This is a genomic window from Mesorhizobium australicum, from assembly GCF_900177325.1.
GTDB lineage: Bacteria > Pseudomonadota > Alphaproteobacteria > Rhizobiales > Rhizobiaceae > Mesorhizobium_A > Mesorhizobium_A australicum_A.
This window is the reverse complement of record NZ_FXBL01000003.1, coordinates 55238-170580: the sequence shown is the minus strand read 5'-3', so window position 1 is coordinate 170580 and position 115343 is coordinate 55238. Positions and strand designations below refer to the sequence as shown.

Annotated in this window: 106 protein-coding genes and 8 pseudogenes (2 of these 114 running past the window's edge); 57 read left to right on the top strand and 57 right to left on the bottom strand. The window is 60.4% G+C overall.

Going from position 1 to position 115343, the window contains the following annotated elements:
- From B9Z03_RS01980 to fdhF, 5 genes and pseudogenes are all read left to right on the top strand, one after another.
- Positions 1-808, top strand: the end of a protein-coding gene (locus B9Z03_RS01980) for a phosphoenolpyruvate carboxylase (RefSeq protein WP_085462644.1). The gene continues 1886 nt to the left of window position 1, outside the view; the window shows 808 of its 2694 coding nt (coding positions 1887-2694); the start codon falls outside the window, past its left edge; its stop codon occupies positions 806-808.
- Between the two features lie 34 nt (positions 809-842).
- The gene (glyA, locus tag B9Z03_RS01975) at positions 843-2147 is read left to right on the top strand and encodes a serine hydroxymethyltransferase (protein ID WP_085462643.1); all 1305 of its coding nucleotides are present in this window, start codon (positions 843-845) and stop codon (positions 2145-2147) included.
- Positions 2148-2227: 80 nt separating this feature from the next.
- Positions 2228-2850 (top strand): annotated as a pseudogene (locus B9Z03_RS01970) (LuxR C-terminal-related transcriptional regulator).
- A 187-nt stretch (positions 2851-3037) separates the two neighbouring features.
- Positions 3038-4711, top strand: coding sequence for an NADH-ubiquinone oxidoreductase-F iron-sulfur binding region domain-containing protein (locus tag B9Z03_RS01965; RefSeq protein WP_085462642.1), 1674 nt, complete (start codon positions 3038-3040; stop codon positions 4709-4711).
- Between the two features lies 1 nt (position 4712).
- Positions 4713-7502 (top strand): formate dehydrogenase subunit alpha, encoded by a 2790-nt coding sequence (fdhF, locus tag B9Z03_RS01960; RefSeq protein WP_085462641.1) that lies wholly within the window; start codon positions 4713-4715, stop codon positions 7500-7502.
- 191 nt (positions 7503-7693) lie between these two features.
- Here the strand turns inward: fdhF and B9Z03_RS01955 are convergent.
- The 3 genes and pseudogenes from B9Z03_RS01955 to B9Z03_RS01945 form a co-directional block, all read right to left on the bottom strand.
- Positions 7694-8642 (bottom strand): IS630 family transposase gene (locus B9Z03_RS01955; protein ID WP_139832126.1). Its coding sequence is split into 2 segments (ribosomal slippage): positions 7694-8305 and positions 8307-8642, totalling 948 coding nucleotides; the frame shifts between segments, so codons are not numbered across the junction.
- A gap of 89 nt (positions 8643-8731) precedes the next feature.
- Positions 8732-8989 (bottom strand): annotated as a pseudogene (locus B9Z03_RS01950) (ATP-binding protein); the annotation flags it as partial.
- 104 nt (positions 8990-9093) lie between these two features.
- Positions 9094-10196 (bottom strand): IS3 family transposase gene (locus B9Z03_RS01945; protein ID WP_139832125.1). Its coding sequence is split into 2 segments (ribosomal slippage): positions 9094-9935 and positions 9935-10196, totalling 1104 coding nucleotides; the frame shifts between segments, so codons are not numbered across the junction.
- 96 nt (positions 10197-10292) lie between these two features.
- On the opposite strand from B9Z03_RS01945, the gene B9Z03_RS01940 reads away from it, so the two are divergent.
- A protein-coding gene (locus tag B9Z03_RS01940; RefSeq protein ID WP_432416978.1) for an IS3 family transposase occupies positions 10293-11392 on the top strand; the annotation gives its coding sequence in 2 pieces (ribosomal slippage) (positions 10293-10542 and positions 10542-11392; 1101 coding nt in all).
- 59 nt (positions 11393-11451) lie between these two features.
- On the opposite strand, the pseudogene B9Z03_RS01935 reads toward B9Z03_RS01940, so the two are convergent.
- Positions 11452-11586: pseudogene (locus B9Z03_RS01935) on the bottom strand (transposase); the annotation flags it as partial.
- 152 nt (positions 11587-11738) lie between these two features.
- Between B9Z03_RS01935 and B9Z03_RS01930 the strand changes: the two are divergent.
- Together B9Z03_RS01930 and B9Z03_RS01925 are read left to right on the top strand one after the other, a co-directional pair.
- A complete protein-coding gene (locus tag B9Z03_RS01930) occupies positions 11739-12830 on the top strand; it encodes an IS5 family transposase (protein WP_085462640.1) in 1092 nt (363 codons plus the stop codon).
- Positions 12830-13174, top strand: coding sequence for a hypothetical protein (locus B9Z03_RS01925; RefSeq protein ID WP_085462639.1), 345 nt, complete (start codon positions 12830-12832; stop codon positions 13172-13174). The genes B9Z03_RS01930 and B9Z03_RS01925 overlap by 1 nt, the downstream gene beginning before the upstream one ends.
- A gap of 99 nt (positions 13175-13273) precedes the next feature.
- Here B9Z03_RS01925 and B9Z03_RS01920 read toward each other — a convergent pair whose 3' ends face one another.
- From B9Z03_RS01920 to B9Z03_RS01880, 9 genes and pseudogenes are all read right to left on the bottom strand, one after another.
- Positions 13274-14215 (bottom strand): oligopeptide/dipeptide ABC transporter ATP-binding protein, encoded by a 942-nt coding sequence (locus B9Z03_RS01920; RefSeq protein ID WP_085462638.1) that lies wholly within the window; start codon positions 14213-14215, stop codon positions 13274-13276.
- Positions 14215-15207, bottom strand: coding sequence for an ABC transporter ATP-binding protein (locus B9Z03_RS01915; protein ID WP_085462637.1), 993 nt, complete (start codon positions 15205-15207; stop codon positions 14215-14217). The genes B9Z03_RS01920 and B9Z03_RS01915 overlap by 1 nt, the downstream gene beginning before the upstream one ends.
- Positions 15204-15788 (bottom strand): ABC transporter permease, encoded by a 585-nt coding sequence (locus B9Z03_RS30555; protein WP_210191335.1) that lies wholly within the window; start codon positions 15786-15788, stop codon positions 15204-15206. Before B9Z03_RS30555 ends, B9Z03_RS01915 begins: the two co-directional genes overlap by 4 nt.
- A 275-nt stretch (positions 15789-16063) precedes the next feature.
- Complete coding sequence (locus B9Z03_RS01905) at positions 16064-17029, bottom strand: ABC transporter permease (RefSeq protein ID WP_085462486.1); 966 nt, start codon at positions 17027-17029, stop codon at positions 16064-16066.
- Positions 17030-17178: 149 nt separating this feature from the next.
- Entirely contained in the window at positions 17179-18735 is a 1557-nt protein-coding gene (locus B9Z03_RS01900) for an ABC transporter substrate-binding protein (RefSeq protein WP_139832123.1), read from the bottom strand.
- Positions 18736-18922: 187 nt separating this feature from the next.
- Positions 18923-20476, bottom strand: coding sequence for an ABC transporter substrate-binding protein (locus B9Z03_RS01895; RefSeq protein WP_085462635.1), 1554 nt, complete (start codon positions 20474-20476; stop codon positions 18923-18925).
- An 862-nt stretch (positions 20477-21338) separates the two neighbouring features.
- The gene (gfa, locus tag B9Z03_RS01890) at positions 21339-21911 is read right to left on the bottom strand and encodes an S-(hydroxymethyl)glutathione synthase (protein ID WP_056242115.1); all 573 of its coding nucleotides are present in this window, start codon (positions 21909-21911) and stop codon (positions 21339-21341) included.
- A 55-nt stretch (positions 21912-21966) separates the two neighbouring features.
- A pseudogene (gene fghA, locus B9Z03_RS01885) lies at positions 21967-22799 on the bottom strand (S-formylglutathione hydrolase).
- Between the two features lie 4 nt (positions 22800-22803).
- Positions 22804-23931 carry an S-(hydroxymethyl)glutathione dehydrogenase/class III alcohol dehydrogenase gene (locus tag B9Z03_RS01880; RefSeq protein WP_085462634.1) on the bottom strand — a complete coding sequence of 376 codons (1128 nt, stop codon included), beginning with the start codon at positions 23929-23931 and terminating at the stop codon, positions 22804-22806.
- Between the two features lie 252 nt (positions 23932-24183).
- Between B9Z03_RS01880 and B9Z03_RS01875 the strand changes: the two genes are divergently transcribed.
- Positions 24184-25535, top strand: a protein-coding gene (locus B9Z03_RS01875) for an IS3 family transposase (RefSeq protein ID WP_139832122.1) whose coding sequence is annotated in 2 segments (ribosomal slippage) — positions 24184-24520 and positions 24520-25535 — 1353 coding nt in all. Because the reading frame shifts where the segments join, the coding sequence is not laid out codon by codon here.
- Between the two features lie 91 nt (positions 25536-25626).
- Here the strand turns inward: B9Z03_RS01875 and gcvT are convergent.
- A complete protein-coding gene (gene gcvT / locus B9Z03_RS01870) occupies positions 25627-26733 on the bottom strand; it encodes a glycine cleavage system aminomethyltransferase GcvT (protein ID WP_085462633.1) in 1107 nt (368 codons plus the stop codon).
- Between the two features lie 126 nt (positions 26734-26859).
- Complete coding sequence (gene pxpA / locus B9Z03_RS01865; RefSeq protein WP_056242062.1) at positions 26860-27609, bottom strand: 5-oxoprolinase subunit PxpA; 750 nt, start codon at positions 27607-27609, stop codon at positions 26860-26862.
- A 649-nt stretch (positions 27610-28258) separates the two neighbouring features.
- Here pxpA and B9Z03_RS01860 point away from each other — a divergent pair.
- Positions 28259-28612: a cupin domain-containing protein gene (locus tag B9Z03_RS01860; protein WP_056242015.1), complete on the top strand. Its 354-nt coding sequence runs from the start codon at positions 28259-28261 to the stop codon at positions 28610-28612.
- Between the two features lie 177 nt (positions 28613-28789).
- Here the strand turns inward: B9Z03_RS01860 and B9Z03_RS01855 are convergent, their stop codons facing one another.
- Positions 28790-29170 (bottom strand): AMP-binding protein, encoded by a 381-nt coding sequence (locus tag B9Z03_RS01855; protein WP_056242025.1) that lies wholly within the window; start codon positions 29168-29170, stop codon positions 28790-28792.
- Between the two features lie 539 nt (positions 29171-29709).
- On the opposite strand from B9Z03_RS01855, the gene B9Z03_RS01850 reads away from it, so the two are divergent.
- Positions 29710-30018 carry a ParB N-terminal domain-containing protein gene (locus B9Z03_RS01850; protein WP_085462632.1) on the top strand — a complete coding sequence of 103 codons (309 nt, stop codon included), beginning with the start codon at positions 29710-29712 and terminating at the stop codon, positions 30016-30018.
- Here the strand turns inward: B9Z03_RS01850 and B9Z03_RS01845 are convergent.
- A complete protein-coding gene (locus tag B9Z03_RS01845) occupies positions 29986-30426 on the bottom strand; it encodes a MerR family transcriptional regulator (RefSeq protein ID WP_023517540.1) in 441 nt (146 codons plus the stop codon). The genes B9Z03_RS01850 and B9Z03_RS01845 overlap by 33 nt on opposite strands.
- 98 nt (positions 30427-30524) lie before the next feature.
- Here B9Z03_RS01845 and B9Z03_RS01840 point away from each other — a divergent pair, with 98 nt between their 5' ends.
- The 4 genes from B9Z03_RS01840 to merA are packed head-to-tail and all read left to right on the top strand — an operon-like array spanning position 30525 to position 32954.
- The gene (locus B9Z03_RS01840; protein ID WP_003501072.1) at positions 30525-30938 is read left to right on the top strand and encodes a mercuric transporter MerT family protein; all 414 of its coding nucleotides are present in this window, start codon (positions 30525-30527) and stop codon (positions 30936-30938) included.
- A 16-nt stretch (positions 30939-30954) separates the two neighbouring features.
- Positions 30955-31242 (top strand): cation transporter, encoded by a 288-nt coding sequence (locus tag B9Z03_RS01835; RefSeq protein WP_010661778.1) that lies wholly within the window; start codon positions 30955-30957, stop codon positions 31240-31242.
- Positions 31243-31253: 11 nt separating this feature from the next.
- Positions 31254-31511, top strand: coding sequence for a hypothetical protein (locus B9Z03_RS01830; RefSeq protein WP_023517539.1), 258 nt, complete (start codon positions 31254-31256; stop codon positions 31509-31511).
- On the top strand, positions 31512-32954 hold the full coding sequence (gene merA, locus B9Z03_RS01825) for a mercury(II) reductase (RefSeq protein ID WP_085462631.1): 1443 nt from the start codon (positions 31512-31514) through the stop codon (positions 32952-32954). It begins immediately after the preceding gene.
- 35 nt (positions 32955-32989) lie between these two features.
- Here the strand turns inward: merA and B9Z03_RS01820 are convergent, their stop codons facing one another.
- Positions 32990-33577 carry a recombinase family protein gene (locus tag B9Z03_RS01820; protein WP_003501080.1) on the bottom strand — a complete coding sequence of 196 codons (588 nt, stop codon included), beginning with the start codon at positions 33575-33577 and terminating at the stop codon, positions 32990-32992.
- A 155-nt stretch (positions 33578-33732) separates the two neighbouring features.
- On the opposite strand from B9Z03_RS01820, the gene B9Z03_RS01815 reads away from it, so the two are divergent.
- The gene (locus B9Z03_RS01815) at positions 33733-36708 is read left to right on the top strand and encodes a Tn3 family transposase (RefSeq protein WP_003501082.1); all 2976 of its coding nucleotides are present in this window, start codon (positions 33733-33735) and stop codon (positions 36706-36708) included.
- A 129-nt stretch (positions 36709-36837) separates the two neighbouring features.
- Here the strand turns inward: B9Z03_RS01815 and B9Z03_RS29710 are convergent, their stop codons facing one another.
- Positions 36838-37203, bottom strand: coding sequence for a DUF305 domain-containing protein (locus tag B9Z03_RS29710; protein WP_176247398.1), 366 nt, complete (start codon positions 37201-37203; stop codon positions 36838-36840).
- Positions 37204-37362: 159 nt separating this feature from the next.
- Here B9Z03_RS29710 and B9Z03_RS01805 point away from each other — a divergent pair, with 159 nt between their 5' ends.
- Together B9Z03_RS01805 and cueR are read left to right on the top strand one after the other, a co-directional pair.
- The gene (locus tag B9Z03_RS01805; RefSeq protein WP_085462629.1) at positions 37363-39873 is read left to right on the top strand and encodes a heavy metal translocating P-type ATPase; all 2511 of its coding nucleotides are present in this window, start codon (positions 37363-37365) and stop codon (positions 39871-39873) included.
- Positions 39874-39916: 43 nt separating this feature from the next.
- Positions 39917-40315: a Cu(I)-responsive transcriptional regulator gene (cueR, locus tag B9Z03_RS01800; RefSeq protein WP_085462628.1), complete on the top strand. Its 399-nt coding sequence runs from the start codon at positions 39917-39919 to the stop codon at positions 40313-40315.
- 266 nt (positions 40316-40581) lie between these two features.
- Here cueR and B9Z03_RS01795 read toward each other — a convergent pair whose 3' ends face one another.
- Complete coding sequence (locus B9Z03_RS01795; protein WP_244561625.1) at positions 40582-41160, bottom strand: hypothetical protein; 579 nt, start codon at positions 41158-41160, stop codon at positions 40582-40584.
- Between the two features lie 183 nt (positions 41161-41343).
- Here B9Z03_RS01795 and B9Z03_RS01790 point away from each other — a divergent pair, with 183 nt between their 5' ends.
- From B9Z03_RS01790 to B9Z03_RS01765, 6 genes are all read left to right on the top strand, one after another.
- A complete protein-coding gene (locus B9Z03_RS01790; protein ID WP_085462627.1) occupies positions 41344-42036 on the top strand; it encodes a GlxA family transcriptional regulator in 693 nt (230 codons plus the stop codon).
- An 11-nt stretch (positions 42037-42047) separates the two neighbouring features.
- Complete coding sequence (gene tnpA, locus B9Z03_RS01785; RefSeq protein WP_085462626.1) at positions 42048-42476, top strand: IS66-like element accessory protein TnpA; 429 nt, start codon at positions 42048-42050, stop codon at positions 42474-42476.
- On the top strand, positions 42473-42820 hold the full coding sequence (gene tnpB, locus B9Z03_RS01780) for an IS66 family insertion sequence element accessory protein TnpB (protein WP_085462625.1): 348 nt from the start codon (positions 42473-42475) through the stop codon (positions 42818-42820). Before tnpA ends, tnpB begins: the two co-directional genes overlap by 4 nt.
- Positions 42821-42892: 72 nt before the next feature.
- Positions 42893-44512 (top strand): IS66 family transposase, encoded by a 1620-nt coding sequence (gene tnpC / locus B9Z03_RS01775; protein WP_432416981.1) that lies wholly within the window; start codon positions 42893-42895, stop codon positions 44510-44512.
- Complete coding sequence (locus B9Z03_RS01770) at positions 44473-45126, top strand: plasmid pRiA4b ORF-3 family protein (protein ID WP_244561624.1); 654 nt, start codon at positions 44473-44475, stop codon at positions 45124-45126. The genes tnpC and B9Z03_RS01770 overlap by 40 nt, the downstream gene beginning before the upstream one ends.
- Positions 45127-45203: 77 nt before the next feature.
- Entirely contained in the window at positions 45204-45494 is a 291-nt protein-coding gene (locus tag B9Z03_RS01765) for a helix-turn-helix domain-containing protein (RefSeq protein WP_085462623.1), read from the top strand.
- Positions 45495-45662: 168 nt separating this feature from the next.
- Here B9Z03_RS01765 and B9Z03_RS01760 read toward each other — a convergent pair.
- From B9Z03_RS01760 to B9Z03_RS01740, 5 genes and pseudogenes are all read right to left on the bottom strand, one after another.
- Positions 45663-45928: pseudogene (locus B9Z03_RS01760) on the bottom strand (SMC-Scp complex subunit ScpB); the annotation flags it as partial.
- A 134-nt stretch (positions 45929-46062) separates the two neighbouring features.
- Positions 46063-49824, bottom strand: a complete 3762-nt coding sequence (locus B9Z03_RS01755) for an HsdM family class I SAM-dependent methyltransferase (protein ID WP_085462622.1) — start codon at positions 49822-49824, stop codon at positions 46063-46065.
- A gap of 152 nt (positions 49825-49976) precedes the next feature.
- Positions 49977-50705: a hypothetical protein gene (locus B9Z03_RS01750; protein ID WP_176247397.1), complete on the bottom strand. Its 729-nt coding sequence runs from the start codon at positions 50703-50705 to the stop codon at positions 49977-49979.
- A 3-nt stretch (positions 50706-50708) separates the two neighbouring features.
- On the bottom strand, positions 50709-52970 hold the full coding sequence (locus B9Z03_RS01745; RefSeq protein WP_085462620.1) for a Mov34/MPN/PAD-1 family protein: 2262 nt from the start codon (positions 52968-52970) through the stop codon (positions 50709-50711).
- On the bottom strand, positions 52967-54154 hold the full coding sequence (locus B9Z03_RS01740; RefSeq protein WP_085462619.1) for a ComEC/Rec2 family competence protein: 1188 nt from the start codon (positions 54152-54154) through the stop codon (positions 52967-52969). Before B9Z03_RS01740 ends, B9Z03_RS01745 begins: the two co-directional genes overlap by 4 nt.
- Positions 54155-54321: 167 nt before the next feature.
- Here B9Z03_RS01740 and B9Z03_RS01735 point away from each other — a divergent pair, with 167 nt between their 5' ends.
- From B9Z03_RS01735 to B9Z03_RS01725, 3 genes are read left to right on the top strand one after another with little or no spacing between them, the layout of a single operon-like run.
- Positions 54322-54684 carry a helix-turn-helix transcriptional regulator gene (locus B9Z03_RS01735; protein WP_085462618.1) on the top strand — a complete coding sequence of 121 codons (363 nt, stop codon included), beginning with the start codon at positions 54322-54324 and terminating at the stop codon, positions 54682-54684.
- Positions 54684-55202 carry an ImmA/IrrE family metallo-endopeptidase gene (locus B9Z03_RS01730; protein WP_085462617.1) on the top strand — a complete coding sequence of 173 codons (519 nt, stop codon included), beginning with the start codon at positions 54684-54686 and terminating at the stop codon, positions 55200-55202. The genes B9Z03_RS01735 and B9Z03_RS01730 overlap by 1 nt, the downstream gene beginning before the upstream one ends.
- An 18-nt stretch (positions 55203-55220) precedes the next feature.
- Positions 55221-56651 carry an exonuclease domain-containing protein gene (locus tag B9Z03_RS01725; RefSeq protein ID WP_085462616.1) on the top strand — a complete coding sequence of 477 codons (1431 nt, stop codon included), beginning with the start codon at positions 55221-55223 and terminating at the stop codon, positions 56649-56651.
- A gap of 9 nt (positions 56652-56660) precedes the next feature.
- On the opposite strand, the gene B9Z03_RS01720 is transcribed toward B9Z03_RS01725, so the two are convergent.
- Together B9Z03_RS01720 and B9Z03_RS01715 are read right to left on the bottom strand one after the other, a co-directional pair.
- Complete coding sequence (locus B9Z03_RS01720; RefSeq protein ID WP_085462615.1) at positions 56661-57494, bottom strand: competence protein CoiA family protein; 834 nt, start codon at positions 57492-57494, stop codon at positions 56661-56663.
- Positions 57495-57555: 61 nt separating this feature from the next.
- Positions 57556-57819 carry a hypothetical protein gene (locus tag B9Z03_RS01715; RefSeq protein WP_085462614.1) on the bottom strand — a complete coding sequence of 88 codons (264 nt, stop codon included), beginning with the start codon at positions 57817-57819 and terminating at the stop codon, positions 57556-57558.
- A 389-nt stretch (positions 57820-58208) separates the two neighbouring features.
- On the opposite strand from B9Z03_RS01715, the gene B9Z03_RS01710 reads away from it, so the two are divergent.
- Positions 58209-58595: a hypothetical protein gene (locus tag B9Z03_RS01710; RefSeq protein ID WP_085462613.1), complete on the top strand. Its 387-nt coding sequence runs from the start codon at positions 58209-58211 to the stop codon at positions 58593-58595.
- Positions 58592-59116 (top strand): RES family NAD+ phosphorylase, encoded by a 525-nt coding sequence (locus B9Z03_RS01705; RefSeq protein ID WP_085462612.1) that lies wholly within the window; start codon positions 58592-58594, stop codon positions 59114-59116. The genes B9Z03_RS01710 and B9Z03_RS01705 overlap by 4 nt, the downstream gene beginning before the upstream one ends.
- 20 nt (positions 59117-59136) lie before the next feature.
- Here the strand turns inward: B9Z03_RS01705 and scpB are convergent, their stop codons facing one another.
- From scpB to B9Z03_RS01680, 5 genes are all read right to left on the bottom strand, one after another.
- Positions 59137-59820, bottom strand: coding sequence for an SMC-Scp complex subunit ScpB (gene scpB, locus B9Z03_RS01700; protein WP_085462611.1), 684 nt, complete (start codon positions 59818-59820; stop codon positions 59137-59139).
- Between the two features lie 2 nt (positions 59821-59822).
- On the bottom strand, positions 59823-60776 hold the full coding sequence (locus B9Z03_RS01695; protein ID WP_085462610.1) for a DUF1403 family protein: 954 nt from the start codon (positions 60774-60776) through the stop codon (positions 59823-59825).
- Positions 60777-61167: 391 nt separating this feature from the next.
- Complete coding sequence (locus B9Z03_RS01690; protein WP_176247383.1) at positions 61168-62340, bottom strand: TniQ family protein; 1173 nt, start codon at positions 62338-62340, stop codon at positions 61168-61170.
- Positions 62341-62360: 20 nt separating this feature from the next.
- Complete coding sequence (locus tag B9Z03_RS01685; RefSeq protein ID WP_176247382.1) at positions 62361-63284, bottom strand: TniB family NTP-binding protein; 924 nt, start codon at positions 63282-63284, stop codon at positions 62361-62363.
- On the bottom strand, positions 63281-64933 hold the full coding sequence (locus tag B9Z03_RS01680; protein WP_085462473.1) for a Mu transposase C-terminal domain-containing protein: 1653 nt from the start codon (positions 64931-64933) through the stop codon (positions 63281-63283). Before B9Z03_RS01680 ends, B9Z03_RS01685 begins: the two co-directional genes overlap by 4 nt.
- Positions 64934-65156: 223 nt before the next feature.
- Between B9Z03_RS01680 and B9Z03_RS01675 the strand changes: the two genes are divergently transcribed.
- On the top strand, positions 65157-66320 hold the full coding sequence (locus B9Z03_RS01675; protein ID WP_176247403.1) for a site-specific integrase: 1164 nt from the start codon (positions 65157-65159) through the stop codon (positions 66318-66320).
- Positions 66321-66339: 19 nt separating this feature from the next.
- Here B9Z03_RS01675 and B9Z03_RS01670 read toward each other — a convergent pair whose 3' ends face one another.
- The 3 genes from B9Z03_RS01670 to B9Z03_RS01660 are packed head-to-tail and all read right to left on the bottom strand — an operon-like array spanning position 66340 to position 68562.
- Positions 66340-66918 carry an RES family NAD+ phosphorylase gene (locus tag B9Z03_RS01670; protein WP_085462609.1) on the bottom strand — a complete coding sequence of 193 codons (579 nt, stop codon included), beginning with the start codon at positions 66916-66918 and terminating at the stop codon, positions 66340-66342.
- A gap of 8 nt (positions 66919-66926) precedes the next feature.
- On the bottom strand, positions 66927-67265 hold the full coding sequence (locus tag B9Z03_RS01665; protein ID WP_038655373.1) for an antitoxin Xre/MbcA/ParS toxin-binding domain-containing protein: 339 nt from the start codon (positions 67263-67265) through the stop codon (positions 66927-66929).
- Between the two features lie 4 nt (positions 67266-67269).
- The gene (locus B9Z03_RS01660) at positions 67270-68562 is read right to left on the bottom strand and encodes a hypothetical protein (RefSeq protein ID WP_085462608.1); all 1293 of its coding nucleotides are present in this window, start codon (positions 68560-68562) and stop codon (positions 67270-67272) included.
- A gap of 168 nt (positions 68563-68730) precedes the next feature.
- Here B9Z03_RS01660 and B9Z03_RS01655 point away from each other — a divergent pair, with 168 nt between their 5' ends.
- A complete protein-coding gene (locus B9Z03_RS01655; protein ID WP_085462607.1) occupies positions 68731-69663 on the top strand; it encodes a recombinase family protein in 933 nt (310 codons plus the stop codon).
- Between the two features lie 11 nt (positions 69664-69674).
- Here B9Z03_RS01655 and repC read toward each other — a convergent pair whose 3' ends face one another.
- From repC to repA, 3 genes are all read right to left on the bottom strand, one after another.
- Positions 69675-71015: a plasmid replication protein RepC gene (gene repC / locus B9Z03_RS01650; RefSeq protein ID WP_085462606.1), complete on the bottom strand. Its 1341-nt coding sequence runs from the start codon at positions 71013-71015 to the stop codon at positions 69675-69677.
- A 195-nt stretch (positions 71016-71210) separates the two neighbouring features.
- Entirely contained in the window at positions 71211-72215 is a 1005-nt protein-coding gene (repB, locus tag B9Z03_RS01645; RefSeq protein WP_085462605.1) for a plasmid partitioning protein RepB, read from the bottom strand.
- A 163-nt stretch (positions 72216-72378) separates the two neighbouring features.
- Positions 72379-73599 (bottom strand): plasmid partitioning protein RepA, encoded by a 1221-nt coding sequence (repA, locus tag B9Z03_RS01640; RefSeq protein ID WP_085462604.1) that lies wholly within the window; start codon positions 73597-73599, stop codon positions 72379-72381.
- A gap of 341 nt (positions 73600-73940) precedes the next feature.
- On the opposite strand from repA, the pseudogene B9Z03_RS30130 reads away from it, so the two are divergent.
- Positions 73941-74469: pseudogene (locus B9Z03_RS30130) on the top strand (ATPase, T2SS/T4P/T4SS family); the annotation flags it as partial.
- A gap of 23 nt (positions 74470-74492) precedes the next feature.
- On the opposite strand, the gene B9Z03_RS01630 reads toward B9Z03_RS30130, so the two are convergent.
- The 7 genes from B9Z03_RS01630 to B9Z03_RS01595 all read right to left on the bottom strand — a co-directional run bounded on the left by B9Z03_RS01630 (position 74493) and on the right by B9Z03_RS01595 (position 80580).
- Complete coding sequence (locus B9Z03_RS01630) at positions 74493-75734, bottom strand: ATP-binding protein (RefSeq protein ID WP_085462603.1); 1242 nt, start codon at positions 75732-75734, stop codon at positions 74493-74495.
- Positions 75731-76192 (bottom strand): hypothetical protein, encoded by a 462-nt coding sequence (locus B9Z03_RS01625; RefSeq protein ID WP_244561623.1) that lies wholly within the window; start codon positions 76190-76192, stop codon positions 75731-75733. The genes B9Z03_RS01630 and B9Z03_RS01625 overlap by 4 nt, the downstream gene beginning before the upstream one ends.
- Positions 76193-76265: 73 nt before the next feature.
- Entirely contained in the window at positions 76266-76967 is a 702-nt protein-coding gene (locus B9Z03_RS01620; RefSeq protein ID WP_085462601.1) for an FkbM family methyltransferase, read from the bottom strand.
- Between the two features lie 4 nt (positions 76968-76971).
- Positions 76972-77598 (bottom strand): response regulator transcription factor, encoded by a 627-nt coding sequence (locus B9Z03_RS01615; protein WP_085462600.1) that lies wholly within the window; start codon positions 77596-77598, stop codon positions 76972-76974.
- A gap of 1154 nt (positions 77599-78752) precedes the next feature.
- Positions 78753-79448 carry a thermonuclease family protein gene (locus B9Z03_RS01605; protein WP_085462598.1) on the bottom strand — a complete coding sequence of 232 codons (696 nt, stop codon included), beginning with the start codon at positions 79446-79448 and terminating at the stop codon, positions 78753-78755.
- Positions 79445-79981, bottom strand: coding sequence for a thermonuclease family protein (locus tag B9Z03_RS01600; protein ID WP_085462597.1), 537 nt, complete (start codon positions 79979-79981; stop codon positions 79445-79447). The genes B9Z03_RS01605 and B9Z03_RS01600 overlap by 4 nt, the downstream gene beginning before the upstream one ends.
- Positions 79978-80580 carry a hypothetical protein gene (locus B9Z03_RS01595; RefSeq protein WP_085462596.1) on the bottom strand — a complete coding sequence of 201 codons (603 nt, stop codon included), beginning with the start codon at positions 80578-80580 and terminating at the stop codon, positions 79978-79980. Before B9Z03_RS01595 ends, B9Z03_RS01600 begins: the two co-directional genes overlap by 4 nt.
- A 248-nt stretch (positions 80581-80828) precedes the next feature.
- Here B9Z03_RS01595 and B9Z03_RS01590 point away from each other — a divergent pair, with 248 nt between their 5' ends.
- From B9Z03_RS01590 to B9Z03_RS01510, 17 genes and pseudogenes are all read left to right on the top strand, one after another.
- Positions 80829-81605, top strand: coding sequence for a lytic transglycosylase domain-containing protein (locus tag B9Z03_RS01590; protein WP_244561622.1), 777 nt, complete (start codon positions 80829-80831; stop codon positions 81603-81605).
- Between the two features lie 55 nt (positions 81606-81660).
- Positions 81661-81954 carry a TrbC/VirB2 family type IV secretion system protein gene (locus B9Z03_RS01585; protein ID WP_085462694.1) on the top strand — a complete coding sequence of 98 codons (294 nt, stop codon included), beginning with the start codon at positions 81661-81663 and terminating at the stop codon, positions 81952-81954.
- A gap of 3 nt (positions 81955-81957) precedes the next feature.
- Complete coding sequence (locus tag B9Z03_RS01580) at positions 81958-82257, top strand: VirB3 family type IV secretion system protein (protein ID WP_085462594.1); 300 nt, start codon at positions 81958-81960, stop codon at positions 82255-82257.
- A 2-nt stretch (positions 82258-82259) separates the two neighbouring features.
- Complete coding sequence (locus B9Z03_RS01575) at positions 82260-84674, top strand: VirB4 family type IV secretion/conjugal transfer ATPase (protein WP_085462693.1); 2415 nt, start codon at positions 82260-82262, stop codon at positions 84672-84674.
- Positions 84671-85735 (top strand): lytic transglycosylase domain-containing protein, encoded by a 1065-nt coding sequence (locus B9Z03_RS01570; RefSeq protein WP_085462593.1) that lies wholly within the window; start codon positions 84671-84673, stop codon positions 85733-85735. Before B9Z03_RS01575 ends, B9Z03_RS01570 begins: the two co-directional genes overlap by 4 nt.
- An 11-nt stretch (positions 85736-85746) precedes the next feature.
- Entirely contained in the window at positions 85747-86445 is a 699-nt protein-coding gene (locus tag B9Z03_RS01565) for a type IV secretion system protein (protein WP_085462692.1), read from the top strand.
- Positions 86442-86666, top strand: a complete 225-nt coding sequence (locus tag B9Z03_RS01560) for a hypothetical protein (protein ID WP_085462592.1) — start codon at positions 86442-86444, stop codon at positions 86664-86666. Before B9Z03_RS01565 ends, B9Z03_RS01560 begins: the two co-directional genes overlap by 4 nt.
- Positions 86667-86675: 9 nt before the next feature.
- Positions 86676-87686, top strand: coding sequence for a TrbL/VirB6 family protein (locus B9Z03_RS01555; RefSeq protein WP_085462591.1), 1011 nt, complete (start codon positions 86676-86678; stop codon positions 87684-87686).
- 45 nt (positions 87687-87731) lie between these two features.
- Entirely contained in the window at positions 87732-88427 is a 696-nt protein-coding gene (locus tag B9Z03_RS01550; RefSeq protein WP_085462590.1) for a VirB8 family type IV secretion system protein, read from the top strand.
- Positions 88424-89233, top strand: coding sequence for a TrbG/VirB9 family P-type conjugative transfer protein (locus B9Z03_RS01545; protein ID WP_085462589.1), 810 nt, complete (start codon positions 88424-88426; stop codon positions 89231-89233). Before B9Z03_RS01550 ends, B9Z03_RS01545 begins: the two co-directional genes overlap by 4 nt.
- Complete coding sequence (gene virB10, locus B9Z03_RS01540) at positions 89233-90450, top strand: type IV secretion system protein VirB10 (RefSeq protein WP_085462588.1); 1218 nt, start codon at positions 89233-89235, stop codon at positions 90448-90450. Before B9Z03_RS01545 ends, virB10 begins: the two co-directional genes overlap by 1 nt.
- Complete coding sequence (virB11, locus tag B9Z03_RS01535) at positions 90431-91462, top strand: P-type DNA transfer ATPase VirB11 (protein WP_085462587.1); 1032 nt, start codon at positions 90431-90433, stop codon at positions 91460-91462. The genes virB10 and virB11 overlap by 20 nt, the downstream gene beginning before the upstream one ends.
- On the top strand, positions 91459-93498 hold the full coding sequence (locus tag B9Z03_RS01530; RefSeq protein WP_085462586.1) for a type IV secretory system conjugative DNA transfer family protein: 2040 nt from the start codon (positions 91459-91461) through the stop codon (positions 93496-93498). Before virB11 ends, B9Z03_RS01530 begins: the two co-directional genes overlap by 4 nt.
- A 73-nt stretch (positions 93499-93571) precedes the next feature.
- On the top strand, positions 93572-94204 hold the full coding sequence (locus B9Z03_RS01525; RefSeq protein ID WP_085462585.1) for a DUF433 domain-containing protein: 633 nt from the start codon (positions 93572-93574) through the stop codon (positions 94202-94204).
- A complete protein-coding gene (locus tag B9Z03_RS01520; protein ID WP_085462584.1) occupies positions 94201-94581 on the top strand; it encodes a DUF5615 family PIN-like protein in 381 nt (126 codons plus the stop codon). Before B9Z03_RS01525 ends, B9Z03_RS01520 begins: the two co-directional genes overlap by 4 nt.
- A gap of 52 nt (positions 94582-94633) precedes the next feature.
- Positions 94634-96028: pseudogene (locus B9Z03_RS01515) on the top strand (ISNCY family transposase).
- Positions 96029-96119: 91 nt separating this feature from the next.
- A protein-coding gene (locus tag B9Z03_RS01510) for an IS630 family transposase (protein ID WP_139832131.1) occupies positions 96120-97066 on the top strand; the annotation gives its coding sequence in 2 pieces (ribosomal slippage) (positions 96120-96459 and positions 96459-97066; 948 coding nt in all).
- Positions 97067-97315: 249 nt separating this feature from the next.
- Here B9Z03_RS01510 and B9Z03_RS01505 read toward each other — a convergent pair.
- The 5 genes from B9Z03_RS01505 to B9Z03_RS01485 all read right to left on the bottom strand — a co-directional run bounded on the left by B9Z03_RS01505 (position 97316) and on the right by B9Z03_RS01485 (position 101820).
- Complete coding sequence (locus B9Z03_RS01505; RefSeq protein WP_085462583.1) at positions 97316-97891, bottom strand: PIN domain-containing protein; 576 nt, start codon at positions 97889-97891, stop codon at positions 97316-97318.
- On the bottom strand, positions 97881-98327 hold the full coding sequence (locus tag B9Z03_RS01500) for a MerR family transcriptional regulator (protein WP_085462582.1): 447 nt from the start codon (positions 98325-98327) through the stop codon (positions 97881-97883). The genes B9Z03_RS01505 and B9Z03_RS01500 overlap by 11 nt, the downstream gene beginning before the upstream one ends.
- 386 nt (positions 98328-98713) lie before the next feature.
- Positions 98714-98929 carry a hypothetical protein gene (locus B9Z03_RS01495; protein WP_085462581.1) on the bottom strand — a complete coding sequence of 72 codons (216 nt, stop codon included), beginning with the start codon at positions 98927-98929 and terminating at the stop codon, positions 98714-98716.
- Between the two features lie 9 nt (positions 98930-98938).
- Positions 98939-101425 carry a relaxase/mobilization nuclease domain-containing protein gene (locus B9Z03_RS01490; RefSeq protein WP_085462580.1) on the bottom strand — a complete coding sequence of 829 codons (2487 nt, stop codon included), beginning with the start codon at positions 101423-101425 and terminating at the stop codon, positions 98939-98941.
- On the bottom strand, positions 101425-101820 hold the full coding sequence (locus B9Z03_RS01485; RefSeq protein ID WP_085462579.1) for a plasmid mobilization protein: 396 nt from the start codon (positions 101818-101820) through the stop codon (positions 101425-101427). The genes B9Z03_RS01490 and B9Z03_RS01485 overlap by 1 nt, the downstream gene beginning before the upstream one ends.
- A gap of 273 nt (positions 101821-102093) precedes the next feature.
- Here B9Z03_RS01485 and B9Z03_RS01480 point away from each other — a divergent pair, with 273 nt between their 5' ends.
- From B9Z03_RS01480 to B9Z03_RS01470, 3 genes are all read left to right on the top strand, one after another.
- Complete coding sequence (locus B9Z03_RS01480; protein ID WP_085462578.1) at positions 102094-102795, top strand: ParA family protein; 702 nt, start codon at positions 102094-102096, stop codon at positions 102793-102795.
- On the top strand, positions 102792-103148 hold the full coding sequence (locus B9Z03_RS01475; protein WP_085462577.1) for a hypothetical protein: 357 nt from the start codon (positions 102792-102794) through the stop codon (positions 103146-103148). Before B9Z03_RS01480 ends, B9Z03_RS01475 begins: the two co-directional genes overlap by 4 nt.
- A gap of 169 nt (positions 103149-103317) precedes the next feature.
- Positions 103318-103821: a helix-turn-helix domain-containing protein gene (locus tag B9Z03_RS01470; protein WP_085462576.1), complete on the top strand. Its 504-nt coding sequence runs from the start codon at positions 103318-103320 to the stop codon at positions 103819-103821.
- Between the two features lie 105 nt (positions 103822-103926).
- Here B9Z03_RS01470 and B9Z03_RS01465 read toward each other — a convergent pair whose 3' ends face one another.
- Positions 103927-104487 carry a hypothetical protein gene (locus B9Z03_RS01465; RefSeq protein ID WP_085462575.1) on the bottom strand — a complete coding sequence of 187 codons (561 nt, stop codon included), beginning with the start codon at positions 104485-104487 and terminating at the stop codon, positions 103927-103929.
- 457 nt (positions 104488-104944) lie between these two features.
- On the opposite strand from B9Z03_RS01465, the gene B9Z03_RS01460 reads away from it, so the two are divergent.
- A complete protein-coding gene (locus B9Z03_RS01460) occupies positions 104945-105274 on the top strand; it encodes a WGR domain-containing protein (RefSeq protein WP_244561621.1) in 330 nt (109 codons plus the stop codon).
- A 65-nt stretch (positions 105275-105339) separates the two neighbouring features.
- Here B9Z03_RS01460 and B9Z03_RS01455 read toward each other — a convergent pair whose 3' ends face one another.
- Positions 105340-105669: a hypothetical protein gene (locus tag B9Z03_RS01455; RefSeq protein ID WP_085462690.1), complete on the bottom strand. Its 330-nt coding sequence runs from the start codon at positions 105667-105669 to the stop codon at positions 105340-105342.
- A gap of 65 nt (positions 105670-105734) precedes the next feature.
- Complete coding sequence (locus B9Z03_RS01450) at positions 105735-106058, bottom strand: DUF736 domain-containing protein (RefSeq protein ID WP_085462574.1); 324 nt, start codon at positions 106056-106058, stop codon at positions 105735-105737.
- A 36-nt stretch (positions 106059-106094) separates the two neighbouring features.
- Here B9Z03_RS01450 and B9Z03_RS29700 point away from each other — a divergent pair, with 36 nt between their 5' ends.
- On the top strand, positions 106095-106253 hold the full coding sequence (locus B9Z03_RS29700) for a hypothetical protein (protein WP_176247394.1): 159 nt from the start codon (positions 106095-106097) through the stop codon (positions 106251-106253).
- Between the two features lie 537 nt (positions 106254-106790).
- On the opposite strand, the gene B9Z03_RS01445 is transcribed toward B9Z03_RS29700, so the two are convergent.
- The 4 genes and pseudogenes from B9Z03_RS01445 to B9Z03_RS01430 form a co-directional block, all read right to left on the bottom strand.
- Positions 106791-107324: a hypothetical protein gene (locus B9Z03_RS01445; protein ID WP_085462573.1), complete on the bottom strand. Its 534-nt coding sequence runs from the start codon at positions 107322-107324 to the stop codon at positions 106791-106793.
- Positions 107325-107514: 190 nt separating this feature from the next.
- Positions 107515-108456, bottom strand: coding sequence for a DUF2493 domain-containing protein (locus B9Z03_RS01440; RefSeq protein ID WP_085462572.1), 942 nt, complete (start codon positions 108454-108456; stop codon positions 107515-107517).
- Between the two features lie 247 nt (positions 108457-108703).
- A complete protein-coding gene (locus tag B9Z03_RS01435; RefSeq protein ID WP_085462571.1) occupies positions 108704-109762 on the bottom strand; it encodes a DUF7146 domain-containing protein in 1059 nt (352 codons plus the stop codon).
- Positions 109763-109777: 15 nt separating this feature from the next.
- Positions 109778-112384, bottom strand: a pseudogene (locus B9Z03_RS01430) (strawberry notch C-terminal domain-containing protein); the annotation flags it as partial.
- Between the two features lie 149 nt (positions 112385-112533).
- Here B9Z03_RS01430 and B9Z03_RS01425 point away from each other — a divergent pair.
- The 3 genes in view from B9Z03_RS01425 to B9Z03_RS01415 are tightly spaced (at most 6 nt apart) and all read left to right on the top strand, a layout consistent with a single transcriptional unit that may run on beyond the window.
- Entirely contained in the window at positions 112534-114150 is a 1617-nt protein-coding gene (locus B9Z03_RS01425; protein ID WP_085462570.1) for a Mu transposase C-terminal domain-containing protein, read from the top strand.
- A 6-nt stretch (positions 114151-114156) separates the two neighbouring features.
- Positions 114157-115038, top strand: a complete 882-nt coding sequence (locus B9Z03_RS01420) for a TniB family NTP-binding protein (RefSeq protein ID WP_085462533.1) — start codon at positions 114157-114159, stop codon at positions 115036-115038.
- Positions 115035-115343 carry the 5' portion of a TniQ family protein gene (locus B9Z03_RS01415; protein ID WP_085462532.1) on the top strand. Its footprint extends 558 nt past the window's final position, so 309 of the gene's 867 nt are visible here — the first part of the coding sequence; the start codon lies at positions 115035-115037; its stop codon lies off the right edge, out of view. Before B9Z03_RS01420 ends, B9Z03_RS01415 begins: the two co-directional genes overlap by 4 nt.

The following is a 115343-nucleotide window of genomic DNA, read 5'->3' as shown; positions in this document are numbered from 1 at the left end:
CGCCAATCGCGGCACGGGGCTTTACCAGCTCGAAATCCTGGCGGCGAGCGTTTTTGCCCACAGCGTCAAATCGCAGAACGAAGCCGAGCTCAAAGATATGCCCGAGTTCAGCGAGGCGCTCGAAGCGCTGACCGGTATGTCACAGGCCTCCTACTCGGGCCTCATCAATGAACGTGGCTTCATCGACTATTTCAACCAGGCGAGCCCGGTGGAGGAGCTGTCGCTGCTCAAGATCGGATCACGCCCGGCGCGCCGTTTCGGTAGCGGCGATATCTCCAATCTTCGTGCCATCCCATGGGTTTTTGCCTGGAGCCAGAACCGTCATCTGCTGACCAATTGGTACGGCATTGGCAGCGCGCTCAACTCGTTCGTCAATGTTCGCGGCGACGCCGGGCTGGAGCTGCTGAGGCATATGTTCGAGCGGTCGCGCTTCTTCCGTCTCATCATCGACGAGGTCGACAAGGGACTCTATCAGTCAGACATGGAGATTGGCCGACTGTATGCCGGTCTGGTGCAGGATCGCGAGGCGGGCGAACGCATTTATCGGAAGATCGCTGCAGAATTTGTACTGACCCGAAAAATGATCGCCACGGTCAATGGCGGCGTGAAGCTTTCAGAGCGGTTCCCTGCTTTCAAGCGGCATTTCGACCGCATCAGACCGCAGATGGACAGTACACACCGGCTGCAAGTGCAGCTCTTACGCGAGGTCAGGACGCAGGACAGCGCCGCTGCAACGCCTAAGCCGGCGACAACCGCGCTTTTGTTTTCTATCAACTGCATTTCCGCCGGCCTGGGCTGGACGGGGTGACCACAATGCATGGCGCCGCAAAGGGAGAAACCTCATGAACATCACCACCAGACCTGGCCTTGGAAGTGCACATGGTTTCTTCCGCACGGGCATGGCTCAGGCGGATCCCGCCATCGGCGACGCCGTGCAGCGCGAACTCAATCGTCAGCGCGACGAAATCGAGCTGATCGCATCCGAAAACATCGTCTCCAGGGCGGTGCTTGAGGCGCAAGGTTCGGTGCTGACCAACAAATATGCAGAAGGCTATCCAGGCCGCCGCTACTATGGCGGCTGCCAGTTCGTCGACGAGGTCGAGGATTTGGCGCGCGAGCGTGCCAAGGCTATGTTCGGCTGCAGCTTTGCAAATGTCCAGCCCAACTCCGGCAGCCAGGCCAACCAGTCAGTGTTCATGGCGCTGATGCAGCCGGGCGACACTTTCCTCGGTCTCAACCTCGCCGCCGGCGGGCATCTCACTCATGGCGCGGCGGCCAACCAGTCAGGCAAGTGGTTCAATGCCGTTTCCTATGGGGTTCGGCCCGATACCCATCGCATTGACCTCGACCAAGTGCGCGACCTTGCGCGCAAGCACAAGCCGAAGGTGGTTCTCGCCGGCGGCTCGGCCTATCCGCGTATCATCGACTTCAAGGCGTTCCGTGAGATCGCCGACGAGATCGGCGCCAAGCTGTTCGTCGACATGGCGCACTTTGCCGGCCTGGTCGCCGGCGGCGTCCATCCGAACCCGCTCGAGCACGCCCATATCGTGACCACGACCACGCATAAGACCTTGCGCGGCCCGCGCGGCGGCATGGTGCTGTCCAATGATGAGGAGATCGGCAAGAAGATCAATTCAGCGGTGTTTCCCGGCCTGCAGGGTGGGCCGTTGATGCATGTCATCGCTGCCAAAGCAGTGGCCTTCGGCGAGGCGCTGAATCCCGACTTCAAGGTCTATGCGGCCAATGTCGTCGCAAATGCCAAAGTGCTTGCCGAAACGCTCGCTGACGGCGGCGTTGACATCGTCTCGGGGGGTACGGACACGCATCTGATGCTGGTCGACCTGCGTCGCAAGAACCTTACTGGCAAGGCGGTGGAGGCGGCCCTCGGCCGCGCCCACATCACCTGCAACAAGAACGGCATTCCGTTCGACCCGCAGGGGCCGATGGTCACTTCAGGTGTCCGGCTTGGCACGCCCGCCTGCACGACCCGCGGTTTCCTTATCGACGAGTTCCGTCAGGTGGGGCGCATGACGATGCGGGTGATCGACGGCCTGGCAGCTCACGGCGAAAAGGGCAACGCCGCAATAGAGTCAAGCGTTCGCGAAGAAACACGCGAACTGGTCGACCGATTCCGAATCTACGACTAATTCCTGTCGCTGCGGAGCGGCATGGCCGGAGTCTAGGCTTGGAATGCGTCGACACGAGGCCGATGTTGGATGACTAACCGATGGCGCAAAAGAAGAAGCTCAATGTCTTGATTGCCGAACGCAATCCGCTGGTGATTTCGGCATTGTGCAACTTGATAGGCCGTGACGACCGCTTCGATTCCGTCATGGGCATCCGGAGCGGCGAACCGTTCATTCGGGCCATCGAGGGAACGCAGCCAGCCTTCGACGTAGCCATCCTCGGCTGGAAATTGTCCGACATGGATGCCGGCGACGTGTTGGCCGAGCTTCGGCGTCGGGAACTTGCTGCGCAGGTGGTTGTCTTTTCCAACGATCATTTTGAAGCAATGCGTGCGGCTCGGCGCGCAGGGCTTCTGCTACCAGTTCGACGATCCGTGCATCCTGGTCGATACTCTGCTTGCGGTCCACAATGGCCGCATCTGCATTCCCTATATATATGTTGGCAAGATCAACGAGATGCCGCTGACGCCGCGCGAACTCGAACTGCTCGGTGTTTGGCCGACGGTTGGACCAACCTGCAGATCGCTACCCGGACCGGGATCTCGGGGAACACGGTGAAATATCACCTGAAGAATTTCTACGACAAGGTGTGCGTAACCGCGCCATGGCGGCCGCGCTCTACGCCAGTGAGCGCAACCGAGGCCCGCAACCGAGCCCGCGATAAGCCCATATTCAAAGTGGCGCAGGAGGTGCCAGATGACGCATCTATGGCCACACCATGGAGTACGTGACGCTAGTGGCGGAGGTCAGAGTTCGGCTTCCACCATGCCGTCTTCACAGGGATTTAAAACATCATCGGTAGCTGGACCGTCTTCAGCAGATAGGCGCTTCATGGCCCGCGAGGAGAGAGTATGACCATGCAGGGACGGCAGGCACGGGATCGCGGGCCTAAGGGACGGGCGCTGGATGACGTTGCGCTTGCCGAGGTTCGTGAACTTCTCGGCGCCCGCGAACGGCGCCGCGACCTGCTGATCGAGTTTCTGCATCTGATCCAGGACCGCTACGGTTGCCTGTCGGCCGCCCATCTGCGGGCACTTGCCGAGGACATGCGCCTGTCCCAAGCCGAGGTCTATGAGGTCGCAACGTTCTACGACCATTTCGATGTCGTCAAGGAAGGCGAGGCGATGCCCGCGCCGCTGACGATCAGGGTCTGCGATTCGATAAGCTGCGCGCTGGCGGGCGCGGAAGACCTGCTTGGCGAGCTTGCCGGTGGGATCGACCCGCAAGCCATTCGCGTGGTGCGCGCGCCCTGCATGGGCCGCTGCGCCGGCGCGCCTGCTGCGCGTATCGGTGACCGCGAAGTCGACCACGCCAGCACTCAGGGCCTGTTGAACATGGCCCGAGAGGGCGAAACCGACGTCGTCGTGCCCGAGTATATCGGCCTCGAGGCTTATCGCGCGGCGGGCGGCTACCAATCGCTGCAGAAAGTGCGCAACGGCGCGCTCAGCATCGACGCCATCATGGAAACCATGCAGGAAGCAGGCCTGCGCGGCCTCGGAGGCGCAGGTTTTCCGGCTGGAAAGAAATGGGGCTTTGTCCGTTCCTATCCAGGCCCGCGGCTGATGTCGATCAATGGCGACGAAGGCGAGCCCGGCACGTTCAAGGACCGTATTTACCTCGAAAAGGACCCCCACCGGACCTTCGAGGGCGCGCTGATTGCCGCGCATGCGGTCGAGGCGGAGCGCATCTATTACTATATGCGCGACGAATACCCGGCGGTGCTGCACATTTTGCGCGCCGAGATCGCGGCGCTCGAGGCGGCGGGCATCGTAAAGCCCGGCTTCATCGAGCTCAGGCGCGGCGCCGGCGCCTATATTTGCGGCGAGGAAAGCGCGATGCTGGAATCGATCGAAGGCAAGCGCGGCATGCCGCGCCATCGCCCTCCTTATATTGCCGAAGTCGGCCTGTTCGGCCGTCCGACGCTCAACCACAATGTCGAGACGCTGTGGTGGATCCGCGACATCGTCGAGAAGGGCGCCGAGTGGTTCGCAGCACAGGGCAAGCCCGGCCATCCCGGGATCAGGTCGTGGTCTGTGTCGGGCCGGGTGAAAAACCCGGGCGTCAAGCTGGCGCCGGCGGGGGTCACGGTGCGCGAACTGATCGACGACCATTGCGGCGGCATGGCCGAGGGCCATGAGTTCAAGGCCTATCTGCCGGGCGGCGCCTCGGGCGGCATCCTGCCGGCTTCGATGGGCGACATCGAGCTCGATTTCGGCGGCGAGCTCGCCAGGCAGGGCGCCTTCGTCGGGTCGCATGCGGTCGTCGTGTTCTCGCAGGCCGACAGCATGAAGGACGTGACCGTCAACCTCCTGAAGTTCTTCAAGCATGAGAGCTGCGGCCAGTGCACGCCCTGCCGTGAAGGCACCGAAAAGATGGTAACTCTGCTCAAGAAGCGGGGAGCCTCCGACGATACCGCGATGCGCGACCTTGAAATGGTGATGCGCGACGCGTCCATTTGCGGACTTGGTCAAGCTGCGCCCAATCCGGTAAACCACTTGCTGACGCATTTCCGGGATGAGCTTTGAGATGACGAACCAGATCGCATTCACCCTGGACGGCAAACCGGTCACCGCCGGCGAAGGCGAGACCATCTGGGAGGTGGCCAGGCGCGAAGGCACGAAGATTCCGCATCTGTGCCATGTCGACATGCCCGGCTACCGGCCCGACGGCAATTGCCGCGCCTGCATGGTCGACATCGAGGGCGAGCGCGTGCTGGCCGCCTCCTGCATCCGCAAGCCGACCGCCGGCATGGTGGTGAAAACCGACACCGAGCGCGCGCAAAAATCGCGCGCAATGGTGTTCGAGCTTCTCGCCAGCAATATGCGGCCGGCAAATGACGGTCCGGATAACCAATCGGCGTTTTGGCAATGGGCCTCGTCGATGGGAATTTCCGGCGGCCGCTACGAATCCAAATTCGCGAGCGAAGATCTCAGGCCGGAGTTCGACATTTCCAACCCCGCCATCGCCGTCAATCTCGATGCCTGCATTGCCTGCGGCGCCTGCGTCCGAGCCTGCCGCGAGGTCCAGGTCAACGACGTTATCGGCATGGCCGACCGTGGCAACCATTCGGTTCCCGTCTTCGACATGCATGACCCGATGGGGCTTTCCACCTGCGTCACCTGCGGCGAATGCGTGCAGGCGTGCCCGACCGGCGCGCTCTATGAGAAGTCGCTGATGGACAAGGCGGGAAAAACCCGCGTTGTGCAAGAATTCGACAAGGTCGTCGACACGCTCTGCCCCTTCTGCGGCGTCGGCTGCCAGACCAGTGTCGCCGTAAAGGACAACCGGATCGTCCAGGTAGATGGCCGCAACGGCTACGCCAATGAGAACCGGCTCTGCGTCAAGGGCCGCTTCGGCTTCGATTATGCGATGTCCAAGGAGCGGCTGACCAAGCCGCTGATCCGCCGCGACGATGCTCCCAAAACGGGCGATCTGGACCTGCGCGGCGTCGACCCGTTGACCGTGTTCCGCGAAGCCACGTGGGAAGAGGCAATGGAACGCGCAGCCGTCGGCCTCAAAAAAATCCTCGACACAAGGGGCGGTCAGGCGCTGTCGGGCTTCGGCTCGGCGAAGGGCTCGAACGAGGAGGCCTATCTGTTCCAGAAACTGGTGCGCCTGGGCTTTGAAACCAACAATGTCGACCATTGCACACGCCTTTGCCACGCCTCTTCGGTCGCGGCGCTGATGGAAGGCGTAGGTTCCGGTGCGGTCTCGGCGCCCTTCACCGACGCGCTGAAGGCCGAGTGCATCATCGTCATCGGGGCGCGCCCGACCACCAACCATCCGGTGGCTGCGACGTATTTCAAGCAGGCGGCCAAACGCGGCGCCAAGCTGATCATCATGGATCCGCGCGGCCAGGACATGATGCGCCACGCCACGCATTCGCTGCGCTTCAAGGCGGGCAGCGATGTCGCCATGCTGAACGCGCTGCTGCACGTCATCATCGAGGACAAGCTCTATGACGAGCAATACATCCAGGCGAATGTCTCCGGTTTCGAAGCGCTGAAGGCCAAGGTCAAGGATTTTTCGCCCGAAGCCATGGCTGACGTTTGCGGCATCGAGGCATCAGTCCTGCGCCAGGTCGCGCGCACCTATGCGACGTCGGAGCGTTCGATCATCTTCTGGGGTATGGGAATTTCGCAGCATACCCACGGCACCGACAATGCGCGCTGTCTGATCGCGCTGGCGCTGATCACCGGCCAGATCGGCCGGCCGGGTACCGGCCTGCACCCGCTGCGCGGCCAGAACAACGTGCAGGGCGCATCGGATGCCGGCCTCATCCCGATGTATTTCCCCGACTACAAATCCGTGGAAAACATCGACATCCGCAACGCCTACGAGAACTTCTGGGGCCAGACGCTGGATCCGAAGCGAGGCCTGACGGTCGTCGAGATCATCGACGCCATCCATGACGGCGAGATCAAGGGCATGTATGTCATGGGCGAGAACCCGGCCATGTCCGATCCCGACCAGACGCACGCCCGCGAAGCGCTGGCCATGCTCGACCATCTTGTCGTTCAGGACATTTTCCTGACCGAGACGGCCTGGTACGCCGATGTCGTGCTGCCGGCCTCTGCCCATGCGGAAAAGACCGGCACCTACACCAACACCAACCGGCAGGTTCAGATCGGCCGTCCGGCGATCGACATGCCGGGCGAGGCGCGCCAGGACTGGGAGTTGATCGTCGATCTCGCCAACCGGCTTGGTCTCGGCTGGAACTACGGCCATGTCTCGGACGTCTATACCGAGATGGCCAGCGTAATGCCTTCGCTGAAGCATATCTCCTGGGATCGCATCGAACGCGAGGGCTCGGTGATCTATCCGGCCGACGGACCAGACACGCCCGGCAACGAGATCGTCTTCTCGTCGGGCTTCCCGACTTCGGACGGCCGCGGCCGTATAGTTCCCGCGGATCTCCTGCCGCCCGACGAGGTGCCGGATGCCGAATATCCGCTGGTCCTCACCACCGGCCGTCTGCTCGAGCATTGGCATACGGGCGCAATGACGCGGCGGGCCGGCGTGCTCGACGCAATCGAGCCGCGTGGCATCGCAGCCATGAATCCGCGCGAGATCGCCAGACGCGGGCTGCACCAGGGCGACATGGTCGAGGTGGAAACGCGGCGTGGCACGGTCGAAGCCATTCTTCGCGCCGACCGGGAAGTCGCCGACGGCATGGTGTTCATGCCGTTCTGCTTCAACGAAAGCCCGGCCAACAAATTGACCAATCCGATGCTAGACCCTTACGGCAAGATTCCGGAGTTCAAATACTGCGCCGCACGAATTGCGCCGATGGCGAAGCAAGAAGCTGCCGAATGACGGCGGTGGAGATCGCGCCGACCGGCTCCTCTTAACTTTAACAGTTTCTTGGGCGGCGGTTGGCGCTTGAGAAGCTACCGAGCGATCGAAAACGGATGCGCCGAGATTGCTAGCGCTTGTATGGATTGTTGATTTGCACTGAGAGCTGACCCGGGATTTGTGCCGAGATTTGACCCGCCTATTAGAGCGTTTCATGTTTTGACGGAAGCGTATCCGGCATTGGCGAGGTAGTTGGAGCATTCTGCTGGTTCGATGGTGGAGACGAGGCGGCCGATGTGACGCCAGGTCTCCTCGACGGTTCGTTTGTGGGCATGTCGCATCCAGTGCTTGATTTTGGCGAAGGCCTGCTCGATCGGATTGAGGTCTGGTGAGTATGGCGGCAGGAACCAGAGCCTTGCTCCTGCCGCTCTGATAATCTGACGGACAGCTGCTGATTTGTGGCTGCCCAGATTATCCATGACGACGATGTCGCCGTGCCGCAGGACCGGAACGAGCTCCTGCTGGACATAGGCGCGGAAGCATTCGCCGTTGATGGGGCCGTCGAAGACGCAAGGTGCGGTGAGTTGGTCGCAGCGCAGCGCGCCCAGAAAGGTCAGCGTGCGCCAGTGACCATGCGGAGCAAAGCCGCGCAGCCGCTGCCCCTTCGGACCCCAGCCGCGCAAGGGGGACATGTTGGTCTTTATCCAGGTCTCGTCGATGAAGACGAGACGTGCGGGATCGAGGCCGCCCTGCCAGGACTTCCAGCGCCGGCGCCGGCGGGCGATGTCGGCCCGGCCCTGTTCAAGGGCGAACAGCGTTTTTTTTGAAGCTGAGGCCCTCGCGCCGCAGGAACTGCCACACCGCGTTGTGGGACACCCTTACGCCGCGCGCGGCCAGTTCGTCCTTCAGCCGATGCAGCGTCAGGTTCGATGTCTCGTTGATCCGCTCGACGATGAACGCCCGGTGCGGCTCCAGAACGCGACGGCGATGGCCGCCCATCTTGCCAGGCGCAACGCTGCCCGTCGTCCGATAGCGCTGCGACCACTTCACAACTGACGAGACCGCAACGCCAAACCGCGCCGCAACGCTGCGGCTGCTTTCACCCGACACAACCGCAGCAACAACACGTTCGCGAAGATCGTTCGAAAGGGCCCGTGTCATCCGATGCTGGCCTCCTTCCAGCCAGCATCTTGAATCACAAATCAGCCCGATCTGGAATCCCCTTCGATTCAGTCAAGCAATGAAACGATCTAGGTTTGGTTCGTGTCGGCTGTAGTGGTCAAGGTGCTTCGTTTCTCCTTCGTCGTTTTGGACTCATGCGCCGAGCTATTCTTGAAGCGGAAGCTGTGGTTTCCGGTTTCGAGGATGTGACAGTGATGCGTTAGGCGATCCAGCAACGCGGTCGTCATCTTGGCATCGCCAAAGACGCTGGCCCATTCGCTGAAGCTCAAGTTGGTGGTGATGATGACGCTGGTGTGCTCATAAAGCTTGCTCAAGAGATGGAAGAGTGACCTGAGACCCTGAACTTCCACCAGATTTGGGTAGAGTCCGCCGATCACGTGGTCCGAACCCATTCTTTGGATCGCCGGAAGGTGGAGTTTCCGGCTTTTTTTCACGACGGCGGGCTGGTGACGCCATCGGGATTGACCAACGAGATCGGGGGCTTGTGACCGATCGCGCCATGCGGGCGCTCCTCGTTGTAGTATCTGCGCCAACCCTCCATCTTTTCGGCTGCATCCGCAAGCGTTAGGAACCAGTGAGCGTTCAAGCATTCCGCCCGGAAGCGTCCGTTGAAGGCTTCGATGTAGGCGTTGTCGGTGGGCTTTCCCGGCCGTGAGAAGTCGAGCGTGACGCCGTTGGCGTAGGCCCACAGGTCGAGGTCGCGGGAGATGAACTCGGAGCCCTGGTCGACGCGGATAGTCTTCGGATAGCCGAGCCGGGGACAAACCTGTTCCAACGTCCTGACAACGTCTTCCCCACGATAGCTGAACCGGGGATCGAGCACTGGCACATAGCGCGAGAACGTATCGACGACCGTCAGGACGCGGATCTTTTTGCCCGTGGCGAGTTGATCGTGTACGAAGTCCATCGCCCACACATCGTTCGGACCGACAGCAGCCGCGCGATCCTCCCGCAGCTTCGCCTTGACACGTCGCTTCGGCGTCTTGTTCCTGAGCTGCAAGCCCAAATCCCTGTAAATGCGATAGGTTCGCTTCATGTTGACGTCCCAACCCTCACGTTTCAGCATGACGTGCACACGCCGGTAGCCGTAGCGGACGCGCGTCGCACAGATGTCCTTGATCCGAGCCTCGATGCCGGCCTGATCGCGGCGGCGGGACTTGTAGTGATAGGTCGATGTGTCGAACTCCAGAACCCGGCAGGCCCGCCGGATCGACACGTCCCACTCACTACACGTCTGCGCCACCAGCTCGCGCTTGCGACCAGGCCTCACAGTTTTCGGCGGATCACGTCCTGCAGCATCTCCTTGTCCAGCGATAGATCCGCCACCAGCTTCCTGAGCTTGCTGTTCTCGTCCTCGAGCTGCTTCAGCCGCTTCATCTCCGTCGGCAGCAGGCCGTCGTATTTCTTCTTCCAGTTGAAGTAGGTCGCCTGGCTGATCCCGGCCCGGCGGCAGATCTCCGCCACCGGAATCCCGTCCGCTCCCTGCTTCAAGATGAACGCCTTCTGCGCGTCCGAAAACTTCGATGCCTTCATCACTCTCCGCTCCTCCCAGCCAAGGGGATGTTACCGCGGAAAACTCCAGTTCAGGACGATCCAGTTTTCGGGGTTCAGATCACACGGAGACGGACGATGCGACCCTCGCGGTTCACGGAAGAGCAGATCATCGGGATGCTGAAGGAACAGGAGGCCGGTGCGAAGACGGCGGATGTCTGCCGCAAGCACGGCATCTCGGCAGCGACGTTCTACAAGTTCAAGGCCAAGTTCGGCGGGATGGAGGTGTCCGACGCCCGTCGCCTGAAGGCTCTGGAGGACGAGAACGCCCGGCTGAAGAAGCTCCTGGCCGAGCAGATGCTCGACAACGCGATCCTGAAGGATGTCGCCGCAAAAAAATGGTGACGCCCGATGCGAAGCGGGAGGCGGTGGCTCATGCCTGCGAGGTGCATGGGGTGAGCCAGCGTCGGGCGTGCCAGGCTCTGAACATCGACCGTTCGACGGTGCGCTACATCAGCGCCCGTGCGGACGACGGGCCGTTGCGTGAGGCGATGAAGGCCGTGGCGGCGGAGCGCCGGCGGTTCGGCTATCGCAGGATCCACATCATGCTGGACCGGCAGGGCATCGTGATGAACCAGAAGAAGCTGCGGTGCCTCTACCGGGAGGAGAAGCTGCAGGTGCGCCGGCGCGGCGGACGCAAGCGGGCGCTGGGCACGCGCAGGCCCATGCTCGTGCCCGATCGCGCCAACACTCGATGGAGCTTGGACTTCGTCTCCGACACCTTCACCGATGGCCGTCGCTTCCGGGTGCTCGCCATCGTCGACGACTACACGCGGGAATGCCTTGCATTGATCGCCGACACCTCGCTGTCGGGCCTGCGCGTCGTGCGCGAGCTGGACGCTGTCATCCGCCGGCGCGACCGGCCGGACACGATCGTCTCCGACAACGGCACCGAACTGACCTCGATGGCGGTCCTGCGATGGTGCCAGCAGACCGGCGTCGAATGGCACTACATCGCGCCTGGGAAGCCTACACAGAATGCGTTCGTGGAGAGCTTCAACGGGCGCTTCCGAGACGAGTGCCTGAACGACACGCTGTTCTCGACGCTGTCCGAAGCCCGCAGCGTCATCAACTCATGGAAGGAGGACTACAACCACCACAGACCCCACTCGGCCCTCGGCAACATGCCGCCAGCCGAGTTCGCAATGAAATCCACACTGGAAAAACAGGCCGCATGAGGCCACAAAACGAAACCAAGGACTCTCCCTCAAACCGGAGGAGATTAGGGTCTCAGGTCAGTGCCCGTTCGAAGCCGCCAGAATATCCCGTTCAAAACCCGCCGGTCATCAACGCGCGGCACGCCCCTCGGCTTGTTCGGCAACAGCGGCTCGATCACCGACCACTCGAAATCCGACAAATCAAAGCGCGCCATATCCAGTCCCTCCGCGCCGAAACTGAATCACGCTTCACCCCAAAAGGGAATCCCGATTATGAGTATGTGACCTAGCAGGCTGTTGAAGAAGTCGCTCGCCGCGAGGCTTTGAGCATGATTCATTGGCTCCGAAGGGATTCGGAGAGCGATGAATGCGCGGTGACGACGATCGAACTGGCGAACTGTTCAGCTACGTGGATCTTGAGGCGCGCGTGCGGGGCAATCATCCGTTGCGCGCCATCCGGACGATCGTGAACGAGGCGCTGTCGGCGCTGGAGCGGGACTTTGCAGCGCTGTATTCGCCGCTGGGGCGGCCGTCTATCCCGCCGGAGAAGCTTCTGCGGGCGATGCTGTTGCAGGCGTTCTACTCGATCCGCTCGGAGCGGCTCTTGATGGAGCGGCTGGAATACGACCTGTTGTTCCGCTGGTTCGTCGGCATCGGCGTCGATGACGCGGCCTGGAACCATTCCGTGTTCTCCAAGAACCGCGACCGGCTGCTGGAAGGCGACATCGCCGCGAAGTTCCTGGCGGCGGTGCTGGCCCGGCCCAGAGTGAAGAAGCTTCTGTCCACGGATCACTTCTCGGTCGACGGCACGCTGATCGAGGCCTGGGCATCGATGAAGAGCGTCAGGCCGAAGGATGGTTCGAGCGAGCCGCCGGCCGAGGGCGGCGGGCGCAATGCGGAAGCGGACTTCCACGGCCAGAAGCGGACGAACGACACGCACGCCTCGACCACCGATCCCGATGCACGGCTCTACAGGAAGGGCAAAGGCAAGGAGGCGAAGCTGTGCTTCATGGGGCACGGGCTGATGGAGAACCGCCACGGGCTCCTGGTCGACGCCTGCCTGACGCTGGCCGACGGTCATGCCGAACGGGTGGCGGCGCTGCATATGATCGAGCCCTTGGCCGACCGGCCGCGAGTCGTCACGCTCGGCGCCGACAAGGCCTATGACGCGGAGGACTTCGTCAACGAGTTGCGCTCGATGAAAGTGACGCCGCACGTGGCGCAGAACACCAGCGGCCGAAGTTCGGCGATCGATGGCCGCACGACACGGCACGGCGGCTACGCCGTCAGCCAGCGCATCCGCAAACGCATCGAAGAAGCGTTCGGCTGGATCAAGACCATCGCCGGGCAGGACAAGACCAAGTTCCGCAGCCGCGATCGTGTCGGATGGGCCTTCACCTTCGCGGCGGCCGCCTACAATCTGGTGCGGCTTCCCAAGCTGTTGGCGCAGACCGGCTGATGGTCAAGGTTCCCACCTTCGCCAAGGCCTTTGCCGGGCGCTGGCGCATCGTCGAGATGGACAACTGGGACGAGGACTTCCTCGATCTCGTCGAAGAGGCGCATCTGACGTTCACGGGTGCGGCGGATGGCGAGATCGCCTTCGGTGCGCTCAAGGGCTTCCTCGACGTCCGCTACAGCGCCCGCGAGGGTTCAGCCTGTGCGGAGTTCTCGTGGGAGGGACACGACGAGAATGACCCCGCCTGCGGTCGTGGGTGGGCAATGATCGGCACCGCCGGGCGGCTCGTCGGGCACTTCTACATCCACAATGGCGACGATTCAGGCTTCGTCTGCGAACCCGCCTGACTTCTTCAACAGCCTGCTAGGGTCTCAGGTCACTATCCAGCAAATGCCGGGACTGAACACCTAGGCACCTCAGTATCCAAAGTTCACGGAATCGCGACGTCAAACTTGGATTACTTCTTCTGCCCTGTGGCATGCTACCTCGCCGTCGTTTAGCGGTCGAATAGCAGGTTTTATCGAGCGGCAGACATCGTCAGCCCACGCGCAACGATGGCTGAGCGGACAGCCGGCCGTGGCGGTGAGATCATTCGCCACCTTTAGCTCAAACTGGGTACGCTCATGACCTCTAAGCGAGAGGAGGAGGGCTCGGCTATACGGGTGCTGCGGTTTTTCGTAGAAAGTCACAGATGGTGCGATCTCAATTATTTCGCCAGCGTACATTACCGCGATTCGACTCGAGACGTATCGAGTCGCAGCCATGTCATGAGATATGAACAATGCAGAGAAACGCTGCGCTGCTTGTAACTTTCTTATTATGTTTAGCACATGGGTCTGCACTGATACATCCAACGCACTAACCGCCTCGTCGAAAACGATAAAGCTCGGCCGTGTGATCAAAGCACGTGCGATCGCCACTCGCTGACGTTGGCCGCCCGATAGCTCGTGCGGATATCGAGAGGCAAAGCTCCGGTCGAGTCCGACCCGCTCCAGTATTTCGGTAACCCGCCGTTTTCTCTCGGTACGCGATTCTACTCCGATTATATCGAGGGGCTCGGAAACCGACGATCCGACAAGCAGGCGCGGATTGAGCGCCCACTCCGGCTGCTGCAGGACGATTGATCGCTCTGCTCGCACGAGATCTCGACGACCATACAATGATTTTCCTTCGAATCGAACTTCACCTCTAGATGGTTTGACCAAACCCATACATAGACGTCCAAGCGTTGTCTTTCCGGACCCAGACTCGCCGACCAGCCCTAGAATCTCGTTCTCCTCAATTGACAGGCGAACGCCTTTAACGGCGTGAATTTTCTGTCGCGCCCAAAACGCCCCGCCGGAAAAGACGACGTCAACGCCATCTAGGTCTATGACTGGCGTATTCATCAAGCGATCCTTCCGTGGGTGGCAGCGGCGGTCGGCTCAATCTTCAAGACTTCCTCTGCGCGATGACAAGCAACCATGCGGTTCTCGATGGGGCGAAGGACTGGACGAACCGTCCGGCACGTCTCGTGCGCAAATTTGCAACGCGGCTCAAAGACACAGCCCTGTGCGGAACTCTGGAGTACTGGTGGAACGCCGGGAATAGCCTCGAGCCAATCGCCTGGCCTTTCGTTCCCTGGTGCCGCTTCGAGTAGTGCTTTTGTGTAAGGATGCCCAGGACGACGAAACACTGACACGTTCGAGCCGGTCTCAACAAGACGGCCACCATACATTACAGCGATTGTGTCACAATATTTGGCAACAAGGCCAAGCTCGTGGCTGAGTAAGACGATGGCAACGCCAGTCTCTTCGCGAACTGAAAGAAGGAGCTTTAGGATCTGCTCGCGCACAGACGCATCGAGCGATGCTGTCGGCTCGTCGGCAATCAGTAATGAAGGATGCCTCGAGATGGCCATTGCGATAACGACCCGTTGTGCCATACCTCCGGATAGTTGGTAGGGATAGCTTCTCGCTACTCGTTTGACGTCTGGCAAGCCAACTCTTCCAAGCAACTCATAAACCGAATCATCTGAAGCGGGTCCATTCAAAACAAGACGTATTTGCCGGCCGACGCGCATCGTCGGGTCCAGGGTGCTAATCGGGTTCTGGAAAACGAAGCCGAGAGACTCCTGGCGAAGGAGTCGAATCTCCTCGTCTCCGATGTCAAAGATGGACTGACCGTTGACGAACAGGTCCCCAGAGGTTCGATGGCTATTGGAGGGCAACAGCCGGCCAATAGCCATTCCAAGTGTACTTTTCCCCGATCCACTCTCGCCAACAATTCCCAGTATCTGTGATGGATAGACAGTCAGGTCTACGCCGTCGAGCGCATAGACGATACCCCGCGCCGTTTCATAGCTGATATGGAGATCTCGAATCTCGACAAGGTCGCTCATCGCAGGGCTCGGTCTCGAAGTGGGTCAATGGCGTCCCTTAAGCCGTCACCCAATAGATTGATCGATAGGATTGCGAGCGTCAGAAGAAAACCCGATGAAAAAACCATCCAAGGGGCGACCGTCAAATAGAGAACTCCTTGTCTTAGTAGGGATCCGAGAGAAGCATGAGGGGGTTGAACGCCGATTCCGAGGAAACTCAGCACACCTTCGATCAACATTCCGATAGAGATCGCGTAGGTTAGCTGAATGATAGTTGCGCCCATAATGTTGGGTAGTAAGTGAACGATCAGGACTCGGGTCGTTGAAGCGCCTGCTACCTCCGCTGCCGTTACGAATCCCCTCGCTGCTATGCCTAATGTAACCGATCGGACCAAGCGGATGAACATTGGAAGGGTGGCGGACGCAATTACCGCAAGCACGGAAAGTGTTCCAGGCCCTACTATAGCAGTGACAAGAAGTCCTGTTAGAACAATGGGAAAGGCAAAGAAGATGTCTGCTATCCGGACAACCAGCCCATCAAAGAATCCCCCCTTGTAGGCCGACAACATACCTGTGACTCCGCCGATGATTGCCGTCACCATGACAGCAGTCGTAGCCAGCAGGAAGGTAGCAGAGATCCCCTGAATCAGCCGGGGTAGGTAAGAGCGCCCAAGCTCATCGGTGCCGAGCGGGAACTCAAGCGAGGGCGGTGCAAGGCGGGGACCAGCCCCAATCCCCTCCGGGTCGCCTAGTGGCAAGTAGGGTCCGATTAGGCTGAGAAGGAGCAAGCTCACAAGAACCAACGCTGCCACACCAGACAATCGATCATTCCATGCGAAACTCACGAAGCCACGGACAGCACTCGCTAGCCGTCTTTTCATATCTCTCTCTTTTGCGCGCTGATTCGTGGATCGAGCAATGAATAGATGGTGTCGGCGATCATGTTGATCGCGATGAAGACGGCTGCGGCCACGAGAACACCAGCCTGTACAATCGCGTAGTCACGATTCATCAAGCCATTGTAGGTGTAGAGGCCAACGCCCGGGATCGAGAACAGGACCTCGACGACAATGGCACCGCCGAGAAGATACCCTAGATAGGTTGCAGTAACTGTGATGATCGGGACAGCGGCGTTTCGGAGTACGTGATGACGAACGATCCTTGAAGGTGGCTCTCCACACGCAACCGCAAATGCTATGTATCCCTCCGTCATGACTGTTTTTACCGCATCGCGCGCCGTTCTCAGGATGAGAGCGATCCCGAAGACGGCTAGTGTAATAGCAGGCAAAACCATGGCTCTCAGATTCGTCCATGGATCTTCAAAGAATGGAACGAATCCGCCGATGGTAAGTCCCAACGACCAGACCGTAAAGACGAACAAGAACAGGCTTCCCAAAACGAAGTCCGGGATGCTGGCGCCCAGTGCTCCTAAGAACCGCCCCAAACTTCGTTGCCAGGGGCGGCCATTGGTCAACCCTGAGATGACTCCGAGCGGCAGTCCAATAGAAAGCGCCATGAGCAGAGACATCAATGCGAGTTGGATCGTGGCCGGTGCTCGCCGTATCAACTCTTGGGTTACCGATGTTTGGGTGACCATCGATATACCGAAATCGCCGTGTGTTGCCGCAGTCAGCCAGTGACCATACTGCTCGATAATCGAACGATCGAGTGCGAACTTCGCAATAACAACAGCACGGGACTCCGGCGTCGCTAAGGGGCCAAGCACAACCTGTTCAAACCCGCCCGGAACCATCCTCACCGCCGTAAAGATGACAATTGAGGCGCCGAGCATTGTTGCCAATGCCACAAGGACTCTTCCGATTACGTATTGAATGATTTGCATCTCCACTCCCAATAACTCGCTTTTTAAGCGATCATCTGGACGTCCGCGATACTGTCAAGTGGTGCAATGCGTGGGGTCGGTGCTTTTTTGAACGACACCGCCCCCAGCCCGCCTGTTGTTGAGATCACAAAAATCTAGATCTGTCCTCTCTAGTCTTGTCGAGAGAATTCCGTGATGTATTTCAGTGTGTTGAAATTCCCCTCAATGGAACTGAACCTCGCCTTAATCTTATCCTTTCGATAGCCGAGATAGTCGGGCTTACTGACCAGGGGAAGCATGTTGGCTTGGTCGTAGATGATCTGGCAAGCTTGCTCGATAACGCGATCGCGTTCCGGCCCGTCTGGAAGTTGCCGAACCTTATTCACCGCTTTATTGTACTCTGCGCTCGGCGTCATGAACCCGGCGCTCCACCCTACCCACTCCGGATTCCAGTTTGAGAGAATCTGAGTTGGATTCGAATATCCGGCGAGCCAGGACAGTGCCAAGTCAAAGTCTGTCTTCGCACTGAACACGCGCTGATACCAGTCAGCCACTGGAATTTGCTGAACCTCGGCATCAATCCCAACATCAGCCAAGTTCGCCTTCATGACTTGCGCGATAAGCGGAAATGTTACCAGAACCGATGAGGCAACGATTCCCACCTTAAGGTTTTCCGCGCCCGCTTCTTGCAATAGCTCCCGGGCCTGGACGATCCGTTTCTCTCGAGGGGTAACGTAGTCCGGATGATCTCGGCAAACTGGCTTACCGAATGCCTGCGGTACTACATAATCGACGGCAGACTCTCCGCCAAACACGGCATCCACTATACGCTGACGATCAAGGGCAAGAGCCATGGCATGCCGTACTCGGATGTCCTTGAATGGCGAGTCGTCCTGCAGAGCACTGACGTCGAGTCGGAAATAATTGGTCGTCTTCTGAATAATGGGCTCTACATTGAGGATGCCCTTCAGCAGTGTAGCTGCATCTGGGTTCTCGAAATTCGCAATATCGACACTGCCGTCGCGCAAGCCTGCTAGGCGCGCTGCATCATCCTGAATGATTCGAACAAGCACCTTGTCAACGATGGGATATCCTTGGCGCCAGTAGTGTGGATTACGCACCAAAGTCCAAGATTCGTCTTGACGATGCTCGACCACCATGAATGGCCCAGAACCCAACATCTCCTTTGTCGGATCGAAAGTTCCGTTCTCTAGTTCCTGTATAGGATAGATAGCGGTCATGCTGACAGACAAAACGGATAGAACCGCCGTATTTGGTTGCTTAAGCTCAAGCTTCACAGTGTGATCGTCTAGTGCAACGACCTGCTTGACATCGCCAATCTGACGGCCCGCATAGCTGCCCAACTTTGGATCCGCCAATCGCTTGAGGCTACCGACAACGTCAGCGGACGTCAGAGGGCGGCCGCTTGAAAATGCCGCATTTTTTCGCAGCTTGAAGATGTACGTCGTCGGCGTGGGCTGCTCCCATGACTCCGCGAGTCCCGGCGCTATTTTCAGGTCATCCGTTGTTGTGACCAAAGTGTCATAGATAAGATAGTACATTGTCCACGAGGTGCCATCGGCTGACAGGTGTGCGTCGGTGGAGAGCACCTCTGAAGGTTTTCCCCAAGTTATCATCCCGCCTGGAGCGGCCACCGTCGGTCCCGCGAGCATGAATGCGGTTGCGACAGCTGCAAAAATAAATCCGATAAGCTTCACGAATTTCATCGACTGATCCTCTCTATCATCTGATTGAGCGATTTTTACCGGGCATGAAGCCCATGCTAGGAATTTTGTCGTCTGCGTTCGCTGTTAAAGTTGCTGGATGCGTTGTCCTCTGGCGCCACAGCGATCGGAATTCAGATGCAAGCAATCACCAATCCTCGCGCGATTCAAGCAGTAATCCGCCGCGGTGCTATCGTTCCAACCATACCTGCCGGAAATCGTGCCAGTTTTGCGCAGGGAACCTGAACCCCTTGACGTTTGGACCGTGAACGACATTGCCAGACCTGAGGGTAAGAAGGGGGAGAATTGGCAAATCTTCCATGATTAGACGGTGAGCAATTCGGTAAAGTTCAACGCGGCGGCATTCGACTAGTTCGGTTCGGGCAAGATCGAGCAATCGATCCACCTCGACCCTGTTGTAATATCCCGTGTTAAAGCCTTTTGGCGAACTGTAACGGGAATGCACCACCTGCTCCAGCCAAACGTCGCAAGACATCCCCCAACTCATCTCGGACGCGCCGATGCCGGCAGGCATGCCACGATGCCATTCATCGCAATACGATATCCAGTCGTCTCGAACCTCCGCCTCTGCCGTAATGCCGATCTGCGACAGATCAGATATTAGCCAATCGCAGATCGCCAGCGGATTAATTTGTCCGGACCCTGAGCGAGCAACAAGCATCTTGAAGTGAAAACCGTCGGAAAAACCGGCGTCGGCGAGTAATGCTTTCGCCCTGCAAGGATCGTATGGATAATAGGTTGGAAAATCTGGCTCGAAAGATGGAGAGGCTGGCGGGATGATCCCGACGGCAGCGGCAGTAGCTTCACCGAATAGCTGATTGCTGAGCTCTGTGCGGTTGATCGCGTGCGCGATGGCTCGCCTCACGCGAACATCATCTAACGGACTCTCTCGCATATTGAAGGAAAAGTACCATAGATAGGGGACAGCAACCTCTTTGACCACGAAGCCGCGCTCCCGTAGCGACGGCAGACAAAAAGGGTCCGGTCCGTAGACGATATCGACATCGCCTCGTTCCAATGCCGCAGCTCGGTCTGCTGCATCCGGCAAGGGGACAAAGACGATCTGGTCGAGGTATGGAGGTTCGCCCCAGTAGTCTCGGTTGCGTTCAAGAATGACGCCAATTCCGAAGCGGGTGCTGAAACGTTCTTTGAACCGATATGGCCCGGTACCGGGCGCTCGGTCGCCAATTCCTTCATTTCCATACTTTTTCAAGGCGCTTGGGCTAACAAAGACAAAGGAACCCGGCGCGTCTTCCTGAGTCATGTATCGGAGGAAATCCGCGTATGGTTCGCTAAGAGTAATCCGCAAAGTATGGCTGTCCACTACTAGAACGTTGCGGATACTCTGTGTTGCAAGCTGATTGTAGTCAGCAGCTACCGGGGAGTACTGCGGCGCAGCGGAATTCCACATCCTGTCGATGTTGAATTTGGCGGCCTCGGCGTCGAATGGTGTATCGTCATGGAACCGAACATTTCGCCGAAGCGAGAACGTGTAGGTAAGCCCATCCTCCGATACGTGATACTTCTCGGCAAGCGCCGGAACGAGGCGCGTGTAAGGTAAACCCTCGGCCGAAAGATCATCCTCTACAAGGCTTTCGAATATCTGTTGAACAACACGCCCCGTATTCCAGCCACCGAAGGATGCCGGCGGGTCGATGATATCAACCTCCGCGTCGAGTCCAACTTTTAGTGTTCCACCGCGTCTTTCAATGTTCCCAATCATTCCTTGGTCCTCGTTGTGTTAAGCAAGTTAACGCGCAACCACTCGGCCCCTGCTGTGACAGGCGCTCATGGTATGGAGTTAGAACAGAATAATTCTAACTTACCGGAAGCTGCATTCCGCGAACTGCAAGCTGCTACTATCGCCATAGCGGGTATAGGAAAAGGTGCCAACCCAAGAGATCGATCTTGTTGAAAACACCCACACAAATGCATTGCGATCTCTACATGAGAGCACAGTACGGTTTAAGATCACCTGCTGAAGTAACCCTCATGCACAATGGATCTTAAGCGCATGGATGAGGTTACCTCTTATATAATATCCGTCAACATCAAAAACGAGCATTTTTTGTCGCATTGATTGAGTGACGAGCTATATTCAAGTTCTTCATGGCACACTGACGGCAGAGACGATACATCTTAGCGGTGTGGACGGATTGCTCGTAGTCCAGCGGCAGCCCTAATGGAACCAAATTGGCTTAACTGATAGCGAAGGAATTCTGGTTCATCGTAGTCTTTCAAAGGACCCACGATGAGACATAAATCCGGAATAAGGCAAGGGCCGGCAAAGCAGGTCATCAAGGACACCCGCCGAGCCCCTCAAACAATATTCAGTTCAGGGAATACCCGCTTGTGCTACCAAAGGGGATCAGCCTGACCGCTGGAAGACTTCTATTCCGCCGCCAGCATCGCGCCGGCGCTATTATGATTTACATTGTCACGACCATATACAAAGCTAATGGGTTGCCTAATCCTCGACCCCACCGACGTAGCATCCCTCCCCGCGCTCGGAAACGAGAGGAGGCGCGTCACTGTTTAAGGAGATCAAGATGCAACGTTTGGAGGTAGGCGGACGGTCTCCGCCGTCAGCTGGCAGAGACGCCGTTTTTCTTTGCGGTCCAGGTTGCGATGTAGTCCATCAGGGCCGGGGACAAGCAGTCATAAGATTCGAGGTCGAGTTCCTTCAGACGCGCTCGGATGCCGTCCATCCTGTCAGGGTTGTAGCCGCTCTCGATAATCGAGGAGACAAAAGCCGCAAAGCCCGGCGCAGCCCAGCCGCTTTCCTCGAACCGTTCCGGATGGATAAAGGAAAGCCCCTTGAACGGATGGTCCCTTTCGACTGGACCATACATGTGAACGCCGCAATCTTTGCAGGCGTGCCGTTGAATTAGTGCCGCCGGATCGACGACGGCGAGTTTGTTCTCGTTCTCGATCACTTCGATCTTGTCACTGGGCGCTACAGCAACGACCGAGAAGAGCGTACCGTTCGGCTTCCAGCATTTGGTGCAGCCACAGGCGTGATTGTGCGCAATGTCGGTTTTGACCTTGACCTTGACGGGATTGGTCACGCATTCGCAGACGAGGGTTCCTCCCGTGAACGATCCGCCGCCTTTATCTTTCCCGGAATCGATCGTGGGGTGAATTACTACGCTGGTCATATTCCGTTTCCTTCTCTCCTTGAGCCAAGCTTCTTGCTGGCGGGTTTAACTGCGGTTATCGCAAACGCTGCGCATGCGAGCAAAGGTGGTCATCCATAAATGTGGAGATGAAGTAGTATGGGTGACCGTATCCCTCCTGCATGCGTAGGGTGAGCGGAATTCCCGCCGCCCGGCATACTTCGACTAGTTCATCTGGGCGGAGACCATCGACAAGGAAGCTGTCAGAAGCGCCCTGATCCACCAGGATTTCACCAATTTTCCGGTTATCCTCGATCAGTGCGCATGCATCGTAGACTCGCCATGTATCCTGGTCTGGACCAAGGTATTTCTCGAACGCTGGCCTCGACCAGGCCGACACGCTGGGACGGCAGATCGGCGCAAAGGCCGAACAACTCTCGAAACGGCCTGGATGCTTCAGTACGATCGTGAGCACCCTCATGGCCGCCCATCGAGTGGCCGAAGATGGATTGCCGGGACATATCGGCTGGAAATTGCTTCGCGATCAGCTCCGGCAACTCCTCAGTGCTATAGGAGTACATCCGATAGTTGGTTGCGTAAGGTTCCTGCGTGGCGTCGACATAGAAACCGGCGCCCTTGCTGAACTGCCAATTATTCGGTTCGTCAGGGACAGTGTCTCCACGCGGGCTGGTATACGGGCAGACGATGATAAGTCCCAGTTCTCCGGCAAGCCAGCGATACTCACCCTTTTCTATAACATTCACATGAGTGCAGGTCAGGCCGGAGAGGTACCAGAGCATGGGTCACGAAGCCGTGCGCGCCTGTGGAGGCACAAACAAGGCGAAGGTCATTCTCATGCGTATGCTTGGGAGGAATGCGAGTAGACGCCTGAATGCCGCCATGCGACTTATCGATAGAGACGGTTTTCATGATCTCAGTACACGACGACGGAACGGATGCTCTCGCCGGCATGCATGAGGTCGAAACCCTTGTTGATGTCCTCGAGCTTGAGGGTATGGGTGATCATCGGGTCGATCTGGATCTTGCCGTCCATATACCAGTCGACGATCTTGGGAACATCGGTGCGGCCGCGCGCGCCGCCAAAGGCGGTGCCCATCCACGAGCGCCCGGTGACGAGCTGGAACGGACGCGTCGAAATCTCCTGTCCGGCTCCCGCAACCCCGATCACCACCGACTTGCCCCAGCCGCGGTGCGAGGCCTCGAGCGCCTGGCGCATCACCTTGGTGTTGCCGGTGCAGTCGAAGGTGTAGTCGGCCCCGCCGATCTGGTCGGCGCCGCGCTTGGTCATGTTGACCAGGTAAGGCACGATGTCGCCATCGATCTCCTTGGGGTTGACGAAGTGGGTCATGCCGAACTTCTCGCCCCAGGCCTTCTTGTCGTTGTTGAGATCGACGCCGATGATCATGTCGGCGCCGGCCAGCCTCAGGCCCTGGATGACGTTCAGGCCAATGCCGCCAAGCCCGAACACCACAGCCGTCGCGCCTTGCTCGACCTTGGCCGTGTTGATGACAGCACCTATGCCGGTGGTCACGCCGCAGCCGATGTAGCAGATCTTGTCGAAGGGGGCGTCGGGATTGACCTTGGCCACCGCGATCTCGGGCAGCACGGTGAAATTGGAGAAGGTCGAGCAGCCCATGTAGTGGAACACCTTCTCCTTGCCGAGCGAAAAGCGGCTCGAGCCATCCGGCATCAGGCCCTGGCCCTGGGTGGCGCGGATGGCGATGCACAAATTGGTCTTGCGCGACAGACAGGACGGGCACTGGCGGCATTCGGGCGTATAGAGCGGAATGACGTGATCGCCCTTCTTGACGCTGGTGACGCCCTTGCCGACATCGACGACGATGCCCGCGCCCTCATGGCCGAGGATGGCCGGGAAGATGCCTTCGGGGTCAGCACCCGACAGCGTGAACTCGTCTGTGTGGCAGATGCCGGTCGCCTTCACCTCGACCAGGACCTCGCCCTCGCGAGGCCCTTCAAGGTTAACTTCCATCACTTCAAGGGGCTTTCCAGCAGCAACGGCGACTGCGGCGCGGGTTTTCATCTATCACATTCTCCCAAAGAGCTTACCCAACATATCCCGGTTAAAAATGGACACTGGTTTGGATTTCATAATTCTGTCAAGTCATCCATAGAGATAGACCACTGACGCCTGGCATCTTTTTTGCTAGAAGCGTTCCGACCAGTCATCGGAAAGCTCCCGGCGTGCTGTCCGGCGTCAGCGCTGATGGGACCAAAGCGGTTTAACCGAGAACGGAGGATTTCTGGTTCATTGTAGCCTTTCAAAGGAGCGAAGATGAGACAGAGATCCGGGACAGGGAAAGCGCCTGCGCAGCAGGTCATCAAGGACATCCGCCGAGCGACCCGCAAGCAGTATTCGGCCGAAGAGAAGATCCGCATCGTGCTGGAGGGACTGCGCGGCGAGGAGTCGATCGCGGCACTGTGCCGACGCGAGGGCATTGCCGAGAGCCTGTATTACAACTGGTCGAAGGAATTCCTTGAGGCGGGCAAGAAGCGGCTGGCCGGCGACACGGCGCGCGCCGCCACCAGCGACGAGGTGAAGGTGCTGCGCAAGGAGGCGCGCGATCTCAAGGAGGTCGTCGCCGAGCAGGCACTGGAACTTCGGATTCTTAAAAAAAGCATGATCGCGGATGGGGGAGACGACGAATGAGATATCCCGCATCCGAGAAGCTGGAGATCATCCAGATGGTCGAGAACTCGCACCTGTCGGCGCGGCGCACATTGCAGAAGCTCGGCATTCCGCGGTCGACCTTCAATCGCTGGTATGATCGTTTCCTGACTGGCGGCGTCGATGGGCTGGAGGATCGCAGGCCCCGGCCGAACCGGGTCTGGAACCGCATCCCCGAGGAAAGGCGCGACCAGATCGTCGAGCTGGCGCTGAACGAGCCGGAGCTGTCGCCCCGAGAATTGGCGGTTACCTTCACCGACACGAAGGGCTACTTCGTGTCGGAATCCTCGGTCTACCGCCTGCTTAAGGCCCATGACCTGATCACCAGCCCGGCCTTCATCGTCATCAAGGCCGCCGACGAGTTCCACGACAAGACGACGGCGCCCAACCAACTCTGGCAAACCGACTTCACCTATCTCAAGGTCATCGGCTGGGGATGGTTCTACCTGTCGACCGTGCTCGATGACTTCTCCCGCTACATCATCGCCTGGAAGCTGTGCACCACGATGAAGGCCGGGGACGTCACCGACACGCTGACCATGGCGCTGCAGGCTTCCGGCTGTGACAGCGCCAGGGTCATGCAGCGGCCGCGGCTGCTCTCCGACAACGGCCCGTCCTACGTCTCGTCCGACCTCGCCGCATGGCTATCCGGCAACGGTATGGAGCACACTCGCGGAGCGCCCTGTCATCCCCAGACCCAGGGCAAGATCGAACGATGGCACCAGACGCTCAAGAACCGCATCCTGCTCGAAAACTACTTCCTGCCGGGCGATCTCGAGCAGCAGGTCGCGGCGTTCGTCGATCACTACAACCACCGCCGCTACCATGAGAGCCTCGGCAATCTCACTCCCGCCGACGTCTACTTCGGGCGCGGCGAGATCATCACGCTGGAAAGGGAGAGGATCAAACGCGAAACCATCAAACAGCGCCGCTTGCTTCATCGAGATGCGGCAGCCTAATATGACAACCCTGATGGACCAGAGCCTCCGTTAGCTCACGATGCCAGTTGGTCCCAAAATCCCTGACTACGGACACCGGCGTGCCACTAGATCAGGCGAAGGCTTTGGTGCGGGTATCACCGGGATCATACAACGGCATCACGGACAGCTTCGCGGAAGCCTTCTTGCCGTTTGCAAGCGCGATCTGCACATCCAGGCTGGGAACCGCATGGCGCGGATTGATGTAGGCCATGGCAGTTCCTCGCTTTCTGGTGGGTGAAAACGATCCACTGGTTACAGCACCGACCTCAACATCACCGACGAAGATCTTGTCTCCCGTCTCAGCCACGTCACCGGACGGGATATCAAGCCAAACCATCCGCCGCTTTACTCCCTCGCGCGCGATTTTCTGCAAGGCGGCTTTTCCGATGAAGTCTTCTTTGGAGAACTTCACGGTGAACCCGATGCCAGCTTCGAAAGGATTGGTTTTGCGATCGTGATCTTTTCCCACCAGGAGATATCCGGCCTCCTGACGCAAGCTCTCCAGTGCGGCCTGAGCACATGGAACTATATTATGCTGCTTGCCGGCATTCATGACCAGATTCCAGATGGTCGCCCCATCTTTCGATGCAAAATGGAGTTCGAAGCCCGCCTCACCCGTGTAACCCATGCGCGCAACCAAGCATTCGATGCCCGAGATTTTCGCCGGCCGGAAACGATAGTAGCCAAGCGTCGACAAATCGATGTCCATCAACTGCTGGAGCACACGATTGGCCATCGGCCCTTGCACGGCAAGCGTCGTATGCTCGTCGGTGACATTGGTTACCGTAACATTATAGCTCTTGGCCTGTTTCGACACCCATTCATAGTCGTCCTCAGAGCCACTGATGATCATGTACTTGTTCTGGGCCATGCACCAGATAGTGCAATCGTCGATCATCAGGCCGTTCTCGTCACACATGGCTGTGTACTGCACCGAGCCAACGGTCTTCTTGGAGAAATCGTTGGTTGCGAGCATCTGGATGAAGCCAAGCGCGTCCGGCCCTTCGATAACGAACTCGGCCATGTAATCGAGATCGCATACGGGCACACCCTCTCTCGTTCCCAAATGCTCTTTCGTGTGTCCGGCGCCGTATTCCCAAGGCAGGTAGTAGCCAAAGAGCTCAACCATTTTGGCCCCATATTCAAGGCCACTGTCGTAAAATGGAGTCTTTTTCATAGCGGGTTTCTCCTCCTGGTCCGCAAAACAAAAACCCCCGACAGCGCTTCCGCGCCCGTCGGGCGGCCGACGCAATGGCTAGCAGCCTTTTACATGCATTTGACTGACGACTGGACTTGGCTGGCGTTACGCCGCTGCTGAAGGGCTCCAGGGCCGAACTGCGTCCTTTAGAACACGCGCCAACTCAACGATGTTTGGCGTATCGGAATGTATGCAGATAGACTCCGCTCTCACCTTGAAATCGCGGCCGGTGATCGTGGTGCCCTTGCCTTCAGAAAGCATGCGCACTGCACGTCGAGCCGCCTCGGCAGGGTCACGAACGGCATGATCACGCGAGACAATGAGATGGCCATCGTCGTCATAGTCATTGTCGACGTAGAATTCGGAGATAAGGGTGACGCCTCGCGCCCGATAGACTTCTTCCTGCAGCGTGCCAGCCATGCCAAGCACTGGGACATTGTAGAAGACAGCGGCATCAGCGATCGCCTGCGACACTTCCTCCCGCATCCAGGCGGCGCGATAGAGAGCTCCGTGAGGCTTTATGTGATTGAGCGGCAGCCCCGCCATATCAAGAAACCCCTTGAGGGCGCTAACCTGATAATGGATGATCGCGGAAAGCTCCTCGCGGTTGATCACCATGTCGCGCCGGCCGAACCCCTGCCGGTCTGGGAAAGATGGATGGGCGCCAACTGGCAGGCCGTGCTTGGCCGCAAGCTTAACTGTATCGCGAATAACTGCCGGGTCGGCGGCATGGAAACCACAGGCGACGTTACCAAGATCAATATGCGGCATGATGCCGGCATCGTCGCCGCAGCGATAAAGGCTGTAGCCTTCGCCCATGTCGCAATTGATGGTAACGGTATTTTCTTTCTTCATGGCTCGACGGCCTCCCAGATCGATGATCACGCCGAACTTTAGGGACCGCCCGGAGCCAGGGTCAAATATTATGAAGTGAAATACGTTATCACAATTTTCGATATGATTCGTCGAGCGTTGCTCTCTTATTTTTCTAGTTTATGACACAGTATTAGACCAATTTTGCAAAGTAATTCAGCCACCTTTATCAGAGCACAATAACAGAAGAAAACACCTCAATTACCACTGCCATAGAAGTTATTCTAGATATTTAGGATAAAGATTTCAACTAAAATCAACAAAAAATTTTATGAATTATCTAATTATATGATATAGAATAAAAAATTATTATTATAAATATTTAGAACATATAATTTAGATTTATTATGTATAATATAAGTATATTTCTCTTAAAATAAACATAAATTTTCAATTTTAATTATATATATAGAATAAGTATCATCGATATCACATGCATACTTATCATGTATATTACGTATTCGGCAAATATATATTGTTTTTATATCATTTCTCTTCCGTATTCGTCTGAAGATGAATTTTCGGATTTAGAGCACGACAAATGTAGACGGCCTCCGGTTGCATTCCGATATCGTTTGGCTAGTCTTGCCCTAGGCATTCGAGCCTCAGCATGACAATGGAGAACCTTATTATGACACGCAAGACTATCCTCAAGTTCGGCAAGGTGGAGAATGCCGATCCCAACGATCTTCCCGGCTGGAAGGTTATCGAGGGCAAGCCGACGATGAAGACCGCCGTCCAGCACACGACTGCGGATGGCAAGGTGCTGTCGGGAACGTGGCAGGCAACGCCCGGCACCTATCACGCCACCTATACGGACTATGAATTCGTGCACATGATCTCGGGCCGCATCATCATCACGCCCGACGGCGGTGAACCGGTCGAAGTCGGTCCGGGCGACGCTTTCGTCGTGGAAGCAGACTTCAAGGGCACCTGGAAAATCATTGAGCCAGTGACGAAGCACTTCGTCGTCGCCTTGAAATAACCGACGGGATCTCACGTATCTTCTACCTCGGGCTGCTGAATTCCGAGAACCGGGCCAAGCAGAAGAAACGGCAATCAATTCAAGGGGCTGGCATTGCACCTGCCCCTTTTTTGCTGTTGACATCCGTAGTGCATTGCGGACAGAGGAAGCTGAAACGTGAGGCTGGCGGTGGAGGTGTCAGGAATTTAGCGAGCGTGACAGCGTCACCGCGACGATTCGGTCGCGTCCTCCGCTACGTCGCGCCAGTTCGCCGGCAAGGGCCGTCGTGCGCCTGTCGAGTTCGGCATAGCTGAGTGTAACACCCTCATAAACCAGCGCCGGCGCATCCGGCGTTTCGCGCATCGTCGCTTCGATCAACGCCATGAGGGTGATGCCCGGCACCTCGTGCTCGGTCCGGTTCGCCTCTACCAGATAGCACTCGATGTCGGCCCCGCAGGCGGTCTGCACGTCGGCCAGCGTCGCCGCTTTCATGGCCTTTTCGAGGAAGGCCACCAGCTGGAGCGAATGCGCTTCGGTCGCCTCGGCCGAATAGAGCGCCGGGTTGGAATTGACTTCCATCAACAGGGCACTGCGCGCATCGCCCCTGAAAGTGAATATCGTCCACCGCGCCGGCGCCGAGGATGTTGAGCGTCACGTCCAGTCCCGGCAATAAAGCTTTCATGCGCACAGCTAAGAGCTTACGCGTCCTTGATGAGCGCCCGCCAGACATCTTTTACTAGGTCAAATTCACCAGGCACGAACTGAGTTTTTGTCCGCTTTCAGGGACTGAACAAGAGCTTGGAAACAGACCGGCAGCCAGGGTTGGCCTGAGGCGCAACAGCTGCACGAGTTCGGGACCAAGCGGCTCTCCCGGTTTCGGTGATTGCAGGCACATCGCGACGGTTTCGGCGGCTCGGGGCGTCAAAAAAATCGAATATTCCTGTCACAAATTGTTTCTGCTTGTAACCGAAATAATTCCAATTTGTCATAGCTATTTGATTTATATGGTTCTTTCCAAACGATCCCGCGCAATCGACAAGTGTTAGAGATCTTATGAGCCCCCACAGAGGCAGATCCAGCCGGGTCTGCTTGTCGAAACCCAATGTGGGAATGCCCTCATGAAAAACCACCTGGAAATACAGTTTCTCCGCGTTGACGAACTGAAGCCGCCCCGGCGGTCATTGCGGAATCACAACCGGAAAAATCTGAACATGCTGCGCGCCAGCATGGAGCAATCTGGCATGGTGATCCCTATCATCGTCGATGAAAACAATTACATCATCGATGGGCATGCACGCTGGGTAGTCGCCAAGGTCCTGGGCATTAAAGTCGTGCCCACGATATGCCTTGCCAACCGTACTGGGGTCAGAACAAGAGCTGCTCGAAATCGTACGCTAAGCTTGAACGGAGCGGGAACGCTTGATTGACCGCATTTCAAAAAGGGCATCTATGACCGGACATTCTGGAACCTGATCGCCGGTGCATTGCGCCGCCATATTCGACATGGCCCGCTCCAGACGCCGCAGATCGGCGATTTTCTGACGGATATCTTTCAAATGTTCGATGGTGAGCGCATGGACCTCCCGGCAGGTGTAGGTATGCCCATCGACCAGGCGAAGCAGGCCGCGCAACTCGTCCAGGCTGAAGCCGAGTTCACGGCCGCGCCGCACGAAATGCAGCCGCCTTGCGTGTTCAGTTGTGTAGATACGATAACCCGCTGCGCTGCGGGCGGGCTTCGGCATGACGCCGATTTTCTCGTAATAGCGGATCGTCTCTATGTTGACGCCGCTGCGCTCGGACAGCACGCCGATCGAAAATTCATCATTCTGTGTCATCACATAGCTCGCACAAATCCGTGAAAATTTCTCGCTTGACCCTGTAGTCGCTACAGGCACTAGGGTCACGATAGATCAATTGCGGGAGCATGTGAACGATGATGCAGGATGAAACACGGACGCTGGCAAATACAGTCACAGAGCCAGCCGAAAAGGGTTTTGATCGGGCAGCATTGCTGTCGGTCGGCGGCATCGTTGCGGCACTGGGCGCAGCAACCTGTTGCGTGCTGCCCTTTGCCTTGTTCTTCGCTGGCATCAGCGGCGCGTGGATCGGCAATTTGACCGCGTTCGAACCCTACCAGCCTGTGTTTATCACGATCGCGCTCGCCTGCCTCGGCTACGGTTTCTATCTCGTCTATCGCAGGCCGAAGGCGGCTGAATGCGCCGAGGGTTCCTACTGCGCGCGTCCATCATCCCATCGGAACGCCAAGATCGGCCTTTGGGTCGCAACTGTCTTGATCATTATCGCCGTGGGCTTTCCCTACGCCGCCCGCCTTGTCCTCGATGCTTAATCCCAAGGAGAATCTCATGAAAATCCTGCCCCTCATTGCCCTTACTGCGTCCCTGCTGACGGGTGGTCACGCTTTTGCCGCCGAGCAGACCGTAACCTTGAATGTTGCCAATGCCACCTGCGAACTCTGCGGCCCGATTGTGAAGCGGGCGCTCAGCAACGTTCCAGGCGTGCTCGATGTTGATGTATCGGAGGCGACCGGCGCGGCGATCGCGAAGGTGCGCTTTGACGACAGCCAGACGAATGTCGCCGCGCTGATCACCGCAACCACCAATGCTGGCTATCCGTCCGGCGTTTCGCAGTAAGGAGGTTCAGCATGACAGATGGAAAGTTCATCGGCCTTGGCGAAGTCGGGTTTCTCGCCGTCATCTGTTGCGCCGCGCCATTTCTTTTGGTCGCCGCTGGCTCTTTTGGCTTTTCCGCATGGTTCGCAGCGGCCGGCTATGTGCTGATCCCGATCGCTCTCGCCGCGATTGGGGCGTCCGCACTTTATCTTTACCGGCGTCGGCGTTCCGCCTCATCAGCGGATGCCAATTGCTGCTCGATGAATAACAAGACAACAAAGGTGAATTGAATGTGTGAAGCTTGCGACGTTCCAACTTCCAACAAAGGCAACGGCCGTTATGATCTTGTGGTCGTCGGAGCTGGCTCGGCCGGTTTCTCCGCCGCGATCACGGCCGCCGAACTAGGCGCCCAAGTGGCTCTTGTCGGGCATGGCACGATCGGCGGTACATGCGTCAACATCGGCTGCGTGCCCTCGAAAGCCCTGATCCGGGCCACGGAGGCTGTACGTCACGCCAACGATGCGGCTGCCCGGTTTGATGGGATCGAAAGCGGCGCGCGCGTGGTTGATTGGGCCGCTCAGATCGCCCAGAAAGACGCTTTGGTTGCCGGTCTGCGACAGGCGAAATACGCTGATCTGCTGCCGGAGTACAACAATGTGGTCTACCACGAAGGTCCGGCCCGCCTCGTTGACGGCGGTGTCCAGGTCGCGGGCCAGCACATCGGCTCCGAGCGAATTATCATCACCACCGGTGCGCGTCCGGCGTTGCCGGGGATTCCGGGGATCGCTGACGTATCGCCGCTCGACAGCACGACAGCGCTCGCCCTGACCGAGCTGCCACGCTCGATGATAGTGCTTGGCGGCGGCTACATCGGCGTGGAGCTTGCCCAGACTTTCGCACGGGCCGGTGTCGAAGTGACACTCGTGTTCCGCAGCCGGCTTCTGCCGGAGGCTGAACCCGAAATCGGCGCTGCGCTTGCCACCTATCTGGCCGATGAGGGGATTAAAATCGTCAGCGGCATTACCTACGAGTCCGCCCGCAAGACCGATGATGGTGGTGTTGCCCTCGCCATCGCGCGGGACGGACGTCCGGAAATCTTGACTGCCGAGCGGATTCTTGTGGCGACGGGACGCCGCTCGAACACTGAAGCCCTTGGGCTTGCTGAAACCGGTATAGACCTGACACCGGCCGGGGCCATCATCGTTGATGATCGCATGCGCACCTCGAAGGCGGGCGTCTATGCCGCCGGCGATGTAACCGGAAAAGATCAGTTCGTCTACATGGCCGCCTATGGCGCAAAGCTCGCCGCCAAGAACGCATTGAACGGCGACAGCCTGAGTTACGACAACACCGCAATGCCCGCCGTGGTCTTTACCGATCCGCAGGTGGCGAGCGTCGGCATGACCGAAGCGCAGGCGCGGGCTGCCGGACATTCGGTTCGCACCTCCGTCCTTTCCCTCGACAATGTGCCGCGGGCGCTGGCGGCGCGCGACACGCGCGGCCTGATCAAGCTGGTCGCCGACGGGTCAACCCGGAAACTCCTTGGCGCTCACATCCTTGCACCAGAGGGTGCTGACAGCATTCAGACGGCAGCCTTGGCCATCCGCTGCGGCCTGACGATCGATGATCTCTCGGAGACGATCTTTCCATATCTGACGACTGTCGAAGGTTTGAAGCTTGCGGCTCAGACCTTCGACAGGGATGTGAAAAAACTGTCCTGCTGCGCGGGGTGAGGCGAAAGGGAAACGGGTGCCTACTCAAGTCACGCTTAAACGGAGCGGTCGCCCTCGATCCTGACACGCATGATGGTCTGGCGGCTGGTGTCAAATTTTCTGGCGAGTGCGGAAACGCTCATCCCGCCCGCCAAATCCGAGAGAACATCCAATTTCTGCTTCTCATTGAGCCGAGCGGGACGGCCGAGGGTCTTGCCTTCCGACTTGGCTCGTTTGAGGCCCGACTGCGTGCGTTCGATCAGCAGATCACGCTCGAACTGAGCGACGGCATTGATGACGCTCATCGTCATCTTCCCGGCGGAACTCGCCAGATCGACGCCGCCGAGGGCCAGACAATGGACCCGCACGCCCAGCTCCTCCAGTTTCCTGACCGTCGTACTGACATCGATCGCATCTCGGCCGAGCCGATCGAGCTTGGTGACGATGAGCACGTCCCCGGCTTCGAGTTTATCCATCAGTCGCGAGAAACCCCGGCGCTGCGCAATGGCGACGCTGCCCGAGATGGTCTCGGTGACTATACGGCGTGGCTCGACGTGGAAGCCGGCCGCTTCGATTTCCTGAATCTGGTTTTCGGTGGTCTGTCCGGTCGTGGAGACACGGACATAGGCAAAGGTGCGTGGCATAAGGTTCAATTTCGTCCGAATAGGTTGTCCGAAAGGTGATGCCTGCCCACAAATAAGTCAAGATAATTTGTGGACAGGGTGATTTAGGCCTGTACGCAAACGACCGTTTCCGGACATGCCCGGAACCATCGACGCAAGTTTGTATGGAGTAAAAAATGGCGCGGCGGAAGTTTCTCAAAATTCAGGATCAACAGGAGCTGTTCGGCGTACCGACCGATGAGGATAGTCTGATCCGTCACTACACTCTATCTCCATCGGACCGGCTGGAGATCGAAGTCCGCAGGCGAAAACATAACCAGCTCGGCTTTGCTGTCCAGCTTTGCATGATGCGGCATCCGGGCCGGGCTCTCATGGTGCACGAAATTCCGCCGAGGGCGATGCTCAATTATATAGCCGAACAATTGGATGCTGATCCGGAGAGTTTCCGTTCCTATGCCAGGCGGGAGGAAACTCGCCGCGAGCATATCGCGCATTTGCTTTCCTATTTTGGAAAACGAACAGCAACAGCACAGGACCGGCGCGCCGCCTTACTATCCGCCGTCGAAACGGCGACCGCAACGGACAAGGGCCATTCTATTGCCCAAGCTATTGTCACCACGCTGCGGGAGCGGAAGGTGTTACTTCCCGCACCTGACACAATAGAGCGGATCGGCTTTGCCGGCCGCGTAATAGCCCGCCGTCGCGCCGAGGCTGCCCTGATATCGGGCCTTTCAGCCGAAAAGCTCCAATCCCTCGATGATCTTTTGACGGTTGATCCCGAGATAAGACAGACGCGATTCCATTGGCTGCGATCTGCGCCAGATGCTCCGGGAGCAACCAACCTGGTCACGCTGACCGACAGGATCGCTTTCATCCGCGCGCTCGATATCGATCCCCGACTACAAGCCCGCATCCACTCCGGTCGCTGGGAGCAGATGGTCCGGGAGGGCGATGTGACACCGGCATGGCTTGCCGCCGACTTCAACGCCAGTCGGCGGCGCGCGACGATCATCGCGCAGATCATCAAGCTTGGGCAAAAGCTCACCGACGCCGCAGTCACCATGTTCATCAAGCTGATCGGCAGGCTGTTTTCGCAGGCGAATAACCGCAAGAAGCAGCGCCATGTGAACACCCGGATGGAGACGGCTAAGGCACTACGGCTGTTTCTCGACACGATATCGGCTCTTCAGTGCGCCAATGACAATGATGAAGATGCAATTGAAACGCTCGACCGCCACGTCGGCTGGCATCGCTTGGTGCAGGCAAAGCCGACGCTTGCGGCGATGGTGGAAGACAATGACGCCTCACCCTTGCTTATTGCCGCTGAGCAATATGCCAATGTTCGCAATTATGCAGGCCGGTTCCTCCTGACCTTCACATTCCATTCAAGTCGTCGGTATGATCCTTTGCTGGCAGCGATCGAAACACTCAGATCCCTTTACGCGGAAGGAAGGCGCGTGCTTCCCGAACGTGTCCCGATCGCTCATCTCGGCGCGGCGGAGCGTAAACTGATCTTCGGGCAGGCAAAGGCCGATCGCCGTCTCTATGAGATTGCAACACTGGCAGCGTTGCGCGAGCGGCTTCGTTCGGCCGACATCTGGGTCGAAGGCAGCAGGGCGTTCCGGCCGATAAATGAAAATTTCATGCCCCGCCCTACTTTTACCAAGCTGAAGGAAACTGACCAGCTTGGGCTCGGTGTGCAGCGCGACGGGGTGGCTTGGCTCACCGAAATGCAACAATTGCTGGACTTCAATCTGAAACGTCTCGCCCATCGCGCCCGCAACGGCAAACTTGAAGGCGTCCGTCTCGATGCCGGAACCCTGATTGTAACACCGCTGGCGAGCGAAGTGCCCGCTGCAGCCGATGAACTAAATATCGAACTCAGCGAAATGTATCCGCTTGTCGAAGTGCCGGATCTCTTAAGAGACGTGCATGAGTGGACCGGCTTTGCCGACCAGTTCACCCATGTTCGAACGGGCGATTCACCGCAAAACATTCCGGCCATGCTCGCCGGCACGCTCGCGGACGCCACCAATCTTGGCCCGAAACGTATGGCCGGAGCCTCCAAGGGGATCAGCGCCCATCAGATCGGATGGATGCGCATGTTCCATGCCCGCACGGAAACCTATCGCGCAGCGCAGGCATGTGTGACCGACGCCCATGCGCGTCATCCCCACGCCCAGCTCTGGGGAACAGGGACGACCGCATCATCTGATGGTCAGTTCTTCCGGGCCAGTGATCGTGCCGCCAAACGCGGTGATATCAACCTGCATTATGGCAGCGAGCCAGGCTCGAAATTTTACAGCCACCTTTCCGATCAGTACGGCTATTTCAGCATTCTGCCGATCAGCCCGACCGAGAGCGAGGCAGCCTATGTTCTCGACGGCCTGTTCGACCACGACACCATCCTGGAGATCGAGGAGCACTTTACCGATACCGGAGGTGCGAGCGATCATGTATTTGCCCTCTTCACTCTGATCGGAAAGCGTTTTGCGCCTCGGCTGCGCAATCTCAAGGACCGGAAGTTCCATACTTTCGAAAAGGCCGACTCATATCCAGCACTGGCCAACCATATCGGCGCGCCGATCAATACCGCCCTCATTCTGGAACACTGGGATGACCTTCTCCATCTGGCGGCATCAATCACGACACGCTCTGTTGCGCCCTCAATGATCCTCAAAAAGCTGGCGGCATCCTCGAAACCGAGCCAGTTGGCGAAAGCCCTGCGTGAGCTCGGGCGCATCGAGCGATCCCTGTTTATGATCGAATGGTATTCCAACCCGGCACTTCGCCGGCGATGTCAAGCCGGTCTTAACAAAGGAGAATCCGCCCACAAGCTCAAGCGGGCCGTTTTCTTCCATGAGCGCGGCGAAATCCGCGACCGATCGTTCGAAAGTCAGGCATTCCGTGCCTCGGGCCTCAACCTTGTCGTCAGCGCCATCGTCCACTGGAATACCGTTTATCTCAGCCGTGCCGTAGCCCATCTGCGTCAAAGTGGTCGAACTATCCCCGACATATTGCTCAAGCATGTCTCGCCACTCAGCTGGGAGCACATAAATCTCACCGGCATCTATTCCTGGGACACCGAGCAGCAGATGCCCGAAGGCTTCAGGCCATTGCGACTTCCTGGAAGAATCCTCCGCGCTGCATGACGTTCCCGCTCCGTTCGGTCTTAGCGTACGATTTCGAGCAGCTCTTGTTCTGACCCCTCCTTGTCACGGTCGCCAAGACGGCTCGCTACATTTTGCTTGCCGCCGCGACGCTGAGCTGGATCTGAGTGGTTACTGGTCGTTCTTCTCGAGCCATGCTTTCAGGAACGCGATCTCAGTTTCCTGGGCGGCGACAATCTCATTCGACAGCTTTACCAGTTCGGGATCCTTCTCGTCGCTTTCCAGATAGGCCTTCGCCATGTCGATCGCGCTCTGATGGTGTGGAATCATCATCTTCGCGAAGTCGACGCCGGGCTTGCCGGTCATCTTCATGGCGCCCATTTCGTCGTCCATTTTCTGCATCGCATCCATGTATGCCTTCGAGGCTCCCGTCATCTCGCCCATCGGCATTGAACCATGGTCCATGGCCCCTGTGTTCGTCTGGGCGAATGTTGGCGCTGAAAGGACCATGGCAAGCCCAAGGGCGGCGGCGATCATGGCAATCCTGTTCACGGCGTTCTCCTGTTTCATTGGGTCGATGACGGACAGGCTGCACCTTCCAGCTAGGGGAAGGTCAAGTAAGTTAATGCGGAAACTGCTTGACCCTCCAGTGGCTGGAAGGTGCATCCATGGTCCGATCACAGATGCGAGGACCCCATGAAACAGGAACCGCACCACAAACACGGCCAATCCGGCGGCTGCTGCTCCACGCATGAGAAAGCCGACGACGGCGCCACATTGCGCGATCCTGTCTGCGGCATGACCGTCGATCCGGGCAAAGGCAAACCGTCAGCGACCTATGACGGGCATGTCTATCATTTCTGCTCCGAGTCCTGCCGGACGAAGTTCATGAGGCAGCCCGCGGATTACTTGACTGCGACCGATCCGGTCTGCGGCATGAGCGTCGACCGCGCCAGCGCGAAGCATTTTGCGCGGCACGAAGGTAAGGGCTTCTATTTCTGCTCGGCCGGTTGCAAGGACAAGTTCGAGGCAGAACCGGCGAAGTATCTTGGCGACCGGCCCGCGCCGGAACCGATGCCGAAGGGCACGCAATATACCTGCCCCATGCATCCGGAGATCGTGCGCGACAAGCCCGGCTCATGCCCCATCTGCGGCATGGCGCTGGAACCATTGGGCGTGCCGACCGGCGACGAAGGCCCCAATCCCGAGCTGGTCGATTTCACCCGCCGGCTGTGGGTCAGCGCCGTCCTGTCGCTGCCGCTGCTGCTGATCACCATGGGGCCGATGGTCGGCCTGCCGTTCCGCGACTGGATCGGCGAGCATGTGGCCGCCTGGATCGAACTCGTGCTGGCGACGCCGGTTGTGCTGTGGGCCGCGCTTCCCTTCTTCCACCGGGGCTACGAATCGATCGTGAACCGCAGCCCAAATATGTGGACGCTGATCTCGATCGGCGTCGGAACGGCCTATGTCTACAGCGTGGTCGCTACGCTCTTTCCCGGCATCTTTCCGCACCAGTTCCGCGGCCATGGCGGCACGGTTCCGGTCTATTTCGAGGCCGCGGCGGTGATCGTCGCGCTGGTGTTTCTCGGGCAGGTGCTGGAACTGAGGGCGCGCCAGCGCACCGGCTCGGCAATCCGCGCCCTGCTCGACCTCGCCCCGAAGACTGCCAGGCGGATCGCACAGGACGGGTCGGAGACCGACGTGCCGCTCGACGAAGTGATCTCGGGCGACAGGTTGCGGGTGCGACCCGGCGACAGCGTTCCGGTCGATGGAACCGTGCTCGAAGGCCGTTCCTCGATCGACGAATCCATGATCACCGGCGAACCGCTCCCTGTCGAGAAGACCGAAGGCGATGGCGTAACGGGCGGCACTCTCAACAAGAACGGCACGCTCGTCATTCGTGCCGAGCGCGTCGGCTCCGAGACCATGCTGTCGAGGATCGTCGAGATGGTGGCGAAGGCACAACGCAGCCGGGCGCCGATCCAGGGACTCGCCGACCGGGTGTCCTTCTATTTCGTGCCAACGGTCGTGCTCATCGCGATCGTCGCCTTCGTCGTCTGGGCGATGTTTGGGCCGCCTCCTAGTATGATCTTCGCCATCGTCTCGGCGGTCTCGGTGTTGATCATCGCCTGCCCCTGCGCGCTGGGTCTCGCCACACCGATGTCGATCATGACGGCGACGGGCCGCGGTGCCCAAGCCGGCGTGCTGATCAAGGACGCCGAGGCACTGGAGCGTTTCGCCAAGGTCGACACACTGATCGTAGACAAGACCGGCACACTGACCGAAGGCCGGCCGACGCTGACCGATGTCATCGCAGTCGAACGATTCGCGGAGCCCGAACTCCTGTCGCTGGCGGCAAGCCTCGAACGCGGCTCCGAACACCCGCTCGCCGAGGCGATCGTCGAAGGCGCCGAGGCACGCGGCGCGACACTGACCACCGCCACCGACTTCGACGCGATCACTGGCAAGGGCGTTTCTGGAAAAGTGTCGGGCCGCGTCGTTGCACTTGGCAACAACGCGATGATGGACGATTTAAAGGCAGATACAAGCGCTCTCGAGCAGCGCGCGAATGCGCTGCGATCTGAAGGCAAGACAGCGATGTTCGTCGCCGTCGACAACCGCCTCGCCGGCATCGTTGCCGTCGCCGATCCGATCAAGGCAACAACGACCGACGCGATCCGCGCGTTGCACGACAGTGGGCTGAAGATCATCATGGCGACCGGCGACAATGAGCGCACGGCGAAGGCCGTGGCCCAAAAGCTCGGCATCGACGCGGTTCGCGCCGGTATGCTGCCCGAACGCAAGCAGAAGCTGATCGACGAACTGCGCGCGAAGGGCGCATCGGTCGCCATGGCCGGTGACGGCGTCAACGACGCGCCAGCACTTGCTGCGGCGGACGTCGGCATCGCCATGGGCACCGGCGCGGACGTGGCGGTCGAGAGCGCCGGTATCACACTGGTGAAGGGCGATCTCAACGGCATCGTGCGCGCCAGGCGGCTTTCACAGGCGACGATCAGGAACATCAAGCAGAACCTGTTCTTTGCCTTCGTCTACAACGTGCTCGGTGTGCCGGTCGCGGCGGGCATCCTCTATCCGGTCTTCGGCACGCTGCTTTCGCCGATGATCGCGGCGGCCGCCATGAGCCTGTCATCGGTGTCCGTCATCGGCAATGCGCTTAGGCTGCGCAGGATCGATCTCAACGGATGATGCTCCGCACAGCGCGTCGCCGCCCCAAAGCTGGAGAAGCTTCATGAACATCGGAACTGCCGCGGATAGGTCCGGTTTGCCACCGAAGACAATCCGCTATTACGAGGATATCGGCCTCATTCGGCCCGACCGCGCCGGCAACGGCTATCGCGACTACTCCATGGAGGACGTCCACCGCCTGCGCTTTCTCCAGCGCTCGCGCGGACTGGGTTTTTCCGTTGAGGAATGCCGCCAACTCCTGTCGCTCTACAGTGACAAACACCGCGAGAGCGCCGAGGTCAAAGCGATCGCGGAAGCCAAGCTCATGAAGATCGATCGCAAGTTGGCCGAGCTGCAGGGGCTGCGCGACGTGCTGAAGCATCTCGTCGCCCACTGCCATGGCGACGACCGGCCCGAATGCCCGATCATCGATGGGCTGGCGGGCAAACGCACGGTACAGTAGCGCGCCGCCGATCGCATGGAGACCTCCACGTCATCGTCGAGGAGCCCGAACCGCGTGAAACACTTCCTTGTGCGCCGAGCCTGATAGCAAGGCTGAATTTCCCTTGGCGGTCAGTTCGGGAAGATGTCCGTGATCCGTATCGGAAGCTTCTGTTTCGGCGCGCCGCATGCGGATCGAGTAGCGACCATCCGGTGCGTGAATAACCGCGAGATCCTGAAGTTCTGGCCGCAAGCGCCTGGCCTATCGGCTGCGCAGCGCGTTCCAGATCAGCTGCTGGCAGTCGCGATGACGATCGCGCCCGCCAGCGCTACATCCAGAACGCAGCAGAACTCAGCCATCGAACGCGATACGACCTTGTTCACCCGGTGATGGTACACGTCCCATACAGCATGTGCGAACAGGCCGGTAGCCACGAGATAAGCGCCCGCGGTGGGATCGAGATAAAGAGCGATCGCTGCGATGGCGCCGAAGGCGATCATCGCGATGGTCTGAAGGGGCAGGCCACCACCGGCTGAGCGATAGGTGCCATGCACCACTCCGTAGCCGAGGAATGCCGCAGCGATAGCGAGGAGAAGCCAAGTCGCATCGACGCTGATGACTCCCATTTTTGCAACCGTGATGACGACGACGGATCCGAAAAAGACCAGCCAGGATGCCGACGGTTTCTCGAGTGCGGCGGCGGCGAGATACACCAGGCCCGAGGCAGCGACAATCGAAGCCAGTTCTCCGCCATGTTCCTTACCGCTGAACAGGTCGAACGCTACGAAAGCGGCGAACCCCGATGCCTGCAAATGCCGGCCACCATTGCAGGGAAGAAATGCCTGATGGGCCGCTCGTTCCTCCATCGACGAGTTCCCTACTATCGGTTCGTGGCGACGGTGTGGACGCTTCTTCCGCATGCTTCATCGTGCGGTTCCTACCCATATCCTTGATGATCGCGCGTCGGCTGGAGCCAGCACGCTTGACGTCCGCTAAACTAACAGCGAAGCGATGTGGCATGAATGTCAAGAACATGCGAAATTCTGCCAATGCCGCATAAGGTTCTGATCTTCATCTTTCCCGGATTCGAACTGCTCGATGCTACCGGTCCCGCGTCGGCTTTTGGTGTCGCCAACCATGTGTTGACTGAGCGCGGCGAACAGCCTTTCTATACTGTCGAGATGATCTCGCCGGTCGGGGGGCCGGTGCAGAGCAGCTCCGGGATAGCGGTCGAGACCCACGCACTTTCGCCGGTGCGGCCTGCTAACACGCTCCTGATCGCTGGTGCCGAGGCCGAAAATCTCGAGGCGGTGATCTCCGAACCGGCCGTCCGCTGGCTGCCGCAATATGTGCAAGCGGCGGAGCGCTTCGGATCGGTCTGCGCCGGTACGTTCATCCTTGCCGCGCTCGGACTCGTGGACGGGAAACGCGTTGCGACGCATTGGAGAGCTTGCGGGCCGCTCGCCGAGCTTTATCCGTCTGTCGAAGTGGACCGGGACAGCGTCTATGTCGTGGACGGAAAGATCTGGACCTCGGCAGGCGTGACGACCGGCATCGACATGACGCTTGCTATGATCGGTAGCGACCTTGACGGCGTGATAGCCAGCGAAGTGGCGAAGCACCTGGTCGTCTATGCCCGCCGTCCGGGCTATCAGTCCCAGTTCAGTCCGCTTCTGCGGGCGCAGGCAAAAGCGTACCCATCCGGCATGAGCCGCCTTGCGCTGAGTGAGGCAAATCGTTGAGCACTGTGAGTATGGACATCCATACTGACAGTGTCTTGAGCCGGCTCGACGTGGTGGAGACTGGACGTCGCCGCCGCTGGAGCGAGGGCGAGAAGGAGCGGATTGTGCTGGAGAGCATGGCCGGTCCGCGCCTGATCTCCGCGACTGCGCGGCGGTATGGGATCGCACGCTCGCAACTGCTGGCTTGGCGGCGGGCATTGTTGGTCGAGCCGAGCGCTGCGCCTCAAGGATTTGTCCCGATGATGGTGACGCCCGAGACCGACCGGCGTGAGGACGCCCGGATGATTGGCGCGGGTGCGCCGCCGGCCTTGGCGGTCGCCGGACCGACGCCGGGGCGGGTCGAGATCGTGCTGCGCTGTGGTCGGCGCGTCATCGCCGAAGGCGGTGTCGATATCGATGTGATGCTCAAGTTGGCGCGCGGCCTGGAGGCGCTCAGGTGATCCCGGTCCCGGTCGGCGTGAAAGTGTGGCTGGCGACCGGCCACACCGATATGCGGAAGGGATTCGCCTCGCTGGCGCTGGTGGCACAGGAGGTCTTGAAGCGCGATCCGCTCGGCGGCCACATCTTCTGCTTCCGCGGGCGTCGCGGCGATCTTCTGAAGGTGATCTGGCACGATGGGCAGGCGGCCAGCCTCTACGTCCGACGACTGGAGAAGGGTCGCTTTCTGTGGCCGTCGCCGGCCGACGGCGTTGTCGCGATCACGCCGGCGCAGATGGGGTATCTGCTCTCCGGAATCGACTGGCGCAATCCGCTGGAGACCTGGCGTCCGACTGCGATCGGATAGAGCTTTGCGCCTTGTTTTTGCGGACGGATGTGATTCCCTGTCCTTGTGAACGCGCCCGCTGAATCGCCACTGCTGCCGTCACTGCCGACCGATCTGGCGGCGGCGCATGCGATGATTCTGGCGGAGCGCCAGGCACGGATCGAGGCGCAAGCCGAAGCCCTCGCCTCAAAGGCCACAGCGTCATCGACCGAGGCGACGATCGCGCATCTCAAGCTGATGATCGAGAAACTCAAGCGCGAGCTCTATGGTCAGCGCTCCGAGCGCACTATGCGCCTCATCGACCAGATGGAGCTTCAGCTCGAAGAGCTCGAAGCGAAGGCGACTGAGGACGAACTCGCGGCGGAGGCGATGTCGCGCCAGGCGTTGCTGCCTGCGCGGCCTCGCGGCCGTCCGGTCCGCAAGCCCTTTCCGCCGCATCTGCCGCGCGAGCGGGTCGTCATCGCGGCGCCGACGTCGTGCCCGTGCTGTGGCTCCACGAAGCTGTCGAAGCTGAGTGAAGACGTCACCGAGACCCTGGAAGTGATCCCGCGCCAGTGGAAGGTAATCCAGACAGTGCGAGAGAAGTTCTCCTGCCGCGCGTGTGAAGCCATCACGCAGCCGCCCGCGCCGTTCCATGTGACGCCGCGCGGCTTTGTGGGACCGAACCTGCTGGCCATGCTGCTGTTCGAGAAGTTCGGTCAGCACCAGCCACTCAATCGCCAGAGCGAGCGCTACGGCCGCGAGGGCATCGACCTCTCGGTATCGACGCTCGCCGACCAGGTTGGCGCGGCGACGGTGGCGCTTGCGCCGTTGCATGAGTTGATCGCAGGGCATGTCATGGCGGCCGAAAGGCTACACGCCGACGACACGACGGTGCCGATCCTGGCCAAAGGCAAGACCGACACCGGCCGCATCTGGACCTATGTGCGCGACGACAGACCCTTCGGCGGTTCAGATCCGCCGGCGGCGCTTTACTTCGCTTCGCGCGACCGGCGGCAGGAGCATCCGGATGCGCATCTTGCAGCTTGGCGCGGCATCCTGCAGGCCGACGCCTATGGCGGTTACAACGGGCTTTATGATCCCGCGCGTCCGGGCGGACCGGTCACGTCGGCGCTCTGCTGGTCCCATGCCCGTCGCCGCTTCTTCGAACTGGCCGACATTGCAGCGAGCGCACGGCGCGGGTCCGGCGCCGCGCCCGTGTCGCCAATCGCCCTTGAGGCGGTGAAGCGCATTGACGCGCTCTTTGCCATCGAGCGCGAGATCAACGGTCTGGGCGCCGACGAGCGCCGCGAGGCCAGACAGGATCGCAGCCGCCCGCTCGTCGACGATTTGCGCGTCTGGCTCGGCGAGCAACGCGGCACGCTCTCGCGCTCGGCGACCGTCGCAAAGCCGATCGACTACATGCTCAGACGCTGGGACAGCTTCGCCTCATTCCTCGACGACGGGCGGGCCTGCCTGTCGAACAATGCCGCCGAGCGAGCGCTCAGAGGTTTTGCCCTCGGTCGCAAAGCGTGGCTCTTCGCGGGCTCCAGCCGAGGCGCCGAGCGTGCCGCCGCCATGGCGACGCTGATCCAGACCGCGAAGATGAACGACGTCGATCCACAGGCCTGGCTGGCAGACGTGCTCGCGCTCGTCGCCGACACCCCGCAGAGCCGCCTGACCGACCTCCTACCGTGGAACTGGGGCGCGCAATCTGCAAGATTGGCGGCATGAATCACGCTGATCGCATCGCCCGCATCAGGATCCAACTCGATGACTGGCAGCCCGCCATATGGCGGCGGGTCGAGGTGCCGCTGACGGCAACGCTCAAGGCCTTGCATGACGTAATCCAGGCAGCCATGCCGTTCGACGACTATCATCTGTTCGAGTTCCGCGCCGACGGAAAGCGCTACGCCATCCCCGATCCCGAATGGGATAGCTTGCGCGACAGAACCTACTCGGCGAAGACGATGCGGCTCGGCACGCTGGTCGATCGCGGCATCACGCAACTGGCCTACACCTACGACTTCGGTGACGACTGGCGGCACACGATTACCATTGAGGCAATCGCCGACGCCGATCCCACTGTCGAGTATCCCAGCTACATCGGCGGTGCCGGCCGCGGCCCACCCGAAGATGTCGGCGGCATCCCCGGCTTCGAATTGTTCCTCGACGCCATCGCCGACCCCAAACACGAGCAGCATCGCGAACTGAAGCGCTGGCACGGCCGTCCGTTCGACCGCGCTCAAGTCGATGATGGCGAAGTCCGAGCCCGGATCGGAAAGCTCGCCAGACGCCGCGCTCTCGGAAAGGCTGGCTTCGAGAAGAACCGCAGGCAAACGGGCTGAAGATCACGGCTGCGTCGCGGCCCTCACCGAAGGCTTACGCAAAAGCCGACAGGCCGTTTGCCGAATTGATTGCATGGATGCAGACCAAACTGGATCATCCGCTGGACGTCCCGAGCCTTGCGGCTCGGGCTGGCCTCAGCGAGCGGAGCTTTTACCGCAAATTCCTTGCCGCGACTGGCGAGACACCGGCCCGCTTCATCGAGTCGGCCCGACTCGATGCAGCCCGCATGCTTCTGTCACGAGGAGCTCCACTCAAGTCGGTCGCCGCCCAGGTCGGCCTGACGCCTCCCGTTCGCTTGACCGAGGCATTCCGGCGTCGGTTCGGCGTCACGCCAGCGTTGTTTCGAGAGACGCAGCTCGGCATCTAAACGGAGCCCGCCACCTGCGCACTCGACAATGTCCAAGCTCCATTTCTGAGCAACACCTGACCGTGGCTTGCATCATTTCCTGCGATGAGGCGCGCTTCAGGCAGGGCTTGCGCTCCCCCAATTCAGCGAGCGTGAAATCGCTGGCCCTTCCGCATTGGCACGGGTCATCTATTCGTCCATGATGGCGCTAGCCCCATCATCTCCGGTGTCTGCAAACCCTGGCATGATATCCCCGGCCAGTACCTTTTCCTTGGGAGCAATCCGGCATCCTTTTGTGCCTCGAAATCCGGCAGGTCGCGCAATGTATCCAGCCCGAACTCCAGCAGGAACTGTTTGGTCGTGACAAAGGTATAGGGCGCGCCGGGCGTCGGGCTGCGCGGACCCGAGGCAATCATTTCGGCGCCGCGCAGGTGGCCGATCAGGTCGCGGGAGATCGCGTCTCACGCCGTTCCGCTCTGCAATCTTATGCGACTTGCGAAGCACGAAGCGTGAACACCTCACGCATCAGCGACAACTTATTTCACTGCGTCCCATTGTCAGTCACTGAGCCCAGCTTGGCGGGAGCGGCCTATTCATATCGCCCGCCTTCGCTGTGATCGGCATATGGCTGTACCCGCAGGCCGCGTTGCGCCAGCATTGGTCTCATCTTGGAAAGAATGGGATCGCTCATCATCGCTGATATCATGTGATCTCGATGGCTATCACAAATGCCGCATTGCTCAGCTACCAACCGATCGAGCGCGTCGAGCGCGTTCATGTAGCGCGCCTCGAGATCGTCTAAGGTTAGGGAGCGTATCGCAGCGACTACGTCATCGAGGTTGGTTGGAACGGCCACAGCAAGAACACCCTCTCTGGCAAGCTCGGCATCGGGGTTGTCTTCGACATGTCTGGCGAGCTTGAAAGCGATAAAAGTGCGTAGGTCGGCGTTGGGAACAACCAACCGAAAAAAGAGGTCCGAAGTTCTGATCTCGTCACCAACTTCCTGGACGTGCAGGACTGGCACAGGTTTTTCGGAGACACCGTTGAGATCGATGCCTGCTACCAATGCGTCTCCCCCGACGATCAGTCGATTCACGGTGCGATCCTCCTGACGGCCCTTGGCGATCAAAGCATCGATCTCACGATAGAGGTTGGCGATGTCGCTATCCGCATCGAGCGCTGCTTGTCCCGTTACACGTAGAGCCTCAAGGCGTTCAACGCTCAGATCAGGTGGTATCGGAAGAAGCGGCAGGGTTCGTTTGTACCAGTGGCAGCCCAAGTCCTCGATTACCGAAGAACGCAGCACGCGCGCAGCGTAGAACTGCACAACCCTGCTGAGCAGGTAACTATTGAGGGGGAAGTTCTCGATCAGTTCGACAACGTACGCTGTGTTTTGGAAGCCATTGCCTTCTTGGACGGGAGCGGCGGTTGGCAGCTGGGAAATCTCGCGAACGGCATAGGTATTCTTGTAGGAGAGATGGTCGGCATAAGTGTAGATGTATCGGGTGCTCTCGCGTCCAGCTGTAAGCGACCAGCTGCCCAGCGGAGCGCCGAGAAGACCCTGGGGAAAAATATTCTGTCCCTTGTATAGATCAATGCAGTCGGTGTCCCCGAGCTGGGAGAACGCCCTAGCGCCACCTAGCTTGACACCATAGTTGAACATAAGCTCGGGACGAAAGGCGTAGACCTCACTGGTCGGCTTATCGTCCTGAACTTCCGCTACCTTGCCTCGGGTGCGTTTGACCCAAAGGACCCGCACGATCTCGCCTAGGCGGGGAAGGTCCGACAATGCAGATAACGCTTCCACGTCTCCATCTGCAAACTTGGTAAGAATGGCATCGGAACCGTCTTCATTGGATCGCATGGCTTGGACCCACGCAGGCATCTTGGTGCCAGGATCCTCAGATGCAGCGTCCAAATGTTCGGTCGCGTCGGACACACTCTCGGTATCGACTTCGAACTCGACATCTTCGCCTTCCGCAAGCAACTTCTTGTCGGCTTCCTTGACGATCTTGCGAAGAAACTCTGGCACATAGGCAAGCCTGTCCATCTGCCGACGCTTCACTTTGGTCCGCGTCGCCTTAGAAAAATCGATCACATCGTCGATCAAGGCGGTCGGCCCGAGTTGAAGCATCTCCACTTCATCATCGGGTGATGGGCTCGTCTTCTCAACGACCATGATTATTGTCGGCCGCTTCACGCCGCGGAATGTTGCCTTGCCGAGTCCTTCGAGATCGGCCACCAGCTTAATGCGAAATCCCTCCAGCACTCGGCGCAGCGGTCCTGCATAGGCTGCCTCACTCATCCCGATAGGAACGATGAATGCGAGGCGGCCGCCTGGCTTCATCCACTGCCGAAGTGCCCGATAGATGAAGTAGATAGAAGTATCGGTGTTCTTATAAGCGACCTCTTCGTACACTGAGCCGTAGTCTGCGGATCCGGTGCGTTCAGAACGAATGTAAGGTGGGTTCATGACCACCAGATTGTACTCGCGCTGGACTGTGCGCTCGAAGCCGGCCGGAACGAGTGCATGAGTTCGACCCTCGTGGGCAACTCTGAACGTCATCCCTATCTGGGCTGTGTTGCCTGCCTGCTCTCCCTCTCCGAATGTGGCTCCCATTGCATCTAGCGATGACCATCCGCCGAACAGGGGCAGCGCAGGGAGGATCGACCGGGCAAACTCGCGGGTCTCGCCGATGGTTTTGCCGCGAAGGACATCGATTAGGTGCCAAAAGACCTGAATCTGAGCGAGCGCTATCGAGAACGTCGAGATGTCCAAGCCGTGGAGATGGCCAACCACCTCTCTTACATTGCTGACGTTGATCGCTCCGGCGGAAGAGAGCTGATCTAATCTTTGGACGAGCGCTTCCACCAGAAACGTGCCCGTACCGCATGCAGGGTCAAGCACGTCATCGGAACCATTCCAGCCCGCGGCTTCCAACATGAAGCGCGCTATTTCGGGGCGTGTATACACCTCGCCTAATCGACGGCGCTGTGAGACGTCGAGATACTGATCGTAGACGCCTGACAAGATATCTCCCCGCACAGTGCGAAAGTCCCAGCGCGAAAGGATGTATGCGGCCCGCTCGAGTGCACGAGAAAGGACCGGATCGTCGCGACGAATAGCCCAGTCGAGAAGGTTCGCATCAAAGATCGACCGGAACACGTCTCGCGCATGGCGGTAGGTTTGTCTGAGGAGTTCCTGCATAGGCAAGTCGAAGTGGTCGGCAAACCGCCAAAACACCTCGATGCCGCCGTTTGAGATGTAGCGGACATTGAATAGCCCATAGTCCTCGCAGAATCGGATCGTCAGCATCCTCGACAAAATGAGGGAGCCGGTCTCGTACGCGAGCGATGCCAGCAGCTTGGCGTTAGGCTTATCCCTATCTTTCTCGACTTTGAGAAGGCTGGCATTCGCCACGCCCTGGCGTTCTGCATACTGCTGCAGGAGGTCATGCTCGAGGCGAAGGGCATAAAGCACGGATTCGAGATCCGCCATCAGGTCCTGTCGGCGCCGCTCGTATTCGACGACAAGCTTTTCACTTAGCGCATCCCGAAGTTTGCGATCGAGCATGTATTCGAAAGAGACCGGCCGTTGCGGATCGGCCCAGTCGTATACTGGCGCGCCGTAGTCCGCGATCATAGGCTTCAGTATCTCGTTTGCGTGGACGAGGTCTGGGATACCTCTCGTTTCAATTATTTCGACTACGGCTTCGCGGAGCAGTTCCGCCGCGGTCCGTACAGTCTCGCCGAACAGTGCGCGGCCGTCCCCGCTGGCATCGAGAACGCTGAAGGGTGTTTCGTTGCGGCGGAAGCGCTGGAGTTCAGCCTCCAACTCCAGATTCGCGGTCGACAATACCTCGAAGCACTCGGCAAAAGAATCAGGATCGGCAAGCTGCGCCCAGGTCCAGGTTGTCGCTATCTCTTTTGGAAGGGTCGATCTCGACGAGAGAGCTTCATCCAAGGCTACCCGATCGGTGACGTCGATCCGCGTAACGACCCGCTGATCAATCAAGAAGAACCACGAAGTTCCGGTCTGCACATAGGAACGCTTTTCGCGTAGGACCCCTTTCGTGTTCCCCTCTACGCCGTCATCCTTCTTGATCTCGAAGACGGCCAACGCGTAATCCGGCCCACGCAGCGGCTTGCCGTTGGACGAGCGATAGACAACGAGATCAGGGCGACGACGAGAATTGTTGAGCTTCGAATCTATGACAACCTGACCATCCAGAGCGCCGATGCCAAACGTGCGTCTAATCAGTAGATCACGAATGTAACTATAAAGGTCGGGCTCGCCAGCATCGTTGGCGGTAATCTGGTCGATCTTTTTCTTGAGTGGCGATAGCGGCATGATTCCCTCTGATCACCGACACTAGGCAAAAGCCATCCGAACCGCCAGAGACCAGAGACGCTGCTCCTATCTCCCGAAGACTGTTTCGCTTGGACACGGTGATCCACGCCTCCCCTGTGGGATCCCACCACACGATGGGCTATCCAATTCGCCTAGGCCTTCGTTTCCCGCATCAGGATGTCGCAGCACATCGTCAGCTGACGAGCATAGGTCTTTGATGCCTCCAGAACGGCGCGTTTGGTGACCGCAAAAATGAAGTAAAGCGCGTGGACAAACGCGAAGCCACCCTGGATGAAAATCTGGCCCTGGCTGAGCATCGCGAAGGCAGGCTGGTAACGGTACAGCCAACAAGCGGCCAGAACCGCTAGAAGGTTGATGGCGATGCCGTAGGGCTTCAAGCCGTATAGGTTCCTCCTGAAGCCGTAGCCGATGTTTTCGTTGAAAAGGACGCGGAAGCGCTCGGTGTCGTAGGTATTGTTGCGCAGGTAATTGTAGCACTCCGCGTAAAACCCAGCGGTGCCGACCGGGTCGGCGACTTCTGACTCGCCTGTCGGCGCGGCCTTGCCGATCTGCGTCGCGAGAAAGTTGCGGAATCGGTCCTTGGTGCCGGAATCCAAGGTCGTATCTAGATGGCTCAGTTCGGTGTTCGCCGGAAAACCGCCGGACTCCTTAAACAGCTTTCGCTGCACACGCCGACCGGCGCGACGGGCTATATCCGCCATGGCATAGAACAAGACACCTATGCCCAAGGCCGTCATGATCTCTGGCAACCCCGGATCTTTCCATGACCCCGCGAGAAGGAAAAGAACAAAGGCGGGAAGAACCGCGATCAAGGCGGGGAACAGTCGGGCCTTTATTGAATATGTATCCAAAAAATCCATGGTTTACCTTGAGCGATCGTGGACTATGCTACAATAAACGCTAGGTGTCGCGATAAGTAACACGGCCGGCGGAGATCGCTCGGCAGCTAGTTGTCTTGCGGTGCGCCAATCTGTTGCCGATGGACCCTGTTCGGAGAGATGGCTGTGCCACGTCCCGACGTCGAGTAGGCGCTTGCCGCTCCGGAGGTGACGTTCCATTATCGCGTCCTTCAGGCCCTGCTTGCCAAGGACGAACAGCGACCTGGTACGCTGGCTATCCGGCGGCGCCGACAACAGATCAACGATTGTGATCGTCTTGGTGCGGGCGCTGCAGGCGCCGATCATCAAACCGCCGGTCTCAACGCCGGGATAAACAGCGATTTCTTCCCTGATGCGTCTTTCTACATCGGAGGAGATCTTGAGGGTCCAGTCGGCGCCGTCGACAGGGACCGTCATCATTGTAGGCACGCTGATCGACCTCCACGTCGTCGTCGGTGCGTTAACGGCCTGAGTGCCTACAGCAATGACACCGCCCGCAGTGTCTTGCGTAATGAAATCAGCGAGCAACTCGGCGGCGGCCGCCGACATTGCCGAGAGGCGGGCGTCGGTCATGGGCATGGTCAACGACCCGCAGCCATCGCCTATCTGGATCTCGGTCAGCCCAAACTTTTCGTCGAAAAGCAAAGCGCTTTCGACGTCGGTTGCCTTGGCACTGAGTTCGATTTCCAAATCGGCCAGCGTGGGATTTCTGTCCGGTCCCTCGTGTAGCACGAAAGCGCCTTTTCCCCTTCCAAACAGCGCGATCTCGGTTACCCGGGCGGGAAAATCGGCGGGTGCGACGATTGATAGGGCGTCCCGCACAAGAAGCGACGCTGTCGTGTTCACAATTGAGTTTGTGCCCACAGGAGCGATTTTTGCGCGACTTGCCGCCTGCGCTAGCCCCCGTGCGGCATCTTCAAGGTAAACTTTCGGGTTTTGCCCGAGCTTCGACAGTTCGGACGCCAGTTCCGTTGCCTTGGCAAGCGGCAGGACATCCCTGACCAGCGCGTGCCGCGCCATATTGTGCGGCTGCAAAATGCCCTTGTCGGCAAGTCCGGTAATCGTTGCACCGGAGCGCGCGAGGTGCAGACTCACCTTCGAGCCGACACTGCCGCATCCAATCAATGCGATCTTGCCAAGGTCCGCCGATGCAGAGACTGTCCGCAGTAGCGTGGCCGACACCTTGTCTACCTGGCGCGCGGCGACCGCGCGGCGGCCGCTTGCCCCCTCGTAGAGGCTTTTCCTTTGTTTCCGTGGTGACACGTCGAAGATGTAGGGCAGCAATTCGATACTCGAATCCCTGCCAATCAGTTTGAACGGCCGCCGCGCACAAAAGATAACCCCGATCGGCAGGGATCCCTGGCTCGTCCAGGCGGCGGATACCCAGCGCTCTTCCAGTCGGCGCAGGAAGGCGTCAAAAGCCGGGCCGAAACCGAAATCCTTTGCCCTGGCGGCGAGGTCGTCCAGCGTCTCGATGGTCTCCGGAAAGATCGTATTGGCAATGACGTTCTCGGCGGCCCAGAACACCGCAGTTATCGACGTACCGTAGGGATACCCCGCAGCCGATACATTGATGTCGAAGGGGAAGGTGCCAAGCTTGCCGACGGAGGCCGCCAATTCCTCATTGACGGTTAGATAAACCTCGTCGCCGCTGAGGCGACCCTGACCTGAGCGATATCGGAAAAAATCGGATTTCAGCCAGACCGTGCCGGCGTCCCGCCCGACGCGGCCGCGGACGGCCGCAGGGTCGACCACCACCACGTCGTCAAGGTCGTACCGCATGACCGGTTCCCAGCCATGCTCGGGATCCATCAGCCCGTTGACGGCGGCCTTGGCCAGCCAGACCGCCATCTGCGAAAGCAGTTGAAGGATCCCAACCTCGACCAACCCGAAGCTGCTGAAATACTCGTCGATCGAGCCATCGACGAGGCAAGGCCGCGGCAGCGACTTTCCGCCGCCTGCCGACAAATGCGGCAGGTTACGAGGAAAATCTTCCCGGAGAATGAACGAGGGGCTCTTCCAAGGGTAATCTGCGCCGATGTGGATCTCGACACGTTCCTGCAGTTGCACGCCGTCTGGGCTTGATCCCTTGGACGCAAAAGGCAAGGGCATCTCGACGCTCAGCACGACATAAACGCGGGCGTGATCATCGGAGATGTTGATGATGCCTGCCTCTACACACTGTCGATGATCGACTGCGACACGCACAAACTGCTGTGCGTGCCGCTCGAATTGCTGTGCGGTCATTTGCGGCCGTGAGCCCTTGCGGCAGTCGCGATGCCACTGACGCCGACCACCGCCGCCGTCTTCTTCGCCGTCATGCCGAGTTTCTTGGCCGTCCCGGCGTGGTAAATCTTGAACTCCAGCGCGCGGTCTTCGTCGGCCGAGTACTCGGAGGTGCAGATGAACCGGTCGCATTCACCTTCGACCATGGATACATATTCCCTTTTCGCCCGCTCGTGTGGGGGATTCGAATCGTCCTTCTTGATCGGCTTGCAGCTGGCGACAATCACGGCGCCATCGCGGATCTGCGAAAGCGCGCTGCGGGCCTCCTCGCAGACCTTGACCTTCTCGCCGAGTTCCGACCACCGGTCGTAGCTGAGAGTGCGCCAGGAACAGTGGTGCGGCGTCTCCATGACGTCATAGCTGAGCCAGTCGGTGTTGCCATCTTCGTCAAGGATGTTCCAGAGCCTCTCCCAGATTGCGACGCCGGCATCGCCGCCAGTCAGGAACCGGCACATGTCCTTGTAGCCGTCCCCGGCGATCGAAAAGCGAATGATCACCGACGAGTTGTTCTTCTCGAGCAGGTCGATCAGCTCCTCATCGTCGTCCTCGACCACCATCGGTGCCAGAAGTCGGCCCTCGAACTGTCCTTCTTCGCCCTTGTTAACGCGAGTGATAAGCTCGTACTGCTCGATCACGATGTCCATGATATCGTCGGTCTTACCATCCTTGTCCTTGCCCATCAGAAGGATGCGGTCGCCATCGCCGACGCTGGCGCCGATCTCGCGGTACAAGGCTACTCGGCGGCGCGCTTCCTTCTTCCACGCTTTGGCTTCCTCGCCGAGTTTGTGCGTGGCGCTGGCGCGCCGGAACACGATCGGGGACGACCACATCTCCCTGATTAGAATCAGGTCGTCCTCGTTGTCTTCAGGAAAGTCTTCCGGCGGGCCGAGGTAAAAGTGCCTGCTAAGACCAGTAATATGGTCACCGTCCGGATGGGACAGCAGGAACGCGTCCACATAGAGCCTGTCCTGGTCGTCACGCGGCAGCCTTTCCTTCAGGTCGGCGGCGACATCGTAGGTATCGTCATCCGGATCGTCCGCAGCTGCACGGATGTTAATATCGATAAGAATGTGCTGGCCGTTATCGAGCTTAATAAGGGCCATGTCCCCGTTGTCGACGGGGAAGAAAACCAAGGATGCAGTCATCTGGCGGTTCCTGTCGGTTAGGTGAGCAGGCGAGCACTTTGCCCACCGATCTTTCGTAGAGATTCCCCAAGATCGCATTGTTGTCAAGCTTGACACGCTAATGTGCTTATTAAGCACATACTGTTTATCAGATTGACATTGCTGACAGCGCAGCGCAAACATCGCGAATGACAGGCGAAGCGGTTTACAAGGTGTTCGGAACTGCGGTGTCTACCCGCCGCAAGGCACTCGGTCTGACGCAGGCGCAGTTGGCCAACAAGGTGAAGATGTCCCGCGCTTCGATCGCGAACATTGAAAGCGGGCGGCAAAACGTTCTTCTGCATCACGTCTATGCCCTTGCCGCAGCACTCGGCTTTGCCAAGGTGTCCGACCTTTTGCCCTCGCTGCCACAGAAATCCTTTGGAGGAGAACTCAAGATGACGCTCTCAAACCAAAAGCTCTCGAATCAGACGCTTTCGGAACAAGAAGAAGCTCAAGTAGCTGATCTAATCAGCAGCGTGCTGGCTCCGCGGCGTAAGGCCGGATCGTGATGGTTGACGAGCAGGATCGCGCCAGGGAAGCTGCGCGGGCGATTCTCCATGAGTTTGGCGTCTCCTCTCCACCCGTCCCGGTCGAGCGGATCATCAAGTCCCGAAAGATTGTCCTTCAGTACGCCCCTCTCGAGGAAGACCTTTCCGGCATGGCCTACATCAAGGATGGGGTCGGCATTATCGGCGTGAACGCCCTACATCATCCCAACCGACAGCGTTTCTCCGCAGCTCATGAACTGGCTCATCACATTCTTCATGCCGACGTGATTAGGGAGGCCGTTCATGTCGACAAAGGAATCCGCGTCTTGTTTCGAGATGATGTTTCCTCTCTCGGAACAGAGCCAATGGAGATCCAAGCCAACGCTTTTGCGGCTGAGTTGCTCATTCCCGGTGATCTTCTCGCAACCGCACTCGAAGGTGGCGGCGTGGATATCGAGGACGAAGCTCGTATCGAAGCCCTTGCTCGGCGGTTTAGGGTCAGCCCCGCAGCCATGCGGTTTCGACTAAGTCGGTTCTGAGTCCAGCGGGAGCAGCGAATGAGCTTCGTCTTCTTCGACACAGAGACGACAGGGCTCAAACGCGGATTCGATCAGATTCTTCATTTCGCGGCTATCAAGACTGACGCAAATCTGAACGAAGTGGCACGCTTCGAAGTGCGGTCTCGACTGCTCCCTCACGTGCTTCCACATCCGGCAGCCCTACTTACCAACGGGCTCCCCATTGAACAGCTAACGGATGCAAATCTGCCATCGCACTATACGATGGTCGGACAAATCAGAAACGCGCTGATGTCCTGGAGCCCAGCGATCTTCGTAGGCTTCAACTCCATTCGCTTCGACGAAGAGATGCTTCGGCACGCGCTGTTTCAGTGCCTGTATCCCGCCTTCCTCACGAGCAACCATCGAAATTGTCGGGCCGACGCGCTTGGCCTCGTGATGGCCGCCGATGCTGTGTCGCCGGTGCAACTCGTCGTACCACTTAGCGCGGAAGGTCGCCGAACTTTCCGCCTACAGGAGCTAGCGGCGGCGAACGGTGTTGCCCAGACGCGAGCGCATGATGCGCTGTCCGACGTTCTAGCAACTGTCGAACTTTGCCGCCTCGTCTATCAAAGATCACCGGAGCTATGGCAGCGCTTTGTGCGCTTCTCCAACAAGGCAGCCGTCGCCGATTTCGTTGAGGCTGAAGATGGCTTCGTGCTCACCGAATTTTTCGGTGGTCAGGCCTATCATGCTGCGGTCACCAGCATCGGTTCTGATCCAGATCAAGCCAATGGCCGGCTTTGTCTGAACCTTAACGCTGATTTGAGCCAACTCGCGGCGATGAATGACGTCGAATTGCGGAACTGCCTGGCCGTGAAACCCTGTCCGATCCGCAGCCTCAGAATTAACGCCGCTCCTACTTTGACAGCACTCCTCGACGCCCCTGGGCATGTACTCAACGAATGTGAGATCAGCGGCCTTGAAGACAAAGCACGTCAGGTGAAAGCCGACCCGGCTTTTTGCGCGCGGCTTGTCGCGGCTTATGTCGCCTCGCGCGAGCCCTACCCTTTATCTCCGCATATTGAAGAGCGCATCTACAACGGATTTCCTAGCCGTGACGACGAGGCACGTATGGCCGCGTTTCACGATGTACGCTGGGAGGAACGCTTCGCCATCGTCCAATCACTTGATGACGAGCGCCTACGATGGTTTGGGCTTCGTCTCATCTATTCCGAAGCACGCTCGGTCCTGCCCAAAACCACGCGGGCGGAAGTCGAGCGTTATTTGACAAATCAGATGATAAACGACGGTTCGGGATGCCTCACATTCGACAGGGCAATGGCAGAGACGGACGAGCTATTGATGGCGGGAACTGCCTCGGACGTTCTTCTAAACCAATACAGGACCTACCTTCAGAACCGAAGCGCGCGTGTGGCGGCTTTCAGATCCCAACTGGCCCTTCCAGTTGCGGCGAAGGGATATTCGTGAAAGCCTTCGCTATATTTTGCGAACACTCTCGACGGCAATAGAATGTTGGAGGCTACGTTCGGTCGGTAGTGGCGGAATGGGCAATACCCCGGCCGCAACGGCTCGCGCGTCGGCCGTCGCCATCACGTCGCAGACGAACTTGCGCTTACACACCCAGTAGATGCAAGGGAGACCGGACTCGTCATAGGTCTCGAGCCGGGCCATGAAGTCACCGCCGAGATCGATGTAGACCGGACAGGTCGCATCTAGCCATGTCCGGCGCGGGCGGACCCAGTTGTATTGATGATGCCCTCGATAAGAATCTATCACCTGCTGCCTGATCTCGTGCATGAAGAGCCATGTTCCGCCCCAGGCGCGCGCCTTCGTCGCCTCCGGATTCTCAAGCCTGCACTCAGAAAGACGGACGCACATCCCGCCGATCGTGCCGTGCATGTGCCGCTCGGCTTTCTCCCACACGAGGTCCTGACCCAACTCGGACTCCGGAGCCGGAAGTTCGTGATAGACGTCGAAGTTCTGCTTAAAGACACTGCCGTCGACCACCCACACCAGGTTCTCGTAGAAGGTTTCCCGAGACGGGGTCTTTATGTCGGCGCGGTGAATTTCCCCGTCGGGCGCCACATGAGATCTCTCCCTGCATTCCTCGGGAAACCTGTTCTTCCATTCACGGTGCCACGGCGTCTCGTTCTCCCACCATGGATCGCAGTTCCTCCGACCAAAATGCGCCCAGTGATGCATGATGCGCGGACCGCACTTGGAAATCATCGCCGATCCGCACGTCGGACAGGCTCCCCTACCGCCCGGAAAGGATTCGCGCCGTTCTCTATCGACCAGGGCGTATTGCATGGCGGCTACTTCCCGAGGGCTTCCAGCGTGTCAGCGACGAAGCTCCAGCCGTCCCGCGTGACTACGAATTCCTGCGCGCTTTCGGCATCTTGATGCCGCGCAGCGGGATGCGTCCGCCGGAGAAAACGACGTAGGCGATGAACAGCGCCCGCGTGCGCGGCGTGTCCCTATTCGAGTCATTGTTGTCCTGACCCCATTTTCCGTAGTCGGCGAGGTCTTCGTAGGGGAGTTGGTTAAAACTCTTCGCCGAAGAGGGCTTGCCGTCGATGGCGCCCGCCAGCGCGTCGATGATCCTTTTCGCAGTGTCCTTCTCAATGTCCAGCATGCCTTGCCATCCGCTGTCGCCGTCGCCACTGCGACGAGCTTCGATGTAGCATAAGATAGAAGCATCCCGAATGCTGGATTCCTCCCCCAACAGCCGGGACCTGGGAGGAGATAAGAAATCGTCCGCGCGTCAATTTTTACACGTGTTCGCGTTCTACATGGGGTCGCGCGAGCATTTTATGGGCTGGGCTCCGATTTCCGAACGGTCAGGACGAATAAGGTCTCGCTGCAGTGGTGAGCGTCCGCTTATTTCATTCCAGTAGCTGTCGGTCAGCAAGCTCCAAGCCGACATACCAGCCACACAATCTAACAAAATGACGGTGCGCGCGAGGGCACTTGATATGCATTTTTATGTGCATATATTGTGCGAAGTCAACTCTGAGGTTCGTCATGACCCAAGCCCTGCTGACTCACAATGCGATGGTCTCCGGCTTTGTCGATAGCCTGCAGGAGCCACGTACGCCCTATATCTCGCCGAGGCGCCTGTCGCAGGCGCTTGGCGTGAAGGTGGCCAATCTGGCGCAGCTGACCGGCGTCCACCGTAACACGCTCCGCAATCCTTCATCAGAACGCCTGCAGGGCCGGATGCGCGAGATGGTGAAAGTGATCTCGGCCGCGACCGAACTCACCGGCGACGTTGACAAGGCAATCTACTGGTATCGCAACGAGCCAATCGCCGACTATAGTCATCGCACGGCGGCCGAACTCGTCGCCGACGGTCAGGTCGAGGCGGTCTTGGCTTTCATACGGGATCTCGAGAACGGGGCGCGCGGGTGAAGATCGCCGGCATCGGTCCCGACGACATCTTCCACCGTTATCTCACACCCAAATGGGCCTTTCTGCCGACTAGCGGTGCGGGTGCAGCGATCGACGGTGGCCGCTTCAACAGGCCGGGTGTCGAAGCGCTTTATCTTTCGCAGGCACCACGGACGGCACTTGAGGAGTACAAGCAAGGCGCCAGCATCAGTCCGCCAGCGACGCTTGCCGCTTACAAGGTCACATTGGCCGAGGTTGCCGATCTCTCGCACGGCTTCGACCCGGATGTCTGGGACGACCCCTGGAGCGAATGGGATTGTGCCTGGCGCCGGATCGCCCGCATCGATAGGAAGATGCCGCCGTCATGGAAGCTGGCGGACGAGGTGATCACCGCCGGGCTTCGCGGTATTCTGTTTCCGTCGCTGCGTCATGCCGGTGGAACGAACCTCGTGATCTTTCCAGCCAATCTTGTCGCAGGCGATGCGATCGAAGTCCACGATCCCGATCATCGTTTGCCACGCGATCAATCGTCCTGGACGTGAGTTGCGGAGAAGGGCGAAGCCTATCCGCTTAGATCGTCACCCTCCCCGCTCGGCAGCCCCACCGGAATATCGCCTGCGAGCAGCTTTTCCTTGGATAGTAATCCGGCATCTTCGAGCGCCTCGAAATCCGGCAGGTCGCGGAGCGTGTCGAAGCCGAAGTACGACAGGAACGCCTTGGTGGTGACATAGGTGTAAGGCGCGCCGGGCTGCGGCGAACGCGGACCAGAAGCTATCAAATCCTGCGATCGCAACACCCCGATCATGTCGCGTGACACCTCCTTGCCGAAGAATGACGACAGCTCGCCGCGAGTGATCGGCTGGAAATAGGCGATGCACATTAAGACCAGCGCCTCTGACTGGGACAATGGACGCGAAGAGTCACCCTGGCCTGTGGCGGCACGAATGACGTCGCCAAAGGCCTTTTTGGTGCGGTGCTGCCAACCGCCGGCGACCGAGACCAGCTCATAGGGCCGGCCGGCCAGCTCGGCGCGGATGTCGTCGATGATCAGCTCGATATTGCAGTGTCTGCCGACAACCCGTACCAGCGTCTCGCGGGTCACCGGCGTACTGGCGGCAAAGATCACCGCTTCGACCCGGCCCATCCATTCGCGCCAGCGCAGCTCCGGCGGCAGGTGCTCGAGTTCGGTGTCGAGCAGCGCTGGCTGCTCATTTTTTTGTCCTTTGCGTGCGGCGGATTCGACCATCGTTACAGCCCGAACAGCCGGAAGGAGTCGCGGCCGGACAGCTCTCGCACCGCCTCGAATGTCTGCAGCCGCTCGAACAGCCGCCGCGCCCCAAAGCGAGACAGAGCTTTTGTTGTCAGCGAGCCGGGCACGGCGTCATCCTCCAGCAAACGTCGGATCACCTCCCCGGCCCCCTTGGCACGCAGCTTTGGTGCGACCACCGCAAGTCGTTCGGCGCGCCGCGACAGGTCCAAAGCCAGTCGCAAAGCATCGTCCGCACCCTGCGACAGCGCCAGGCACAGTGCGCGCTCTATTTCTTCTCCTCCCGGTCGGACTCTTTTCGCGCCATGGCCCGTCGCCCTAAACGCCGGCGCAAAAACCTGCGCCATCAGCAGCGGCACCGGCTTTGGCCAGCGCAGCTTTTGCGCCAGCAAAAGATCGGCGCACCACCAGGCCAGCAATTCCGCCCCTGGCGACACTGCAACAACCCGGCCGGCTATCGCGGCAGCGGCAAAGGGTGCCGGCCGTCCGGAACGGGCCAGCTCGTCGATCGCGCCCGGAAGCTCGGCAAAACCATCGTCCCAGCGCAGGCCGAGCAGGTTGACCACTTCGGCCAGGCTTGTCGCATCGATTGCCGGCGCCCGTGATGCCAGCTGCCGCCACGCGGCCAAAAGATTGCCGGCGGGGCCGGGGTCGCTGCCGGACGGACGCAGGTACCAGGCGTCGCGCAACGCCGCCTCGTCCTCCGAACGGCCGGCGAGACGGACGGCAGCGGAAGCGCATTTCAGGGCGAGGCGTTGGCGCCAGGCGCCGGCCCAGGTGGGGTCAGAGCGGAGCAAAAAGTCGAGCGAATTCAGAGCGGCGCCGGCACAAAAGGCGGCATCGGTGTCATGCTCGACCGGCCCGCCCGGCAGTGCCCACACGGGTACACGCGGTGGCGAGGGTGGGAAAACGGCCGATGGGTCCGTTCGAATCATGCAATGGATGATAAATCGATGGTGCGCTTTACACCATCATCTTCGCGTAAAAACGCACAGCATGTCGTTTGACATAAATGAACGATAATGTTGCATTATCATTCGTATTTGAATGATGCCTATCTCAGCACTTTGTGGCTCGTTTTTCATCGCCGGACAGCCTCCTTTAGGCGTCAGATCGACGAGAATTCGCGTTCATTGAGCGGACCTGGTTTGCGGCCAATTCCCGGACCCCTTGCCGAGGAATGGCCTCTCTCGTCGAGCAGAGCGCCAGAATAGGCGTCAATCGTGCCTCCGATCGAAATCTCGCGCACGGTTATGAGATTCCTCGAGCGCAATTGTGAAACTGGCTGAGTCGGAATTGTGAGACTCCGCAACACGGCGCGTAGTCTCACGATATCTGAATCGCCTGCCCGTCGCTCCGCGGCCGGGGCGACAGCCTTGCCCCGAGTGCCGCCGCGTTCCCGGCAAGCGCGGCATCGATCAGGCCTGCTCGAACACGCTCCCGTTTCCGCCGTGGCAGCTTTTCGGCGGCGATCCAGCGCGGATCAGCCAGAATTTGACGCGCCAGGCGCTCGTATTCGGCCGAGGAGCGCTTCTGTAGCTGGACATGCGGCCGTCGGCTCGACCTTGAGAGCCGTTCCCGCCGTGGCGCGGCCCGCCGCACCAGGTGGGCGGCGGCAGGCGGCGACGTACCGTCAACGCGCGGGTCGGCGCCGAAGATATCGTTGAGGGCAAGCAGCGTGAGGAAACGCCACCGTGCCGGCAACTGGCCGACCGGCGCATCGGCGCCGACGGCATGCCGGACATCATAGGGACAGCGCCAGCCCGCTTCATTGAACCAAAGCGCCAGCACGGGTCGCGCTGCAGCGGGGTGGTCGAGCGGCGCCCAAAGCATCGCAAGCGCCTTCTCGAACTGCCCCCGCGCGGGATTTTCGTGATCGACGCTTGCGGTGATCCGCTGCTGGACGGCAAGCGTCCACCGCATAAGGTTACGGTCGTGCCGGTCGCACTCCCCTCCCCTATCGGCCAAAATCACGCCGCAAGAGCTGCAAACAGGCCGCGCGCGACCGTCGAGCAGGCGGAAAGCCACGGAAAGACGGCGGTGGCATGACAGGCAGCGATCGAGCAGCAACTCGCCATGAGTTGGGCAGATGCAACGTTCGGCGAGCATCCAGCCGGCCCGCAAATAGCCGTCGCGCCCCGCGGATTGATCGGCAGCGAAGCAGGCGAGACAGACCGGGGTCGACCCGGTCACTATCGACGGCGTCCATTCCGGTCCCCTGCTCACGTACCATGCTCGAGCTCGTAGTGGGTAGCGCCAGCTCAACGACAAACGCTGCAGTCGCTCGGGGTCGACACCGCAGGCCCGCGCCCATGCCTGAGCCTGATCCACGGTCGGAGCTCGGTCGTCGATCGTCGTGGGCGTGGGCGTGGGCGTGGAAAAGCTGTTTCCGTCGCCGGCGAAATGGCCCGCCAGCTCTTCCGCTGTAAGACCATAACGGCATGCCACCCGCGCCATCCAGGATGACAGCAATTCGTCACGACGGGGCCGCGGCGCCATGGGGAGACGACCCGGCCCCATCAACCGACTGCCGCCTGCGGCATCCGCCGGCGCGCCGACTGCGTCATCGACACAAGCGGCAGCACGAGATCATCGCCGAAGCTCACAAGGTCGAGCCGTTCCCTCCCCGACCGGATCGCCTCCTCAGCCGCCGTTTCGATCAATCGAAAAATCCGGGCCGTGACGCCGCTGGTGAGCACATGGATCCGCTCACGAACCGCGGCGCTTTCGAGGTCGGAAGGCGCGCGCAGGGGCAGGATACGGGACAGGCTCTTCAAGAGCCGCGCAAGGGCATGGTCGTTCTTCCAGGGTTTTAGGTGAAACGCCTCGAAGCGCTCGGCGAGTTGCGCGTCCGTGAGCAAGGCCTGTCGCGCCAGATCGGTGCCGGCGCAGACAAGCGGAACCCTCAGGTCATTTGCGAGAAACCGCAGGGCATTCAGAAAAACCCGCTGTTGCCGGTAGGTCCCCGCCAGCATGCCGTTGACCTCGTCGAGCACGATCATCCTGGCGCCGACGGTGCGCAGCAGCGAGCGGCAGATGTCCTTCTCCCGGGCAAGTGTGCCGCCGACGAGCGCCGGGGCTTGCACGCTGGCCAGCAATTCCCGGTAGAGATCGCGCTCGATCGGTTCCGAGGGCACCTGCGCCAAGACGACAGGCCTCGTCGTAACGCCGGTCGATTGGCAGAAGGTGGCCGGATGCGCACGCTCGAATTTGCGGATGATCTTGGTCTTGCCCATGCCTGTGTCGCCATAGATCAAGAGGCAGGGCATGCGGTCGCGTGGCGGATAGTCCAGTAGGGAATTTAGGCGGACGAGTGCCGCCTCCGCCTGCTCGAACCCGATCCAGCGGTCGGCCTTGATCCAGGCAATGCGCTCTTCGTCGGGCAAAGCGGCATAGCGGCGATAGCTCTCGTCGAGGTGTTCATATGTCCCCTCCCCTCTCATGACCATTCCTCGACGGCGTAGACGGGGACCTTGCTCCAGTCGATCGGCCGCTCATCCTCGATTTGCGCAGGCTCGGCCGCAACCGGCGAGTTTGACGCGGCATCGCCGAGCGCTCGGTCGCGCCTTTCCGCCAGTTGACGCGCCGCCCTGGTTCGCAAGGTCGCTTCATCGACCAATGCGCGTTGCGCCTCGATGGTCTCGAAGATCAGCTGCTCGTCGACCAGCGCAAGACCGTGCTCCCGCAGGGCGGTCCGGGCACGGCGATGTTCGCCAAGCGTGATCGGCGGGCGTCGTAGATCGGCAAAGCGGATCGGCCAGCGCTTACCGTCCGGAGCACGCACGAAAATCCTCGAAAGATCGCGTGGGTCGTAGGAAACGGGCAACGGCCGATCGAGCCGGCCGGCCCAGATGCTGAGGACGTCATCCCAGTAGCGAAGACCGAACAGGTGAATGCCGTCGCGCCGCACCAACCGGTCGACGCTGGGAAGGAAATCGACCATGAAACCGGCCAGATCGTGGGGATGACGTACTGGTCTGGCACGACGGGCCGCGGCCTCATGCCAGGCCGCCAGAGGTGGAATTCCAAGCGTTCCATGCCGATCGGCGTGGTAGCGCATGATCTCGAGCGCCATCCACCGCTCCAGCTCATCCATCGTCATCGTCGCATTGGCGGCGGAATCGTAGCCGCCGCGCTCGTCGATGTCGCTGAACGTCGTGCCTGGCAGAAGATGGACAGCGCCCATCATGGTGCCGATCAGCCGTTCGATGTGACCACCATAGTGGGGTGTGGCGACCGGACGGTGGATGAGTTCGATGCCGTATTCCTCAGCGCCGCGCCGAAGGGCACGCGACCGGAATTCCTTGGCGTTGTCGAGATGAATCGCGTCCGGAAACCCGGAGATCGGCCACTCCGTATCGATCCCCAGCCCGGCGAGCCATGATTCTTTCGGCTGCACGATATGCTGGATCGCGAGAGCCACCGAGACCGTCGACGGCGCCTCGAGCGTCAGGTAAAACCCGGCAACCATGCGGCTTGCGATGTCGATGGCGAGCGTCAACCATGGCCTCTGCAGCGGCCGACGATACTGGCGATCGACGACGATGACATCGACCAGCGTATGGTCGATCTGGACAACGTCGAACGCGAACTCCGCGGTATATTCCCCCGGCACTGGCCGGAAGCGATCACGTGCTGCTTTCGAGCCAAGCCGTGCCTTGGTCAGTTCGGCAGGATCCATGGCCGTGATCCGCGCCTTTACCGCATGCCAGGACGGTGCGCGCACGCCACGCGACCGGCAGAGTCTGCGGATTTCCTTGTGCAGCCGGTTGATGCTCGGCTTCTGGCGTGTCTTGTAGAAGTCCCGCACCGCTTCGGCGATCACGGCTTCGGTCTCGTCCGGCAATCGGCGGCTGCCTTGCCGCGTCCCCGCAGGGCGCGGCAGCAGCGAACTCGTGACGGGATGCTCCTGATACGCCCTGGTCAGTTCATAGAGCCGAGTGCGCTTCAGGCCGAGTTCATGGCAGGCTCGGAAGAAATCTGCCCGACCTGGGCTGTCGAGCGACACAAGCCTTCGGATCACGACTTCCCTTGCAACCGCCTCGCTCCAGGCGGTGTCATCGATCGTGTCCTTGTCGGGTCCGTGAACCACAGCAGCCTCGCTGTAAAGTTCGTCCGATCGAATACTACGAAAAATCCAGTGATTCGGCTAGAATCCGCCAATGAACTCCGAACATGATTCGCGCCAGATCAATAGCTTGTCGTCCGCCGATGAAACGCGAGCGACAGCCCAAAACGTCGAGCAGAAGCCCGAAAATCGCCGCGTGCGACCCTCCGGACCGTCCCACAGCACGGCCGCCGAAGACGATGTCCCTATGGCACGGAGGTCGGCCGATACCGCGTCTCAACAAGGCGCACCCGACGACCTGCCCGACATTGTCGACCTCGTCATGGAAATGGGCCGGGTTTCCGAGGATGCAGCGGCCGACGAGCCGGGACCAGCTTTGCCTCCTCCCCTTCCGGTCGTCGCTGGCGGCAAACAACCGCACGTTCCCGGCCATCTCGAACACCTCGCCGATCGGGCGCGATCCTACATCGAGGCGGCAAGCTCGACCAATACGCGCCGTGCCTACGCCTCGGACTGGAAGCATTTTGCCAGCTGGTGCCGGCGCCAGGGTGTCGAAACCTTGCCAGCGGACCCGCAAACCGTCGGCCTCTACATCACTGCCTGTGCCTCCGGGACCGTGACGGGCGACAAGAAGCCGAACTCCGTGTCGACGATCGAACGCCGGCTTTCTTCCCTCTCCTGGAACTATTCCCAACGCGGACTAACGCTGGACCGCAAGGATCGGCACATCGCCACCGTGATGGCCGGCATTCGCAACAAGCACGCCGCCCCGCCTCGCCAGAAGGAAGCGGTACTGCCAGAGGATCTCATCGCCATGCTGGAAACGCTTGACCGCGGCACCCTGCGCGGTCTGCGGGACAGAGCCATGCTGCTTCTGGGCTTTGCCGGCGGCCTGCGCCGTTCCGAAGTCGTCGGCCTCGACGTCGGTCGTGACCAGACCGAGGATTCTTCCGGCTGGGTGGAAATTCTGGACAAAGGCATGCTGCTGACACTGCGGGGCAAGACCGGCTGGCGCGAAGTCGAAGTCGGGCGCGGCTCATCCGATGCAACCTGCCCTTTGGTGGCACTTCAGACGTGGGTTAAGTTCGCGCGTATCGTCCACGGACCTCTGTTCCGCCGGGTGATCGGACAGGGCAAGTCTGTCGGATCGGAGCGGCTCAACGACCAGGAGGTCGCCCGCCTCGTCAAGCGTACCGCGCTCGCCGCCGGTGTCCGCGGCGATCTGCCCGAGGCCCAGCGCGAAAAGCTGTTCGCCGGGCACTCGCTGCGGTCAGGCCTCGCCTCTTCGGCCGAGGTCGACGAACGCTACGTGCAAAAACAGCTCGGCCACACCAGCGCCGAGATGACTCGAAAGTACCAGCGCCGGCGCGATCGCTTTCGGGTCAATCTGACCAAGGCATCGGGGCTGTAGAAAAGCCCCCTCCCCTGCCCTACTCGGGCACAGTTTTGCGCTGGCGTCGCTTTCGCTCGGAGTCTCGGCGTCTTTTCCAGTCGTCCCAATCAACCGGTTCCGAGCTGACCACATTTAGGTCAGCCGGCGTAAAGCGCTCGGTAAAAAGGACCAGGTTCTGGCATGGCCAGCGAGCGCTCGGTGCGAGAATGCCATCGAACCCGAGGAAGGCGGCGGCGTCGCCGATTTCCTGGGTGCGCTCATAAGACAAAGATCCATAGGTCTCTGGTGTGACACCGAGCGCCTTGAGTTCGGCCAGGTTGGCGATCCGCAGCGTTCGTTGCGTGCGAACCGAAATACGATGCAGGACCGATCGAATTTTGGACGGAAAGACGGGCTGGCGGCTGAGATGGAAGTGAATTTCCTCAAGTGAGCCCTCCCGCTCCAGCGACGTGTAGAGCACATCAAATGCCCCCGGATCCCAGCGAGCCCCTGCTGGGTAACCGAGCAGCGGTTCGCGCTCCTCACGGACAATGCGCCAGACATCGCCCTCGAATGACACGCCCTTGTGCGCATCAAGCAGGTCGAGCAGTTCGAGATCTCGTGCTCGTCGCTCCACGCGCCGCCTCAGATGTAGGCGCCGGCATCGAGGCGTTCGATCACCGCCAGGACTTCCTGGGTACGATCCGCATTGATCAGATCAATTGCACGCTCGTTATTGAGAAGGGGATGACGCGAATGCAGCCACAGCCGCGTCTCATCTGCGGTGTAAAAGTCAGAGAGTCGGTCAACAACGTACCGCAGATCGGCAATGACCGTCTGGGTTCGCAAATTCGGAGAGCCGTTGCCGTGCGACCACCGCGACACAGTTGCGGTCGACACGTCGACAATGTTGGCGATGTCCTTGCCCTGAAGGCCTCCCCGAGATCGAAGATCGTCCAGAATTCTTGCTACAGCTGTGCTCATGTTTTTACCTGCGGTGCGAGGCCACGCTCGCACCCCTCCCCTGCCGCCGCGGTGGGACAGGAGCCCTTGGCTGGCCGGCAATGGTGCCGTTCAAGGACTCCAGAACCGCATGCATCTTTTCCAGCCGGTCGCTACTGCGCTGCAGCACATCCGACAATCCTTCATCCGATACCTTGAGCTTCGCAGCCGACCGCGCGACCCGTTCAGCCGCAGCCAGCTCCTTTTCAAGAAAATGCTGCGGACGTCGCGCGTCGGGTACCGCCGACAGTTCTCGGATCTGGCGAGCGCGCTGGCGCAGATAATGCGCCTTCGGATCCTTCAACGTGTCGCTCAGTCCATTCGGACAGCATGACCGATCGTGGCAACTCAGCAGGGGTTTGGCTCCCTGCGCAGCCATCAACGCGTCGACCTGCTTCACGCTAAGAAGGCGATCCAGACCGCCGATCAGAACCCGCTTCTCGCGTCCTCCGCCGCCGGTCTGAGGCGGCTTCGCCCAGTCACTGGCATCGAAGCGTTCCTTCTCGGCAACGCCATGACAAATGCCGCCGGCGGCACCAAAAGCGGCAATGGCGACTCCCACAAGACCACCGACTCCGTCGGCCACGATAGGAACTTCCAACCTGTGAAAGTCCATCATCGCTGCTATGTACCGCCGCAATCCCATCGGTGTGGCGTCGGAGCCGAAGCCGGAGACCCTGAACCACAGATTGTCGAACGGCACGTTCTTCAGCGCGGCTATGAACGCCCGTCGCTGAGCGGGATCGCGAAGTGATGCATTCTTTATCATCAGCGGGTAGTCGATGCCGATGTGCTTGCCTCCTTCCGCATCGAGCGCACGGCGCAGAGCGGCGGCGGCCTCGCAATCGAGGGCAAAAAGCTGATCTGTCGAGCCCTCAAGGACATGCGCGGGTGCCTGTACGGCGTGAAAGCCCTGCTTCACAGCAAAGCGGGCTATCTGGCCGATGACGTCCCGGTTCGCGTTTGGTCGTAGATCGTCGGGCGTCAGAACGCTCTCAGGATTTGCCCAAGGCGCAGACTTGGCCGCTCCACCAAATCGGCCAATCGACGACAGCTCGGCGACATTGGTGTCTAGGATAAGTTCGCCGCCGACGTCAGTGAGGGCCGTCAGGAGATCATGTTGCCTCAGCGCCGCGGAGGCTTCCACCACAACCCGATCAACCATCATCTTTCCCGAGCCCAACAGGGTCTCGAGCTGTCGGTGACCGCTGGTTCCGACGCGCAAAAAGTGGCCGACCGGTTTGGGCTGACCATGCAGGTAGACGACGTTTTCACTCATATTCGTGCTCCTAATGCTATTTACGTTTCGATTTCACGTTTGTCAATACGTGAAATCATTATGCAACTCGGAGCATTTTGGCGGACCCGGATACGTCCCCAATAGATCGGTTATCCTTATCTTCTGCGTTTGGAAAACGCCCACAACACGCACTCTCAGGCGCTCCGGATGGCCGCTGACACGCAAAATCGCGTTTCCCGTCGACCACAGGGCCGGCAAATCGGCTATGCGCGCGTCTCTACCGGTGAGCAGGCAACCGAAGCGCAGGAGATCGAGCTGCGCGCCGCCGGCTGCGACACCATCATCCAGGAGCACGGCTCCGGCGCTTCCCGCGTCCGCCTCGCCCTCTCCAAGCTTGTCCGCGAGATCGGCGCAGGCGACACGCTCGTCGTGGTGCGTCTCGACCGCCTGGCGCGATCCGTCAGCCACCTACTAGAGGTCATTGAGGATCTGACCGCCAGGAACGCCCATTTTCGGTCGCTACGGGATCCGATCGACACCACGACGCCGCAGGGCATGTTCTCTCTGCAGGTGCTCGGCGCGGTCGCCCAGCTCGAGCGGGCGCTGATTTCCGAGCGAACAAAGGCCGGGATCAAAGCGGCGAAGTCCAAAGGCAAGCTGCCCGGTAACCCTGGAATCCGCGAGCGCCGGCCGGAAGCCCTTGCGAAGGTGACGGCCGCCCAAAAGGCTGCCTTCGGCGCACGCATCCAGGGCACGGCCAGCCAGTGGCTTCCTACGGTGCGCCGGATGCGCCCCGACCACACCTGGGACGACATAGCTCGCGTGCTGAAGCAGCGCGGTCTTGACTGGACGCCGGAACGCCTACGGCGCGCCGTGAAGTGGCTTGTCGCTGAGCATCTCGCCGATGCGGGCTTGCTCAGGAAGTCTCCTCCCCGCGTGCCCGAAGGCCGGCTGATGACCCTGGTGGCCGGCATTCACGCCTCGAACCCGGACCTGACGCTGCGTGAGATCGCAGCCCAGCTCGAGCGCTTGCATGAACGGACGCCTCGCGGCGGCTCGAAATGGTCGCCCTCCTCCGTCAAGAACCTGATCGACCGAGCGCGCCGCTCCGGGCTCATCGGAGACCCATCCGCCGAGTAGCCGAGACATCGTCACCAGCCCTTTTTCTTCATGCTGTCGCGCAGCGCGCTGCTGATCTCCAGCGAACTGGCTCCATCCCGGGGTTCAGCGACCTGCCCTCCGCGCGTACTTCCAGCGCCCCCTGACGCCGCGGCCTTTTCTAACGCTCCCATTCTGGCGTTGAGCAACGCCGTGATCATTGGCCAGACCGAGAATTTCTGCTGCCGGGCACGCTCCACCAGATCGCGCAGATAGCCACCGCGGCTGCGTATGTGCTCGGCCCGCTGCAGGATCGCGGCCAGCGCAATCGTCGCATGCTGCGGGCCCATGACCTCGGCCGCCTCCTGCCAGGCGCTTGGGCTGATCCCCATGCTTGGCCGAGCTCGATCGGCGGCTGCGGCCAAGTCCCGCCAAGTCCGAATTTGCCGGCCCTCGGCGTACGGCACGATGTCCGGGCAGGCGCTCAGTACCATTCCCAACGGCAGATCCCGTCTTGGCAGGCTCCGCACGTTGTCGGTCTGTTCGGCGGTGCCGCTCGCTTCATCTTTATCTCCTAAGCCGTATTCATTTTCACCGGTAGGATTAAAATCTGGGTTTGAATTTTGTATGTGGCGCTCAGTATGAGACTCATTGGCGTTCGAATCTTCTGATTTGACGAATGATTCCAACGTCTGATGGACATCGGCCCAGAGGGCTTCCAGTTCGTCGGCAAGCGTCTCAAGGACCTGGCGAGGCGCCGTCCGCGGCAGCCGAGCGATGATCGCCTCATAGCGGCGCTGAAAGCCACGCCAGTTGCCGGGCACGCTCTCGTTGACGCCGGCATCGATCATCTTGGTCACGTCGCGCCTGCAGATAGTCAGCCGCTCCTTGACCACTCGGAACGCCTTGCGCTCGGCCGCCACGGCTTCGGCCAGCTCCCGAAACTCCGCAGCACGCGCCAGGATCGGCGCGAGATCGAATCCGTAGGCCTGCTCGATCGCTCCGCCCTGCCCTTTCCGGGCGAAGCGCTTGCCATTGGGGCTGTCCCTGCGGATGATCAAGCCCGAGGTCACAAGGTTGGCCAGATGACGGCGCAGCGTCGCCGGCGACATGCCGTTGGCACGGCGAATGAGCTGCTCGTTCGACGGGAAGACAATCAGGTTGCCCTCGCCGGTGAGCTCGTCGTCGCGATGGAATGTCAGCAGGGCATCTAGGATCGAGAGGGCGCGATCTGTCGCCCCTAGGATCTCCTTGGCGTCGCGGATATCCCTGAACACCTGCCATTTGGAGGCCTTGGCGTCCCGATCGATATTCTTGGCCGTCACTTGGCTTGAAATCAGGCCGAGTGTCATCGGCCGCCGCCCGAAGGGCGTCGTTGCAGTATGGGTTTGCATTTCCCTTTACCTTTTGTTAGGCAAAAGAAATCCGCTCGCCGAAACGGCGCAGAGTACAAAGACTCTTGACGGTGATTCCGGGAAATGCGATTCTCTAGCTACCACACTACGAGAAGGGCTTCCGGAACCTGTTTCGGGGGCCTTTTTCTTTGCCGCCGGTTTTACGGATGACACGGTCATCTCGCGGCGCTTATCTCATGGCTTTTCACCTCCGGACCCATTCGCCTGAAACTCGTTGAAGAGATCGTCAAGCTTGCCCGCAACAAAGTGCGCGAACTCGGGAACGGTCTTCTCCTCGAAAACGAGCGCTGTGCGACCGTCCTTCGCCTCGATGCGAGCGCCGCGCTTGCCACCGGGGGCTTTCCAGACGCCTATGCTCGGCCGAACTTTCGGCTTCCGGCTCTGGAGAGCATTGAGGACCGCATCGAACCTGGTGTCGCTGTCCGCGCTACGGAGCGACGGATCGTCCAGCGCGCGCTCGGCCGTAGCCAGAGCTGCCTGTTGCTCAAGCTTGTCGGCCAGGGCAAGCCAACGTGCCCTGCCCGACTTCGGTGCCGGTCCAATCTTCTTCACGAGAACGTCCGGCATGCGACGCGCTACTGCGATGTAACGGCTGATGTCTGCCTTGTCCGTCGCTAGCGCCGAGATGATCGTATGTCGGTCGCAGCCGTCATCCTCGAGATTTCGCGCGAAGAACGCCTTTTCGATAAACGAGAGATCCTTGCGATCTAGGTTCTCCCGTCCTTGCGCGACGATGAGATCGCTGTCCGAGAGGTTTCGAACGATTGCCTTGACCCCAAGACCCAGCTTCTCGGCGGCACGAAGCCGCCGACGCCCGTAGGCTATCTGGTAGCGTCCTGGAGTATCCGGGCTTGGTCGAACGAGAACCGGCACTTGCTGGCCATTCTCGGCGATGCTTGCTACGAGCTGATCAAAGGCGAGATCGACCTCCGTCGGAATTCGGTCGGTGATACGTGAGTGATCGATCTTCTTCGGGTCGATCGAGACGATCGCGTCCCCTTCGGCGAGTTGCTTCTGAAGTTGGGCCGCCTGTTTTGCGTTTTCCGACATTTCCTGGAGCGATGCCCCCATTGCGGAGATGGCGCCGGTGCGCACTCTCTCGCTGCCCCGTGGCGTCGCTGTGCCGGAAGCTTCCGGCCGCTTCAGGAAGAGGTTGTTGATTGCGTCCTTGCGGCTCATGGCATTCTCCGCGCGGAAGCAAGGGGGAGGGGCCGGCGAGCCTGTTGGGAGTTCCCAACACGCATAGTCTCAGGCGCCGCCAAGGCCCGGGCCGTTCGGTTGTTGGGAGCTCCCAACAAACTGGCTGCCGCTGCATCGTCTCGGCGATTGCTGCTCCTTGCTGTCATCGCCGCCCCCATGCCTGCCTCACCAGCGCCTCGATCTCTGCATTGACGGCATCCAGCGACTCCATCGCCCGGTCGTACGTCGATCGTGTGAGGTTTTCCCGACCAATTTCATAGAGCGTCTGTTTGGTCAGTCCGGCGTCGGAGACCGCCGCCGATTTCACCATCGGGTTCGTCATCACATGGTCATCAAAAAGGTTTCGGAGCAGGGCGGCCACTTTTGTCTGCGGCGCGTCCTGGGGTTCGAAACGTGTCAGGAGATAGCGGATGAAGTCGAACTTCAGATCGCCTCCGGCATCTTTCACCACGCCAAGCAAATCGCGCGTCATAAGTAGGAACTGGCTCATCGACGAGACGTCCAGCATCTGCGGATGTACTGTGACGACCATACTTGTCGACGCGCACAGTCCACTCAGCGTCAGGAAACCGAGCTGAGGAGGGCAATCGATAACGACCACATCATACCGCTCCGCCACCTCGTCGAGAGCCGCAGCGACCCGCGCAAAAAAGATCGTTCCTCCCGCGCTGTTTCCGGAAGTGAGCGCCCTTGGCGTGGTATGCTCGAACTCCATCAGTTCGAGATTGCCGGGAACCAGATCAAGGCCGTCGAAATAGGTTGGACGAATGACCTCGGCGAGCGGCCGCTTGTCGTCATCGTATCGGATCGCCGCATAGAGTGTCTGGTTTGCGCCGACATCCACCTCCGGCAGCACACCCAGCAGGGCCGAAAGCGACGCCTGCGGATCAAGATCGATCGCCAGGACCCGATACCCATGTAATGCTAGATACTGAGCGAGGTGCGCGGAGGTCGTCGTTTTCCCGGACCCGCCTTTGAAATTCGTTATCGCGAGCACCTGGAGATGCTCATGCGGACGGCGGTGCGGAACAAACTCGAGCGCATCGCGTCCGCGCGTCGATTGGGCGAGATATCGGCGGATCGCGTTGATATCCGACAGAGTATAGAGACGACGCCCGTTGCTCGTCGTTTGGGGTTGCGGCCCTTCGCCAGCCAACGTCATTTTTCGCAGCGTCGAATCTGACACGCCGACGAGTTTGGCGGCCTCTCCCGACGTGAACCTGCGCAACATCTTCTGCGATGACGGGGGGAAGAGCGCCTCGCTCATCGCTTGCAGTTGAGAACTCAGCAATTCCGCCTGCGCGCCAATCGTCTCGTCCACGCTTGCGAGAAATGTTCTATCAAGTCGAGTTGCCAAGCTCACGCTTCGTTTCTTTCATCACGGATTTTTGGACGCAATCGCCATTTTGCCGTGACGATACCAACAAACCATGCTGGCGCAAGAACTTAATGGTTAACGAGTCCTTAACACGAACCGCCAGCAGAGCGAGGGTCGGAGAGGCTGCTCCGCCTTTTCTATCTGTCTTTTCAATGTGTTACCGATCTGCTTGGGGCGCGAGAGTACCAAGCTGTCGCTAACACTTCTACTAGGCTCAAGCGGCTGCTCGGCGCATGCTGGTCGCGCGCTAAGGGCGAAATCGGCCGACTCGGAACCCTCTCACCGTAGAATCACTCACAGTTTCACTAGTCGCAACCTTAGCCGAAATCAGGCCCCTTGCCCCCGTCCAACGGAACCGGACGTTTGGTGATCAGATTTGTGTCGCGCTTGACGACGCACGTGTCGTCAAGATCATGCTCAATCCAGATGGCCAGCTGTTCATCGAATGTCTCGGCCACGGCTTGTCACCGTTGGCGAGATGAGCTCGGCCGCGGGCGAGATCGTCATCAGCTGCAATCCTGGGGCAGATGACGAGCAGCCCATCATCAGGACGAACTGCCGATCGGCGGGCATCAGTTTGAGGGATTGCTGTCGCCCATCGTCTCTCGGCCGACCTTCACGATCCGCCGACGTGCGTCGAGGCTGATCCCCCTCGATGACTATGTGTCTTCCAACATCATGACGGAGCGTCAGCCGACGTCATTCGCAACGCGATTGAATCCCGGCTCAACATCGTGATCTCCGGCGGGACGAGATCGGGGCAAGACCACGCTCGCCAACGCGGTGATCTCGGAAATCGTCGAGCCTGCACCTGAGGACCGCATTGTCATCCTTGAGGACGCTTCGAAGAGTCAGCGGCGTGCTCGGTGCTGGCGGTGCTAGATCGGAAGTGAAATCTGCACCGCCGTTCCATGTCCAGGCCGCGACGCAATCGTGAGTGTCCCGCGCAAGGCTGAAACCATCTGCGCGCACCCCGCCAGGCCGAGTCCGGTATGCCTTCCAGCTTTGGTCGAGAAGAACGGCATCCTTGCACGGGCCAGTACATCTGCCGGCATACCCGGCCCGTTGTCGATGATCTCAAGCAGCAGCAGTCGTTGCCGCTTTAACGGCCTGTCTGCAATCCGTGCGACAATCTTGACCAATCCATCAGGATCTTCGCCAAGTGCGGCTTCCGCGTTCTGGAGAATCTCATCGAGCACAAGCCACATTTGCGCTGCGGGAAGACTTGCAGCGCCAGCATCACGCGCGATCCGAAGCTCCAGCGCTGTGTGTCGGCTGGCCTTCAGGTCCTCGAGCGTTTCCGAAAGTTTTTTGCAACGCACCTCAGCGTCGGCGTAGGCTACAGTGTTCAGACCAGTCGTAATGGTTTCGAGCTGCTTGACGGCCTCGCGTGCTGCAGCGAGCATTTCGGGATATCGGACAGTTTCTTCACTTTGGTAGTCGAGAAAAAACCTCAAGGCAGTGACGCGTGAACGTGTCATATGCGCGAAAAGGGTCGAGAACGAACTGAGTTGCTGGTCTCGGCGCCGGGCAAATGCATTTCGCAGATGAAGAACGGTGTAGCAAGCGGCCGCGAGCGTAAGCGCAGCAGCAAATAGGAACCTGTTCCTTGAGGCGGCCGCACCGATGTGCGAGGCCGCGTTCAGCGCCTCTGCGTGCGCGACTGCCGTGCCCGAGACCTCGAACATGCGCTGCTCCAAACCGGGCATAACCTTCAGCGCAGCGCCGAAATTTGTAGAGCCTTTCACTAAGGGATCGAGGTGGGTCTGAGCGATCGTGTGAAGCTCGTTCAACAGTTGCATATCCCGATCGCGCAGGAATTTCGGGGCATAGTCGAGCTTCAGCAGCTGGCCGACGTTCGCATCGAGCAAGAAGGTCTGGCGCGACAGGTCGCTTGATAGTCGTCCTGTAGCGGCCGATAGTTTCAGATCACCATGGATGCGAGCAAGATGCTCCCTGATTTGAGTTGTTCGCCATTGGATCTCATAGTTCTGGCTATAATTCAGATCTGACTCTGCTCGGTAGTGCTCGGAGCGAAAGAAGGCCCAAACTGAAAGGACCAGCGCTGCACCGATCGCGACGAAGGGCAGGGCAGCTTTGATGCCGGTCAGGGGGGTCATTGCACCGGTCGAACCGCGACGACGAACCAGACCCAAATGGAATTGCGGGCCGGCACGTATGCCGTCGGAAGTTCTTCATAGGGCCATACCAGGAAAATTGGACCCTGTTCTTCGGGAGCGAGCGGCGTGAAAGCCTGGTCCTGCGAACACCTCTTCGATTCACGGTCCGCATCGGTGCAGCCGCGATCGATCGCGAAAATCGGACCGTAGGAGCGGATCTCGTCCAGCGTGATCTCCGACGTGAAATTGTCGTAAGCGATGAATTGGACCGACGCGTTCGCATCGAGTTCGTGCTTACGGAGAACGTCGAGGATTCTCGGTCCCCGGAACGTGACGGTTTCTCCCTCCTTGGTCCACGGCGTGCGCGTTTCGATCGCCACGTTTTCGTATTCAGTCCTCAGCTGCTCGACGTTGTACCGAGCTGCGGGTTCGCGTGTAGCGTCCTCGATGGTGAGCACGGTTGGATCCGTGTAGGCGGCAAATGCAACTGGAATGGATCCGACGGCGCCGCTGAGGCATACAGCGAGAGTTCTAAGTCGCATGTGCAATCTCCGCATCGAACTGTCTTTCACCGTCGTCGACAGAATAGAGCACGCAAGGACCGCTTGATCCTCGCGGATCATAGATCAGCCCCTTGCGCGCAAGCGCGTCACTGATCGCCTGGACTCCAGCGAGGCCGTAAAGATGATCGTGCAGTTCGAGGAAAATGCGTTCGACGCCGGCGAGCTTTGCATGCTGTGCCAGCTCGAGTTCGGAGCCTTCGATATCCATGACCAGGACATTGATATCGTGCGCTCGGAGAAAGGTATCGATGTCGGAAGAGGGGACCTGGATGACTTGCTCGTATGGGCCCTGCTCGGCAAACCGAGAGGACATCCAGAAGTCGCTCCTTTGGAAGAACTCAACCCTGATTGGCGGCCCGGCAGCCAAGATGCCATTTGTCAGCGTAACGTTGTCGCTACAGTTCATGTCGATCACGCGTTGAGCCAAACCCGCTGTTCGAGGATCTGCTTCAAAGCTCCAAACCCGAACGCCTTCTATCGAGGCGATGATCGATGTGACCACCCCCAAGCCGGCGCCCAGTTCTAGGACCCGATCGTTCGGTTGGATCGCTCGTCGGACCCTGCGGGCTTCGTTGGCCTCGTATTGCCCACTGATCAGGGCAGACCAAATTTCCGGCGATACGTCCGCCGCGTCGATGGGGAGTTGAATACCGTGTACGTCAAGACTCATGTTATCAAAGCCCCTTCGGCAAGGGACCAAGCTTCAAGAGCTTTGCACGTGCCTGTTTGTAATATCTTTCGGCACTCGACGGATCGATATTGAACTCTTTCGCCATCTTCTCAAATATCTCTCGCCTTGTTTCCTCTGGCCTTCGCCCGAGCAACAGCTCGATGACGCGCCCTTCACGAGGTGTAAGCCCTGAAATATTGACTTCCAGAGTTTGGGCGTCGGATACCGAATAGCGCAACGGGAACGCATCTTGCGCTACCTCGCCAAGAATCTCGCACAACGTTCCGGGCGACAAACCTGTTTTCGCAACATAGGCTGAAGCCCCAAGGGCACGACACGCGATCGCTTCATCGTTGCTGTCTGATCCAGTGACGACAATATGGATAGCCGTCGGTGCGGATCGGATCACGGTCTCGACAACCAAAAGACGGTCCCGACGTGACGTTGGATCGAAGCCGGGCAGGCCTGGGTCGGTCACAACGAGATCGAAATGATCTTCGGCCAGCAAGCGTTGGGCGATCGCGAACGTTTGTGCGCCTGAGATGAAGCAATCGTCCAAGCCGGCCTGCAGTTCGGCCATGAGGGCTTGGCGCATCAGATTCTGATCTTCGACGACCAAGGCTTTGCGCATAGGAGAACTCCGAGTTCGATCCTCGTTGTGCCCTGCCCATGCCGTGAATCAACAAACGACATTCGATCAGAAATTGATAGGGATGGTCCCATCCCCCTCGGTGAAAAACGGGAGACACCCATCCCTAGCGCACCATCGCGCAGGATGTCAGGAACAGTCTAGGAGCCCAGGGCGGCTTGGTGATCCGGGAAGCACATTCCGGAATCTTCTTGGTTGAGAGAAGATGAGCGGACGTTTCGATCGGTCAAGAAGGGCAATTTCGCCGGCAATCGCCGGTCATCGACGAGCGCGCGCGCAACGGACAGCGCTCGAAGGGCTGACATGGCCAGGCTGGTCACTTCTGCGTTATCTGAATTTGATCTTCATGCGATGGCGCGAGCAACGGGCTTTGTCGAAGGTGATTCTGGTTGTTCCCGCAACCCAGGATGACGCTCGCTGTAAACTGGTCTATCTCATGGCCACTATGATTGCGGACGGGACGCCCATTCAATCGGATGACGTCGCCAAAGTTGTCGACACTCTGCAACCTCATCGGGACAGCCTATCCGACTGTCTCAGGAAGTCAGCGGCCTCGTCCATAAGATAGGCGCAGCACTGGCCGCTAGTCTAGCAGGTAGTCGGAGCCAGGAGGCATCGCACGCCGGGAGCTATCGCTTCAGATTGAACCAATGCCGCGTGACGTTGCCATCGTCATGGGTGATGTCGAAGTAATACGGATCCTCACGCATTCGCCTAGACATGGTGAGGGTCTGCTCGCAACCATCGCGCCCACCGAAGCCTGAGGGGCACGTATTTCGAACCTGTGCGCAGAGGTCGGGTTGTCCAGCGCCGTGGTCCTGGTTGCTTGATCCAACGCTCCATCCAGCAGGGCATTCGTGGTACGCTTCATAGCCTGGCTTTCCGGTGCCGGCTTCCGGGCAGGTCGGCCACGAAAATCCCCAGCCTCGCATCGCCGAGATCAGCCGATACATCGGTGGGTGGCACGCCGGTACGCCCCGCCAGGATGGATCGGATGACGAGGCGCAGAGAAGGACTTCGCATCCCCACTCGCTCGCTTCGGCGCGATCGCCGAGCCAAAACCACGGGGCTGCGGACAGGGCCGCTGCAATCGCTATACGCCTGAGCGGGTTCAAAGGATGTCTCCTCAAACGAGCCTATCGATCTGTTCGCCTCGGACGCTTGCGTACATCCTCAAACGGAGGCGAAATCTCGCTCTCGCGTTCGGCGAGCAGATTGAAATCCGCGATCGGTGGCCTTGCGAGCGTCCGGTCCACGGCCTTGCGTCGCCACTCAGGCATATCGAGCACATAGGTTGCCCACATGCCGTGCCGGGCAGACATGGCGTAGTTCTGCCAGGTCAGATATTCGGCCGGCGCCGGCGAGGTCACCCGGGCCCAGCCGACACGCAGCATTTCCAGCGCAAGATCGCGTCCGCGCACCGTGCAACGTCCGAGGAGGCCTCCATCGCCGTCGTAAGCCTGCACGAGGCAACTGACCTGGGCGTTGCCAACCATGCGCTTCAGCCACGCCTTCGCAAGAGGACCGCATGGCACTGGCTTCGGGATTGCGTCTTCGCCGTGACGGCGAGGATCGTAGGACCATTGCGGCAGCTCGCAGGCGTCGATCCAGGCCAGCCGTACCTTGTGCTGGCCGATCGGGAACCAAAGCGTTCGGCCATCGATGACAGATGTCCGGCCAGAGATTCTTGTTACCGCGCTCAAGGCGGGAACCGATCCTGCTTTGACGGAGGATCGTGTCTGATCGTGCAGGACGTCTGCCGATTGCGCCGGATAGGGCAGCGCAGTCATCAGCAGAGCCACGATGCTCGACCTGACGGCACCCGACGTCATGGCGCGGTCCCTCCACCGGCAGCCCTTTGACCGAGCAGCAGCGCCGGGTGCTGGACATCGTCGAATTGCCAGAGACCGACCTTCTTTTCCCGGGCGCCCTGCTCCACCACGGCATAGGGAGCGTGGTGGGGCAAGCCGCGCCCATCGAGGGAGGCGAAGGCAAAGCCTGAGGAAATCATTAGATTGGCGAGGTCCAGCCGGTCGGTGCCGATCGTTGCGTAGCAGGACACGAAGATCGTTCCAGCCGATTGCGCGACTTGCGCACAGACGGGATGCGTATCTGCGATGTAGGCGGCAAAAACCGCCAGGGATGCCTCCCCGCAGTCACGATGAGCGCCCGACCTATCGGTGTAAACTGTACCGCGCAGACAGGCCTGCACGCCGAAGAGACGGAAATGTCGGCCGTCGTCCTGCCAACTGTCTCCGCTTTCGAGCGTCACGCCTGGTTTCAGTTCGAAGTAGCCCTCCGGCGGTGCGGCCGTTGCCGGCGTCAAGCCAACGGTCAGTGACAAGAAGAGGGCAGGGGACTTCATTGGCCCGCAACCCTTGGATCAGCCCACATCCCGTAGCCGCGGCGACCGATGTCCTCGGCCTCTTTCAGATCGGCTCTTGCGGGTGTCCCGTCCGGCCGCTTTGCGATGCGGTGAGTGCCGAGCGAAACCAGCTGCTCCTCGAACATGTCGACGCTGTCCATACTGCCGGGGTAGTGGTAGTAGCCGTAGCAGGTGGCGTCCTGCGCCCGCGCGCCGGTCTCACTGACAAAAGCGCGGCAGTAAATCACGCGTGGCGACTGGAGGAGCGTTGCCAGACCCTGGCGAGCGTAGTCGTCGCAGGACCCGGCAAAGTCTTCCTTGCGATTGACCATGTCGCCCTTGCACGGCTCGATCCCGTAGAGGTGCACCGTCAGATTGGCGTCGACGCGGAAGTCAGTAGGCGACACGGTGTTGAACCCAGAAGCCGACGCATAGCCTTTGCGCTCCGATACTTTCCCCTGGCCGTCATAGTATTCCATGACCAGGACGGTCTTCCCGGGTGCCGCGAGTGAACGGATATAGGCTTCGTCCACCGGCCCGGCCGCAAAGGCCGGCAGGCATGCGCTTATCGCCGCCAGGCAACCGGCCGCTCGTCTCATTCGATGTCGCCTCCAGGTTGTCACTGTGCTCGACATTGACCTGCCTCCTTTCCCTTTGCAAGAAAAATCACAATCAAATTGACATTGTTTTTTCCGTCGCCTAACCATTTGAGCATCTGTCGTGTCAAGGCATTGGATGCGGACCCATGGGAAGCCAAGCAAAATCACCATCGATAGCGCCGCTTCTAGCCGTGACAGTCCTCACGAGCATGTGCGTTGTCCCAGGCCGGGCAGCATCGGCGTCCGAATTGGCCGCACCCACACTTCTCCAGCACCAGAACGCCGAGACAGACCGGCAAGGGGATGACGTCCCGTCCTCGACCGACACGGTTGCCGAAGCTCGTTGGGCGCGGATGCAGGACGACTATGTGTTGGGCGCGGGTGGCCAGATCGTTCTCCGGCACGAGGCACCCGAGCCGATCGGCGTGCCAGCAGCCGAGGCCGCCGGGCTCGAATTCAACAACGATCATTTTGATGGTGGCGCTCTGTCCGGAATGCCGGAGTGCGGGCCGTCGCCGGCGACGCCTGCCGAGATCGCCCGTCTCGTCATCGAGGCGGCGCAGCGGCACAATGTCGACGCGGAATTCGCCGTCGCGGTTGTGACCGCCGAAAGCCGGCTCGATCGGCTGCGCAACTCGCCCAAAGGTGCGCGTGGGCCAATGCAGCTCATGCCAGCGACGGCCGAGCGATTCGGTGTGACCGATATCTGTGATCCGGAACAGAATATCGAGGGCGGAGTCCGCTACCTCCGCGAGTTGACCGACGAGTTCCGCAATCCCCTCCTCGTCGCCGCTGCCTACAATGCCGGCGAGGGACGTGTGCGCGAGCACGGCGGCATGCCGCCCTTCAAGGAAACTCTGCGGTACGTCGCCGAAGTCCTCAACATCCAGATGGGCCTTGAGGGAAGCGGTGCGGCTGCGAGCAAACAGGGTGACGTTGCCGATGAGCAGCGATCGAGCCCCGCCCGCGGAGTCATCACGACGCGCGAACGCCGCCAATGGGTCGGCGGTGTCATGCATTTTTAGCCGGAGGTTACCCATGAACGCCATTTCCTATTCGCCCACTGCTCGGCCGGTGCCAATGCCGATTGCATTCACCACGATGCTGGCCATCTGTCTGGTGTTTGCGGAGCCGGCATTCGCGCAATCCTCTGGCGCCTTTGCGCCGCTGGAAACCGCGGTCCAGATGATCGTCGATTTTATTACCGGGCCGTTCGGACGGCTTCTCGCCATCATAGCGGTGATCGCGCTCGGCTTTCTCGCTTTCGCCGGACGTCTCTCCTGGTTTACCGCCGGCGCAGTCGTTCTGGGCATCGGCCTGGTCTTCGGCGCGCCGGCGATCGTCGACGAGATGATCGCTGCCGTAGGGAACTGAGCCATGCCCGAGTTCACCGACGAAAAGCCGCATCTGACGCCACTGGTGATCGGCCTGACACGGCCGCCAATGATGTGGGGCATACCTCTCAACGCCTTCTATATCATCGTCGGCTTCACGCTGATCGCCTTCCTCGTGAGCACGAGCTTCTGGTCGGCGCTGATCGCACCGCTGATCTATCTCGCTCTCTTCGCCTTCTGCAGCCGCGACATCCGGATTCTCGATCTTGCGCAGATTGTCGGCCGCCGCACACCGCGCACGCCGAACCGTCTGTTCTGGCGCACCAACTCGTACGGGCCATGATCATGTTGAACGTCGTCGCCGAAGAGCTGGGATTTGGACGTGAGCGCCGGCGCGAGCGGCTCATGTCGACCCACATTCCGTATCTGCGCCATGTCGCCGACACCGTCATCCGGCTCGAAAGCGGTGCGATCCTGTCCGTGATCAAGCTGGATGGACTGTTCTTCCAGACCGAAGACCAGGCCGAACTCAATATGCGCGCGGCCGTCCAGAACACGCTGATCCGAGCGCTCGGCTCGAGCCGCTATTCGCTCTGGTCGACGGTGATCCGTAAAGAGCTCAAACCCTCGATCGGCGGAGCCTTCTCGGACCCGTTCTGCGAACTTCTGAACACGCGCTATATGGCATCGCTGCGCGACAAGCGCATGTTCACCAACGAGCTCTACCTCACGATCGTCCGTTCCGGAATGCGTGGTGCGCTCGGCGCCGCCGAAGGATTCTCGCGACTACTCGATCGCTCCTCCGGCGAAGAAGTCCTTGAGCAGCGACTGCAGGAACGCATCAACGAGCTCGAAGAAATCGTCGGCAACGTCACGCGCGAGTTGCAAAAGTACGGCGCGCGTCCGCTTGGCGTTGTTTGCCGCGATGGCGAGCCGTACACGGAGCCTTGCGCCTTCATCAACACGCTGCTCACCTGCGGCGTCGCGCGCGAGATGCGCCTGCCCCGCATGGGCATCCGCAGCTATGTCGGTACGTCGCGCCTGCACTTTTCCAAGCGCACGATGCAGGCGCAGGGACCGACCGAGGTCGAGAACCGCTTCGGCGCGATGCTGTCGATCAAGGAATACCCCCCATTTTCCGGGCCCGGGATGCTCGACGGCCTCCTGCAGATGAACCACGAGTTCATCTGCACCCAGTCGTTCACACTTGCCGACAAGCCGATCGCGCAGGAGCGCATCTCTCGGCTGCAGCGCCAGATCCACGCATCGGACGAATCTGGCAGCACGGTCGAAACCGATATCGACTTCGCGCTCAACAGCCTGCTTAACCAGGAGGCTGTGTTCGGCTACCACCATTTCAGCCTGCTCTGCCTTTCGCGCGAACTCGCCGGTCTCGACAAGGCCGTCGCCGAGCTCGGCTCCTGCCTCACCGACATGAACATCAACTGGCTGCGCGAAGACCTCAACATGGAGGCCTCGTTCTGGGCGCAGCTGCCGGGCAATCACGCCTACATCGCGCGTTCCTGCATGCTGTCGAGCGCGAACTTTTCGGGGTTTTCGTCGCTGCACAATTTCGCGACCGGGAAGGCTTCGGACGTCCATTGGGGCCTGCCGATCTCGATCCTCGAAACGACGTCGCAGACACCCTATTGGTTCAATTTCCACCAACGCGACATCGGCCATTTCTTGGTGACCGGCCCGACCGGGTCGGGCAAGACCGTGGCGCTCACTTTTCTGCTTGCACAGGCTTTCCGGATTTCCCCCGAGCCGCGTGCGGTGTTCTTCGACAAAGATCGCGGCGCGGAAATCTTCATTCGTGCCGTCGGCGGAGACTATGAGGTGCTCCAGCCTGGCATCGCGACCGGCTTCAATCCGCTGCAGATCGAGAACAACGCAACCAATCGCGAGTTTCTGCACCGCCTGCTCAAGGCCATGCTCGACCCGGCCGACGGCCACGGCTTTTCCCAGGACGAAGAGGACACGCTGGAGCGGGCGATCGGGCGCATTTGCCAGGAACCGGTCGAACAGCGCACGCTTGCCAATCTCTCCGGCCTGTTGATGGGTCGCGCGCGCTCCGACGCCAACGATCTCAAGTCACGTCTGCGTCCCTGGTTCGAGGGCGAGAAGGCGTGGCTGTTCAACGCGCCGAAGGACGTCCTGTCCTTCTCCAGTCGTCGGATCTTTGGTTTCGACATGACGCACATCCTTGACAATCAGGAGGTGCGCACGCCGGCGCTGATGTACCTCTACCACCGGCTGGACGAGTTGCTTACCGGCGAGCCCGTTCTCATCTTCATGGATGAGGGCTGGAAGCTTCTCCAAGATCCGGTCTTCTCCAACTACATCGTCGACAAGATGAAGACGATCCGGAAGCTCAACGGGATCGTCGGGTTCGGCACACAGTCGGCGGCCGACATTGCACGCTCGCCGCAATCGCATACGCTGATCGAGCAGTCCGCGACCAATCTGCATTTCCCCAACCCACGCGCGGATGAGGAAAGCTACATCCGGCGCTTCGGACTGACCGCCAAGGAATATGCCTTCATCCGCAACACGCCGCCGGAGCGGCGAACATTTTTGATCAAGCACGGCAACGACTCCGTCATTGCCAGGCTCGACCTCACCTCCATGCCGGATCTCGTTCGCGTGATGTCCGGCCGCAAGGAGACGATCGAGCAATGTGCAGCGCTTCGCGCACAGCTCGGTGACGATCCGGCGACTTGGCTGCCAGTGTTCTGCGGTTGGGAGCAAGCGGCATGATCAGACGTCTTTCCCTGCTTATGGCCGTCGTCGCGTCACCCGCCTTTGCTGACATTCCGACCATCGACAGCACTGTGCTCGACGAGCGCCAGGATCGCGACCGGAAAACCGGCGAGATCGAGAAGGTCGACGAGGAACGCTACGTCAACAACCAGAGCGTGACCTGCTCAATGTACCGGCCGGGACGGAAGGATGATCCGGTCGCAGCGGCGAATGCCAATCCGGCGATCGCCGGGCTGGTTCGTCGGATTGCGCGCGAGGAGGGCGTCGACGAAAACCAGTTCCTGGCGCTCGTCTACCAGGAAAGCCGCTTCAACGCCTGCGCCAAATCTCCAGCGGGGGCGATTGGCCTAGCCCAGCTGATGCCCGGCACGGCTGGCGACCTCGGCGTCGACCCCTACAATATCGAGCAGAACCTGCGCGGCGGTGCGCGCTACTACAAGCAGCAGCTTCGCAAGTACAATGGCAATGTCTCGCTGGCGCTTGCCGCCTACAATGCCGGCGCTGGCAATGTGAACAAATATGGCGGCATTCCGCCGTTCGGGGAAACGCAGGGCTATGTCGCCAACATAACCCAAAAATGGCTGCCGGCCTTCGGGGGCTCCGACAAATCGGGCATTCCGCTCAACTATGGCGGTGGCGGCGCCTATGCGGGCGCCCGGACCAGCACCATGAACGCAATGGGCCTGACCGCGGCGATCGGGGAGGGGTCCGGCAATGTCACGTCCTGGCTGACGCAACTCGGCGATATGGGCGCCGGCACGGTCCAGGACAGCTGGGACCACAATTCGGGTGCGCGCAACGCCAACATCGAACTCATTAACCGGCTGATCCTGCTCGGGACGGCGTTTGCCGATCTCACCAATTCGAGCAATGCCATGACGCTTGGTGACGTGTCCGGCACGAATCGATCGACGCGTTACGAGACGGGCAAAGATGACGACGATCGGCGCGTGGCCGGCTTTTGCGACGTTCGCGAGGGCTTCGTCTGGGATGTCGACGCGAGGGCCTGTGTCCAGCGTATCGACCAACAAGCGGACCTGCTTCTCGAGACTCAGTGATGGAGACCGATATGAAACGTTCCTTGGCAATCTTGGGCTTAGTTGGCGCAGGCATCGCGCCGGCGGCAGCTGACATCCCGGTCATCGACAAGACCAACTACGCGGTCGCGCGCGATACGGCAGAAAAGACCGGCAAGATTCTTGATACGAACAAGGAAATCCTCACGACGGTCGAGGAGACCCTGAAGGTCGTCACCGGTGACCGCGGCGGCGACGCTGGTCCTCTCAAAGATATCGCGATCGGCAATGGCTTTAGCGTCTCCTCCATGCCGTCCTTCGACAGCATCCTCAAGGGCGGGATCGCCGATTTCGGGTCGCTCGATCCCAAAGTAGTGGAAGCCGCGACGCTGTTCATCAACGGCTTGCAGCTCGTCCGTTCGCTCTCAGGCAAGGACAATAGCTCGTTGGCCAGCGACAAATCCTACGAGGAACTGATGAAAACGGTGATGGGCGTCTCGGCTCTGATCACCGGTTCTCAAGCTGCCGTCGAAACGCGCCGCTCGGCCCTCGAAACCGCCGGCGGCGACATCGGCAAGGCCGAGGACATCAAGGGCTCGATCGACCAGAACACGCAGCTTCAGGTCCAGACGGGACTTACGCTCAACGAGATGATCGGCGTGCTCAACGCCGGTGTGCAGTCGCTGCACGCCGAAAACCAGCGCAAGCTGACCGACATGTCGAACACCAAAAAGGCGTTGCGGTACGAATGAGAGGGCGGCAGTTCATCTCGACCACAATGGTGTTCGCACTGGCCATTCTCGCCAGCGGGTGCGGCACACCGCGCGAGAAGACGGCGCCGTGCAAACGACCGGCCAATTTGTCGAGCTATGCCACCACCGGGGACGAGTGCGGCCCGACAATGTCCGTCAATACGGACAGGGCAGCCGCATTGGCGGCGATCAAGGATCTGGCGTCCATGGAAGAAGAATAGGGCAGGGCGGTGGACGACTTCATTGGCGAACTGCTGGATCGGATCGACGCGTCGGGGCAGAATTTCTCTCAAAGCGCCTATGAGGCTCTGAGCCAGGACCTCGAGCCACTTCTTCGTCTGCTCTTCATTCTGACCGTCCTGTTCTACGGCGTACAGCTTTTCCTCGGCACCTCGCGCTTGAGCATCTCCGAGATCATCGGAAGGCTGGTGCGCGTCTTCGTCATCCTGATTCTCGTCGGCACCTGGTCGAACTTTAACGACCTTGTCTATGACTGGCTGACCACGGTCCCGGAGGCAGCCGGCCGCGCCATCCTGGCGGCATCAAACACTGGAGTGACCGAGCCCACGAATGGGCTGTCGCAGATCTGGAAGACGGCGAACACTGCCGCCGCGGCCTTCTCGGAGCAGGCCGGCTATCTGTCCGTGCTGCCGGCCTTGATCGGCATGATCATCATGGTGTTTGCGGGGTTGTTCGTCGCGATCGCGCTCGGCATTCTGGTGCTCGCCAAGGTCGTCCTGTGGGTATTGCTGGGCACCGCACCCATCTTCATCGCCTGCTTCTTCTTCGATGCGACGCGCAGCTATGCGATGGGGTGGCTCAACCAGTCGCTGCTCTACGCGATCATCCCGCTCTTCGTGTACGTGATCGCGGCGTTCCTGATCGCGGCGATGGAGCCCGAGTTGACCGCCATCGACAGCATCTCCGGCGATCGCGAGCTGAAGCTGAGCGATTTCGCTGCCTTCATCATGCTTTGTCTCGCCGGCAGTTTCGTTCTTCTGCAGGTGCAATCGCTCGCCCAGGGCATAGCTGGCGGCCTGGCGACACCGGTCGGGCCGCGTTCGCGGCAGCTGACAACGCAAGGGATTTTCTGGAGTCGCGCCGCCATTGGAACATCCGCCCGCCAGACGCAGGCGGCGGTCCATCGGGTCCAGGCCCGACTTCACTCACCACGACAGGACGGCGCGGGCGCCTCCATGCAGCGCGCGATCACGTCAAACGGAACCCCGAGGCAACCCTGATCGGCGAGACGATGCACGATCTGACACGACAGGAACAGCGCAAGGATGGCCGAAAAATCCGAATCCGCGTTGCGGTCCTATTTCCAGCAAGGCGACATCTGGGAGCAGGAGATCATCAAGCGGGCGAAGCGTACAGCGGGCGTCGCCTGGTTCTTCTCGATTGTCTTTGCCGGGATTGCCCTGCTCAGCCTGCTCGCGGTGGTGCTGATGCTGCCTCTGAAGAGCTTCGAGCCCTATGTCGTCACCGTCGACCGGACCACGGGCTACATCGAGGTAAAGTCCGGCCTGACAAGGCCGGCAAATCTCACCGAGCAACAAGCGATCACGCAAGCCAATGTCGTGCGCTACATCCGTGCCCGCGAAGGCTACGATCCCTACGCCATCACCGAGAATTTTGGTATCGCGGCGCTGCTCTCCGCAGACGAGGCGGCCCGCGAGCTGCAGACCCTCTACAGCGCGGCCAACGCGCAGAACCCCACAAAGGTCTATGGCCGGCTGAAGCGGGTCCTCGTCGAGATCAAGTCCGTGACGTTCCCGAACGCCAGTACGGCGATCGTCAGGTTCTCCACCAACGAACGCAGCGACACAGAATCGATCGTCCGTCATTGGATATCGGTCGTACGTTTCCGCTACACGGACACGCCGACCCGCAACGAATGGCGCTTCGAGAACCCTCTTGGCTTCCAGGTCTATTCCTACCGCCGGGATCAGGAAACGGTCACGTCCGGAGATGCGAAATGAGGGGCCGCTGCTGGACGGCTGCTCTCATTCTGTACGGCGCGCTGTGGCCCGCGATGGCCGCGCAGACGCCGAAGGGCGGTTCCCTCGATGCACGAGTCACCAGCGTCACCTATCAGGAGAACAACGTCGTCCAGGTTTTTGCGACGTACGGCATTTCGACCATGATCATCTTCGACGAGGACGAGAAGTTCGAAACGATCTCGCTTGGCGACACGGAAAGCTGGCAGGTCGTGCCGGCCGAGAAAGGCAATATCCTTTTTGTGAAACCAATCGCGAAAGACGTCGTGACGAACATGAACGTCGTCACCGACAAGCGCATCTACTATCTCGAACTGCACGATTTCGCGCCCGAAGCCGGCCGCAAGGTCTTTGGAATCCGCTTTCACTATCCGGAAAAAAACCTCAACGCCGCCTTGCGGCAGGAGGCCGAACAACGCGCCGCATGGCCGAACATCTCCGGTATCGACAAGGCCAACGTCAACATCGACTATTCGTTCTCCGGTGATGCCCGCCTGAAGCCGCTGATGGTCTTCGATGACGGCAACAAGACCTTCTTCAAGTTCGACCGCCGGGTTCCCGCGATCTTCGCCGTCAACTCGGATTTCTCCGAAACGCTCCGGAATTTCCGCAGGGAGGGGGAGTACATCGTCGTCGATGGGACGGCGACCCAGTTCACCTTGCGCGACGGCGACCGGTGGATTTGCATCTTCAATCTCAGAAAGCCGGATTTCGCGGCACCCGACGCCACAATCCTCGGTCCGGTCGAAGATGACAAGGCAAAACGCCGACGTCGGAGCGGAAACTGATGAAGCGCTCCCCCGAACTCGAAGCGCTGGCCGACAATGACGAACCCGTCGTCGCCGACAACACCGTTCGCCGTAAGCAACTCGTCGGTGGCGCCGTTCTGGTCCTGCTCGGTCTCCTCGCCGGATATCTGGTTCTGGCCGGCAGGCAGCCACCCGTCCGCGACATGCTCGACGGGGACGAGGAGTTCACCACCACCACGTTTCGTCCGCCGTCCTTTGTACGCGAGAGCGAGCCGGAGCCGGACCCTCCGGTGCCGGAAGTCGTGCAGATTCCGCCGCCACCACCGCCGCCTCCTCCGGCCGAAGAGCCTGACACGACCGAGTTCGAGGTGCCACCGCCCCCTGTTCCCGGCGCGCCCCCGCCGCCGGAAGCGATCGAAGCGCCGGCTGACGAATTTCCCGAGCGCTACCGGTCGAGACTGGTGGTGGTCGACAATGCGTCCTCAGGCGGACAAGGCAGCTTGACCGATAGTAATGGAGAGGGGCTCACCGTCGCCGGTGAGGATCGCAGCAGCAAGTTTCTGGCCGCGGCATCCAGCATTGGTGACCGCAGCGCCAGAGCCCGGAAGATCGAACGAATCGATGCTGTTGTTCCGGAGGGCACGCTGATCGCCGGCATCCTCGAGACGGCCATCGTCAGCGACCTCCCGGGGCAGGTGAGGGCAATCGTCTCGCAGGACGTCTATTCTTTCGACGGCCGGCGCATTCTGATCCCCACCGGCACCCGTCTCATCGGAGAGTACCAGTCCGAGATCACGCGCGGTCAGACGCGGATCTTCGTGGTCTGGACCCGAATGCTGCGCGATGACGGCGTATCGGTCCGGCTGAACTCGATCGGCGCCGACAGCCTGGGCCGTGCCGGTCTGACCGGGCGAGTCGACAAGAAGTTCCGCGAGCGCTTCGGCGCTGCCATCCTCCTGTCGATCGTCGGCGCCGGCGCCAGCTACCTGACCGGTTACGGCAGCGAGGCCGCGGCCGGAGACAGCGACGATGCGCAGAACGCTGAGGAGCTCGCCCGTGAGACCCTCGCGCAGACCTTCGCCGACATGGCCAACCAGGCATTGGGAGATTCCTTGCGGATTCCACCGACGATCAGCGTCAGCCAGGGCGAGCGCATCTTCGTCTTCGTCCGCCAGGACCTCGACTTTTCCGCCATGTACGAGGATCCCGTCACCGAGGCGCTGAGGGAGATCCGTCGTGAACGTAATCTCGACTAGCTTTGCCGCCGAGCAGAAACACCACTTTTTGAACCGGGCGCTAGAACCCCTGCGCGTCTTCCTCGACGACAGCCAGGTCGTCGAGATCTCCATCAACTCGCCCGGTCATGTCTATGTCGAACGACTGGCCTCGGCCCACATGGAACACTATGAAATACCCGAGCTCACGGCCGACGAGATCGTCAATATCGGCGAGCGTGTGGCGGCCACGACCAATCAGTTCATCAACCGGGCGAGCCCTATCCTCAGCGCCGCCCTACCGACAGGAGAGCGGATACAGGTTGTCCTGCCACCCGCGGCAGCGAATGGTGGCGCCGTTTCGATTCGCAAGCAGGTCATCAGCAACTTCACGCTCGACGATTATCGCGATCAGGGATCGCTCGATCAGGTGACGGTCGCTGTCGGCGGCCTCAGCGAGACCGATCATGCCTTGATCGAGCAACTGTCTGCCAGGGACATCTACCGCTTCATTCGGACGGCGATCATCAATCGCGTCTCCATCCTGATCAGCGGCGGCACCTCAAGCGGCAAGACGACATTCCTCAATGCCTGCCTCAAATCGGTCGACCCGCACGAGCGGATCATCACGTTGGAGGATACACGGGAGCTGTTCCCGCCTCAGGACAACGCGGTGCACCTGCTCGCCTCTCGAGGCGACCAGGGAACCGCCAGCGTGACGATCCAGTCCTTGCTCGAAGCCTCTCTGCGCATGCGACCCGATCGGCTTTTCGTCGGAGAGGTCAGGGGTTCGGAGGCATTCGCGTTCCTGCGCGCCATCAATACCGGTCACCCGGGCTCCATGTCGACGGTCCATGCCGACACGCCGCTCGGAGCCTATGAGCAGCTTGCCATGATGGTTATGCAGTCCGGATTGTCAGCGGCCTACCCAAAAGCGGACCTGATCTCCTACATCCAGAGTGTCATCCCGATCGTGATCCAGCTGCGCAGGGAAGGGGGCCGGCGCGGCGTCTCGGAAATCTTCTTCGCGCGCGGACGGACGGAGCCGGCATGACCGGGTCGCTCCGCGTCTTCTATTTCGGCTTTTGCCTGACCGTCGCTTTTGCCGTCTGGCTGTTGGCCTACGGTCTTGGTTTGCAGCTGCTCTATGGGGATGGGAGAATCCTGCAGGCGACGATCACGACGAATCCGTTTGCGCCATTCCAGCAGCTGATCACCTATGGCGACAGCGGCGTCCTGCGCGTTGTGGCGCTTGGCGCTCTGGTCCCTGCGGCTTTTGTCGCAGCGATCGTCGCTTATGTTGGCCTTCGACCGAATTCGAGCCCACTCGGCGACGCCCGATTCCAGACCGCGATGACACTCCGACGCGATGGATGGTTTAGGAGGAAGGGCAAAATCCTTGGCCGTTACAGGCGCCAGGTCCTTCATGTCGACGACGATCGGCATCACCTGATCATCGGACCGACCCGATCGGGGAAGGGGGCGTGCTACGTTGTCCCGAATGCGCTCTCGCATGAAGGCTCGATGATCGTCACCGACCTCAAGGGCGAGATTTTTCGCAGCACTGCCGGCTATCGCAAGTCGAAGGGTAGTCAGGTCTTCCTCTTTGCGCCGGGATCGGAAAGGTCGCATCGCTACAATCCGCTCGACTTCATTCGGTCTGACCGCGGAGACCGCACCACCGATATCCAGAACATCGCTGCGATTCTCGTTCCGGAAGTCACCGAATCCGAGAATTCGATCTGGCAGGCCACCGCCCAGCAGCTCATCGCGGGCGCTATCAGCTACATCAACGAAAGCGTCTACTACAAGGGTCATCGGACGCTCGGCGAGGTCACGTCCTTCTTCAACAGTGACGCAAACCTTCAGGCACAGATGAGCCTTATCAAGGAACGCGAGCCGTACCTGTCTCGCTTCACGATGGAGAGCTTCAACGCCTACATCGCCCTGTCTGAGCGCGCGGCGGCATCGGCGCTGCTCGACATCCAGAAGGCGCTACGGCCGTTCCGCAACGAGCGCGTCGTGGCAGCGACATCGGTGACCGACATGGACCTGCGTGCTTTGAAGCGTCGGCCGATCTCGATCTATCTCGCTCCCAACGTCACCGACATCACACTGCTACGACCGTTGCTCGCACTTTTCGTGCAGCAGACGCTGGATACGCTCATGCTCGAGCAGACGCAGCGACCGCTGCCCGTCTATTTCCTGCTCGACGAGTTCCGGCAGCTGAAGAAGATGAGCGAGATCACGACCAAGCTCCCCTATGTAGCCGGATACAATATCAAAATGGCTTTCGTGATCCAGGACCTGAAGAATTTGGACGAGATTTACGGCGAAACCTCTCGTCACTCTTTGATGGGCAATTGCGGGTACCAGCTCGTCTTCGGCGCCAACGACCAGGTGACGGCGGAAGCCGTTTCGAAAGGCCTCGGCAAGCGCACCGTCCGCTACAAGACCGAATCCCGCACAATCGAGCTGATGGGCCTACATCGCCGTACAAAGGTCGAGCAATTGAGAGAGCGTGACCTGATGATGCCGCAGGAGGTGCGGCAGATGCCGGGAGACAAAATGATCATCCTGGCCGAGGGGCAGGGGCCGATCTTCGCCGACAAGCTGCGGTTCTTCCGGACGGCGCCGTTCCGCGAGATGGAAAGGTTCTCTCAGACACATGTGCCGGACGTGCCGGCAACCGAGTTTCTGCCTTCGCGGCCGGTGCCTGCAACGACCTTCCGGTACTCAGGGGAAGACGCAGACACGGTCAAAGCCGAGGGGCAGAAGACCGAAACGGAGAACAACGAGAAACCACGTGCTCGAAAACGCTTGGGAACATCGAATGCTCATGCGGGCGGTCGCGAACAGGAGCCTTCGATGTCTGCTGTCCGGAGAATGTCGCCGCGAGCGGCCAGTTCCAGGAGCGCGACGCCCGGAACACTCGACGCGGACTTCGCCAAGGCCGCCCGCCGATTGAAAACACTCGCCAAATCCACGGCGAAATCCGGAAGTCGACGGGGTACGCCGAACAACTGGGGACACATATTCGACGAGACGGTACCCGACGAAACGGAAATCGCCGAGGCTGAGGCCGTCTGACAGGTCCAAACGGTCGGTTCCCACTTTACTTCGTCTGGCGTCTCATTATATATTCTTCGTAAGGAGAATGATTATGAGCGCCATTCATCGTGAATACACTCCTGCAGAGGCTGCCGCGGTCAGTGGGGTGGCGGTCAAGTCTGTTCACAACGCTATCGACAAGCGGATCATCTCAAAAGGCGCTGCGAGCTCCCGGGGAAGAGCGCTGACCGATGACGACCTCCTGCGGCTGAAGCTGTGGTATGGCGTCGGCTCAATCCTATCCGCCGAGCGACGGAAGCGTTTGTTCGAGGCTATTGCGAACGACCCCGCCACAGAGACGGTCCGTGCGGATGACTACCTGATCGTTGACGTAGCGCGGGCCAGGGAACAACTTGCTGAGCGTGCCGATGCCTTGCGCGAAGCTGAAGATCTCATTCGAAGTGTAAAGGGCATTCTCGGTGGCGAACCGGTTTTCCGGGGTACCCGCGTACCAGTCCGGACGATCGCGAGTATGAAAGCGCAAGGTGCAAACGTCGATGAGATACTCGGGGGCTATCCGGCGCTCACTTCTCGTATGGTCGACCTTGCGGAGATATGGACTGCGGCACATCCGGCTCGCGGACGCCCGAAAAAGCTGTCAGAGCAAGGTTTCAGGGTAAAGGACACAAAGACAGTCCAACTGAAGCGCATATCCGATCCGAAATCGCATGGCGGGATTTCGTGAGGTTCTTGATCGATGAGTGCCTTCACACGACACTCGTGGCCGTGGCGCAGAACCGCGGCCACGAATGTTTTCATGTGAATTGGCTCGGGCTGAGCGGCGAGACTGATTGGGACTTAATGCCTCGCATCGTCGATGAGAATTTCACGTTCGTCACGAACAACGCGCGTGATTTCCGAAAGCTGTATGCGAACGAGGAATTGCATGCCGGTCTCGTGATCATCGTGCCGCAGCTGCTCCCGGCGCGCCAGCGCGACTTGTTTGAAGCGGTGCTCGCCGAACTGGAACCAGAGGGGGAACTCGTCAACGAGGTCATAGAGATCACGCTGGATGGAGATGTTGCGGAAATGACCCGTTACAGTCTTCCTGAAGTGGAATAATAACAATAATATCAATGGCTTAGTTCCATGAAAAGACTTATGCGACATAGCAATATTGCTGATTTTCATGAGCGAGCGCGAGCTGCAACGCATCGAGGTTCTGTCGAAAGTTCTGGAGCGGCGCATGACGGTCGTCTCGGCGGCGCATGTTCTGGATCTGACGACGCGTCAGGTCCAGCGTCTGCTGAAGGCGTTCCGGTCCGAAGGCGCCGCAGCACTTCGGCACAAGGCTCGAGGACGACCGTCGAACCATCGATATGTCGCCGGCGTCAGCGACCTGGCGGTTCGGTTGGTTCGGGAACACTATCTCGACTTTGGGCCCACCTTGGCGGCCGAGAAGCTGGCGGCGAACCACGGCCTGTTCGTGTCGCGCGAGACGCTGCGCAAATGGATGACGGAAGCCGGAATCTGGCTGTCGCGCAAGCAGCGCAGGACGTTCCATCAGCCGAGATTGCGGCGGGAGTCATACGGCGAACTGGTGCAGATCGACGGCAGCGATCACCGTTGGTTCGAGGAGCGGGGCGATCCGTGCACCCTGCTCGTCTTCATCGACGATGCCACGAGCAAGCTCCAGCAGCTTCGCTTTGTGAGGTCGGAGAGCACGTTCAGCTACTTCGAGGCGCTCGAGCTCTATCTGAAGGCACACGGCTGCCCGGTCGCATTCTATTCCGATAAGCACACGGTGTTTCGTGTCGCCAAGAAGGATGCCAAGGCAGGCCGCGGCATGACCCAGTTCGGCCGCGCATTGTCGGAACTCAACATCGAGATCCTGTGCGCCAATTCGAGCCAGGCCAAGGGCCGTGTCGAGCGGGTCAATCGGACCCTGCAGGACCGGCTTGTGAAGGAACTGCGCCTTGCCCGCATATCGGATATCGAGACTGGCAATGCTTTCCTGCCGTCGTTCATGGCCGACTTCAATTCGAGGTTCGCGAAGGTCCCTGCCCGGCTGGACAATCTGCATCGCGCGTTGAATGTTGCGCCGGATCGGCTGCGTGACGTGCTGTGCAAGCGCGAGCTGCGTTATGTCAGCCAGCAGTTGTCGTTCTCCTACTAACGCAGGCTAATCATGCTCGAGAAGAACGACATCTCGTGCGGACTGGTCGGCAAATACGTGGACATCTACGAGTTCGCTGACGGTCGCCTGGACGTTCGCTGGAAGGCGTGTTCCATGCCCTACACCGTCTTCGACAAGGAGCAGCGCGTCACGCACACGGCAATCACCGAGAACAAGCGGCTCGGCGAGGTGCTGTCCTGGATCAAAGCCCAGCAGGACGAGGCGCGGCCGGCGCCGAAGATCAAGACGAACAGCGAGCAGAGCACCTACAGAAAGCGTGGGACGAAGCCGGGACGCAGGACGGATTTCATGAACGATCCCGCCGTCAACGCGCGGCGAGAACAGGCACTGGCAAGGTTGGCCGCAGCCGAGTTAACCGGCTCTCAAAGCTAGAGCATTTTCGTTGAATGCCGAGTCGGTTTGAGGATTCCCGTGTCGTTCGTTGTCTGATTCACTGCTCCTGGTGATTTGCCAGGAGGTGCTGATGACGAGGAGCCTGAGCTGCGACCTTCGTGGTCGAGTGATTGCCGCGATCGAGGACGGGATTTCTACGCGCGAGGCGGCACGGCGCTTCCGGATCGGGATCTCGACGGCCGGGGCCTGGTATCGGCGCTACCGGGAGACCGGCGAGATGGAAGCGCGCAAGCCGGGCCAGCCGTCACGTTCAAAGCTCGATGCGCACGAGGCCTTCATTCTCGGCCTGATCGAGGAGGTGCCGGACATCACGCTGGCCGAGATCGGGGAGCGCCTTGTCGCCGAGCGCGGCGTGCGGGCGGCACCCTCGACGGTGTGGCTGTTCCTCGACCGGCGCGGCATCACGTTCAAAAAAAGACGGCGCACGCCTCGGAGCAGCAGCGCCCCGATGTCCTGCGCCGCCGCATGGCCTGGTTCGACGGGCAGCTCGACCTCGACCCCGAGAGACTGATCTTCATCGACGAGACCGCCGCCTCCACGAAGATGGCCCGGCTGCGCGGCAGGGCGCCATGTGGCGAGCGATGCCGGGCGGCGGTTCCCCACGGCCATTGGAAGACCACCACCTTCACCGCCGGCCTGCGGCTGTCCGGCATGGCGGCGCCGATGCTGCTCGACGGTCCCATGAACGGTCTGGCATTCCTCGCCTATGCCGAGCAGGTTCTCGCGCCCGAGCTTCGCCCCGGAGACATCGTGGTCATGGACAATCTGCCAGCTCACAGGATCGGCGGCGTGCGCGAGGTCATCGAGAAGGTCGGAGCGCGGCTCCTGTTCCTGCCGCCATACTCGCCGGACTTCAATCCGATCGAGATGGCCTTCTCGAAGTTCAAGGCCCTGCTCCGAAAGGCAGCCGCCAGAACCGTCGACGAACTCTGGTCCGTCGTCGCCGACTGCCTCTCCGCCTTCACGCCAGAGGAATGCAGAAACTACTTCGAGGCAGCCGGATATGACCCGGATTAAGTCGAATCTGCTCTAGAGGGAGCCTACTGGATCGCCCCCGATCGGGCTTTGCAACCCCGACCAGCGCCGCCCGGTCGGGCGCTCTCGTCGGTGCCAGGAAGCGCGTCACTGTCGCATTTCTAACTTTCCGCGTCCTGCCCCCGAAATGTCGAATGCGACATTTCTACTTTGCAGAGCCGGCGACATTTCAACATCGTCGCCACAAGCAAGCACTTGCATGCACGCGCACAAACCAATCGTGTTGGCCATTCACAGATCGGATTTGTGTCGCTGGAGGATCTTTTCGAGTTTCGTGAGCCTTTGGCCCTTGAGCAATGCGAGAAAGTCCTGCGCCGAAACATTTGACTTCGCGAGATTGCAACGTGCATTGGCAAGCGACCACACAAGGAGGTCCGAGGCCTGGTCATAGAGGTCGGCAAGAAATGCATCGGGCGTCGCTCGCACTAATCCGTGTTTCTCGATCGCTTTCACCGGAAAGTCCCGCAGGTTCCAAGTAAGGATGTGGGAGGCGTTCGCTTCGATGGCGGCCGCTACGACGTGGCGGTCATTGGGATCGGGTAGTGCAATGCTGTCGACATGATGATGAAACCCGCCGACAAGTGCCTCCGGCAGAGCAAACTCCATCAGACGCCGCGTGGCCTGAAGCCGCGCAAGCGGGATCGCCGGAACGTTGGCGATCAGATTGCGCACCCATTCATCGTGAATCTCTTCTGTCCACCGAGCGTCAAAGAGGCCATCTACAGAGGCCTGTATGAGGATGTTGCGCTGATGAAAAGGGTAGAGAACGCAGGCGTCGCAAACGGCGATTACGGGTTCAAGCGCCATATTGGACGTGCAGTTCCTCTGCATCATCGACAAGCGCTTCCATCGCTCCGCGCTGCGCGTCGAGGCGCGCTTTCAAAGCCAGCACATCCTTGAGCGAGGCGCGCCGATGCTTGCCGACATAGCGGAAAGGTAAGTCTCCCCTATCCATCCGCAGCACGACGAGCGGGCGTGAGATGCCAAGGATGTTGGACGCTTCCGTTGGGCTGAGTTCCTGTTCTTCGGCTAGCACGGCCACGCGCTCGCCGCTTAACAGGCGGTCAATTAGCGCTTCAACCACCGTGGCAGCCGCCGGCGGCAAGGCAAGAGTGTGGTCATGTCCGTCCTTGCGACGGACATGCAGTTCGATGCGATCGCCCGCCGCCAGCTTGGGCAGCGGCCTGACCTTTTTGCGATCCTGGTCCGAAAGGCCGGAAAATTTTACAAGTTGGCTGGCCATGGTGGTTCTCCTACCAAGCAATGTAGGCGAGATGCTCCACAACTGCAATAACTGAAATCCAACAAGCCGTTTTGGATGTGTCGCGTCCGCTGCTGTCACATTTCGTGTTCACCAAGCGGTCGCACCTCCATTCGGCTTTGAGCAGCAGAGGATGGACACCGGTCGCCCAACGACCTGGCTGTTCATCGCGCATCCCCGACCGTCTGATTTAAAATGCAGGCTCGTCCAATCTTAAACGCTTTCACCAAAATGCCCTGTTTCCGAGGGCTCCTCTCTACTGGATGACGTTCTCCGGCTTGGAGAACGGCCAGCCTGACCCGACGATCTGGCTATGTGTGCATCGCGAACGCCGAACGGCCCGGTGATCTCCCTCAGCAGCAGAGTTCCTAGCTCAACACAAACTCCCTGATGGGAGTCACCCAATGATCGGCCGTGTGGTAGAGATCGACAATCCACGCTTCGACGCTGCCAAGCTCCGGCCCAAAATAAATGAGCGGCGCCACAATCGCGAACGCCACAATCGCGATCGAGATAAAGCCGTCCGGTCGATCCTCCGAGCCTTCGGGTGGCGGAAGCTGATGACTGCGCCAGTCGTTCTTCATGGTCGCCTCCTACCTTTCCCGATCGTCGCGATCACGATCTTGTCGCTCCTCGAGGTCCAGTTCGATCTGCCGAAGACGCGGTACATGCTGCTGCGGCGGATCCGATCTGGCAAGATCCGAGTCGAGGGCCGGCTTCCTTTCGGCGGAGCGGACATCGGGATGCAGGGTTCGTTGCTCGGGCGGCATAACCGCCCGCTGTTCGATGATCTGGTCATCGTGCTCGCGCGTCGAACGACCCTCCCGACCCGGATCGCGATGCTGCTCGGCTTCGGCACTACCCTGGAAACCACCGGGTGCGCCATCGGTCCGGCGGTTTGCGCCCGCATCGAATGAAGGAGCTTCCTGATTGCCGTCCTGGCTCCGGTCGCTTGGCGCTTGCTCGGCGCGTGATAGCTCGATCTGATGGATTACACGCTGCAGCTCCTGATCCGATTTCGCGGCTTCGCGCATATATTGGTTGTCGCCATCGACTGCCATTTCGGCAGCCCCGTTGATTTCCCGCTCGAGCCCTGCCCGGTAGCTCGCCGTGAAGGAGTCTGGCAGCTCACCCGCTTCGATCCGATCAAGCCCCTCGCGATAGTGATTAACCTGAACGAGGACGTCGTTCGCTGTTTCGACCGCCTCCAGTCCGAACCGCGCCACGGCTGCATTCCACTGCGCATTGGCGTCTTCAAACCGATCGTCACGTGAGCCGCGCGGTTCCTGCCCGCCCTCGCGGTCGACCTGGCGTTCGGTGAGCTCGAGATATTCCCGGCGGATGTCGACCACTTCGCGCGCTGCCGCAGCGATCTCGTCGAAGTCGGCACGATCCATATCATCGAGCGTCTGCTCCACGGACGAAAGGACCGCTTCCACACGGGTTTCGTAGGCCTCGAACTCCGGACGCGTCATCTCTCGCATCTGTCCATCCTCACCGTTCACGAACTCGGTCAACTCTATCATATTGGTTATGTTTTTTACAGGTTCCTTTGCGCTGTCTACGAAAACACGCTCATTTTGAGTGTTCTCAGACGCTCGTTCCAGACGATGGCTCTGACGTGTTGCGAAGGCACCCTCTCCCGAGCCACCCGCCTCATTGGCAAGATCACTCCAGGCCTCGACCGCTGTTGCCGCGTACTGCCGGCTGCGGTCGGTGGACGCGAGTTGAATCTCGTTCGAGCGCTTGGCCCGATAGCGGCTGTGCGCGGCTGAGCTGGTACCTTCGTGTTCGGTGCGGCCGCGATAGCTGACCGGCCGGACCTGGTTGCGCGTATACGCCGGTGCGCTGGCGAACTCGCGACGATCGGTCAGCTCCATGTCGATGCCCTGCTCTCGCGCCTTTTCGGCCATCACGGAGCGCCATTCCCGGAACATCTGCGGGCTGGTGACGATCCTCTCGCCGGTCTCCGAGCGCATGGTGACGATCGCATGGGCATGAATGTGTGGCCGCTTGCCGCCCTCAGCCACTTCCTTTGGATCGAGCGCCGGATCGTGAACGGCAAACGCGTAGCGATGCCCGGCGAACTGTTCGCCCAGGAACTCGCGCACGGCAGCTTCGAAGGCCGCCTCATCGGTGCCGGCCCGTGCCGACACAATCAGATGCATGACGTCCCTGCCCTTGCGGCTGTGCAATTCCTTACGCCATTCCTTCTGAACAAGATCGCCGGCCTGCGTGGCATCCCCGATAAGCCTGCCGGTGTCATCGCGCACCTCTTCTTCCGCACCGGCAACCAGCTCGCGCACACGCGCCGTTCCCCATTCCACCCCATTGCCGTAGCCATGGAATCGGAAGTGGGCTTCGACATCCCGGCCGGCATCGGAATCATCAAGACGCTGTTGGACGATCTCGGCAGCTTTCCGGTCGCCGGTCAGTCGCTCCCCCGCCCTGTCGCGCAGCACGACGACGCCGCTCACATAAAGATCCCCATCGGGTCGCTCGCGCGACGCATAGACGAAACGGCGATCACCAAATCCCGCACGCAGGATGTCGCGCAGCTGATCGTCCTGGTCGGCGTGATCACGCAGTGATGCAGCATCGACCGAGACATGGAACACAGCCATGTCCCGGCTCGCGGCGCGATTGTCGAAAAGATGCTCCCACTCGGCGCGCTGTTCGGCGAGTGCGTCCCTGCCGAGCACCCGCTCACCGCGCTCATTCTCGACCGCCAGTTCCCCGCCCCGCGACGTGTAGCTCATCATCGCGCCGGCGCGTGCGCCACCACCATAGGAAGCAAGCTTGACCACGGCCGGCTGACTGCCGCGCGCCAGCGCCCCAAAGCGCGTCCGCATCGAGCGGCCGGCGGCTCCCGCGCCACCACGCGACCTCCGTGCCGCGCTTCCGCCCTGCCGCCGCGCTCGGCCGAAGCCGCCCAGCCCCTCATCGCCGATCCGCGCCACCCCTCCCCTTCGCGGCTCTTCCCAATCTTGTCTGTCGGATTGGCCGAGCTGCATCTCGTACATCAGCATGGCGCGCCGGCGCTCCCATTCCCGTTCGAAAGCGCCAGGAAAGAACTCCATCAGGCACCCTTCCCGCGTCGGGCAGCGGCTGACTGCCGTATTATCTCGGCGAGCTCGGCCGCGAGCGCTGTCGCCACGCTATGCGCATCCCTGATGCTGCCTGCGACGTCGCCTTCGGTCGGCACTTTGCCGGTGTTGCTGGCCCGCGCGATCTGATTGAGGTTACCGCCGATCGCGCGCATGCCGTCGGCAAGAAGGTCGAGCACAGCGCGATCCCCCTCTCCGAGAAACGGCCGCACGCCAGCGCCTTCCATCGACAGCGACCGGACAAAGGCCGAAACAGTGATCCCGGCTGCGCACGCGGCCGCTTCCAGCGCATCGTACTCGGCAGGAGAGAAGCGGATATGTGCCACCTTGTCCTTCCGTTTTGACGCTTCGGAATTGCTGCGCGCCATGGCCAGCTGCACCTCTGATCATAGTGGTTGCGGCCGCAGGCCGCGGATCGAGGGCCTGTCCCTCGATCGTCAGGAAAAATGTATCACATTTTTCCGTATCCTGCCAACTGAATAGGTATTGGATTTTGCGGAAAATGCCGTAATAGTGCATTTATCCATATTATTATGATTGTGTTTCTCCATATTCGTGTGTTTCTATGTTGATGTGAATCCACGACCACACGGACATGGATTCGTGTGTGAGTAGAAACACATTTTTATGGAGATGAGCCGATGACCATCGTGATCGCCGCCATCAATGGCAAGGGAGGCGCGGGCAAGACCACCGCACTGATGAACATTGCCGGCGAATATGCCCTGCGCGGCGGGCGCGTCGCCATGATCGACATGGACGCGCGCAACAATCTGATGAAGTGGTGGACCGACTGCCAGGAGAAGGATGCCCAGCCCGAAGGCATCGAGGTCTACAGCCACAAGACGGCACGCGGGCTTGAACGCTGGATGGACGACAACGCCGGTACGTTCGATTACGTGCTGATCGACACGCCGGGCGAGGACACCTCGATCGTCGACCCGGTGATCGCCGCGGCCGATCTGGTGATCTCTCCAATCCAGCCGTCGAAGCGCGAGGTGCTGGGCGCCATCGACAGCTTTGAGAACGTGCTGCGCGTCAACGACGCGCTCGGCCGGACGTGTCGGCACGGCGTGCTTCGGACACGCATCACCGTGACCGTCCGGCACACGGAACTCTATCGGAAGATCAGGCCGATCATCGAGGACAAGGTAGGGACCTATCTGTTTCGCACCGAAGTGTTCGAGCGCAACGTCTACAAGGACATCCACAACGGCATTGGCACGCTTCAGATGCAGGAGGTGACGGAAGCGATCGCCAAAGCGCGCCGGGAGACCCAGACGCTGGTCGCGGAAGTCGACGCACTGCTCACCGGCGAAATGGCAGCGGGGCGCGCGGCATGAGCAGCAAGGAGACTCTGTCGCTCGAGGAGTTCGCCACCGCGCCGCGCCGGCAGCGCGCGGCGACCCTCGACGCTCCGCCAAAAGCGGCTGCGGAGAAGCCTCGCGAGCCTGCCGCGACACCGGATTCGCCCAGTGACGAATCTCTGGAAAAGGGGATGGTGCCGAACGGGGCGAGCAAGGCGCTGCGCCAGATGAAGCGCGCGCGGATGCAAGGGGCGAGCCATTTCGTCAACGTCAATCTGGACCGGGACACCAAGCGGCGGCTGAAGCTGGCATCCTTCAATCTAGATACCTCCATGCAGGCGATCATGGAAAAAGCGATCCGGCAGTATCTCGACGCGAACGGGTATTGAAGCGAAAGCGAACACGGGCAACGCGAAGAGCGAGTTGAAATCTCACCCGATTCCCTGCTAGGAACGCAATCGTTTTGGCTCTGTTTTCTTGGGGCTTTGGGCCAAATCGGGGTGTTTCCCGTCATTTTTGACGGGGTTGGGGCAGCTGAATTCGGATCGAGCCAGACAGATGGCCATCAAGGACGTACAGACTTACATCGACAAGCACGGGCTTGTCGAAACAAACGATTCCGAGGTCGACAAGCCGATCTGGCGCAAGCCGGGCTTCAATGGGGTGCGCAGCCTTTTGGAGATGGAGGAGCAGCTGAGCCGCTATTTGCGCGAACGTCGCGATGCGCTCAACCTCAACCGCGAACAGGTCGGCATGATGATCGGGATTCATCAGGAGATCTATGCGCGGCATGAGCGGGCTGGCGCCAAGCTCCGGGTGACACGATTGCTGCATCTGGCCGAACTGCTCGGCTTCTCGCCGATCGAAGCGATCTATGCGGCGGCTCCGCAGTTTTTTGGCGACAGTCAGGAGGAGGCAGCGGTCAAGAACAAGCTCGTGAAGCGCATCCTCGACTTGCCAGCCACCACGGCGCAGAATCTCCTCATGCTTGTCGAGGAGTTGTCACCGGACGATGCGGATAATCCACCGTCGAAAACGGCGAAGACAGGCCGGAACGCCTGAGAAGGCCCCCGGACCTCTCTTTCCTGGGCTGCGTTACCCGCATTGGCTCGCAAGATATAAAACGGGAGGAACGAGGCGGCTTTGCACCGCCTCAATCTTTGACCCTCAATCACGGGCTGTTCCAGTCACAGTGAAAATCTCGTCGGGGTTGGCACCGGTGCTTTCCCACCATGCCGCCTCGGCTTCGGCCTCGCTGTAGTAAACGTTCTCGACAGTGAACCTCGCGCCGCTGACATCCTCGATCTCGGCGATGATTTTAGCGAGCCCGCAGAGCTGGCCGGCCGGAACCGGCAGCGCGATCGGCACCTCGCCGTCCCGGTGATGCCATTCACCGGTGCGGAAGTCGAAATATTCGTTCGTAAGATCGTCGACCAGATAGTCGTCGAGAAGCGCGACCGGCTCGATGAGCCACGTCTCATACCAGGCTGTCTGGTCGTGATGCAGGTCGAAGAACGCGTCCTGCTCATCCTCGGTGCCGCACGCTGCGGCAAGAACCCGGTCGGCAGCGAGGATCCTGCTCTGCGCTACGATCATCTCGGCGAGCTTCGCCGCCAGCCTGTCGTGCACGGTGCGCGCGAGTTCGGTGTCGCAGCCGAGCCGGTTGGCGAGAACGCGGATGCGCAGGCTCGAGAGCTGCGCGACGAGCATATGATTGTTGTGTGCCATGTCATGGTCTCCTTCATCTTGATGACGGAGACCCGGCGACGGGCAAGTCGAGCATCGGGTCCAGGATCGCTTTAGCGACCGCCGGAGGCGGCAAGCGGAGGAGCCGATTTTCTGACGGCGCCCTCCTTCAGGGCGGCGGCTGAAAATTGGAGGGGCCGCGCAGTCCTTGAGGCGATGGGAGCGGCCAGTAGATTGGGACGTCAGAGAGATAGACCCGCATTCCCGACAGGGGATGCGTCCCTGTCCGGCGACCAGCCGGCGGGGTGCGCGAGGGGTTGCCCCTCGTCGCCTACGAGAGCCGGTCGACCCGGTCCGCATGGGCCCGCGAGATGGGATCGTTACCGGAGGCGGAGACTGCGTCAGCAGGCTCCGTGAGCGGCGCGTCGCGTCGCGAATAGAGCCCGGTCGGCCGCAGGCCGGCTCGTCCAGATACCCGGCCGGGAAACACATCAGCCTCGTGAATCGATGGAACCTGACCGATTCATGGAACTCGTTGGACGGCAAGGATGCAGGCCGCGACAATCGCCTCATGCACAATCAAGACGCGATACATCTCCACCGCATCGATCCTGTACGCAACATGGCGCGTTTCTATCGCATATCGTCATCACCGAGCTTGTTTGGCAACGTCTGCCTCGTGCGCGAATGGGGACGGATCGGCAGGCCCGGCAGGATGCGCATCGATCTGTACGTATCCGTGGAGGAGGCTGATGCGGCACGTGAGGCATTATCGCGCGCCAAGCGGCAGCGTGGCTATCGTGACGTGTCTGCTGTGAGATGTCTTTGACGGTTACGATCAGGCAAGCACAAAAAAAGGCCCGCGCCGGGAGATCGGCGCGGGCCTTTCCTCTTCTACTTGGACTGCAGACGTCTCAGGAGTTCTGCGAGCGGACCGTCATGCGGCGGCCCGCTGGCTTCCTGTGCAAGGTCTTCGGGGAGTTGTGCCGCGATGTCGTGGGGAAGCGGCATGAAGTCGAACCCGCGTGATTGTGCGGCCGTGTGCAGGGCGTTGATCGTTTCGAATTGACGGTCGCTTGTGCCGAGCCACAGCGCGATATCGTCGCCGGTCCCATCCGGGAATGCCTGCAGGAAGAGGGTGCGCAGCGGCGGGTCGTAGCCGATCGCTGCGTCGGGATCGAAGCGACCGTCGCTGCCGGTGACGGTGATGGCGTAGCGGCTCATCGAAGCCTCCTGATCGAACAGAGCAAAAAGAGAGCCGGCCCCTTGCGGGACCGGCTCGCTGCGGTTCACTGCGGGTTGTTCCAGAGGATCACCCTCTTGTTCTCGTCGCCGCCGGGAGCGGGGGCGAGGTTCCCGAAGATCACGCCGATCTCGGGGGCTTCCAGCTTGACCGAGAGGTATTCCTCGCCCGAACGCTGGGAGATGCGGTGCCAGCCGGCGCCGATCTCGAAGCCCGTGCGCTTGTTGACGATGCGGTAGTCGGGGGCATCCTCGCGAGACTTGTTGGTGTTCGGGATCAGGGTGATCGGAGCGTTGACCCTGAGCGTGGCGAACACGCCTTCCATCGAGCCGTCGGCCTTGGCGGTGAGATTTGCGATCGTGGTGGCCATGGTACTTCTCCTTCGGTTGCATCGGGACCATTCCCGATGGCGCCGCTGGAGAGGGCCGTCCTGCTGCGGTCACTCGGCAATAAATTCTGGAAAATTCTATTTGCCGCAGACAGCGGGCCGCACTTTCAAGGGACCCGCTTGCGGGAAGGAAAGTGCCTGGCCCGCAAACAAGAAACCGAAATCGAATTTTCCTGAATTTTTGTCGAGCGTACCCCCAACGGGGGTTGACCGCGAAAGCAGGCGGTCCACTACAAAGGCGACATAACCACGGGAATGGTCCGGATGTGAGCGCAGGCGATGGCTCCGGCTACCATCGCAGATCCATCACACGCAGCGCGACGGTCGCGGTCAAGCGTTTTGCCGCCCTGCGGATCTCCCCTGCATCACCGTTCCGTGCCAAACGCCCGCGCGAAAGCCCCTGCCCATCTTCCGTCACGCGCCTGGTTGCCGGATAGGAGCCGACTGGTGGTGGTCGACACCGACGCTGGGCGAGGTCATCTCGCCCCTCAAGCTGCGGGAACCGGCCTGCGCTGCCTGATGTGTAACCTTCCTCCTGCCTGCGCGCGACGGACGTGCAGCCTGTTCCTTGGAAAGGCCCGGAGCGGCGGCTGAGGCGACCTGCAAGGGGATGGTGAACGATCGTTGCGATCGTCGGAAGCGCCGCAGGTCGGCCTTCGGCCGGGTCCCCCGGCGGGCGGCCTGCGCCGCCCGGTCCGACAGAGCCCGCGGCGATCAGTTGGACAGGGCGAAACGCTCGTCTTCGCTCACGCGGGCCGCGACGGCGCGGCGGACCTCGTCACCGGCATGGTGGAGCATGGCGCGCCAGTCCTGGATGTGGTGGACGGTTGCCGCCGTCCCGCGCATCATGTCGTAAACGACGCAAGGGCTGCCGATTGCTGCAAGGCGCAATATGTTGAGGCAGGTGCCGGGCGATGCACCGTCCCAGACCATGAGGCCGAAATCGGCGCCGTGGGCCATCTCGCGGTCCTTCGCGGCGTGGACGGCAAAACCGTGAGCGCCGGCCGGCGGGGGAATGTGGTAGGCGGCCCAGTCGCCGAGATTGTTTCGGGGCTCGACTCCGGCATGGAAGACCCCGACATGCTCGTAATTGTAGCCTGCGAGCAGGCCCTGCATTTCGGCATCGGCGCCCGGCGCATCGCCGATCAGCACGCCATGCTCCTGTGCGACAATCGTTCCGATCCGCTCGATGGCGGGTGGTGGCAGTTCGAAAACGTCGCGTGAGCCTCCGAAGAATATCATCGCCATGGCCGCTCTCCTTTCTCTAAAACGCCGCTGCCCACGCCCAGCCTTCCTCGCCCTCTCCCGCCTCGGCCTGGGGAGTGAACGACATGGGTCAGCGCTGCATGTGGCACCGACTTTGTCGGGCGCACTGTACGCTGGCGAACCCGACCGCAAACGGCCGGGTTCGGTGCGGCTAACTGGAGGAAACCGGCGCTCACGCGCCGGCCTCAGTGAAACGCCAGACCGGGATGCCGAGCCGGCGGGCCTTGTCCGCTAGGTTCTCGGTGATGCCGGAACCCGGGAAGACGATCAGCCCATAGGGCATGACCGACAGCAGCTGGTCGTTGCGGCGGAACGGGGCCGCTTTCGCGTGCCGGTTCCAGTCCGGCTTGAAGGCGATCTGCGTCACCTTGCGATTCTCCGCCCAACAGGCGGCGATGCGCTCGGCTCCGCGCGGGCTGCCACCGTGAAGCAGCACCATGTCGGTGTGCTTCTCGCGGGCCTTGTCGAGAGCGTCCCAGATCCGGTCGTGCTCGTTGCAGTCGAGGCCGCCGGCGAAGGCGATCTTGGTGCCGGCCGGCACCAGCACCTCGGTCTCGGCACGGCGGCGCGCGGCGAGGAAATCGCGACTGTCGATCACCGCCGCGGTCATCGCCTGATGGGAGACCTTGGAGCCGGTGCGCGGCCGCCAGGCCGATCCGGTCTCAGCCTCGTAGAGGTCGGCGGCTTCGTCGCGCATGATTTCGAGCACGTTGCGGCGCTCGATATAGGTGATGCCCTCGGCCGTCAGCCGCTCCAGTTCGACGGACTTTACCTCGGAGCCGTCCTGTTCGTTCTGGCTCGAGCGCTGCGCGTCTTCGTTGCGGTCGAGGCTCCGGCCAACGCGCTCGGCCGCGCGATGGAAGACATTGGTGAAGGACCAGAGCAGGTCGTCGAGATCGGGTTCGAGCCTGGTGTCGCCGAGCATGCCGGCGAAGGTCTCGACGATCCCGGCAAGGCCGGCCCGGATCACCTCGTCATCCGGCAGCGGTCTGGGATCGGGCTCGTCCTGGTGCGGACGATGGCCGTACATCTGCAGTTCGAGGATGACGCGGTCGGTCGGCGAGGAGGCGTGGTAGGGCTCGTAGGCGTCGTCGAAAGGAAGCTCGTAGGTCATGGCGTATCTCCGTCGGTTGTGGCCGCGCTCATCGCGGCCTGACAGCGAAACCCGGCCGCGCGCCGGGCGCGGCCGCACCGAAGGCCGGAGCAGAGCGGAGGACGGCGCAGCCGTTGCGGCCGTGACCGGGGGGTGGCAGGGATCGCCTCTCAGGCAGGCCGCGGGCGCGGCCTCTCCGCCGGAACACCGCCATGCGCTCTAGACTTCCGCTGGCGCCACCCATGCCCGCCTGCCGGCCCCGGCTCGCTCATCCGGACGGAGGCAAGAGGCCGGCATCGTCCTGGGCGAGCTGGTCCCATAGCCAAGCCGCGAGAGAGGCCGGGCCGAGATGGCGCAGATCATCGTTGAAGTCGCCGAGCTGCGGGCGAAGCACCATGGCAAGGATCCCGGCCTCGCCAGCGCGCTGGCTAAGCCGCTCGATGCCATGCCGGCCAGCGGCGTCGGCATCGGCCGCGATGTAGAGGCGACGACAGTCGGGCGGGAATGACAGGCCGGCAAGGTGATTGGCCGAGGTGGCGGCGGCGACCGGTAGCGCCGGCATCACGGTGCTGAGCGACGCCATCGTCTCGAAACCTTCGCCGGCGGCCATGACCGCGACGGGCGCGTTGGGCTCAAGGCCAAGCCAGATGGCGTTGCCAAATAGACTCCCGAGCGAGCGGCGGGGATCGGCAAGCTGAGCCTTGCCGACTTTGCCGTTCGGACCCAGCCCAGGGGACAAATAGGTACGCTGTAGGCCGGTGATCCGCCCGTCGAGATCGGTGACGGCAGCGATTAGCGCGGGAAGCGCCTGCATTTCGCCCGTCCGGAGATCGCGATAGTAGCAGCCGGGATGGAAGCGTAGGTATCGCTCCCGCGGACCAAGCATTATACCGCGCCCGGCAAGATAGCGTTCGGCCAGCGTGTCGGCGATCGGCTGCGACATGGCAAACAGGCGACGCGCGGCGTCAGGGGAGCCGCGTGCCGCGGCAGGTTGACGCTGCGCGCCAGGGTCCTGCACCTGCGGTCGTGGCAGAGCGAGGAAGCGGCGGGCTTCGTCGGCGACATCGCGGAACTCGATGAGGCCGCAGCTTTCGCGGATGACGTCGAGCAGGTCGCCGAACTCGGACGTCGCCTCATCGACCCACTTGCCGGCCGGGCCTTTAGGGTTGGGTTTCAGCCGCACATGCATCGAGCGGCCGCGTGTGTTGCGCACATCGCCGACGATCCAGTGGTTGCCGGCGCGATGGCCGTTGGAGAGATATTCGCGGCACACCGTCTCGGCGTGATCGCCGAGACGGCGTGCCAGCTCGGATGCCGAGCCGGTCATGATCGCCTCCCTGGCTTAAGCCGCCGCCATACGGTCGGTGACCCCAACCAGCGTATGTCGTTCGAGAAGCGAGGCGAGCATGGCGGAGCCCGGCGCGGCTGTCGGGATGAACAGTCTGAGTTTCCAGGAGATGATTTCTGCGATCATGCCCGATGCCTTCAGGCGCGGCACCATCGCATCGGTGAAGCCGATCAGCTCGACGCGATAGTCGTTCATGACCCTGCTGCGGCGCAGCACCAGACCATCAGTCAACTGCAAGCCTATCCTGCCGTCGATCAGGCCGGCCCATGCCTCGTCCGGCGCGAGCGTCGGGACATGGTCGATGCCGAGATTGCGCAGCATGCTGGCGACCAGCGTGGTCGCGATGTGACGGCCGATGATGCGTTCGCCGGCATCGGTCTGGATCCGGTAGACCTGGCAGTCATGATCCGGCAGCCGTCGCCAGATCGGCAAGAGCAGTCCGGTGACGATGTGGAAGGTGCTGGTGGTGAACTCGGGAACTGCGGCGACTTCCGCGTGCCAATGATCACAAAACAGCTTTCGATCGGCGGGCTGCCAGTGCGTCTCGGCAAGGGCATCGAGACCAAAGCGCAGCTCGTCGGTCGGGCGCAGCAGGCGCACGCGGTGTTCAATCGCGCCGTCGTCGAGCATCAGGCTGGCCGTCGGCAGCTGGATTGCGGCGCGGTTCGACCGCGTATTGACCAGCAGCACCGCTTGCGGCTCCGCGCGCGAGATCGCAAGGGCTTCGGGCAGGCCGAGCGGCCGAACCCGATCCTTGCGTGCCACGGTCAGCACATGCGACTGCGCGCCGGAGACCGGATGGGTGTAGATGGTCCGGCGGTCGGTGATTGTGATGCTTTCCGCCGTGATCGTCTCCAGCCCCTTGTCGTAGCTACCGGCGGCGATGGCGCCTTCGACCTTTGCCGTCATCAGCTGTTCGAACACTTCGAACAACAGGTTCTGGGTTTCGATCCGAAGGGCCAGCAGGCGGTTGAGCCAGGTCGTGATCGGCGGCAGCTCGTCGCGCAACCCGCCCTCTTCCGTCGTTAGCGACAGACCGGTGACCGCCTCGAAGGTCGTCAGCGAACAGCCGTCGATTTTGCCCTGGTGCAGCAGATAGTAGAATTGGCGCAGTGCCGCGCGGGCGTAGGGGCTTTCCAGATTGTCCTCGGCGCGAAAGAGCCCTGCCCCGCCGGTCTGTCGCTGGCCGCGTGTGATCGCACCCAATGTATCGAGCCGTCGGGCAATGGTCGACAAGAAGCGCTTTCCCGCTTTGACATTGGCAGCCATCGGTTGGAACAGAGGTGGCTGCGCCTGGTTGGTGCGGTGGGTTCGACCGAGACCCTGGATGGCGTTGTCGGCGCGCCAGCCGGCTTCGAGCAGATAATGCTTGCGCAATCTCTGGTTCCTCGCGCCGAGATCGGCGTGGTAAGAACGGCCAGTGCCGCCGGCGTCGGAGAAGATCAGGACGCTCTTGTCGTCATCCATGAACGCCTGCGTTTCGGCGAGATTGGCTGAACCGGGGCGGTTCTCGACCGCGAGCCGGTCAACGCCGTCGCGACCGGTCTTCTTGACGATGCGGCGCGAACGGCCGGTTACCTCGGCGACGACATCCGTGCCAAAATGGTGGAGGATCTGGTCGAGCGCGCTGCCGACCGGTGGCAGCATGGCGAGCTTTTCGATCATTTCGTCACGCCGGCGCAGGGCCTCTCGGCACTGGACGGGGTTGCCGTCCGCGTCATGCACCGGCCGCGAATAGACATTGCCTTCGGCGTCTGAATACTCCTCGAAAAGCTGTGTCGGGAACGAATACATCAGATACCCGCCGACGTATTCGCGCGGCGTGACGTCGACATGCAGGTTCGACCATTCCTCGGTCGGGATATCGGCCAGCCGCCGCTCCATCAGCGCCTCGCCGGTCGAGACGATCTGCACCACGGAGGAGTGACCGTCGGCCCGGTCCTGCTCGATCGCGCCGATCAGCGTTGGCGTCATCATCGAGGTGATCAGATGCGAGAAGAAACGCTGCTTGGTGCTCTCGAAGGCGGAACGGGCCGCCGCCTTCGCGTTGCGGTTCAGCGTTCCAGTCTCGCTGGTGATGTTGGCGGCCTCGAGCGCTGCGGTCAGGTTGTTGTGTATCACCTGGAAGGCATCTGCGTAGGCGTTGTAGATGCGGATCTGCTCCTCGGTCAGGACGTGCTCAAGCAGGTCGTATTCGACACCGTCATAGGAGAGCGAACGCGAGGTGTAGAGGCCTAGGGACTTCAAATCGCGGGCGAGCACTTCCATCGCCGCGACACCGCCGTCCTCGATCGCGGCGACGAACTCGGCCCGGTTGGCGAACGGAAAATCCTCGCTGCCCCAGATGCCAAGGCGCTGTGCATAGGCGAGATTCTCGACCGCGGTTGCGCCGGTTGCAGACACATAGACGATGCGCGCGTCAGGCAGGGCATGCTGCAGGCGCAGGCCGGCCTTGCCCTGCTGGGACGGCGCGACATCACCGCGTTCGCTTTTTCCCCCGGCGGCGTTAGCCATGGCATGCGCTTCGTCGAAGACCACGACCCCATCGAAGTTTTTCCCCACCCAGTCGATGATCTGCGCGATGCGCGACTTCTGTGACTTTCCATTTAATTATGCGAATTGCATTCCAGCGATTTCAGTGGCTTGCGTCGGCACCTAATTTGCGAATCGGCACTTAATTTGATAATTCAGCTTGGAGTTTGTCACTTAATGTGAGAATGCGGTTCGCAGAGTTTCCTCGCGAGCCTGCCATGAACGATCCATTTCCCGACGAAATCGACGAAGCCCTTTGGGATGAAGCGTACCGGCGTGCGGATGCGATCCGCAGCTTCCTGAAGAGTCGGTCCGATAGCACGACGGCCGGAGACGTTGCGGGGCTCGCGGCCGAACTCGGTCTTAGCCAGGCAACAGCGTACCGGCTGATCAAGCTGTTCCGCGCCGGCGGGACCGTTATGTCGCTGGTGGACCGCAAACGTGGACGGCCGGAAGGTTATCGCGTCCTGGATGAAGGACGAGAAGAGATCATCCGCACGACGATCAAGGCGTCCTACCTGAACCCGAACCGGCCGCCCGTCTCGCAGTTGGTCCGGGACGTGCAGACGAACTGCATGTCGGCCGGGCACAAGCCGCCGCATCGCCGAACAATCTTAGCCCGCCTGAAGGATATCGACCTACAGAAGCGCGCGAGGCGGCGCGGCGAAAGCAAGATCGTGAAGGCGACAACAGCCGTCCCTGGCGTGTTCGGCGCCTCCCGCCCCCTAGAAGTGGTCCAGGTCGATCATACCAAGGCCGACATCTTTGTGGTCGACGAGGAGACGAGGCAGCCGATCGGCCGGCCATGGCTGACATTGGCGATGGATGTTTGCAGCCGGATGGTCACCGGGTTTTATCTGACGATGGACGCGCCCTCCCGGCTGTCGACAAGCCTGTGCCTGCTGCACTCCGTGTTCGACAAATCGGCGTGGTTGAGGGAGCGAGAGATCACGGAACAATGGCCCGTCGCGGGTCTGCCGGACATGCTTCACGTCGACAACGGTCCGGATTTCCGCAGTCGAGCCTTCAAAAGAGGATGCCAGGATGCCGGCATCGCAATCGAATGGCGGCCACCGGGCGAGCCGCGCTTCGGTGGCCATATCGAGCGGCTGATCGGCACACAGATGGGAAGGCTGCACCTGCTGCCGGGAACGACGTTCAGCAACGAGCAGGAGCTGGGCGAATATGACTCGAAGCGACACGCGGCACTGACGCTTCGGGAGCTTGAGCGTTACATCGCGCTAGACATCGTAGGGTCCTACCAACAGTCGATCCACAGCAGTCTGGGCCGTCCGCCGATTGCTGTCTGGCGGGAGCATGAGAACGATATTCCACTTCGGCTGCCACAGGACCGGCTTCGCTTCTGGCTGACGTTCCTGCCTGAACAGGAGCGCACCTTGCAGCCGACCGGCATTCATCTGTTCAGCATGCGCTACTGGTCGGCGGCCCTCAGCGCCGACGTGGGGCGTTCGGACCGACGCCTGCTCGTCAAATATGATCCGCGCGACATGGCGCGCGTCTTCGTCCGACGACCGTCGGGAAACTTCGTGGAAGCCCGCTACGCCGACGTGACCTTGCCTTCGATAACGCTGCACGAGGCGCTGACCGCGCGGCGCACGCTGCTGGCGAAAGGCCGCCGGGAAGTCGACACCCGCGCCATTGTCCGCACTGCGATCGCGCAGCGCGAACTGGTTGAAGCAGCAACCAGAAAAACGGCGGCCGCGCGGCGCGGCAAGGCCGGGACTTCGAAATCGAAGGTGGATGATGGCGGATGGGGCTCGCTTCGCGGCGTCGATTCCAGCAAACCCGTACCCTTTGTCGAGGATACGGATTGAGCTGGCATGAACGATGAAATCTCCCACCTGACCGCTGGCGCGGCCGCGCTGCTTTCCGAAACGGACGACCGACGCATTCGCGCGATACGATCGCGCCGCTGGGTTCTCTACCCGCGCGCCAAGCAGGCCCTCGATCGGCTGAGCCGGCTCCTCGACCATCCCCGAGGCACCCGCATGCCTTCGATCGCGATCTATGGCGACAGCGGCATGGGCAAGACGATGATCATGAAGCGCTTCCGGGACGAGCACCCACCGAGCTTCAATCCGGTGACGGGCACGCTGAGGACGCCGGTGCTCGCCATGGAAATGACCAGCAGGCCCGGTGAACGACGGTTCTACGCCGAACTGCTCACCCTTCTCGGGGCGCCGCAGCGACCGCGTGCCGACATCGCCCAGATGGAACAGGCATCGCTGCGGATCATGGAGGCCATCGGCGTACAGGTGCTGGTCATCGACGAGGTGCACAACATTCTCGCCGGTTCCTATCGCGAGCAGCGCATTGTGCTGAACACGCTGCGCTTCCTCAGCAACCGCCTGAACATCTCGCTGGTCTGCTTCGGCGTCAACGAGGCGCGGGAGGCGATCAGCGGCGACGTCCAGCTTGCGCGCCGGTTCGAGCAGTTCACCCTGAACAGGTGGGCGGCAAACGAGCAGTTCGAAACCCTGGTGGCGTCGATCCTGCGTAATACGCCGCTGCGTCGCCCGTCGGTGCTCACGCCGAAATCACTGCGACGGATGCTGCAGATCACCGAGGGCATCACGGCCAGCATCTTCCACATGATCAACAGCCTGGCGATCGACGCCATCGGAAACGGCAGCGAGCAGATCACCAACCAAGCGGTCGAGAACTGGGAGCCGGAGTTCGATGCCGAGGCGGCATTCGCATGACGCAACCGGCGGCACAACGGCATCTGCCGGTATGTCTGCCACCGGTTGCCGATGAACTTCTGTCCTCCTGGATCAGCCGGCACGCCGCCTTCTACGCGGTCCCACCGCTCGTGATGCTGCGGCATTGCCTGCCGGAAGTTCGCTCGCTGCGAGAAGCTGATCTCCATTTGAGCGGCGATCAGGAAATCCGCCTGGCCAGGATGTTCGCCACCGAGCCGGCCGTCGTGCGTCGAATGACCTTCGCCAATGTCGCGCAGTCGTCACGCCGGATGATCGCCGCGAGACCATTGCAGTACTGTTCGAGC

Coding starts and splice junctions, on each gene's coding strand:
- B9Z03_RS01490 (WP_085462580.1), bottom strand. CDS start 101,425: ATGGAGTTCTTTCCTGGCGCTTTCGAACGGGAATGGGAGCGCCGGCGC.
- B9Z03_RS01530 (WP_085462586.1), top strand. CDS start 91,459: ATGACCGGGTCGCTCCGCGTCTTCTATTTCGGCTTTTGCCTGACCGTC.
- B9Z03_RS01655 (WP_085462607.1), top strand. CDS start 68,731: ATGGCCGCTGACACGCAAAATCGCGTTTCCCGTCGACCACAGGGCCGG.
- pxpA (WP_056242062.1), bottom strand. CDS start 27,609: ATGAAGAAAGAAAATACCGTTACCATCAATTGCGACATGGGCGAAGGC.
- B9Z03_RS01860 (WP_056242015.1), top strand. CDS start 28,259: ATGACACGCAAGACTATCCTCAAGTTCGGCAAGGTGGAGAATGCCGAT.
- B9Z03_RS01575 (WP_085462693.1), top strand. CDS start 82,260: ATGTTGAACGTCGTCGCCGAAGAGCTGGGATTTGGACGTGAGCGCCGG.
- B9Z03_RS01835 (WP_010661778.1), top strand. CDS start 30,955: ATGAAAATCCTGCCCCTCATTGCCCTTACTGCGTCCCTGCTGACGGGT.
- B9Z03_RS01725 (WP_085462616.1), top strand. CDS start 55,221: ATGAGCTTCGTCTTCTTCGACACAGAGACGACAGGGCTCAAACGCGGA.
- B9Z03_RS01550 (WP_085462590.1), top strand. CDS start 87,732: ATGGCCGAAAAATCCGAATCCGCGTTGCGGTCCTATTTCCAGCAAGGC.
- B9Z03_RS01620 (WP_085462601.1), bottom strand. CDS start 76,967: ATGAGTCTTGACGTACACGGTATTCAACTCCCCATCGACGCGGCGGAC.
- B9Z03_RS01480 (WP_085462578.1), top strand. CDS start 102,094: ATGACCATCGTGATCGCCGCCATCAATGGCAAGGGAGGCGCGGGCAAG.
- B9Z03_RS01435 (WP_085462571.1), bottom strand. CDS start 109,762: ATGACCGGCTCGGCATCCGAGCTGGCACGCCGTCTCGGCGATCACGCC.
- B9Z03_RS01545 (WP_085462589.1), top strand. CDS start 88,424: ATGAGGGGCCGCTGCTGGACGGCTGCTCTCATTCTGTACGGCGCGCTG.
- B9Z03_RS01845 (WP_023517540.1), bottom strand. CDS start 30,426: ATGACACAGAATGATGAATTTTCGATCGGCGTGCTGTCCGAGCGCAGC.
- B9Z03_RS01830 (WP_023517539.1), top strand. CDS start 31,254: ATGACAGATGGAAAGTTCATCGGCCTTGGCGAAGTCGGGTTTCTCGCC.
- B9Z03_RS01500 (WP_085462582.1), bottom strand. CDS start 98,327: ATGGCCAGCCAACTTGTAAAATTTTCCGGCCTTTCGGACCAGGATCGC.
- B9Z03_RS01600 (WP_085462597.1), bottom strand. CDS start 79,981: ATGAAGTCCCCTGCCCTCTTCTTGTCACTGACCGTTGGCTTGACGCCG.
- B9Z03_RS01455 (WP_085462690.1), bottom strand. CDS start 105,669: ATGAGCCGCTACGCCATCACCGTCACCGGCAGCGACGGTCGCTTCGAT.
- B9Z03_RS01565 (WP_085462692.1), top strand. CDS start 85,747: ATGAAACGTTCCTTGGCAATCTTGGGCTTAGTTGGCGCAGGCATCGCG.
- B9Z03_RS01425 (WP_085462570.1), top strand. CDS start 112,534: ATGAACGATCCATTTCCCGACGAAATCGACGAAGCCCTTTGGGATGAA.
- B9Z03_RS01735 (WP_085462618.1), top strand. CDS start 54,322: ATGACAGGCGAAGCGGTTTACAAGGTGTTCGGAACTGCGGTGTCTACC.
- B9Z03_RS01795 (WP_244561625.1), bottom strand. CDS start 41,160: ATGGAGGAACGAGCGGCCCATCAGGCATTTCTTCCCTGCAATGGTGGC.
- B9Z03_RS01595 (WP_085462596.1), bottom strand. CDS start 80,580: ATGAGACGAGCGGCCGGTTGCCTGGCGGCGATAAGCGCATGCCTGCCG.
- B9Z03_RS01570 (WP_085462593.1), top strand. CDS start 84,671: ATGATCAGACGTCTTTCCCTGCTTATGGCCGTCGTCGCGTCACCCGCC.
- B9Z03_RS30555 (WP_210191335.1), bottom strand. CDS start 15,788: ATGGTGACGGCAATCATCGGCGGAGTCACAGGTATGTTGTCGGCCTAC.
- B9Z03_RS01720 (WP_085462615.1), bottom strand. CDS start 57,494: ATGCAATACGCCCTGGTCGATAGAGAACGGCGCGAATCCTTTCCGGGC.
- B9Z03_RS01765 (WP_085462623.1), top strand. CDS start 45,204: ATGCAGACCAAACTGGATCATCCGCTGGACGTCCCGAGCCTTGCGGCT.
- B9Z03_RS01470 (WP_085462576.1), top strand. CDS start 103,318: ATGGCCATCAAGGACGTACAGACTTACATCGACAAGCACGGGCTTGTC.
- B9Z03_RS01710 (WP_085462613.1), top strand. CDS start 58,209: ATGACCCAAGCCCTGCTGACTCACAATGCGATGGTCTCCGGCTTTGTC.
- B9Z03_RS01450 (WP_085462574.1), bottom strand. CDS start 106,058: ATGGCCACCACGATCGCAAATCTCACCGCCAAGGCCGACGGCTCGATG.
- B9Z03_RS29700 (WP_176247394.1), top strand. CDS start 106,095: ATGGCGCCGCTGGAGAGGGCCGTCCTGCTGCGGTCACTCGGCAATAAA.
- B9Z03_RS01560 (WP_085462592.1), top strand. CDS start 86,442: ATGAGAGGGCGGCAGTTCATCTCGACCACAATGGTGTTCGCACTGGCC.
- B9Z03_RS01690 (WP_176247383.1), bottom strand. CDS start 62,340: ATGGCGCCGCGGCCCCGTCGTGACGAATTGCTGTCATCCTGGATGGCG.
- B9Z03_RS01495 (WP_085462581.1), bottom strand. CDS start 98,929: ATGAAGAACGACTGGCGCAGTCATCAGCTTCCGCCACCCGAAGGCTCG.
- B9Z03_RS01630 (WP_085462603.1), bottom strand. CDS start 75,734: ATGACCCCCCTGACCGGCATCAAAGCTGCCCTGCCCTTCGTCGCGATC.
- B9Z03_RS01685 (WP_176247382.1), bottom strand. CDS start 63,284: ATGAGAGGGGAGGGGACATATGAACACCTCGACGAGAGCTATCGCCGC.
- B9Z03_RS01740 (WP_085462619.1), bottom strand. CDS start 54,154: ATGACTGCATCCTTGGTTTTCTTCCCCGTCGACAACGGGGACATGGCC.
- B9Z03_RS01855 (WP_056242025.1), bottom strand. CDS start 29,170: ATGGAAGTCAATTCCAACCCGGCGCTCTATTCGGCCGAGGCGACCGAA.
- B9Z03_RS01440 (WP_085462572.1), bottom strand. CDS start 108,456: ATGACCTACGAGCTTCCTTTCGACGACGCCTACGAGCCCTACCACGCC.
- B9Z03_RS01715 (WP_085462614.1), bottom strand. CDS start 57,819: ATGCTGGACATTGAGAAGGACACTGCGAAAAGGATCATCGACGCGCTG.
- B9Z03_RS01605 (WP_085462598.1), bottom strand. CDS start 79,448: ATGACGTCGGGTGCCGTCAGGTCGAGCATCGTGGCTCTGCTGATGACT.
- repB (WP_085462605.1), bottom strand. CDS start 72,215: ATGAGCCGCAAGGACGCAATCAACAACCTCTTCCTGAAGCGGCCGGAA.
- B9Z03_RS01665 (WP_038655373.1), bottom strand. CDS start 67,265: ATGAGCACAGCTGTAGCAAGAATTCTGGACGATCTTCGATCTCGGGGA.
- B9Z03_RS01660 (WP_085462608.1), bottom strand. CDS start 68,562: ATGAGTGAAAACGTCGTCTACCTGCATGGTCAGCCCAAACCGGTCGGC.
- B9Z03_RS01915 (WP_085462637.1), bottom strand. CDS start 15,207: ATGAGCGACCTTGTCGAGATTCGAGATCTCCATATCAGCTATGAAACG.
- B9Z03_RS01750 (WP_176247397.1), bottom strand. CDS start 50,705: ATGGATTTTTTGGATACATATTCAATAAAGGCCCGACTGTTCCCCGCC.
- B9Z03_RS01900 (WP_139832123.1), bottom strand. CDS start 18,735: ATGAAATTCGTGAAGCTTATCGGATTTATTTTTGCAGCTGTCGCAACC.
- B9Z03_RS01755 (WP_085462622.1), bottom strand. CDS start 49,824: ATGCCGCTATCGCCACTCAAGAAAAAGATCGACCAGATTACCGCCAAC.
- scpB (WP_085462611.1), bottom strand. CDS start 59,820: ATGGTCGAATCCGCCGCACGCAAAGGACAAAAAAATGAGCAGCCAGCG.
- repC (WP_085462606.1), bottom strand. CDS start 71,015: ATGCAAACCCATACTGCAACGACGCCCTTCGGGCGGCGGCCGATGACA.
- cueR (WP_085462628.1), top strand. CDS start 39,917: ATGAACATCGGAACTGCCGCGGATAGGTCCGGTTTGCCACCGAAGACA.
- B9Z03_RS01585 (WP_085462694.1), top strand. CDS start 81,661: ATGCCGATTGCATTCACCACGATGCTGGCCATCTGTCTGGTGTTTGCG.
- tnpA (WP_085462626.1), top strand. CDS start 42,048: ATGGACATCCATACTGACAGTGTCTTGAGCCGGCTCGACGTGGTGGAG.
- B9Z03_RS01525 (WP_085462585.1), top strand. CDS start 93,572: ATGAGCGCCATTCATCGTGAATACACTCCTGCAGAGGCTGCCGCGGTC.
- B9Z03_RS01895 (WP_085462635.1), bottom strand. CDS start 20,476: ATGATTGGGAACATTGAAAGACGCGGTGGAACACTAAAAGTTGGACTC.
- B9Z03_RS01730 (WP_085462617.1), top strand. CDS start 54,684: ATGGTTGACGAGCAGGATCGCGCCAGGGAAGCTGCGCGGGCGATTCTC.
- B9Z03_RS01695 (WP_085462610.1), bottom strand. CDS start 60,776: ATGATTCGAACGGACCCATCGGCCGTTTTCCCACCCTCGCCACCGCGT.
- B9Z03_RS01965 (WP_085462642.1), top strand. CDS start 3,038: ATGACCATGCAGGGACGGCAGGCACGGGATCGCGGGCCTAAGGGACGG.
- B9Z03_RS01880 (WP_085462634.1), bottom strand. CDS start 23,931: ATGAAAACCCGCGCCGCAGTCGCCGTTGCTGCTGGAAAGCCCCTTGAA.
- B9Z03_RS01580 (WP_085462594.1), top strand. CDS start 81,958: ATGCCCGAGTTCACCGACGAAAAGCCGCATCTGACGCCACTGGTGATC.
- B9Z03_RS01675 (WP_176247403.1), top strand. CDS start 65,157: ATGGCACGGAGGTCGGCCGATACCGCGTCTCAACAAGGCGCACCCGAC.
- B9Z03_RS01745 (WP_085462620.1), bottom strand. CDS start 52,970: ATGACCGCACAGCAATTCGAGCGGCACGCACAGCAGTTTGTGCGTGTC.
- B9Z03_RS01615 (WP_085462600.1), bottom strand. CDS start 77,598: ATGCGCAAAGCCTTGGTCGTCGAAGATCAGAATCTGATGCGCCAAGCC.
- B9Z03_RS01905 (WP_085462486.1), bottom strand. CDS start 17,029: ATGCAAATCATTCAATACGTAATCGGAAGAGTCCTTGTGGCATTGGCA.
- B9Z03_RS01920 (WP_085462638.1), bottom strand. CDS start 14,215: ATGAATACGCCAGTCATAGACCTAGATGGCGTTGACGTCGTCTTTTCC.
- B9Z03_RS01805 (WP_085462629.1), top strand. CDS start 37,363: ATGAAACAGGAACCGCACCACAAACACGGCCAATCCGGCGGCTGCTGC.
- B9Z03_RS01815 (WP_003501082.1), top strand. CDS start 33,733: ATGGCGCGGCGGAAGTTTCTCAAAATTCAGGATCAACAGGAGCTGTTC.
- glyA (WP_085462643.1), top strand. CDS start 843: ATGAACATCACCACCAGACCTGGCCTTGGAAGTGCACATGGTTTCTTC.
- B9Z03_RS01445 (WP_085462573.1), bottom strand. CDS start 107,324: ATGGCGATGATATTCTTCGGAGGCTCACGCGACGTTTTCGAACTGCCA.
- virB10 (WP_085462588.1), top strand. CDS start 89,233: ATGAAGCGCTCCCCCGAACTCGAAGCGCTGGCCGACAATGACGAACCC.
- B9Z03_RS01925 (WP_085462639.1), top strand. CDS start 12,830: ATGGTCAAGGTTCCCACCTTCGCCAAGGCCTTTGCCGGGCGCTGGCGC.
- B9Z03_RS01475 (WP_085462577.1), top strand. CDS start 102,792: ATGAGCAGCAAGGAGACTCTGTCGCTCGAGGAGTTCGCCACCGCGCCG.
- gcvT (WP_085462633.1), bottom strand. CDS start 26,733: ATGAAAAAGACTCCATTTTACGACAGTGGCCTTGAATATGGGGCCAAA.
- B9Z03_RS01790 (WP_085462627.1), top strand. CDS start 41,344: ATGCCGCATAAGGTTCTGATCTTCATCTTTCCCGGATTCGAACTGCTC.
- gfa (WP_056242115.1), bottom strand. CDS start 21,911: ATGACCAGCGTAGTAATTCACCCCACGATCGATTCCGGGAAAGATAAA.
- B9Z03_RS01420 (WP_085462533.1), top strand. CDS start 114,157: ATGAACGATGAAATCTCCCACCTGACCGCTGGCGCGGCCGCGCTGCTT.
- B9Z03_RS01930 (WP_085462640.1), top strand. CDS start 11,739: ATGCGCGGTGACGACGATCGAACTGGCGAACTGTTCAGCTACGTGGAT.
- B9Z03_RS01505 (WP_085462583.1), bottom strand. CDS start 97,891: ATGGCGCTTGAACCCGTAATCGCCGTTTGCGACGCCTGCGTTCTCTAC.
- merA (WP_085462631.1), top strand. CDS start 31,512: ATGTGTGAAGCTTGCGACGTTCCAACTTCCAACAAAGGCAACGGCCGT.
- fdhF (WP_085462641.1), top strand. CDS start 4,713: ATGACGAACCAGATCGCATTCACCCTGGACGGCAAACCGGTCACCGCC.
- B9Z03_RS29710 (WP_176247398.1), bottom strand. CDS start 37,203: ATGATCGCCGCCGCCCTTGGGCTTGCCATGGTCCTTTCAGCGCCAACA.
- B9Z03_RS01840 (WP_003501072.1), top strand. CDS start 30,525: ATGATGCAGGATGAAACACGGACGCTGGCAAATACAGTCACAGAGCCA.
- B9Z03_RS01820 (WP_003501080.1), bottom strand. CDS start 33,577: ATGCCACGCACCTTTGCCTATGTCCGTGTCTCCACGACCGGACAGACC.
- B9Z03_RS01485 (WP_085462579.1), bottom strand. CDS start 101,820: ATGGCGCGCAGCAATTCCGAAGCGTCAAAACGGAAGGACAAGGTGGCA.
- B9Z03_RS01465 (WP_085462575.1), bottom strand. CDS start 104,487: ATGGCACACAACAATCATATGCTCGTCGCGCAGCTCTCGAGCCTGCGC.
- B9Z03_RS01850 (WP_085462632.1), top strand. CDS start 29,710: ATGAAAAACCACCTGGAAATACAGTTTCTCCGCGTTGACGAACTGAAG.